General features: G+C 73.2%; 104 protein-coding genes and 1 pseudogene (1 of these 105 cut by a window edge). 55 read left to right on the forward strand and 50 right to left on the reverse strand.

The genetic code is table 11. The features are described from left to right. Positions 1 to 1,035 carry the 3' portion of an AAA family ATPase gene (locus tag ADL05_RS03260; protein WP_053615351.1) on the forward strand. It extends 87 nt beyond the left edge of the window, so only the last 1,035 of its 1,122 coding nucleotides appear in the window; its start codon lies beyond the left edge, outside the window; its stop codon occupies positions 1,033 to 1,035. A gap of 2 nt (positions 1,036 to 1,037) precedes the next feature. Then, positions 1,038 to 1,715 carry a DUF4276 family protein gene (locus ADL05_RS03265; protein ID WP_053615352.1) on the forward strand — a complete coding sequence of 226 codons (678 nt, stop codon included), beginning with the start codon at positions 1,038 to 1,040 and terminating at the stop codon, positions 1,713 to 1,715. 19 nt (positions 1,716 to 1,734) lie between these two features. On the opposite strand, the gene ADL05_RS03270 is transcribed toward ADL05_RS03265, so the two are convergent. Then, positions 1,735 to 2,829 (reverse strand): winged helix DNA-binding domain-containing protein, encoded by a 1,095-nt coding sequence (locus ADL05_RS03270; RefSeq protein ID WP_053615353.1) that lies wholly within the window; start codon positions 2,827 to 2,829, stop codon positions 1,735 to 1,737. A gap of 141 nt (positions 2,830 to 2,970) precedes the next feature. Here ADL05_RS03270 and ADL05_RS03275 point away from each other — a divergent pair, with 141 nt between their 5' ends. Next, positions 2,971 to 3,327 carry an antibiotic biosynthesis monooxygenase gene (locus tag ADL05_RS03275; RefSeq protein WP_053615354.1) on the forward strand — a complete coding sequence of 119 codons (357 nt, stop codon included), beginning with the start codon at positions 2,971 to 2,973 and terminating at the stop codon, positions 3,325 to 3,327. A gap of 179 nt (positions 3,328 to 3,506) precedes the next feature. Here the strand turns inward: ADL05_RS03275 and ADL05_RS03280 are convergent, their stop codons facing one another. Continuing rightward, complete coding sequence (locus tag ADL05_RS03280) at positions 3,507 to 4,268, reverse strand: class I SAM-dependent methyltransferase (RefSeq protein WP_053615355.1); 762 nt, start codon at positions 4,266 to 4,268, stop codon at positions 3,507 to 3,509. A gap of 142 nt (positions 4,269 to 4,410) precedes the next feature. Between ADL05_RS03280 and ADL05_RS03285 the strand changes: the two genes are divergently transcribed. Both ADL05_RS03285 and ADL05_RS03290 read left to right on the forward strand, forming a co-directional pair. Further along, entirely contained in the window at positions 4,411 to 5,856 is a 1,446-nt protein-coding gene (locus tag ADL05_RS03285) for a benzoate/H(+) symporter BenE family transporter (RefSeq protein WP_053615598.1), read from the forward strand. Positions 5,857 to 6,093: 237 nt separating this feature from the next. Beyond that, the gene (locus tag ADL05_RS03290; protein ID WP_053615356.1) at positions 6,094 to 7,086 is read left to right on the forward strand and encodes an asparaginase; all 993 of its coding nucleotides are present in this window, start codon (positions 6,094 to 6,096) and stop codon (positions 7,084 to 7,086) included. A 256-nt stretch (positions 7,087 to 7,342) separates the two neighbouring features. Here the strand turns inward: ADL05_RS03290 and ADL05_RS03295 are convergent, their stop codons facing one another. Together ADL05_RS03295 and ADL05_RS03300 are read right to left on the reverse strand one after the other, a co-directional pair. Further along, complete coding sequence (locus ADL05_RS03295) at positions 7,343 to 8,095, reverse strand: nucleotidyltransferase domain-containing protein (protein ID WP_053615357.1); 753 nt, start codon at positions 8,093 to 8,095, stop codon at positions 7,343 to 7,345. 70 nt (positions 8,096 to 8,165) lie between these two features. After that, positions 8,166 to 9,374: a DUF418 domain-containing protein gene (locus ADL05_RS03300; RefSeq protein WP_053615358.1), complete on the reverse strand. Its 1,209-nt coding sequence runs from the start codon at positions 9,372 to 9,374 to the stop codon at positions 8,166 to 8,168. Between the two features lie 149 nt (positions 9,375 to 9,523). Here ADL05_RS03300 and ADL05_RS03305 point away from each other — a divergent pair, with 149 nt between their 5' ends. Then, on the forward strand, positions 9,524 to 10,246 hold the full coding sequence (locus tag ADL05_RS03305) for a TetR/AcrR family transcriptional regulator (protein WP_231640583.1): 723 nt from the start codon (positions 9,524 to 9,526) through the stop codon (positions 10,244 to 10,246). 100 nt (positions 10,247 to 10,346) lie between these two features. On the opposite strand, the gene ADL05_RS03310 is transcribed toward ADL05_RS03305, so the two are convergent. From ADL05_RS03310 to ADL05_RS03320, 3 genes and pseudogenes are all read right to left on the reverse strand, one after another. After that, positions 10,347 to 12,011 (reverse strand): BCCT family transporter, encoded by a 1,665-nt coding sequence (locus ADL05_RS03310; RefSeq protein ID WP_082376071.1) that lies wholly within the window; start codon positions 12,009 to 12,011, stop codon positions 10,347 to 10,349. Between the two features lie 291 nt (positions 12,012 to 12,302). Next, positions 12,303 to 13,130 carry an aldo/keto reductase gene (locus ADL05_RS03315; RefSeq protein ID WP_053615359.1) on the reverse strand — a complete coding sequence of 276 codons (828 nt, stop codon included), beginning with the start codon at positions 13,128 to 13,130 and terminating at the stop codon, positions 12,303 to 12,305. Between the two features lie 66 nt (positions 13,131 to 13,196). Continuing rightward, positions 13,197 to 14,092, reverse strand: a pseudogene (locus ADL05_RS03320) (NADP-dependent oxidoreductase). Positions 14,093 to 14,211: 119 nt separating this feature from the next. Between ADL05_RS03320 and ADL05_RS03325 the strand changes: the two are divergent. The 6 genes from ADL05_RS03325 to ADL05_RS03350 all read left to right on the forward strand — a co-directional run bounded on the left by ADL05_RS03325 (position 14,212) and on the right by ADL05_RS03350 (position 20,367). Continuing rightward, positions 14,212 to 15,228, forward strand: a complete 1,017-nt coding sequence (locus ADL05_RS03325; protein ID WP_255351832.1) for a LysR family transcriptional regulator — start codon at positions 14,212 to 14,214, stop codon at positions 15,226 to 15,228. 426 nt (positions 15,229 to 15,654) lie between these two features. Beyond that, complete coding sequence (locus ADL05_RS03330; protein ID WP_082376072.1) at positions 15,655 to 16,599, forward strand: endonuclease/exonuclease/phosphatase family protein; 945 nt, start codon at positions 15,655 to 15,657, stop codon at positions 16,597 to 16,599. 312 nt (positions 16,600 to 16,911) lie between these two features. Continuing rightward, positions 16,912 to 17,913 carry an endonuclease/exonuclease/phosphatase family protein gene (locus ADL05_RS03335; protein WP_053615360.1) on the forward strand — a complete coding sequence of 334 codons (1,002 nt, stop codon included), beginning with the start codon at positions 16,912 to 16,914 and terminating at the stop codon, positions 17,911 to 17,913. 76 nt (positions 17,914 to 17,989) lie between these two features. Next, positions 17,990 to 18,616 (forward strand): HAD-IA family hydrolase, encoded by a 627-nt coding sequence (locus ADL05_RS03340; protein WP_053615361.1) that lies wholly within the window; start codon positions 17,990 to 17,992, stop codon positions 18,614 to 18,616. Between the two features lie 96 nt (positions 18,617 to 18,712). Continuing rightward, positions 18,713 to 19,294 (forward strand): isochorismatase family protein, encoded by a 582-nt coding sequence (locus ADL05_RS03345; RefSeq protein WP_197285675.1) that lies wholly within the window; start codon positions 18,713 to 18,715, stop codon positions 19,292 to 19,294. Between the two features lie 152 nt (positions 19,295 to 19,446). After that, positions 19,447 to 20,367 (forward strand): GlxA family transcriptional regulator, encoded by a 921-nt coding sequence (locus ADL05_RS03350; RefSeq protein ID WP_053615362.1) that lies wholly within the window; start codon positions 19,447 to 19,449, stop codon positions 20,365 to 20,367. Positions 20,368 to 20,490: 123 nt separating this feature from the next. Here the strand turns inward: ADL05_RS03350 and ADL05_RS03355 are convergent, their stop codons facing one another. The 3 genes from ADL05_RS03355 to ADL05_RS03365 form a co-directional block, all read right to left on the reverse strand. Beyond that, the gene (locus ADL05_RS03355) at positions 20,491 to 20,973 is read right to left on the reverse strand and encodes a DUF1269 domain-containing protein (RefSeq protein ID WP_053615363.1); all 483 of its coding nucleotides are present in this window, start codon (positions 20,971 to 20,973) and stop codon (positions 20,491 to 20,493) included. A 219-nt stretch (positions 20,974 to 21,192) separates the two neighbouring features. Further along, positions 21,193 to 21,594, reverse strand: a complete 402-nt coding sequence (locus ADL05_RS03360) for a hypothetical protein (protein ID WP_156365703.1) — start codon at positions 21,592 to 21,594, stop codon at positions 21,193 to 21,195. A gap of 108 nt (positions 21,595 to 21,702) precedes the next feature. After that, a complete protein-coding gene (locus tag ADL05_RS03365) occupies positions 21,703 to 22,080 on the reverse strand; it encodes a helix-turn-helix domain-containing protein (protein ID WP_053615364.1) in 378 nt (125 codons plus the stop codon). A gap of 82 nt (positions 22,081 to 22,162) precedes the next feature. Here ADL05_RS03365 and ADL05_RS03370 point away from each other — a divergent pair, with 82 nt between their 5' ends. Continuing rightward, positions 22,163 to 22,573, forward strand: coding sequence for a Rid family hydrolase (locus ADL05_RS03370; RefSeq protein ID WP_053615365.1), 411 nt, complete (start codon positions 22,163 to 22,165; stop codon positions 22,571 to 22,573). 151 nt (positions 22,574 to 22,724) lie between these two features. Here the strand turns inward: ADL05_RS03370 and ADL05_RS03375 are convergent, their stop codons facing one another. Beyond that, positions 22,725 to 23,507: a class I SAM-dependent methyltransferase gene (locus ADL05_RS03375; RefSeq protein ID WP_053615366.1), complete on the reverse strand. Its 783-nt coding sequence runs from the start codon at positions 23,505 to 23,507 to the stop codon at positions 22,725 to 22,727. Between the two features lie 38 nt (positions 23,508 to 23,545). Continuing rightward, the gene (locus ADL05_RS03380) at positions 23,546 to 24,517 is read right to left on the reverse strand and encodes an AraC family transcriptional regulator (protein ID WP_053615367.1); all 972 of its coding nucleotides are present in this window, start codon (positions 24,515 to 24,517) and stop codon (positions 23,546 to 23,548) included. Positions 24,518 to 24,603: 86 nt separating this feature from the next. Here ADL05_RS03380 and ADL05_RS03385 point away from each other — a divergent pair, with 86 nt between their 5' ends. The 3 genes from ADL05_RS03385 (at position 24,604) to ADL05_RS03395 (ending at position 27,591) form a co-directional block, all read left to right on the forward strand. Then, positions 24,604 to 25,425 (forward strand): NAD-dependent epimerase/dehydratase family protein, encoded by an 822-nt coding sequence (locus tag ADL05_RS03385; protein WP_197285676.1) that lies wholly within the window; start codon positions 24,604 to 24,606, stop codon positions 25,423 to 25,425. A gap of 213 nt (positions 25,426 to 25,638) precedes the next feature. After that, positions 25,639 to 26,283 carry a TetR/AcrR family transcriptional regulator gene (locus ADL05_RS03390; protein ID WP_053615369.1) on the forward strand — a complete coding sequence of 215 codons (645 nt, stop codon included), beginning with the start codon at positions 25,639 to 25,641 and terminating at the stop codon, positions 26,281 to 26,283. 333 nt (positions 26,284 to 26,616) lie between these two features. Beyond that, entirely contained in the window at positions 26,617 to 27,591 is a 975-nt protein-coding gene (locus tag ADL05_RS03395) for an arsenic resistance protein (RefSeq protein ID WP_053615370.1), read from the forward strand. A 184-nt stretch (positions 27,592 to 27,775) separates the two neighbouring features. Here the strand turns inward: ADL05_RS03395 and ADL05_RS03400 are convergent, their stop codons facing one another. Continuing rightward, entirely contained in the window at positions 27,776 to 28,252 is a 477-nt protein-coding gene (locus tag ADL05_RS03400; RefSeq protein ID WP_053615371.1) for a hypothetical protein, read from the reverse strand. Continuing rightward, a complete protein-coding gene (locus tag ADL05_RS03405; RefSeq protein WP_053615372.1) occupies positions 28,249 to 29,574 on the reverse strand; it encodes an MFS transporter in 1,326 nt (441 codons plus the stop codon). The genes ADL05_RS03400 and ADL05_RS03405 overlap by 4 nt, the downstream gene beginning before the upstream one ends. 71 nt (positions 29,575 to 29,645) lie before the next feature. Here ADL05_RS03405 and ADL05_RS03410 point away from each other — a divergent pair, with 71 nt between their 5' ends. After that, positions 29,646 to 30,662, forward strand: coding sequence for a GlxA family transcriptional regulator (locus ADL05_RS03410; RefSeq protein WP_053615373.1), 1,017 nt, complete (start codon positions 29,646 to 29,648; stop codon positions 30,660 to 30,662). A gap of 121 nt (positions 30,663 to 30,783) precedes the next feature. Here ADL05_RS03410 and galE read toward each other — a convergent pair whose 3' ends face one another. After that, positions 30,784 to 31,755: a UDP-glucose 4-epimerase GalE gene (gene galE / locus ADL05_RS03415; RefSeq protein ID WP_053615374.1), complete on the reverse strand. Its 972-nt coding sequence runs from the start codon at positions 31,753 to 31,755 to the stop codon at positions 30,784 to 30,786. Positions 31,756 to 31,930: 175 nt separating this feature from the next. Here galE and ADL05_RS03420 point away from each other — a divergent pair, with 175 nt between their 5' ends. Continuing rightward, positions 31,931 to 32,539 (forward strand): hypothetical protein, encoded by a 609-nt coding sequence (locus tag ADL05_RS03420; RefSeq protein WP_053615375.1) that lies wholly within the window; start codon positions 31,931 to 31,933, stop codon positions 32,537 to 32,539. A 134-nt stretch (positions 32,540 to 32,673) separates the two neighbouring features. Next, entirely contained in the window at positions 32,674 to 34,329 is a 1,656-nt protein-coding gene (locus ADL05_RS03425) for a VWA domain-containing protein (RefSeq protein ID WP_082376074.1), read from the forward strand. 271 nt (positions 34,330 to 34,600) lie between these two features. Here ADL05_RS03425 and ADL05_RS03430 read toward each other — a convergent pair whose 3' ends face one another. Then, positions 34,601 to 35,080: a ferritin-like domain-containing protein gene (locus ADL05_RS03430; protein WP_053615376.1), complete on the reverse strand. Its 480-nt coding sequence runs from the start codon at positions 35,078 to 35,080 to the stop codon at positions 34,601 to 34,603. Between the two features lie 175 nt (positions 35,081 to 35,255). Next, the gene (locus ADL05_RS03435; RefSeq protein ID WP_053615377.1) at positions 35,256 to 35,921 is read right to left on the reverse strand and encodes a TetR/AcrR family transcriptional regulator; all 666 of its coding nucleotides are present in this window, start codon (positions 35,919 to 35,921) and stop codon (positions 35,256 to 35,258) included. Between the two features lie 89 nt (positions 35,922 to 36,010). Between ADL05_RS03435 and ADL05_RS03440 the strand changes: the two genes are divergently transcribed. Together ADL05_RS03440 and ADL05_RS03445 are read left to right on the forward strand one after the other, a co-directional pair. Beyond that, entirely contained in the window at positions 36,011 to 37,012 is a 1,002-nt protein-coding gene (locus ADL05_RS03440; RefSeq protein WP_053615378.1) for an NAD(P)-dependent alcohol dehydrogenase, read from the forward strand. A gap of 169 nt (positions 37,013 to 37,181) precedes the next feature. Further along, the gene (locus ADL05_RS03445; RefSeq protein WP_053615379.1) at positions 37,182 to 37,478 is read left to right on the forward strand and encodes a hypothetical protein; all 297 of its coding nucleotides are present in this window, start codon (positions 37,182 to 37,184) and stop codon (positions 37,476 to 37,478) included. Between the two features lie 23 nt (positions 37,479 to 37,501). Here the strand turns inward: ADL05_RS03445 and ADL05_RS03450 are convergent, their stop codons facing one another. Both ADL05_RS03450 and ADL05_RS03455 read right to left on the reverse strand, forming a co-directional pair. After that, positions 37,502 to 37,618 (reverse strand): DUF397 domain-containing protein, encoded by a 117-nt coding sequence (locus tag ADL05_RS03450; protein ID WP_369800883.1) that lies wholly within the window; start codon positions 37,616 to 37,618, stop codon positions 37,502 to 37,504. A 37-nt stretch (positions 37,619 to 37,655) separates the two neighbouring features. Next, a complete protein-coding gene (locus ADL05_RS03455; protein WP_082376076.1) occupies positions 37,656 to 38,492 on the reverse strand; it encodes a helix-turn-helix transcriptional regulator in 837 nt (278 codons plus the stop codon). Positions 38,493 to 38,864: 372 nt separating this feature from the next. Between ADL05_RS03455 and ADL05_RS03460 the strand changes: the two genes are divergently transcribed. Both ADL05_RS03460 and ADL05_RS30265 read left to right on the forward strand, forming a co-directional pair. Next, entirely contained in the window at positions 38,865 to 39,146 is a 282-nt protein-coding gene (locus ADL05_RS03460; RefSeq protein WP_231640584.1) for a hypothetical protein, read from the forward strand. 436 nt (positions 39,147 to 39,582) lie between these two features. After that, the gene (locus ADL05_RS30265) at positions 39,583 to 39,798 is read left to right on the forward strand and encodes a hypothetical protein (protein ID WP_156365705.1); all 216 of its coding nucleotides are present in this window, start codon (positions 39,583 to 39,585) and stop codon (positions 39,796 to 39,798) included. Between the two features lie 27 nt (positions 39,799 to 39,825). On the opposite strand, the gene ADL05_RS03465 is transcribed toward ADL05_RS30265, so the two are convergent. The 5 genes from ADL05_RS03465 to ADL05_RS03485 all read right to left on the reverse strand — a co-directional run bounded on the left by ADL05_RS03465 (position 39,826) and on the right by ADL05_RS03485 (position 44,671). Beyond that, positions 39,826 to 40,608, reverse strand: coding sequence for a putative hydro-lyase (locus tag ADL05_RS03465; RefSeq protein ID WP_053615383.1), 783 nt, complete (start codon positions 40,606 to 40,608; stop codon positions 39,826 to 39,828). Positions 40,609 to 40,627: 19 nt separating this feature from the next. Continuing rightward, complete coding sequence (locus ADL05_RS03470) at positions 40,628 to 41,503, reverse strand: biotin-dependent carboxyltransferase family protein (protein WP_053615384.1); 876 nt, start codon at positions 41,501 to 41,503, stop codon at positions 40,628 to 40,630. Next, complete coding sequence (locus ADL05_RS03475; protein WP_053615385.1) at positions 41,500 to 42,111, reverse strand: allophanate hydrolase subunit 1; 612 nt, start codon at positions 42,109 to 42,111, stop codon at positions 41,500 to 41,502. The genes ADL05_RS03470 and ADL05_RS03475 overlap by 4 nt, the downstream gene beginning before the upstream one ends. 257 nt (positions 42,112 to 42,368) lie before the next feature. Next, positions 42,369 to 43,136: a LamB/YcsF family protein gene (locus ADL05_RS03480; RefSeq protein ID WP_053615386.1), complete on the reverse strand. Its 768-nt coding sequence runs from the start codon at positions 43,134 to 43,136 to the stop codon at positions 42,369 to 42,371. A 284-nt stretch (positions 43,137 to 43,420) separates the two neighbouring features. Then, positions 43,421 to 44,671, reverse strand: coding sequence for an NRAMP family divalent metal transporter (locus tag ADL05_RS03485; protein ID WP_053615387.1), 1,251 nt, complete (start codon positions 44,669 to 44,671; stop codon positions 43,421 to 43,423). Between the two features lie 167 nt (positions 44,672 to 44,838). On the opposite strand from ADL05_RS03485, the gene ADL05_RS03490 reads away from it, so the two are divergent. Together ADL05_RS03490 and ADL05_RS03495 are read left to right on the forward strand one after the other, a co-directional pair. Next, a complete protein-coding gene (locus tag ADL05_RS03490; RefSeq protein WP_053615388.1) occupies positions 44,839 to 45,558 on the forward strand; it encodes a GntR family transcriptional regulator in 720 nt (239 codons plus the stop codon). A gap of 20 nt (positions 45,559 to 45,578) precedes the next feature. Continuing rightward, positions 45,579 to 46,370 carry an aminotransferase class IV family protein gene (locus ADL05_RS03495; RefSeq protein WP_053615389.1) on the forward strand — a complete coding sequence of 264 codons (792 nt, stop codon included), beginning with the start codon at positions 45,579 to 45,581 and terminating at the stop codon, positions 46,368 to 46,370. On the opposite strand, the gene ADL05_RS03500 is transcribed toward ADL05_RS03495, so the two are convergent. The 3 genes from ADL05_RS03500 to ADL05_RS03510 all read right to left on the reverse strand — a co-directional run bounded on the left by ADL05_RS03500 (position 46,340) and on the right by ADL05_RS03510 (position 50,646). After that, positions 46,340 to 48,448 (reverse strand): MMPL family transporter, encoded by a 2,109-nt coding sequence (locus ADL05_RS03500; protein ID WP_369800884.1) that lies wholly within the window; start codon positions 48,446 to 48,448, stop codon positions 46,340 to 46,342. The two genes, ADL05_RS03495 and ADL05_RS03500, sit on opposite strands and share 31 nt — an antisense overlap. A gap of 207 nt (positions 48,449 to 48,655) precedes the next feature. Further along, entirely contained in the window at positions 48,656 to 50,149 is a 1,494-nt protein-coding gene (locus ADL05_RS03505) for an SDR family oxidoreductase (protein ID WP_053615604.1), read from the reverse strand. After that, positions 50,146 to 50,646, reverse strand: coding sequence for a hypothetical protein (locus tag ADL05_RS03510; protein ID WP_053615391.1), 501 nt, complete (start codon positions 50,644 to 50,646; stop codon positions 50,146 to 50,148). Before ADL05_RS03510 ends, ADL05_RS03505 begins: the two co-directional genes overlap by 4 nt. A gap of 93 nt (positions 50,647 to 50,739) precedes the next feature. Here ADL05_RS03510 and ADL05_RS03515 point away from each other — a divergent pair, with 93 nt between their 5' ends. Then, positions 50,740 to 51,660: a MerR family transcriptional regulator gene (locus ADL05_RS03515; protein WP_053615392.1), complete on the forward strand. Its 921-nt coding sequence runs from the start codon at positions 50,740 to 50,742 to the stop codon at positions 51,658 to 51,660. 104 nt (positions 51,661 to 51,764) lie between these two features. Here the strand turns inward: ADL05_RS03515 and ADL05_RS03520 are convergent, their stop codons facing one another. After that, a complete protein-coding gene (locus ADL05_RS03520; protein ID WP_053615393.1) occupies positions 51,765 to 52,976 on the reverse strand; it encodes a lycopene cyclase family protein in 1,212 nt (403 codons plus the stop codon). Between the two features lie 65 nt (positions 52,977 to 53,041). Here ADL05_RS03520 and ADL05_RS03525 point away from each other — a divergent pair, with 65 nt between their 5' ends. Together ADL05_RS03525 and ADL05_RS03530 are read left to right on the forward strand one after the other, a co-directional pair. Next, entirely contained in the window at positions 53,042 to 53,794 is a 753-nt protein-coding gene (locus ADL05_RS03525) for a class I SAM-dependent methyltransferase (RefSeq protein ID WP_053615394.1), read from the forward strand. Then, positions 53,791 to 55,500: an FAD-dependent oxidoreductase gene (locus ADL05_RS03530; protein WP_156365706.1), complete on the forward strand. Its 1,710-nt coding sequence runs from the start codon at positions 53,791 to 53,793 to the stop codon at positions 55,498 to 55,500. The genes ADL05_RS03525 and ADL05_RS03530 overlap by 4 nt, the downstream gene beginning before the upstream one ends. Here the strand turns inward: ADL05_RS03530 and ADL05_RS03535 are convergent. From ADL05_RS03535 to ADL05_RS03550, 4 genes are read right to left on the reverse strand one after another with little or no spacing between them, the layout of a single operon-like run. Continuing rightward, entirely contained in the window at positions 55,464 to 56,471 is a 1,008-nt protein-coding gene (locus ADL05_RS03535; protein WP_053615395.1) for a DUF5914 domain-containing protein, read from the reverse strand. The genes ADL05_RS03530 and ADL05_RS03535 overlap by 37 nt on opposite strands. After that, on the reverse strand, positions 56,468 to 57,454 hold the full coding sequence (locus ADL05_RS03540; RefSeq protein WP_053615396.1) for a phytoene/squalene synthase family protein: 987 nt from the start codon (positions 57,452 to 57,454) through the stop codon (positions 56,468 to 56,470). Before ADL05_RS03540 ends, ADL05_RS03535 begins: the two co-directional genes overlap by 4 nt. Then, positions 57,451 to 58,980: a phytoene desaturase family protein gene (crtI, locus tag ADL05_RS03545; protein WP_053615397.1), complete on the reverse strand. Its 1,530-nt coding sequence runs from the start codon at positions 58,978 to 58,980 to the stop codon at positions 57,451 to 57,453. The genes ADL05_RS03540 and crtI overlap by 4 nt, the downstream gene beginning before the upstream one ends. A 34-nt stretch (positions 58,981 to 59,014) precedes the next feature. Next, positions 59,015 to 60,124 carry a polyprenyl synthetase family protein gene (locus tag ADL05_RS03550; RefSeq protein ID WP_231640585.1) on the reverse strand — a complete coding sequence of 370 codons (1,110 nt, stop codon included), beginning with the start codon at positions 60,122 to 60,124 and terminating at the stop codon, positions 59,015 to 59,017. 161 nt (positions 60,125 to 60,285) lie between these two features. Here ADL05_RS03550 and ADL05_RS03555 point away from each other — a divergent pair, with 161 nt between their 5' ends. The 7 genes from ADL05_RS03555 to ADL05_RS03585 all read left to right on the forward strand — a co-directional run bounded on the left by ADL05_RS03555 (position 60,286) and on the right by ADL05_RS03585 (position 66,446). Beyond that, the gene (locus ADL05_RS03555) at positions 60,286 to 60,795 is read left to right on the forward strand and encodes a MarR family winged helix-turn-helix transcriptional regulator (RefSeq protein ID WP_053615398.1); all 510 of its coding nucleotides are present in this window, start codon (positions 60,286 to 60,288) and stop codon (positions 60,793 to 60,795) included. Between the two features lie 276 nt (positions 60,796 to 61,071). Beyond that, positions 61,072 to 62,607, forward strand: a complete 1,536-nt coding sequence (locus ADL05_RS03560) for a BCCT family transporter (protein WP_053615399.1) — start codon at positions 61,072 to 61,074, stop codon at positions 62,605 to 62,607. Between the two features lie 57 nt (positions 62,608 to 62,664). Next, positions 62,665 to 63,132, forward strand: a complete 468-nt coding sequence (locus ADL05_RS03565; RefSeq protein WP_053615400.1) for an Hsp20/alpha crystallin family protein — start codon at positions 62,665 to 62,667, stop codon at positions 63,130 to 63,132. Positions 63,133 to 63,318: 186 nt separating this feature from the next. Further along, the gene (locus ADL05_RS03570) at positions 63,319 to 63,933 is read left to right on the forward strand and encodes a copper chaperone PCu(A)C (protein ID WP_053615401.1); all 615 of its coding nucleotides are present in this window, start codon (positions 63,319 to 63,321) and stop codon (positions 63,931 to 63,933) included. Continuing rightward, the gene (locus tag ADL05_RS03575; RefSeq protein WP_053615402.1) at positions 63,933 to 65,159 is read left to right on the forward strand and encodes a Dyp-type peroxidase; all 1,227 of its coding nucleotides are present in this window, start codon (positions 63,933 to 63,935) and stop codon (positions 65,157 to 65,159) included. The genes ADL05_RS03570 and ADL05_RS03575 overlap by 1 nt, the downstream gene beginning before the upstream one ends. Before the next feature lie 18 nt (positions 65,160 to 65,177). Further along, complete coding sequence (locus ADL05_RS03580; RefSeq protein WP_053615403.1) at positions 65,178 to 65,753, forward strand: hypothetical protein; 576 nt, start codon at positions 65,178 to 65,180, stop codon at positions 65,751 to 65,753. Positions 65,754 to 65,918: 165 nt separating this feature from the next. Then, positions 65,919 to 66,446: a sigma-70 family RNA polymerase sigma factor gene (locus ADL05_RS03585; protein ID WP_053615404.1), complete on the forward strand. Its 528-nt coding sequence runs from the start codon at positions 65,919 to 65,921 to the stop codon at positions 66,444 to 66,446. Positions 66,447 to 67,302: 856 nt separating this feature from the next. Here the strand turns inward: ADL05_RS03585 and ADL05_RS03590 are convergent. The 4 genes from ADL05_RS03590 to ADL05_RS03610 form a co-directional block, all read right to left on the reverse strand. Beyond that, complete coding sequence (locus tag ADL05_RS03590; protein ID WP_053615405.1) at positions 67,303 to 68,637, reverse strand: pitrilysin family protein; 1,335 nt, start codon at positions 68,635 to 68,637, stop codon at positions 67,303 to 67,305. A gap of 133 nt (positions 68,638 to 68,770) precedes the next feature. After that, on the reverse strand, positions 68,771 to 71,080 hold the full coding sequence (locus ADL05_RS03595) for a polyribonucleotide nucleotidyltransferase (protein ID WP_053615406.1): 2,310 nt from the start codon (positions 71,078 to 71,080) through the stop codon (positions 68,771 to 68,773). A 322-nt stretch (positions 71,081 to 71,402) separates the two neighbouring features. After that, positions 71,403 to 71,672 (reverse strand): 30S ribosomal protein S15, encoded by a 270-nt coding sequence (gene rpsO / locus ADL05_RS03605; protein ID WP_053615408.1) that lies wholly within the window; start codon positions 71,670 to 71,672, stop codon positions 71,403 to 71,405. A gap of 237 nt (positions 71,673 to 71,909) precedes the next feature. Further along, positions 71,910 to 72,908, reverse strand: a complete 999-nt coding sequence (locus ADL05_RS03610) for a bifunctional riboflavin kinase/FAD synthetase (RefSeq protein ID WP_053615409.1) — start codon at positions 72,906 to 72,908, stop codon at positions 71,910 to 71,912. A 275-nt stretch (positions 72,909 to 73,183) separates the two neighbouring features. Here ADL05_RS03610 and ADL05_RS29295 point away from each other — a divergent pair, with 275 nt between their 5' ends. Both ADL05_RS29295 and ADL05_RS03620 read left to right on the forward strand, forming a co-directional pair. Further along, positions 73,184 to 73,444, forward strand: coding sequence for a CopG family transcriptional regulator (locus ADL05_RS29295; protein WP_082376079.1), 261 nt, complete (start codon positions 73,184 to 73,186; stop codon positions 73,442 to 73,444). Between the two features lie 54 nt (positions 73,445 to 73,498). After that, positions 73,499 to 73,858, forward strand: coding sequence for a type II toxin-antitoxin system VapC family toxin (locus ADL05_RS03620; protein ID WP_394324831.1), 360 nt, complete (start codon positions 73,499 to 73,501; stop codon positions 73,856 to 73,858). A gap of 6 nt (positions 73,859 to 73,864) precedes the next feature. Here the strand turns inward: ADL05_RS03620 and truB are convergent, their stop codons facing one another. The 7 genes from truB to rimP all read right to left on the reverse strand — a co-directional run bounded on the left by truB (position 73,865) and on the right by rimP (position 80,720). Then, on the reverse strand, positions 73,865 to 74,752 hold the full coding sequence (gene truB / locus ADL05_RS03625) for a tRNA pseudouridine(55) synthase TruB (protein WP_053615412.1): 888 nt from the start codon (positions 74,750 to 74,752) through the stop codon (positions 73,865 to 73,867). A gap of 57 nt (positions 74,753 to 74,809) precedes the next feature. Beyond that, on the reverse strand, positions 74,810 to 75,253 hold the full coding sequence (gene rbfA / locus ADL05_RS03630) for a 30S ribosome-binding factor RbfA (protein ID WP_053615413.1): 444 nt from the start codon (positions 75,251 to 75,253) through the stop codon (positions 74,810 to 74,812). A gap of 2 nt (positions 75,254 to 75,255) precedes the next feature. Continuing rightward, complete coding sequence (locus ADL05_RS03635; RefSeq protein ID WP_053615414.1) at positions 75,256 to 75,552, reverse strand: DUF503 domain-containing protein; 297 nt, start codon at positions 75,550 to 75,552, stop codon at positions 75,256 to 75,258. 86 nt (positions 75,553 to 75,638) lie between these two features. After that, a complete protein-coding gene (gene infB, locus ADL05_RS29300; protein WP_082376080.1) occupies positions 75,639 to 78,644 on the reverse strand; it encodes a translation initiation factor IF-2 in 3,006 nt (1,001 codons plus the stop codon). A 212-nt stretch (positions 78,645 to 78,856) separates the two neighbouring features. After that, complete coding sequence (locus tag ADL05_RS29305; protein ID WP_369800885.1) at positions 78,857 to 79,192, reverse strand: YlxR family protein; 336 nt, start codon at positions 79,190 to 79,192, stop codon at positions 78,857 to 78,859. 7 nt (positions 79,193 to 79,199) lie between these two features. Continuing rightward, the gene (gene nusA, locus ADL05_RS03650) at positions 79,200 to 80,213 is read right to left on the reverse strand and encodes a transcription termination factor NusA (protein ID WP_053615417.1); all 1,014 of its coding nucleotides are present in this window, start codon (positions 80,211 to 80,213) and stop codon (positions 79,200 to 79,202) included. 24 nt (positions 80,214 to 80,237) lie between these two features. After that, on the reverse strand, positions 80,238 to 80,720 hold the full coding sequence (rimP, locus tag ADL05_RS03655; RefSeq protein WP_053615418.1) for a ribosome maturation factor RimP: 483 nt from the start codon (positions 80,718 to 80,720) through the stop codon (positions 80,238 to 80,240). Between the two features lie 367 nt (positions 80,721 to 81,087). On the opposite strand from rimP, the gene ADL05_RS31520 reads away from it, so the two are divergent. Then, positions 81,088 to 81,600, forward strand: a complete 513-nt coding sequence (locus ADL05_RS31520; protein WP_053615419.1) for a ferritin-like domain-containing protein — start codon at positions 81,088 to 81,090, stop codon at positions 81,598 to 81,600. A gap of 32 nt (positions 81,601 to 81,632) precedes the next feature. After that, entirely contained in the window at positions 81,633 to 82,082 is a 450-nt protein-coding gene (locus ADL05_RS03665) for a ferritin-like domain-containing protein (protein WP_197285677.1), read from the forward strand. A gap of 72 nt (positions 82,083 to 82,154) precedes the next feature. Here ADL05_RS03665 and ADL05_RS03670 read toward each other — a convergent pair whose 3' ends face one another. Beyond that, positions 82,155 to 83,891, reverse strand: coding sequence for a proline--tRNA ligase (locus tag ADL05_RS03670; protein WP_053615420.1), 1,737 nt, complete (start codon positions 83,889 to 83,891; stop codon positions 82,155 to 82,157). A gap of 229 nt (positions 83,892 to 84,120) precedes the next feature. Between ADL05_RS03670 and ADL05_RS03675 the strand changes: the two genes are divergently transcribed. The 5 genes from ADL05_RS03675 (at position 84,121) to ADL05_RS03695 (ending at position 89,425) form a co-directional block, all read left to right on the forward strand. Continuing rightward, positions 84,121 to 84,972, forward strand: coding sequence for a spermidine synthase (locus ADL05_RS03675; RefSeq protein WP_053615421.1), 852 nt, complete (start codon positions 84,121 to 84,123; stop codon positions 84,970 to 84,972). 180 nt (positions 84,973 to 85,152) lie between these two features. Next, positions 85,153 to 86,346 (forward strand): sensor histidine kinase, encoded by a 1,194-nt coding sequence (locus ADL05_RS03680; protein WP_053615422.1) that lies wholly within the window; start codon positions 85,153 to 85,155, stop codon positions 86,344 to 86,346. Beyond that, complete coding sequence (locus ADL05_RS03685) at positions 86,343 to 87,017, forward strand: response regulator transcription factor (RefSeq protein ID WP_053615423.1); 675 nt, start codon at positions 86,343 to 86,345, stop codon at positions 87,015 to 87,017. The genes ADL05_RS03680 and ADL05_RS03685 overlap by 4 nt, the downstream gene beginning before the upstream one ends. 193 nt (positions 87,018 to 87,210) lie before the next feature. Next, positions 87,211 to 88,470, forward strand: coding sequence for a cytochrome ubiquinol oxidase subunit I (locus tag ADL05_RS03690; RefSeq protein WP_053615424.1), 1,260 nt, complete (start codon positions 87,211 to 87,213; stop codon positions 88,468 to 88,470). A 31-nt stretch (positions 88,471 to 88,501) separates the two neighbouring features. Continuing rightward, on the forward strand, positions 88,502 to 89,425 hold the full coding sequence (locus ADL05_RS03695; protein WP_053615425.1) for a cytochrome d ubiquinol oxidase subunit II: 924 nt from the start codon (positions 88,502 to 88,504) through the stop codon (positions 89,423 to 89,425). Positions 89,426 to 89,557: 132 nt separating this feature from the next. Here ADL05_RS03695 and ADL05_RS03700 read toward each other — a convergent pair whose 3' ends face one another. Continuing rightward, a complete protein-coding gene (locus ADL05_RS03700; protein ID WP_053615426.1) occupies positions 89,558 to 90,535 on the reverse strand; it encodes a YafY family protein in 978 nt (325 codons plus the stop codon). 63 nt (positions 90,536 to 90,598) lie between these two features. Between ADL05_RS03700 and ADL05_RS03705 the strand changes: the two genes are divergently transcribed. Both ADL05_RS03705 and ADL05_RS03710 read left to right on the forward strand, forming a co-directional pair. After that, entirely contained in the window at positions 90,599 to 91,741 is a 1,143-nt protein-coding gene (locus tag ADL05_RS03705; protein ID WP_053615427.1) for an epoxide hydrolase family protein, read from the forward strand. A gap of 417 nt (positions 91,742 to 92,158) precedes the next feature. Continuing rightward, positions 92,159 to 92,521 (forward strand): hypothetical protein, encoded by a 363-nt coding sequence (locus ADL05_RS03710; protein ID WP_053615428.1) that lies wholly within the window; start codon positions 92,159 to 92,161, stop codon positions 92,519 to 92,521. A gap of 247 nt (positions 92,522 to 92,768) precedes the next feature. Here ADL05_RS03710 and ADL05_RS03715 read toward each other — a convergent pair whose 3' ends face one another. From ADL05_RS03715 to ADL05_RS03730, 4 genes are all read right to left on the reverse strand, one after another. Beyond that, positions 92,769 to 93,074 carry a Dabb family protein gene (locus tag ADL05_RS03715; protein ID WP_053615429.1) on the reverse strand — a complete coding sequence of 102 codons (306 nt, stop codon included), beginning with the start codon at positions 93,072 to 93,074 and terminating at the stop codon, positions 92,769 to 92,771. Positions 93,075 to 93,498: 424 nt separating this feature from the next. Then, positions 93,499 to 93,768 carry a DUF6406 domain-containing protein gene (locus tag ADL05_RS03720; protein ID WP_053615430.1) on the reverse strand — a complete coding sequence of 90 codons (270 nt, stop codon included), beginning with the start codon at positions 93,766 to 93,768 and terminating at the stop codon, positions 93,499 to 93,501. A 170-nt stretch (positions 93,769 to 93,938) separates the two neighbouring features. After that, positions 93,939 to 96,236 carry an accessory Sec system translocase SecA2 gene (secA2, locus tag ADL05_RS03725; protein ID WP_053615431.1) on the reverse strand — a complete coding sequence of 766 codons (2,298 nt, stop codon included), beginning with the start codon at positions 96,234 to 96,236 and terminating at the stop codon, positions 93,939 to 93,941. A gap of 85 nt (positions 96,237 to 96,321) precedes the next feature. After that, positions 96,322 to 96,939: an ATP/GTP-binding protein gene (locus ADL05_RS03730; RefSeq protein ID WP_053615432.1), complete on the reverse strand. Its 618-nt coding sequence runs from the start codon at positions 96,937 to 96,939 to the stop codon at positions 96,322 to 96,324. A gap of 812 nt (positions 96,940 to 97,751) precedes the next feature. Here ADL05_RS03730 and hisS point away from each other — a divergent pair. From hisS to ADL05_RS03755, 5 genes are all read left to right on the forward strand, one after another. Then, positions 97,752 to 99,068, forward strand: a complete 1,317-nt coding sequence (hisS, locus tag ADL05_RS03735) for a histidine--tRNA ligase (RefSeq protein ID WP_053615433.1) — start codon at positions 97,752 to 97,754, stop codon at positions 99,066 to 99,068. 183 nt (positions 99,069 to 99,251) lie between these two features. Then, positions 99,252 to 101,708 carry a LuxR C-terminal-related transcriptional regulator gene (locus ADL05_RS03740; RefSeq protein ID WP_053615434.1) on the forward strand — a complete coding sequence of 819 codons (2,457 nt, stop codon included), beginning with the start codon at positions 99,252 to 99,254 and terminating at the stop codon, positions 101,706 to 101,708. Between the two features lie 324 nt (positions 101,709 to 102,032). Next, complete coding sequence (locus tag ADL05_RS03745; RefSeq protein ID WP_053615435.1) at positions 102,033 to 104,594, forward strand: LuxR C-terminal-related transcriptional regulator; 2,562 nt, start codon at positions 102,033 to 102,035, stop codon at positions 104,592 to 104,594. Positions 104,595 to 104,987: 393 nt separating this feature from the next. Then, positions 104,988 to 105,836, forward strand: a complete 849-nt coding sequence (locus tag ADL05_RS03750; RefSeq protein ID WP_053615436.1) for an AMP-binding protein — start codon at positions 104,988 to 104,990, stop codon at positions 105,834 to 105,836. 66 nt (positions 105,837 to 105,902) lie between these two features. Further along, positions 105,903 to 106,424, forward strand: a complete 522-nt coding sequence (locus tag ADL05_RS03755) for a hypothetical protein (RefSeq protein WP_053615437.1) — start codon at positions 105,903 to 105,905, stop codon at positions 106,422 to 106,424. Positions 106,425 to 106,450: 26 nt separating this feature from the next. Here the strand turns inward: ADL05_RS03755 and ADL05_RS03760 are convergent, their stop codons facing one another. After that, positions 106,451 to 106,975 carry an ATP-binding protein gene (locus ADL05_RS03760; RefSeq protein WP_053615438.1) on the reverse strand — a complete coding sequence of 175 codons (525 nt, stop codon included), beginning with the start codon at positions 106,973 to 106,975 and terminating at the stop codon, positions 106,451 to 106,453. Positions 106,976 to 107,693: 718 nt separating this feature from the next. On the opposite strand from ADL05_RS03760, the gene ADL05_RS03765 reads away from it, so the two are divergent. From ADL05_RS03765 to ADL05_RS03780, 4 genes are all read left to right on the forward strand, one after another. After that, positions 107,694 to 109,295 (forward strand): ABC transporter substrate-binding protein, encoded by a 1,602-nt coding sequence (locus tag ADL05_RS03765; protein WP_053615439.1) that lies wholly within the window; start codon positions 107,694 to 107,696, stop codon positions 109,293 to 109,295. A gap of 69 nt (positions 109,296 to 109,364) precedes the next feature. Then, entirely contained in the window at positions 109,365 to 110,300 is a 936-nt protein-coding gene (locus tag ADL05_RS03770; RefSeq protein ID WP_053615440.1) for an ABC transporter permease, read from the forward strand. Next, positions 110,297 to 111,187, forward strand: coding sequence for an ABC transporter permease (locus ADL05_RS03775; protein WP_053615441.1), 891 nt, complete (start codon positions 110,297 to 110,299; stop codon positions 111,185 to 111,187). The genes ADL05_RS03770 and ADL05_RS03775 overlap by 4 nt, the downstream gene beginning before the upstream one ends. Next, a complete protein-coding gene (locus ADL05_RS03780) occupies positions 111,184 to 112,779 on the forward strand; it encodes an ABC transporter ATP-binding protein (protein WP_053615442.1) in 1,596 nt (531 codons plus the stop codon). Before ADL05_RS03775 ends, ADL05_RS03780 begins: the two co-directional genes overlap by 4 nt. The last annotated feature ends 240 nt before the right edge of the window (positions 112,780 to 113,019 follow it).

The following is a 113,019-nucleotide window of genomic DNA, read 5'->3' on the forward strand; positions in this document are numbered from 1 at the left end:
CTCATCGGCCCCAACGGCGCCGGCAAGAGCAACTTCGTCTCAGCCCTGGCCATGCTCGGCCGTATCGCCGACGGAGAACTCGGCATCTTCGTCGGCCAGAGCGGTGGCGGCGCCGAGCTGTTCCACAAGGGCCCCAAGGGCGGTCGGCAGATCAGGCTCACTGCGCGGTTCTCGGACCTCGACTATCACGTCGCACTCAGTCACGGACCCAACGATCGGTTGGTGTTCGACCAGGAGGACGCCAACGTGCCCTTCGACGGGATCGACGAGGCGACGGCCCCCGTGCAACTGGCCCCAGGGTCCAGTGAGAGCGTCCTTTCGAGCATTGCCTCAGGAGAGATCCGAGTCTCCACGCCCACAAGGAGTGCTCTCCAACCGCTGATCGACACGTTGCACGCGTGCCGTGTCTTCCACTTCCACGACACCAGCACCAGCGCACCCGTGAAGCAGTCCGTGTACACCGCCGACAACATCACGCTGCGCCAGGACGCCGGAAATCTCGCTGCGGTCCTCCTCCGGCTCCGCGACACCGAGCCCACCACGTACCGGCAGATTCTTCGAGGCATCCAGAAGGTCGCTCCGTTCCTCAGGGACTTCGTCCTCGTCGAGCAGAACGAGCGAGTACAGCTGCGCTGGAAACAGGTGGGCGGTGACGACGTCTTCCCGGCCAGTGCCCTGTCCGACGGGACGTTGCGTTTCGTCTGTCTGGCAACGCTGCTCGGCATGCCCGGCCCCCCGGGCCTGATCGTCCTGGACGAGCCCGAACTGGGCCTGCATCCCTTCGCCATCGTGCAGCTCGCGAGCATGCTTCAGGCGGCCAGTACCTCCAGCCAGATCGTCATCGCCACCCAGTCGTCCACCCTCGTGGACCAGTTCGCCTTGGACGAGGTGATCGTCGTCGAGCGGGAGAACGGGTCGTCCGCCTTTCGCCGCCCGGATCCAGAACCGCTCAGCGTGTGGCTTGACGACTTCTCTTTGGGCGAGCTGTGGCAGAAGAACCTCCTCGGTGGCCGCCCCCGACCCGAGCGAGGGTGAGCATGCGCAGGCTTCACATCCTCTGCGAGGGCCAAACCGAGGAACAGCTCACCAAGGAGACACTCGCTCCCTATTTCGCCAGGGCGGACACCTACGTCAGCTGCTCGGTCATCACCACGAAGCGGACGACGATCGGCGGGGACGCCAAAGGAGGAGTCGGAAGGTGGAGTGCACTGCAGCGCGAGATCAGGGGTCTTCTCCACGATCCGTCCATCACCGTGCTGACGACGCTCGTCGACTACTACGGAGCTCCTTCGGACACACCCGGTATGGCGACACGGACCACGGGTTCGCCTCAGGCACAGGTCGAGCATGTGGAAGCGGCGATGGCACAGACCATTGATGACGGGCGCTTCCTCCCCCACCTGGTGATGCATGAGACCGAAGCCTGGGTGCTCGCCTGCCCGGAGGTTCTGGGCGAGCTGTCCGGGGAACAGAAGCTCCCAGAGCGCGTCCGTGCTCTGACAGCACGGGCGGGCGGCCCCGAAGCGATCAACGACGGCCCTGACACGGCTCCGTCCAAACGACTGCGCGCGCTCATGCCCGGATACCGCAAGACGGTGGACGGCCCTGACGCCATCTGCCTCACCGGAATCGACGAAGTACGCCGCCAGTGCCCACACGCCGACGCGTGGTTCCGGGCCGTGGACCACCGGTTGGGGATCCAACGGGCGGGGTGAACACTCTCCGGACGGCGCGTCAGGGGTCCAACGGGCGCAGGTGGAGGTCGTGGCCGGTGGCGTCGGGGGCGGCGAACCGGAGCAGGCGCAGGCCCTCACCGGTGACGGCGTCCTCCTCGGCGGGGGACAGCGGTGCGAAGAGCCGGACCTCCAGCAGCGCCGTCCCCGTCCCCTTGTCGCGCTCGATGCGCCACAGCCCGCGCACGAACCCGTCGACCGTCACGGGCGGGTGGACCATCAGGTGGACGCGCTGGTGGTCGGCCACCAGGCGCGACCGGTCGTCGTAGCCCACCAGCACGTTGTCGAGCAGGGCCATGAAGCGCACGGGCGCGGGGGTGTCCGGGTCGGCGACCGGTGCGTCGGGCAGGTCGAACAGCTCACGGCCGTCCTCGTCGCGGCGGACCACCAGGCGGGGGCGCAGGCCCTCCACCACGGACCGCAGTCGGGTCATCCCGCTCCACGCCTGGACGTCCCTGACCGAGGCCGGGCCGAAGGCCGCCAGGTAGCGCAGGACCATCCGCTCCGCGTCCGGCACGTCCGCCACCGGTCCGCCGAGCCACTGTTCGGCGAGCACGAACGGGGTCGGGCCCCGACGGCCCCACACCCCGTCGGGCGGCGGGTGCAGGATCGGCAGGAGCCCCTGGGCCGATCGCGCCAGTTCCACCGGATCGCGGCCCGGCCAGCGCTCCCCCAGCGCGCGGGCCAGCTCAGGGCGGGACACGGCACCGCCGACGAGGAGTTCGCGGGTGGCGGCGGTCAGCTCGTCCAGGTCGAGCCCCGCGGTGGAGCGGCCGAAGGCGCCGCGCTGCCAGCGGGTGAGCAACGGCTGGAGGGTGGGGCGCAGCCACCGGTAGTCGTCGGCGGCGACGAGGTGCTGGGTGCCCCGGAACATCGTCGCGCGGACCACCGCGCGGTCGTGGAGCAGGCCGGTGAGCCCGTCCATGGTGAAGTCCGCGACCCGCGACCACAGGCCGACGTAGGGCGGTTCGGGGTCCTGCGCCTGGAGTCCGACGAGGTGGCGTACGACCTCGTGCGGGGTCGTACTCGTGCGGCCCAGGAGGAGCTGGCGGGACAGGGTCGTCCGGTTCAGCGTGCGCCGGTCGAGTGGGGTCATGGGTCGGACCGTAGCGGCCGTCGCGGTCGACCGCTGTCCGCCACTCCCCCGGCGGTTCGAGTCGGGCCGGTCGGGTGGGGCGGCGCGCCGGGCCTGCCTTAGGTTGGGCGTGAGTGCGCAGACAACGGAGAGAGGTGCCGCGTGAGCGTCGTCAAGTTCAACGTTCTGACCGTCCCCGTGGGCGAGGGGGCCACCCTGGAGGAGCGGTTCGCCAAGCGCGCCGGGCTGGTGGAGAACCAGCCGGGGTTCGAGGAGTTCCAGCTGCTGCGCCCGGTCGAGGGCACGGACAGGTACCTGGTGTACACCCGGTGGCGGTCCGAGGAGGACTTCCGGAACTGGGTCAGCGGCCGGGCCTTCCAGGAGGGCCACGCGCAGGCCGCGAAGGAGGCGCAGGAGGAGGGCCGTACGGGTCACGGCCACGGGCATGGCGGTCCGGCCGCGACCGGCAGTGAGCTGTGGGGCTTCGAGGTCGTCCAGCACGTCAAGGCCGAGTCGTAGCCACGGGCGCGCGGGGGCCGGTGGAGCCGGGAGTCCCGGTTCCACCGGCGCGGGCGGGCTCCGTGGCCACACACGGGCACGACGGCTCTACCGGTCCTCCCGTCCTGTCGTTCCCCCCTCGACCCGCCCCCTGACCGCCTGGACCTTTACGACGTAGATTTCTCCTGGTGCAGGCCGTGTCACTCCGGTTTGCGGGCCTCGATGAGGAACCGGGTCGTGTGCGCCACGAACGGCCCGTCGCGCTCGATCAGGTCGTGCAGCTCGCGGAGCCGGTCGCGGTAGGCCTCCACGGTGAACCCGGGCACCATCCACACCACCTTGCGCAGGAAGTACACGACCGCGCCGATGTCGAAGAACTCCGTGCGCAGCCGCTCGAACCGCAGGTCCACCACCTCCAGGCCGGCGGCCTCAGCCTCGGCGCGGGCGTCGTCGGGGTGGCGCGAGCGCCGCACCTCCTCCGGCTGCGGCCCCAGGAAGAACTCCACGAGCTCGAACACACTGGCCGGGCCCACCTGCTGGGACAGGTAGGTGCCGCCGGGCGCCAGGACCCGGGCGATCTCCGTCCACCACGGCTTCACCGGATGCCGCGACACCACCAGGTCGAAGGCCCCGTCGGCGAACGGCAGCGGCGGTTCCTCGGTGTCGGCGACCACGGCCACCCCGAGCGGGTGCAGCAGGCGCGTGGCCTTGGCCACGTTCGGCGGCCACCCCTCCGTGGCCACGGTCAGCGCGGGCCGCCGCGCGACCCCGGCGAGCACCTCGCCGCCACCGGTCTGGATGTCGAGCGCGGCGCTCGCGCGGGCCAGGTGTTCGCCCATCGTGCGCTGGTATCCCCAGGAGGGGCGCTGCTCGGTGGCTCGGCCGTCCAGCCAGGAGAAGTCCCAGCCCTCGGTGGGTGCGGCCGCGGCCTCGGCCGCGAGTTCGTCGAAGGTTCGTCCCATACGGGCCAGGCTGGCCGGTCGGGGCGCCGGTGTCCACCGGATTCCGCGAGCCCGACCGCACGTGTCGGCCCGTGATGGGATGATCCCAGGACCGGGTGACCCGCGTACTCGTCACTCCGCGACAGGAGCGAGGATGGGGGTCATGAGAGCCCTCGTCCGCTTCGTGCGCCTCGCGGCCCCCGTCCCCGCCGTCGCCGCCGGCCTGATCGCCGTGCTGGTCGGCGTGACCAGTTCGATCGCGATCGTGTTCGCCGCCGCCGAGGCCGCGGGGGCGACGCCCGGGCAGACCGCCTCGTGGGTGCTGGCCCTGGGCGTGGGCATGGCCGTCACCTGTGTGGGCCTGTCGTTGCGCTACCGGGCTCCGGTGGTGACCGCCTGGTCCACGCCCGGCGCGGCGCTGCTCGCGGTCGGTCTGGACGGCGTCACGATGCCGCAGGCGATAGGCGCGTTCCTGTTCTCCGCGGCGCTGATCACCCTGAGCGGCGTGACGGGGTGGTTCGAGAAGGTCATGGACCGGGTGCCGGTGCCACTGGCGGCGGGCCTGCTCGCGGGGGTGCTGCTCCAGTTCGGCCTCGGGCTGTTCACGAGCATGGAGGGCGACTTCACCGTGGTCGCCGCGATGTTCGCGGTCTACCTGGTGTGCCGCCGGTGGCTGGCGCGCTACGCGGTCCTGTCGGCGCTGGTGGCGGGCGGTGCGGTGGCGGCCGTGAACGGCACCCTGGACCTGGGCGAGGTCACGCCCGCGCTGGCCCGGCCGGTGTTCGTGGTGCCGGAGTTCTCCTGGCAGGTGATGGTGAGCGTGGGGGTGCCCCTGTTCGTGGTCACCATGGCCTCGCAGAACCTGCCCGGGGTGGCGGTGCTGCGCGGCGACGGCTACCGGGTGCCCATCTCGCCTGTGCTGGGCTGGACGGGGCTGACCAACATGCTGCTGGCGCCGTTCGGCTGCTTCGGGATGAACCTGGCGGCGATCACCGCGGCGATCTGCACCGGACCGCAGGCGCACCCGGACCGCGAACGCCGGTTCACGGCCGGGGTGTGGGCCGGGGTCTTCTACCTGGTCGTGGGCGTCTTCGGCGCCACGGTCGCCTCGCTGCTGGCCGCGCTGCCCACGACGCTGATCCTGGCGATCGCGGGCCTGGGCCTGCTCGGCACGATCGGGGGGTCGCTGGCCTCGGCGCTGGGCGACGAGCGGTCGCGGGAGGCGGCCGTGGTGACGTTCCTGGCGACCGCGTCGGGGTTCACGCTGCTCGGGGTGGGGTCGGCCTTCTGGGGGCTGGTCGCCGGTGTGCTGACCCTGCTGGTGACGGGTGCGTGGCGCCGTCCGCGCGCGACGGTTCGGGCGGGGTCGGGCCCGGAGAGCGGGGCCGAGTCGTCGTCGGGGCCGGAACCGGGGGCCGAGTCGGTGTCAGAGCCCTGGTCGGAGTCGGTCGCCGAGTCGGCGTCGGGGCCAGGGGGCGAGTCGGAGTCGGCGTCGGCGTCGGACTCAGCGTCGGACGCGGCGACGAGCCCGGAGGCGGCCATGACGTCGGCGGCCAACCGCGACAGCGGTGGGGAGTCCCCGCCGCCCTCGGAGAAGGCCTCGACGTAGCCCCACTGGAGCCAGGCCCCCGTCGGCGGAGCGGCCGACCCCCGCCGGCGCGAGGGCGGGGTGAGAACGGACACGTCGGACATCGGGCGCCGCACGCGCCGCGCGTGTGGAGACAGTGGCACCGGACATGGATGATGGGAGGGACTGGGGTCTACCGACCCGTTCGTGCCGGAGGCGACGCGCCCGGCACCGGTCGCACCCGATGTCTGATCTGCCCGAAGTGGCGAGGGAGGCCCCATGCGGCACGTGGTCCTGTTGAGTACCGGAGGCACCATCGCCACGACGGCGAGCGAGGCGGGTCTGGCGGTCAGTGTGGACGCCGAACGGCTCGCCGCAGCCGCGGCCAAGGTGTGGGACCTGGAGGGCGTGCGCGTCGAGGCGCTCGACGTGAACCGGATCATCAGCTCCGCGGCGACCCTGGACGACGTCATGGCCCTGGCCCGAGCGGTGGGCGAAGCCGCCGCCCGCGCGGACGGCGTGGTCGTCACCCACGGAACCGACTCCATGGAGGAATCGGCCTTCCTCGTGGCCCTCACCCACCGCCACCAGGCCCCGGTGGCCTTCACCGGCGCCCAGCGCCCCTTCGACGATCCCGCTCCCGACGGTCCGCGCAACCTGGCGGCCGCGCTGCGCTGGGTCGCCGACCCGCGGGCACGCGGAACCGGGGTCAGCGTGGTCTTCGGTGACACCGTGCTGCCCGCCGTGGGCGCCCGCAAGGTGCACACGCTCGGCCTGGACGGCTTCGCGGCGCCGGGGCGCGGCCCCGTCGCCGCCGTCGACGACACGGGCGTGCGCCCCTACGCCGTCCCCCCGACCGCGCCGGCGCTGCTGTCGACCGACGCCGCCCTGCCCAGGGTGGAGGTCGTCGGCCAGTACCTGGGCGCGGACGCCGCGGCGGTGCGGGCGGCGGTCGCCGCGGGCGCGCGCGGCATCGTGCTGTCGGCATTCGGCGCGGGCAACGCCACGCCCGAGGTGACGGCGGCCTGCCTGGACCTGCTCGACGCGGGCACGCCGGTGGTGGTGGCCAGCCGGGTCGGCGCGGGACCGGTGCGCGGCGTGTACGCGGGCGGCGGCGCGGACCTGGAGCGCGCGGGCGCGATCCCGGCGGGCGACCTGTCACCCTGGCAGGCGCGGCTGCTGCTGGCGGCGGTGCTGACCCACCCCGACGGCTCGCGGGGCGCCGCCGCCCGGTGCCGGGAGTGGCTCCGCGCGGTCGGCGCCCTGGGCTGAGCCGCCGGCGGGCACCTGGCTCCCCACGGGCCGAACGCCCAACCGACTCCGAGCGGGGAACGACTCCCATGGAAAGTGCGCTCGGCCGACGCCCGGCGACACCACTGCGCGCGGCCGGGACGCCCGAACGAACCACGGGTGGGCACCTGGCTCCGGGCCGACCGCCGGGCCGACCCGAACAGGCACGACGCCACGGGCTCGGACGAGGGCCCGGTCCCGCGCGGTCGGCGGGCGAGCGCCCGGAGGGCTCGTCGGTTCAGGCGGTGGCGAGGACGCGGCCGGTCTCGGCCACGGCGAGCATCAGGTCCTGCGGGTCGGCGGTCATCCCCGCCACCACCAGGTCGATCTCCGTCAGCCCGGCGCGGGCGAGCAGTGTCTTGTCGTTGGTGACCCACTCCCCCCGTTCGGCGAGGACGGCGTGCGCCGTCTGGGCCGCGGCCTGGGCGACGAGTCCGGCGCACTGGGCGACCCGGCCGTGCGGGGCGTGGTCGTGCTCCGCGTGGGACAGGGTGGCCGCGGCCCGGCCCCGCCAGACGCCGGGCGCGGACCGGCGCAACGCCTTCGGGTACTCCGGGCGGGGCAGATCGCCGACCAGCACCCGGCCCAGCGCCAGTTCGGCGACCACGAGGTAGGTGGGGACGCCCGCGAGGTGGAACATCAGCGGTTCGATCTCGAAGCGCCCCCGCTCGGCCTCGGCGAGCCGGTGCTCCACGTCGTCCAGGTCGCGGTAGTGCACGTCCACCCGGCGGCCGTCCACGCGCAGCCGGGCGCCGCCGTTGAAGACGCCCCCGCCCCAGCCGCCGATCTCCGAGACCTCACCCTCCCAGCCCGTGTCGCGCAGGTCCTGCGGGTCGAAGGCGCCGCGGTAGTACACGGCCAGGTCCCAGTCGCTGTCGGGCCGGTGGGTGCCCTGGGCCCGGGAGCCGCCGAGACTGACCGCCCGCACGACCGGCAGGGCCGAGAGCCGGTCGGCGGTCGCGGTCAGGAAGCGTTCGTCGTCGGTGGTCATGGCTCCATCATGCCGGGGCGGGCCCGGGCCGGGACCGGCGCCTCAGCCGGACGAGCGGTTCGGGACGGGATCAACGCGACGCGGTGTCGGCGGCCCGGACCGGTGGCCCGTAGGTGCGTCGGCGCAGGAACGCCTCGGCCGGGCCGCGCAGGCGGGCCCGCCGCATCAGGTCGGCCACGACCACGGTGGCCAGCCACACGGCCGCTCCCACCAGGACCGCGGCGGCGTCGGACAGGCCCGGTGCCAGGTCCAGGGTGTAGGGCAGGAACAGCACGACCCAGGCCACCGACTGCAGCAGGTAGCAGGTCATGGAGCGCTGCCCGGTCGCGGCCAGGGCCTGGACGACCGGGCCCCGGCGATCGCCGATCCGGACCGCGACCAGCGCGATGAGCGCGGCGTAGCCGAACCCGCCCGCGTAGCCGGACAGCACGTGGAGCCAGCCCGCGCCGAACGCCGGCGGGAAGCCGGACGGCCACACCTCGATGGCCAGGAGGGCCTGGGGGATCCCGCCCAGCGCGGCCACGGGGATACCCACGAGCGCGACGCGGCGCAGCAGGGCCAGGTGGCGTTCGGGCTCCTCCAACAGCCTGCGGCGGGCCGCCCAGACACCGACGGTGAACGGGAACACCGACACCAGGGTCATGAGGACGAGCATGACTGGCCAGGCTCCCAGGCGCATGAGCATGTCGGTGAGCGGCGTCAGTTCCGCCGCCGACTCCTGCCGCGGGTCCGTCCCGGAGAAGGCCGCGGCCATGGCGGCGGCGTACAGCAGGGAGCCGACCGACATCCAGGCGAAGCCGTGCGCCAGCAGGCGCCGGTCACCGGCCCACAGCAGACCCGCGAAGGCCAGGGCGATGAGCCCGTACACGCCGATGATGTCGCCGTAGAAGAGCAGGAGGGTGTGCAGGAAGCCGATGACCATGAGCCATCGGCCGCGCCGGCGCACCAGGGAGCGCACCCACGCCGTGCCGTGGCCCTCGGCGCCCCGGCGCAGGACGATCTGGGCGAGGCCGTACCCGAACAGGGCGGCGAACATGGGGTACCCGCGGCTCTCCGCGAACATCAGCATGAAGGCGGTGACGACGGTGTCGAGGGTGCCGGTCAGGGCGAAGGTCTCGCCGCCGCCCGTGGAGAACTGCCGGAACATGTGCGCGTGTACGGTGGCGATGACCAGCAGCATGAACCCGCGGGCGAGGTCGGGGGCGAGCGACCGCCGGGCCAGGGACACCGGGGCGGCGCCGGGGGCGGCGGGGGCGGCGGGGGTCGGAGGAGAGGACATGGTCGGACTCCCGGGAAACGGGGACTCTGGAGATACGCAGGCGTATCTCACCGGACCACTTTAAGATACGGCACCGTTGCTTAGAAAGTAACCACGTGACTGACCGGAAGCGGCCATCCCCGGCGACGCACGGAGCGACCGGGGCACCTGTGACACCCGGAACGCCGGAGGCCACCGACACGCGCGCGGCACACGAGACGCGGGAGACTCCCGAAGCGACCGACGTGCGCGCGACGCGCGAGGGCACCGAGGCGCCTGAGGCCCGGGAGACTCCCCGGACGCCGTCCAGGGCGACGCGACGGCGCGGGCGGGCACTCGTCGACGCCATCCACGACGCGGTCCTGCGCGAGACCACCGAGAACGGCGTCGCCCGGCTCACCATGGAGGGCGTCGCCCGACGCGCGGGCACGGCCAAGACCTCGCTCTACCGGCGCTGGTCCACACCGGAGGACATCCTGATGGAGGCGCTGCACGGCGCCTATCCCCAGGAGGAGCCCTCCCCCGGTGCCGACGACCTGCGCGGCGATCTCGTGGCGGCGCTGATGCTCTTCCACGGGCTCATGGAACAGGAGCCGCTGGGCCCGGTCATGCTTTCCTGCGTGGCCGAGGCGTCCTACCGGCCCGAGTTCAACGAGCGGCTGTGGCGCGAGGTGTACGAGCCCCGTGGCGGGCGCTTCACCGCCACGGTGCTCCGGTACTACGCCGACCGGGGCGGGGTCGACCCGGCCCGGGTGACCCCGGTGACCATCGACGTCGGCGAGGCGATGATGGTCAAGTACACCCTGGACCGGCTCGAACCGCCGTCGCCGGCCTACGTCGAGCGGATCGTGGACGAAGTGCTCCTGCCGGCCCTCGGCCGCGACCCGCGGTGACCGGCGGCGCGACCGAACGCGCGAACGTCCGCGACCCCCGCGCGCAATCGACAACCGAACGGGTGGCCGCCCCGGTCCGGGGCGGCCACCCACCGGCGCGTCAGCCGTCGCGCTTCTCGGGTCCCTGGCCCGGACCGGCCGTCCCCTCCGGCCCCGACTCGTCCGCTCCCGCCGCCGTCTCGCCCGGGCCGACCGCCGGTTCGACGGGCCCGGCGAGGCTCGCTCCCTGGTACACCGTGCCCGCGAGTTCCTCCTGCCTCAGGGAGCGCACGAGGGCGAACATCATGAGGAACGCGATCACGAAGAACGGCAGCCCGAACACGATGATCGTCTCCGACAGCGCGTCCAACCCGTCCTTGCCCGTCGCGGTCAGCACGGTCGCCGCCACGACGCCCTCGGTCACACCCCAGAACACCCGCTGGCGGGTGGGCCCCACGGCCGATCCCGAACAGAGCATGTCCACCACCAGGGACGCGGAGTCCGAGGAGGTGGTGAAGAAGATGATGACGATGATGATGCTGAGGACCGACACCGCCGTGGCGAACGGGTAGTGCGCCAGGAAGGCGAAGAGCGCCCCGGGGATGTCCTCCTGGACGACCACCTCCTCGACCAGGCCCCCGTCCTGGTTCAGCTCGATGTCGAAGGCGGAGAGCCCGAACACGCTGAACCACACGATGCTGAAGGCCGTCGGCAGTGCCAGCACACCGATCACGAACTCACGGATCGTGCGTCCCTTGGAGATGCGCGCGATGAAGATGCCCACGAAGGGCGACCACGTGATGGTCCACGCCCAGTAGAACACCGTCCACGTGCCCTGCCAGCCGGTGTTGCCGAAGGTGTCGTTCCAGAACGACAGCGGGATGAGCCAGGACAGGTACACGCCGGTGGTCTCGATGACGCCCCTGGCCAGGAACAGCGAGGACCCCGCCAGGAACACGAACAGGAGCAGCCCCACGGCCAGGACGATGTTGATCTGGGAGAGCCACTTGATGCCGATGTCCAGCCCGCTGACCACCGAGGTGACCGCGATGGCGGTGACGATCGCGATGAGGATGACCTGGTTGAGCCGGCTCTCCTCCACGCCGAACAGCACGTTGAGCCCGCTGTTGATCTGCATGGTGCCCAGGCCGATGGTGACCGCGACGCCGAAGAGGGTGCCCAGCACGGCGATCACGTCGATCGTGCGGCCGATGGGGCCGTTGATGCGCTCGCCGATCAGCGGGTGGAAGATCGAGCTGACCCGGAACGGCAGGCCCTTGCGGTAGACGAAGTAGGCGAACGCCAGCCCCGGCAGGCAGAAGATCGTCCACGTGTGCAGGCCGAAATGGTAGAGCGTGAATCCCATCGCCTGTCGCGCGGCTTCGACCGACTCCGGCTCGACGTTCTGTTGCGGAGGTACGGCGAAGTGGCTGATGGGTTCGGCCACGCCCCAGAACATGAGGATGCTGCCGATGCCCGCCGCGAAGAGCATGCAGAACCACGCCAGGTTGCTGTACTCCGGGCGACTGTTCTGGTCGCCCAGCCGGACCCGGCCGAAACGGCTGAGCGCGATCCACACCAGGAAGACGAGGAAGGTGGTCACGCCGAGGATGTAGAACCAGCCCAGGCGGGACAGGATCCAGGCCGACGTGGCCCCGAAGACGAGATCGACCGTCGACGTGGAGAGGATCGACCACAGGACGAAGAAGAGCGTCAGCGCCGCGGCCGCGAAGAAGATCACCGGATTCGTCCGAAGACCCAGTGTTCGAGCGAGGAAGTCGAGCATGCCGTCTGCTTTCTGGTGGAACGGTCTCCGGGGACAGGCTGGCGGACGTTGGAAGCGTCCTTCCCCAGAATCGCGGAGAGCACACGGAAATGCACAGAACGGCACGGACTCGGCTCACGGAATCGCCGAGGGGTCGGCCCGGACAGGCGACACAATTCGCAATACGGACAATTCTTCTTATACACGCCACCCCATCGCAGGGGAGGCGAAGGAGCCCAGGGTCCGGAAACGACGGTGTCCCCGCACCGGGGCGCCGGTACGGGGACTACGGGGACACCACGGGCCGAACGCTCAGCCGGTGTAGTCGAACGTGGCGGGGTCGGGGCCGATCCGGCCGCCGCGGTCCAGCGCGCTGATCGCGTCGACGTCCTCGGCGTCCAGCTCGAAGTCGAACACGTCGATGTTCTCCCGGATCCGCGACGGGGTCACGGACTTGGGGATGACGACGTTGCCCAGCTGCAGGTGCCAGCGCAGCACCACCTGGGCCGCGGACTTGCCGTGCTTGGCCCCCAGCGAGGTCAGGACGGGGTCCTCCAGCAGGCCCTTGCCCTGGCCGAGCGGGCTCCAGGCCTCGGTGAGGACGCCGTGCTCGGCGTCGGCCCGGCGCATGTCCGCCTGGTTGAGGTAGGGGTGCAGCTCGATCTGGTTGAGGACGGGGACGACCTCGGTCTCGGCGACCAGCCGGTCCAGGGCGGACCGGGTGAAGTTGGAGACGCCGATCGAACGGGCGCGGCCCTCGGAGCGGATCCGCTCCATCGCGCGCCAGGTGTCCACGTACAGGTCCCGGGCGGGGAGCGGCCAGTGGATGAGGTAGAGGTCGACGTGGTCGAGGCCCAGGCGCTCCAGGCTGGCGTCGAAGGCCTTGAGCGTCGCGTCGTAGCCCTGGTCGCCGTTCCACAGCTTGGTGGTGAGGAACAGCTCGTCACGGTCGATCCCGGCGGCGGCGACGGCGCGGCCGACACCGGTCTCGTTGTCGTAGATGCGGGCGGTGTCGATGCTGCGGTAGCCGGCCTCCAGCGCGGTCTCGACCGCGCCCTGGGCCTGGTCGTCCGGCACCTGCCAGACACCGAACCCCAGTTGCGGCATGGTGTGGCCGTCGTTCAGCGAGACGTGCTGCATGGCTGCCTTTCCGTGGTCACGGAGCGGGAGTGGACGGGGGGTGTGCGGGGCCGGGGCCCCGCGGGCTCAGGAGGTGAGGCGGACGAGCATCTTGCCGGTGTTGGCCCCGCGCATCATGTCGAGGAAGGCGCCGACGGCGTTGTCGATGCCCTGGACGACGGTCTGGTCGTACCGCAGCCGGCCCTCGGAGATCCAGCCGGCGGCGCGCTCGGCGTACTCCGGGGCCAGGTGGCCGTGGTCGCCGACCAGGAAGCCGCGCAGGGTCAGGCGCTTGCCGATGGTGAGCGCGAGGTTGTCCGGGCCCGGCACCGGCTCGGTGGCGTTGTACTGGGAGATCATGCCGCAGATGGCGATCCGGCCGTTCCTGCGCATGGCGCCGATGGCGGCGCGCAGGTGGTCGCCGCCCACGTTGTCGAAGTAGACGTCGATGCCCTTGGGCGCGGCCTCGGCGAGCTGGCCCTCCAGGTCGCCCTCGCGGTAGTCGATGGCGGCGTCGAAGCCGAACTCCTCCAGCAGGCGGCGCTTCTTCTCCGGGCCGCCCGCCGAGCCGACGACGCGGGAGGCGCCGAGCTGACGCGCGATCTGCCCGGCGACGCTGCCGACCGCGCCGGCCGCACCGGAGACGAACACGACGTCGCCCTCCTGGACGCCGGCGATCTCGGTGAGACCGGCGTAGGCGGTCAGGCCGGTCATGCCCAGCACGCCGAGGTAGGCCTCGGCCGGGGCGAGGGAGGTGTCCACGGGCCGGGCCGCCGCGGCGTCCAGCAGCGCGTACGGAGGTAGGACTTGACGTCGTTCATGCGCCCGCGCATGTAGGGGTCGACCGACATCCAGTCGTTGCGCACCAGGACCTGGCCCGGCCCGGGCTCGGCGACCGCGGTCTCGACGAGGGCGAAGTCACCGGTGTCGGGTTCGCCGACCGGACGCTTGACGAGGTGGACTTCCTTGCTGGAAACGGGCATGTGTCGAACTCCGTCGTGTCGTGCGGTGGTGGCACCGGCAGCCGTCCGCGGGCGGGACGGCGGAATGCCGATTCGACCCTAGCGCCCCAGGTCATTGCGCCACGCATAGGATGAACAGCGTGAGCCATCAGCATTCCGATGGGTACGCGGCACCGGACACGCCCTCCGCGGAACCCGCTCCGAGCGGACCGCTCGACCTCCAACTGCTGCGGACCTTCCTGGCGGTGCACAGGTCGGGTTCGTTCACGGCCGCAGCGCAGCTGCTGCGGCTGTCCCAGCCGACCGTCACCACCCAGATCCGTTCCCTGGAGAAGCGGCTGGGACACACCCTGTTCGAGCGGCTGCCGCGCGGGGTCTCCCCCACCGCCGACGCCAACGATCTCGCCGCCCGCGTGGCCGGGCCCCTGGACGCCCTGGAGGTGGCGGTCGGGTGGGACTTCGGTGCCCCCGCGGCGCCGCCAGCACCGCTGCGCCTGGCCGGTCCGGCCGAGATCCTCAGCGCCCGGATCCTGCCCGCCCTCGCTCCCCTCACCGAGGAGGGCGTGCGGTTGCGGGTGCGCTCCGGGCTCGCCGAGGACCTGCTCGACGAGCTGCGCTCGGGGCGGCACGACCTGGTGGTGTCCCCGATCCGCCCGCGCGGGCGTGCCCTGCGCGCCGATCCGCTGATGGACGAGGACTTCGTGCTGGTCGCCAACGCCGGCTGGGCGGAGCGGATCGGGTCGCCGTGCGCCGACGCGGCGGTGCCGGAGGCGGCCGGGCACGCGGCGGTCAAGCGGATCGAACGGCAGGGGCCCACGGCCCTGTGCGGCGTGCCGCTGGTGACCTATGCCGAGGACCTGCCCATCGTGCGCCGGTACTGGCGGCACGTCTTCGGTGTGCGCCTGGCCTACGAGCCCGCGATCGTGGTCCCGGACCTGCGCGGGGTGCTGGCGGCCGTGGTCAACGGGGCGGGTGTGACGGTCCTGCCCCGCTACCTGTGCGAGACCGAGCTGGCCGACGGCCGACTGGTGGCGCTGCTGGAGCCGGAGGACCCGCCGATCAACACCGCGTACCTGGTCCGGCGGCCCGGCCCGGTGGACCATCCCCATCTGGCCAGGGTCCACGACGTGCTGCGGAGCGCCGCCCGCGACTGGTAGCGGTGCCGTCGAGCGCGTCGGGCGAACCAGGAGGCCCCGCTCGGGATCCCACGCGACGACGGGGCGGGCGGCGTGCGCCCGCACGAAGGGGGCGCGGTGGACGCGGCGGAGCCGGCGGACGGTCGGCCGGGCAGGACGCCCACGGCAGGCGGGACACCGGGGACGGCCGATGGTCGACGAGGCGGGGCTGCGGGGACACCCGGACCGACGGGTGGGCGGCCAGGCGGGGCGCGGAAGACGGAGGGGAGCGAAGGACCGGTGGGTGAGCGACCCTGGCCCGGAGGGACACCGGGACCGGCCGGTGAACGACCCTGTCCCGGAGGGGCACCCGGACAGGCCGGTGAACGACCGTGGCCGGGACGAACACCGGGACAGGCTGGCGAGCGGCCGGGTGGGAACTCAGGGGCGCGGCCCCGGTCCGCGCTGGTGACGGTGGCGGCGTGGTCGGTGACGGCCGGGTTCGCGGCCTTCGCGCTGCTGCGGGCGGCGGGCCTGGAACGGGGCTACCCGCTCGTTCCGCTGGTGGCCTTCACCCCCTACGTCCTGGCCGCCTCGCTCCTGGCCGTGATCGCGGTCGCCGCGCTGCGGCGGTGGGCCGCGCTGGCCGTCCTCGTGGCGGCGGCGGTCGTGCTCGCGGTCGCGGTGGTCCCGCGCGCCGTTCCCTTCGGCACCAGCTCGGCGGGCGGACCGGCACTGCGGATCATGACCGTGAACGTGCTGGGCGGCGGCGCGGACACCGCGGCCGTCGTGGCGGCGGTGCGCGAGCACGACGTCGACGTGCTCGCGCTCCAGGAGTCCACCCCTCGGATGCTGGCGCGGCTCTCGGCAGAGGGCCTGGACGACCTGCTCCCGCACGTGGTCGACCACTCGGCGCCCTCGGTGGAGGGCACCAGCCTCCACTCGGTCCACCACCTGACGGATCTGGGCGACGCGGGCGAGGGCGTACCGGCGTTCGCGATGCCGACCGCCCGGGTGGAGGTCCCGGGGTGGGACGGCGTGCTGGAGGTGACGGCGGTGCACCCGTATCCGCCGGTCGACGCCGCCCACACGGCCGACTGGGGCCGCGGACTGCGCGCGCTGCCAGAGGCCTCCGACGGCGGGGCACTGCGGATCCTGGCGGGGGACTTCAACGCCACGCTCGACCACGCGGAGCTGCGCGGCGTGCTGGCCTCCGGCTACGTCGACGCGGCGTCGGTCCAGGGCGAGGGACTGACCGGAACCTGGCCGTCGTCCGGCCCGCTGCCCAGAGTGGCGATCGACCACGTGCTGGTGGACTCCGCGATCGGCGTCGGCGACGCGGCGGTCGTGCCGGTGGAGGGCACCGACCACCTCGGTGTGTTCGCGGAGGTCACGATGCCCGCGGGCCGTTAGGCCGCGTTTCTTGCATCATTTCGTACTCGCGGCCGCCAGGCTGCCTCTCGCGGCGTCTCTGCGCTCGTGCAGCACGACCAGGCTGAACTTCGCACATCGTCCTGCGAGAGACGGCCTGGCGACCGCTCGCTCGCCCGGAAGCCTTCAAGAACCACTCCCTTGGCCGCCTTCCCCGCGCCAGCACCGGGAGCCCGGACCGGTACGATCTCCGGCGACCCGCCGGGCGCGTACCGACCGCTGCCCGACGATCGATGGGAGCCCCCCGTGAACCCCCCAGGACCCCCCGGTCCCCCTGAGTCCGCGCCGAACCGGATGCCGGTTCCGGCCCCGACCTCCGCTCCACCGCCCCGGCGCCGTTGGGTCACGGTCCTGTGCGCGCTGGCCGCCGCCGGGTTCCTGGCGTTCGCCGCTCTGCGGGTGTTCGGCCTGGAACGCGGCTTCCCGCTGGTGCCGCTGCTGGCCTACACGCCCTACGTCCTGCCCGCCGCGCTGGTGGCGCTGATCGGCACGGCCGTGCTGCGGCGCCGCCTTTCCTCAGCCGCGCTGCTCCTGGCCGTGGCGGTGCTGGCCGCGGTCGTCGTGCCCCGCGCCCTGCCCTCGGCGAGCGCCGCCGAGGGCGGCTCCGCGGGGACCGGACTGCGGCTGCTCACCCTCAACACCCACTTCGGCCACGCCTCCCCGGACGCGGTGGTCGACCTGGTGCGCGAGTACGACGTGCAGGTGCTGTCGCTGCAGGAGGTGACCCCCGAGCTGGCCGCGGACCTGTCGGCGGCGGGGCTCGACGACCTGCTCCCCTACGCGGTCGACCACTCCGCCCCCGCCGCGGCGGGCGGAAGCGTCCACGCGGTGCACCCGCTCACCGACCTGGGCGACCCGGGCCGCGACCTCGGGTCGCTGGCGATGCCCCGAGCCGGTGTGGACGTGCCCGGCCACTCGTCGGGGATCGAGGTGACGTCCGTCCATCCGATGTCACCCCGCCGCCCGTCGTCGATGGCCGCCTGGCGGGACGCCCACCGGGCGCTGCCGGAGGCCGGCGGCGACGGCCCGGTCACGGTCCTGGCGGGGGACTTCAACGCCACGCTCGACCACGCGGAGCTGCGGGCGGTACTGGCCACCGGGTACGCGGACGCGGCGTCCGTCACCGGCGACGGCCTGACGGGGACCTGGCCCGTGGACGGTCCGCCACTGCCCCGCGTCGCGATCGACCACGTGCTGGTCGACACGCGGGCCGGTATCGAGGACTTCACCGCCGTGGACGTGCGGGGCACCGCGCACCGCGCGCTCTTCGTGGAGATCTCCCTGCCCGGGGCCTGACCGTGCCACGGCACCGGCCGCTCGCCGCTCCGCTGGCATGCTGGGGCGGAGCGCACGTGACGGATGGGAGCGGGGCATGGCGGAGTTCGGTGAGGCGACGGTGCTGTTCGACCTGGACGGCGTGCTGGTCGACTCCGAGACGGCCGTCCGCGAGGGCCTGCTCGCCTGGGCCCGTGAGCGCGACCTGGATCCGGCGCGGGTCCTGGGGCACTCGCACGGGCGCACCAACGCCGGGCTGGTCGCACTGGTCGCGCCGCATCTGGACCCCGAGGCCGAGGACCTGGTGATCGAGGGCCACGAGGCCGAGCGGGGCGACACCGTCCGCGCGATGCCCGGGGCCCACGACCTGTTGGCGGCGCTGCGGGGCCGCGGCCGCCCCTGGGCGGTGGTGACGTCGGGCAGCCGCAGGATCGCCACGGCCCGGATCGCCGCGGCGGGGCTCCCGCTGCCCGGGGTGCTGGTGACCGCGGACGACGTCACCGAGGGCAAGCCGCACCCGGAGCCGTACCTGCTCGGCGCCGAGCGCGTGGGCGCGGCGCCGTCGGCGTGCGTGGTGGTGGAGGACTCCCCCGGCGGTGCCCGCGCGGGCCTGGCCGCCGGGATGCCGGTGGTCGCGGTGGCCTCCACCACGGCCAGGGAGCACCTGGCGCACGCGACCACGGTGGTCGACGACCTCTCGGACGTGGCCCGCCTGCTGGTGTGAGCCCGGAGGAGACCGCGGAACCACGTGACCGGATCGGTCCGGTCGGCGTCGGGATCGTGCCTGTCGCCGCCTCGGACGGGCTGACACGATCGGGGCATGACGACAGCACTCCTCGTGATCGACGCCCAGCGGTCCTTCCTCCAGCGCGAGAGCTGGAACGCGGCCTCCGACCCGAAGATCGCCGCCACCATCGCGCGCCTGGTGGAGCACTTCCGCGACCGGGGCGACCGGGTCGTGTGGGTCCTGCACACCGAACCGGGCAGCGGCACGGTGTTCGACCCCGAGCGCGGGTTCGTCGAGCTCATGGACGGGTTGTCGCCGATCGAGGGGGAGCCCGTGCGCACCAAGACCGCGCACAACGCCTTCACCGGCACCGACCTGGCCGAGGTCCTCGCGGGCTGGGGCGTGGAGGAGGTCACCGTCTGCGGTGTGCGCACCGAGCAGTGCTGTGAGACGACCGCCCGCGTCGCCTCCGACCTGGGTTTCCGGGTGACGTTCGCGGTGGACGCCACGGCGACCGAGCCGATCGGGGCGCCCGGCTCGCCCGCGGGCCGCCCGCTGGCCGAGGTCCTGGCCGACCCCCGCACACTCCTGCCCGAGGACGTCATCACCCGCACGGTCTACGCCCTCTCCGGCCGGTTCGCCGACGTGCGCACGGTCGCGGAGATCACCGGGTGAGACGGGGAGGCCGGGGAGGCCCGAGAGAAGGAACGGCCGAGCCCCGAACCCGCCCCTCGACCCGCACCCGGCGCGCACCTCGGATGAGCGCTGAGCACATCCGGAGCGAGCCCGGCCCGCGTCCGGACGGGCACGACTAGACTGACCGGATCGTGACCACTGTCGTCTTCCTGCTGACGCCGGGCCTGCACCTGTTGGACCTCGCTGGCCCGGCCCAGGTGTTCTCCACCGCCGCCGAGACGGGTCTGGGCTACCGGATCCGCTACGTCGCCGAGCACGCCGACGTGCCCACCGCCCAGGGCGTGGGCCTGCGGGCCGAGACGGACATGCCCGGAACGCGCCCCGACGACCTCGTGGTCGTCCCCGGCTGGCGCACCCGGGACCGCGTCCGGCGCCACGTGCTCGGCGCGGACCACGCCGCCGCCCTGGCCGCCCACCACGCGGCGGGCGGCACCGTGGCCAGCGTGTGTTCGGGCGCCTTCGCCCTCGGCGACGTCGGCCTGCTGGACGGGCGCCGCTGCACCACCCACCACGAACTCCAGGACGAGTTGGCGCGCCGTCGGCCCCGCGCCCGGGTGGTCCCGGACGTGCTGTACGTGTCCGACGACCGCGTGGTGACCTCGGCCGGGATCGCCAGCGGCATCGATCTCGCCCTGCACCTGGTCACCACGCGCCACGGTCCCGCGACGGCGGCGGCCATCGCGCGGAACATGGTGGTCCACGCGCGCCGCAACGGGGACGAGCCCCAGGCCAGCGCCATGCTGCGGCACAGGGACCATCTCGTCGACGTCGTGCACCGTGTCCAGGACACGATCGACGCCCGCTTCCGGTCCGCCCTGCCGCTGGCCGGCCTGGCCGCCTCGGTCGGCGTCAGCGAGCGCACGCTCAGCCGCGCGTTCGCGGCGGCGACCGGCCTCACGCCGCTGCGCTACCAGCAGGTCCTGCGGGTGGAGCACGCCGAGCACCTCATCGGCGGCGGCGCCACCGTGGAGGCCGCCGCGCGGGCGGTCGGGTTCCAGGACGCGCGGATGCTGCGGCGCCTGCGCTCACGCCCGGGTGTCGTCCGGCTCTGAGCGCGTGCCCCGACCCCGCTCCGGCGGCGCGGGCGGCTCCGCCCGTGGGACGCGCGGGAGCCACGGCGCGCGCGGCACCGCCGGTACGGGCGACCCGCACCGGCGGTGTGGCGAGGCCCGTGCTCAGGCGCGCAGGGCGTCGATGAGCTCCTGCTCGTCGTCGTGGGAGAGGTTGGTCTGGATGACCGTCGGGGCCAGCGGCTTGAAGGCCTCCACGGCCCGGTCCCGGGTGGCCTCGTCGGCGAGCAGGAACACGGCCGCGCGGCCCTGGTCGAGCTCGCCGCCGATCTTCTTGATCATGTCGTCGTCGATGCCGATGTCGGTCAGCCTGCCGGCGACGGCGCCCGAGGCCGCGCCGACGGCCAGCCCCAGGAGGGGGTTGAGGAAGAGCAGGCCGATGAGCGTGCCCCAGAAGGCGCCGCCCAGGGCGCCGTAACCGGTCATGTTCACGGTCTGGTGGATCCGCGGACGCCCCTTCTCGTCCTTGTAGACGTAGGCGGCGTCCTCCAGTCGCAGGAGTTCCTGCTTACCGAGGTCGGAGGCGATGTCCAGAGCGCGCTCCGCAGTGTCGCGGTCGGCCACCCCGAGGACGATCAGCTGAGCCATGGGTGTCTTCCCCCCGTCATGGTGCCGGACCCGCTCCGGGCCCGATCGGCGGGAGGCTTCCCCGGATCGTCTCCCGTTAGCACCAAGGCAGGGGACACGGCGCGCAAAGCCACGGGGACGGTCGGCACGGCGCGCTCAGGCTTCGGCGCGGGCGGTCTGCGTGACGCGCTCAGGCTCCGGGAGGGGCGGTCGGAGCGGGCCGGGCCGAGCGCCCGCGGATCACCAGTCGCGCCAGAGCCCCGCCAGGTCGCCTTCGTCGAATCCGTGCCGCGCGGCCATCGCCGTGAGGTCCACGCCGTGCCCCGCGGGGACCGCCCAGATGTACTCGCACAGCCGCTCGCGCTCACCGGTCTCGATCATGCCGTGTTCGTGATCGACCGCGTTGATCCTGGTCACCGCGCGTTCGGCCGCGGCGAGCACGGCCGTGTCGCCGGGCAAGGCACCGTCGGCGACGAGGGCGGCGACGTCGGCCTCGTAGTCGGCGAGCACGGCGTCGATCGCCTCGACGGCGGCGTCCGGCCACAGGTGCTCGGCCCAGTTCTCCTCGCACGTGCCGGCGGCCACCTCGGCGGCCACGTCCTTCTTGGTCTCGCGCCACACGCGGGAGGGTCGCATCATCATGGTCGGCACGCTACGGCTCGGCGGTGACAGAACCGGGTCCGGCGCCCGCGCCCCGCACCGGTCCCCGACCGCACCCGGCGCCCGACACCCGACGGACGTGCGCGCCGGTCATGCCCGCTCGTCGTCGAACCGTTCCCGGGCGCGCTCGACGGCGGGCAGGTTGGTGGCGCTCCACCCCAGGAGGGCGTCGATGAGGTCCTGGAGCGTCGTGCCGAGCGGCGTGATCCGGTACTCGACGGCGATGGGCCGCGTGCTGGTGACGACGCGCTCGACCATCCCGTTGCGCTCCAGCCGACGCAGCGTCGCGGTGAGCGACTTCTGCGTGACGACGGGGATCGCGCGGCGCAGTTCGTTGAAGCGCGAGGGACGCCCGCACAGCCGGTCGAGCACCTGGAGCGACCACTTGTCCAGCAGCTGGTCGAGCAGCTCGCGCTGAGGGGCGGTGATCTGGGAGTGGCCGGACTCGGCCTCGTCGGTATCCCGCATGAAACCTAGGTTAATTGAAGTTCCCTGCGGCCACCAAGTAGACATTGGATACCACCTACTCGACCGACGAAAGGGACCTCCGATGACCGTGCGACTCCTGACCCCCGAGGGCATGTTCCAGCCCGTCCCCTACCACCACGTCTCCATCGGCACGGGCACCCGCCAGGTGCACGTCGCGGGCCAGATCGCGCGGGACGCCGAGGGCAGGCCCGTCGCGACCGGCGACCTCACCGGACAGGTCGGGCAGGCCCTGCGCAACACCGCCCGCGGGCTGGCCGGCGCCGGAGCGGACTTCTCCGACGTCGTGCGCCTCCGGTTCTTCGTCACGGGCTGGAATCCCCACATGGCGGACGCCTTCATGGCGGGTATCGAGAACGTCGCCGACGAGCTGGGACTCCCGCGGCCGTTGCCGCCCCTGTCGCTCATCGGCGTCGACTACCTCTTCGAGCCCGACGTGCTCGTCGAGGTCGAGGCGTTCGCGACCCTGGACTGACCGGCTCCGGGCCCGGCCCCGCGGCCCTGGCCCCCACCGTCTGCCCGCCGGGCCCCCCGTTCCGGCGCGGGGCCGTCCACGTTCCAGCGCGGGCCCGCCCGCCGGGGGCCGTCCACGTCCGGACGGCACCCGCACCGGGCCGGGCCCGCGGTCAGGTGCGGCGGGCCATGTGCAGGCGGGTGAGGTAGGGGACGCGCACGACGCCGTCCGGGAAGTGCTCCGCCACCAGGTCAGTGAGGGCGGCGCGGGTGCGCTCCAGGCCGATGGCGCGGACCACGGCGGCCATCTTGGTGGAGGACAGGGCCATCCCCAGGTACCCGTCGAGATCGAGTTCGCGCACCCAGCGGCCGGTGTACGCGGTGGCCTCGTCCAGCCCCTCCCGCGCCGCCAGTTCGCCGACCGTGTCGAAGCTGCGGTAGTCGCGCCGGTAGCCGTCCCCGTGCTCCTCGAGCAGGGACTCGTGCGCGTCGACGAACGCGCTCGCGGTCCAGTCGCGGTCGTTGGCGAGGACGGCGACGGTGCCGCCGGGGGCGAGCACGCGGACCGCCTCCGCGTAGAAGGCGGGGCGGTCGAACCAGTGGACGGCCTGCGCCGCGAGCACGAGCGCGGCCGAGCCGTCGGGGAAGGGCACGTCCTCGGCGCGGCCGTCGGTGAACTCCACCCCGCCGGGTCCGGCCGCGGCGGATTCGCGCATCGCGTGTCCGGGCTCCACGCCGACCACCCGGGGACCGGGTCCGAAGACGTCGCGCAGCGCGCGCGTGGAGATGCCCGTCCCGGCCCCGACGTCGACCAGGAGCCACGGCTCGGGCCAACCGGCACGGCTCCCGGCCAGGACGTACTCGCGCAGCCGGTCGAGCACGGGCGCGGGATAGCCGGGGCGGAAGCGCCGGTAGTCCTCGGTGAGCCGGTCGAAGGCCTGGGTCCGGTCGCCCACGCTGGTCCTCTCCGTCGTCGGTCGCCGCGGCTGTGACCCTACCCCACCGGTGCCGCCGATCCCGGGCGCGCGGGCTTGTGCGCGTTCCGCCGGTACTCCGAGGGGTTGACTCCGGTGTGGGTCTTGAACGCGGAGCTGAACGCGAACGCGCTGCCGTAGCCGACCCGTCCCGCGACGGCCTCCAGGCCCAGGTCGGGGCGGGCCGAGAGCAGGTCGCAGGCGGTGGTCAGCCGCCACGTGCGCAGGTAGGCCATGGGCGGGGTGCCCACCGCCCGCTGGAAGCGCTCCGCCAGGGTCGAGCGCGAGACGGCGCAGGCGCGGGCGAGCGACGCCAGGGTCCAGGGCCGCTCGGGGCCCTCGTGGACCAGCTCCAGGGCCCGCGCCACGACGCCGTCGCCCCGGGCGCTGAGCCAGCTGGGCTCCGTGCGGGGGTGCTCCGCCATCCAGGCGCGGACGGCCATGACCAGCAGGCAGTCCAGGAGGCGGTCGTTGAGGCTCGCCTGGGCGACGCCGGCGGTGATGATCTCACGGACCAGCAGGTCGACCACGGCCGGGTCGACGCTGCCCGCGCGCAGGACCGCCAGGGGCGGCAGCGCGGACAGGGCCAGGCGCCCGGCCTCGCTGTCGTCCTCGTAGGCGCCGATGACCAGGGAGTACGCGCCCTCGGGGTCGTTGCCCCACATCCCCACGCCGTGGGACATGCTCACGTGGAGTTCCTGGCCGTCGTCGGCGACGCAGCGCTGGCCGGGGTGGACGGTGATCGTCGGTGGGCGCCCGGACCGGTCGGACAGCACGTAGGGGTCCGGACCGCGGGTGAGGACGACGTCGCCGGGGTCGAGCGCCGCCTCCTGGTCGCGCGTGCGCACCCACACCCGGCCGGAGGTGACCACGCCCAGGCCCAGGGCGGACCCGTCGCGGACGTCGATCGACCAGGGCGCACTCATGACGACGCGCAGGGTGAAGGCGCCGCGGGCCCGCGGGCCGTCGAGCAGGTGTGTGAGGGGGTCCATGAAGGCAGGCTACGCCTGGACGATCTCTTATGCCATCCAGTAAATCGACCATGGTTCGTCCGGATCTGGTCCGCTGTACTGAGGACATGCGCAACCAACGAATCCTCGTCACCGGCGGCACCGGCATGACCGGTCGCCGCGTCTCCCACCACCTGGCCGAGCGCGGGGCCGACGTCCGCGTCGGCTCCCGATCGGGCACCCCGCCCTTCGAGTGGCACGACCCCGCCACCTGGGACGCCGTTCTGGACGGGGTCGACGGCGTCTACCTGTGCTTCCACCCCGACCTGGCCTTTCCCGGCGCGGCCGAGGCGGTCTCGGCGTTCGCCGCCCGCGCCGCCGAGCGCGGCGCCACCCAGATGGTGCTGTTGTCCGGGCGCGGGGAGGACGGCGCGGAGCGGGCGGAGCGGGCCGTCCGGGCGGTCTTCACGGACCTGACCGTGCTGCGCTGCTCGATGTTCGCGCAGAACTTCTCCGAGCACATCCTGGTCGACGGTGTGCGTTCGGGAACCGTGGCCCTGCCCGTGCCGGACGTGCCCGAGCCCTTCGTGGACCTGGCGGACGTGGCCGAGGCGGCCGTGCTCGCCCTCACCGAGGACGGGCACGCGGGGCGGCTGTACGAGCTGACCGGGCCGACCGCGCTGACCTTCGCCGAGGCGTGCGCCCTGATGGGCGAGGCCGCCGGGCACCCGGTGTCCTACCTGCCGGTGACGCCCGCGGACTTCGTGGCCGAGGCGGGCCGGGCGGGGATTCCCGCCGAGGTCGCCACGGGGCTCGCGGAGCTGTTCGCCGAGATCCTGGACGGCCGCAACGCCAAGCCGACCGACGGCGTGCGGCGGGCGCTGGGCCGCCCCGCGGGCGACTTCGGCGGCTACGTGGCCCGCGCCGCCGCGGAGGGGGCGTGGTCGTGACCGGGTGAGGACCGGGCCGTGCGCGGGGCGCCCTCGGGCCGGGAACGGGGGCGGCCGGGGTGCGACTTCCAGGGGCACGTACGGGACCAGGCGCGACACAGGGGCGGTCCGGGACGGAGAGCACACCCACGGGCCGCTTCGTCCGTAGTCTCGGATCCGCCGGTGGTCTCCGGACCGCCGGCGGCCGCACGACCAGCACCGAGGAGGCCGCCCGTGTCCGACCACGAGCGCGACCACACGGCCCGGGGTGAGCGCACCCGGCGCCGGATCATCGACGCCGCCGCGGAGCTGTACTCGCGCTGCGGCTTCTGGGGCGTGACCCTGGGCGACGTCGCCGAGCGCGCCGGGCTCACCCACGGGGGCGTCCTCCACCACTTCCCGAGCCGGGAGGCCGTGCTCCTCCATGTCCTGAGCCGACGGGACGAGCTGGACGCGCCCCTGCTGACGGCGCCCGGGCCGGACCCCCGGGAGCTGGTGGAGGTCATCGTGCGGATGGCGGAGCACGACGCGGGCGCGCCCGGGCCGGTCTCGCTGCACGTGACCCTGGCCGCCGAGGCCACCGACCCGGTCCATCCCGCGCACGAGTACTTCGTCGCCCGGTACCGGAACCTGCGCGACCACCTCGTTCCGGCGCTGGCCGACCTGCTCGACGAGCGTGACGGACCGACACCGGAGATCGCCGCCCAACAGATCGTGGCGCTCACCGACGGCCTGCGGGTGCAGTGGCTGCTCGACCCGGGCACCGTCGACATGCGCGCCGCGGTGGTGTCGTTCCTGCGGAGCCTGGGGGTCGCGGCCCAGGAGCCGCCGGGGCCCGGGAACACAGACACTGGCGGGCCTGACGTGGGAGCGCGGTAGGGGCCGGACCGATCCGATGGTTCGGAGTGCGTGCCCGAGCCGCGAGCGTGTGCTGAGGCCACCGGGGCTGGTGAGTACAGGAGCTTGCCCGAGCCCCACGAGCGTTCATCCAGTCCACTGGGACCGGCGGACACGGAGGCGTGCCCGGGCCCCGCGAGCGTGTGCCCAGGCCACCGGGCACGTCGGTTCGGGGAGTGCGCGCCGGGGCCCGCCCGGGCGATCGTCGCTGCCGCCGGACCGATCCGACCGGACGGCGTCCGGGGCACCCGTCCTGTCCCGGGCGCCCGTCCTAGAGTGGGGGAACGAACCGCCGATCCCCGCCGAGAGAGCACCGTGTCCGTCGCCGAGAGACTCCAGAGCGTCTTCGTGGCGCTGGCCGCCGTGCTCGGTCTGGCCGTCGGCACCCTGTGGCCGGTCGGGGCGGTCGCCGGACACCTGGTCCTGCCCGCGCTGGTCCTGCTGCTCGTGGCGGTGTTCGTGCAGGTGGACGCCGCCCGGGTCCGCCTGGCCCGGGACGCCGGGACGGTGGTGGCCGCCAGTCTGGTCCTCAACTTCGTCTTCACGCCGTTGCTGGCGTGGGCTCTGGGAGTCGGGCTGCTGGGCGACGCGCCGGATCTGCGGATCGGTCTGCTGTTGCTGCTGGTGACGCCCTGCACCGACTGGTACCTGGTGTTCACGGGGCTCGCCCGGGGGCACATGGGGGTGGCGGCGGCACTGCTGCCGATCAACCTGGTGCTCCAGCTGGCCCTGCTGCCCGTCTACGTGCTGCTCCTCGGCGGCGAGGCGGCCAGTGTGGGGACCGGGACGCTGGTCGAGGCCGTCGTGCTGGTGCTGGTGGTGCCACTGGTGGCCGCCGCGCTCCTGCGGTGGGCCACCGGCCGGTGGAAGGGTCCGCGGTGGCGGGAGCGGGTGGTGGTCGCCCCGGCCGGGCGGGCGGTCCTGCCGCTGCTCTACCTGGCGGTCCTGGCGATGTTCGCCTCCCAGGCACGGACCGTGGCCGCGCATCTGGGCGAGCTGGCGGTGCTGCTGGTGCCCCTGGGGGTGTTCTTCGTCGTGGCACCGCTGGTGGCCGTGCTCGTCGCGCGCGTTCTGCGGCTGCCCGGCGACCAGCGGGCCGCGCTCACCATGACGACGGTGGCCCGCAACTCCCCCGTCGCGCTGGGCATCGCGGTCGCCGCCTTCCCCGACCGGCCCCTGATCGCGGTGGCCCTGGTGATCGGCCCCCTCGTGGAGCTGCCGGTCCTGGCGGTGCTCAGCCAGCTGGTCCGGGTGCGCGATCCACGGGAGCCCGACGGCGTCAGCGGCTGAGCCCTCGGCCCGGCCGACCGCCTCGCCCGGTGGCCACACGCCTCGCCCTCCCGGACCGCCACTCCTGAGCCTGACGGGTGTCCCGCCGCCTCCGGGAGCCGAGTCGGGCACCAAGCCGGACGGCGGGGCACCCGGGGTCGAAGGGACGCGGGAGGGCCGCCGCCCCCACGGGGCGTCGGGGGTCTCACCCGTGAGCGCTCTCGCGAGCGGGCGAGGAGTCGGAGCGATGCCGCGCACGGTCGAGGAGGGCTAGGACGCCCTGGAACGCGGACCACAGGACCGCCAGCGACGCACCCGCCAGCAGGAACGCCGAGAAGATCCACTCACGGGACCCGTCCGGCCCGTACACCCGCGTGTCCGCACCGGCGTCCACGGCGGCGATCTCCGTGCCCACCACGCACGTGTCGCGGCCGGCTCCGTGCAGGGTCACCTCGCGCGCCGGACCTCCGTCGGCCGCGGTGAAGGTGCCGTCGCAGCCGCACGACTCGTGGCCGGGGTGCTGGACGCAGGTGAGCGCGGTCGCGGTGAACACGCCCGGAGCGCCCTCGCCTCGGGCGGCGCGCAGCCCCTGGTCGAGTCCGGCCAGGCCCACGTACGCCACGGTTCCGGCGAGGACCGTCAGGACGAGGGCGAACGCGGGAGAGAAGCCCTTCCGACTCATCGGGGCACCTCCGTCGCCCGCTCGCCCGGACCGGGCTCTCCCTCCGAACGGGGCTCCCCCTCGGCGTGCTCCGGCCCTCCCGCGCCGGGCGCCCGCAGAGCGAGCAGCGCCCCGGCCGCGCACAGCACGGCGGCCAGTACCCACAGCGGCCCGTAGTCCCCGGTGACGTCGCGGACCAGACCGCCGAACACCGCCATCGCCCCGGCCCCGACCTGGTGCAGGGCGTTGACCCAGCCGAACACGATCGCGCCGTCCGCACCGAACACCCGTCGGCACAGCAGGATCACCGGCGGCACGGTCGCCACGTCGAGCAGCCCGAACGCCACGACGAACGCGATCATCGCCGGTCCGGCGTCCGGTCCGAAGAGCATCGGCAGCAGTGCGAGCAGGGCGGCCCGGCCGCCGAAGTAGGCCGCCAGCAGCAGGCGGGGGTCGAAGCGGTCCGTGAGCCAGCCGGAGACCACCGTGCCGACCAGGGAGAACACGCCGATCGTGGACACGAGCGCGGCGGCCGCCGTGACCGCCATCCCGTGGTCGCGCGCGGCGGGGACGAAGTGCGTCCACAGGATGCCGTTCGTGGTCGCCCCGCAGATCGCGAACAGCCCAGCGAGCAGCCAGAAGTCGCGGCGGCGCACGGACCGGGCGAGGACCAGCACCGTCCGGCGCGCGGCACCCTCCTCCGTCCTCGGCCGGGGCACCGCCTCCAGGGCGCCGTAGGGCCGCAGCCCCACGTCCGCCGGATGGTCGCGCAGCACCAGCACGACCAGGACCGCCACGACCCCGGCCGACAGCGCCAGCGTCACGACCGCCGGGCGCCAGCCCTGGGTGTCGGTGACCCACGCCAGCGCGGGCAGGAACACCAGTTGGCCGAACGCGCTCGAACCGGTCAGCGCCCCGATCACCAGGCCCCGCCGCCGGACGAACCAGCGGTGGGCGACGGTGGCGGCGAAGGTCATCGCCAGCGAACCGGTGCCCGCGCCGATCAGCACGCCCCAGTAGAGCGTGAGCTGCCAGGCGTGGTCCATCAGGGTGGTCAGCGCCGCACCGGCCATGACGGCCGACAGCGCGGCGACGGCGACCCGGCGCAGTCCGAAGCGGTCCATCAGGGCGGCCGCGAACGGGGCGACCAGCCCGTAGACGACCATGTTGACGGAGGCGGCGACCCCGATCGAGGTGCGCGACCACTGGTATTCGGTGTGCAACGGGTCGACGAGCAGGCCGGGCATCCCGGCGAACGCCGCGGCGGCGACGATGGCCAGGCCCGCCACGAGCGCGACCGGCCAGGCCCGGTGGAGGAGCGGAGTACGTGTCTGGTGCGTCATGTGACCAGCTTCGGGGCGCGGATACCCGCCCCGACAGTGACCCGAAGGCCAACATGCGCAAGAATCGGGCCATGTCCGTCTTCACGCGTCCCGACCGCCACAGCGTCGCCGTACTCGTCAGGGACGGGGTCCTGCCCATCGAGGCGGGTATCGTCCACCGCCTGTTCGGGCAGGCCCGCGACTCGTCCGGGGCCTTCCTCTACGAGGTCGCCACCTGCGCGCTCACTCCGGGGGAGGTCCGCACCGACACCGACGTCAGCCTCAACGTCGCGCACGGCCCCGAAGCGCTCGACGGCGCCCGGACCGTGGTCGTCCCCGCGGCCGACGCCGACTACGGGGAGCGGCCGCACACCCCGATCGACCCCGGTCTGGCGGCGGCGCTCGGCCGCATCCGTCCGGACGCCCGGGTCGCCTCGATCTGCACGGGCGCGTTCGTCCTGGCCGCCACCGGGCTGCTCTCGGGCTGCCGGGTGACCACGCACTGGCGCTCGGTCGGGTTCTTCCGTGCCCTGTACCCGCACATCGACCTCGACCCGGACGTGCTCTACACCGACAACGGGCGCGTGCTCACGGCCGCCGGGGTCGCCTCCGGCATCGACCTGTGCCTGCACATGATCCGCGCCGACCACGGCGCCGCCGTCGCCAACGACGTGGCGCGCGGGACGGTCGTGCCGCCGCACCGCGACGGCGGGCAGGCCCAGTACGTGCGCCGCCCGGTGCCCGAACCCGAGCGCTCCGGGACGGCGCGTGCCCGCGCGTGGGCGCTGGAGCACCTGGACCGCCAGCCGAGCCTGCGGGCGATGGCGGCCAGGGAGTCGGTGAGCGTGCGTACGTTCACCCGCAGGTTCCGCGACGAGATGGGGGTCTCGCCGGGGCAGTGGATCGCCCGGCAGCGGCTGGACCGGGCCCGCCAACTCCTGGAGGAGACGGGGATGCCGGTGGACCGGGTCGCCCACGAGGCGGGGTTCGGCACCGCTGCGTCCCTGCGCCAGCACATGCAGGCGGAACTCGGCGTCTCCCCGAGCGCGTACCGGCGCACCTTCCGCGGCCCCGCGGCGAGCCCCGGCACCGGCACTCCCGCCGCCTGAGGGCGCCCGGACGACCTTGGTCCAGGAGGGCGGGCCTCCGGCGTCCACCGAACCGCCCACCGGTGTCGAACCGAGGCGGCGCCTGTCCTGGCTCAGCACCAGGGGTCCGGGCGCGCGGCGATCACTCGGCGGCGGCTCCGGCGCGGTCGCGGTGGAAGGCCCAGGCGTCGGCGACGATCTCGTGCAGGGACGAGCGCTCCGGACGCCAGTCGAGCAGGGCCCCGGCGCGGTCGGATGAGGCCACCAGCACCGCCGGGTCGCCGGGGCGGCGGGGCGAGGCCACCGCCGGGATCGGGTGCCCGGTCACCTCGCGGCACACCTCCACCACCTCGCGCACCGAGAAGCCCGCGCCGTTGCCCAGGTTGAGCACCTCGTGGCGCCCGGCCCGCGCCCGTCCCAGGGCGAGCAGGTGGGCGCGGGCCAGGTCGGCCACGTGGATGTAGTCACGCACGCACGTGCCGTCCGGCGTGGCGTAGTCCTCCCCGAACACCGACACCGACTCCCGTTCGCCCCGCGCCACCTTGAGGACGTTCGGGACCAGGTGGGTCTCCACGGTGTGCCGCTCCCCCAGCCCCCGGTGGGCGCCGGCGACGTTGAAGTACCGCAGGCTCACCGCCGCGGTGCCGTGCATGCGGGCGTGCTCGGTCAGCGCGGCGTCGATCGCGGCCTTGGTGGCGCCGTAGGGGTTGGTCGGGCGCACCGGCGCGTCCTCGGTGATGGGCACCGACTCCGGCTCCCCGTAGACGGCGGCGGTGGAGGAGAACACCAGGCGGCCCGTACCGGTGGCGCGCATCGCCTCCAGCAGGGCGAGCGAGGTCCCCACGTTGCCGCTCCAGTACAGGCCCGGGTGTGCGACCGACTCCGAGACCACGGACTTGGCGGCGAAGTGCAGGACCGCGTCGAAGCCCTCCCGGAGGACCTCGGCGGCTCGTTCGCGCACCGTCCCCTGGACGAAGCGCGCGCCCGGGTGCACGGCGTCGGCGTGCCCGGTCGAGAGGTCGTCGAGCACCGTGACCGCGTGCCCCTCCTCCACGAGCATCGCCGTGACGACGCCGCCGATGTATCCGGCGCCGCCCGTGACCAGTACCCGCATTGCACCCTCCGAGGAAGCTCGCTTTTCCCAACAGACCATACGAAATCAAACATCAAGTCAACACGATCAGTCTATTTCCAACAGAACGCGGTGACAGGGTGGAGGCGGCACCAGGCGGGTAACGGTCCTTCGACGACCGCCGCACCCGCCGAACCCTCACTCCCCCGGAGCCCCCGTGAAGCTGTACGCCGAACGCCCCGTTCGCGCCTGCCTCCAACTGCTGTCCGACCTGCTCGCCCTGTCCTGGGCGGTCCTGTGGATCACCACCGCGCTGTCGCTGCGCGAGATCATCACCGGCCTGGACCGCCCGGGCGAGCTCATCGCGAGCGCGGGCGAGGGCGTGTCCGAGCACATGGGCACCGCCGCGGAGGCGGCCGAGCGCGTCCCCCTGGCCGGGGAGGCGCTCGCCACCCCCTTCACCAGCATGGGCGGGGCGGGCGAGTCGCTGGCCTCGGCCGGGACGTCCTTCCAGGAGTCGGTGGCGGCCCTGGCCCTGTACCTGCCCCTGGTCACGGCGGTGATCCCGCTGGCCCTGCTCGCCGCCACCTGGCTGCCCGTCCGTGCCCGCTGGGTGCGCCAGGCCGCCTCCGTACGGAGCATGCGGGCGATGACTCCCGAGGCCCGGTCCCGCCTGCTGGCTCTGCGCGCCCTGACGGCCGTGTCGCCGTCCCGGCTGACCGGCGCCCACGCGGATCCGGTGGGCGCCTGGCACGCGGACGACCCCGAGGCGACCCGTGTCCTGGCCGCGCTGGAACTGGAGAGGCTCGGCCTGCGCTCGGTCTGAGCGGCCCGTTCCCCGCCGCCGGCCGCCCCCCGTCGGCCCGGCTCCCCCTCGTCTTGTCCACAGGCGTCGGAACGGCCTCGCGATCGTCGGTCCGGCTTCCTAAGCTGGAGTTCGGACCAACGTTCGGAGCACGCATGCACCTGTCCGCCCTCCTCGACTTCGACGTCGTCCCCTTCGACACCGACGACGCCGTGTCCGTCCTGATCGACATCACGGCCCCCGAACGCGAGGCCGACACCGAACGGCCGCCCGCGACCCTGCAGATCGTGCTGGACCGCAGCGGTTCGATGGGCGGCGGGAGACTGGCCGGAGCGGTCACGGCCCTGGTCGGTCTGGTGGACCGGCTCGCGCCCACCGACAACTTCGGCCTGGTCTCCTTCGACACCCAGGCCGTGGTGGAGGTGCCCACCGGGCCCCTCACCGACAAGGAGGCCGTGCGCCGCCGCATCCGGGGCCTGGCCCCGGGCGGGGGCACCGACCTGTCCTCCGGGCTGCTCCGAGGGATCCAGGAGGCCCGCCGGGCCGGCGGCGACCGGGGCGCCACCCTGCTGCTGATCTCCGACGGGCACGCCAACCACGGCGTCACCGACCACGACCTGCTCCGGCAGGTCACCGCCGACGCCTACGGGCACGGCGTGGCCACCACGACCCTCGGTTACGGGCTGGGCTACGACGAGGCGCTGCTCGGGGCGGTCGCGGACGGCGGCGCGGGCAGTGCCCTGTTCGCCGAGGACCCCGACACCGCGGGCGGGCTCATCGCCCAGGAGGCGGAGTACCTGCTGGCCAAGTCGGCCCAGGCGGCGTCCTTGCGGGTGCCGCCCGGCCCGCACGTCAAGGCGGTCTCGGTGGTGGGAGAGATGCCGTCGACGAGACTGCCGGACGGCGCGCTCATGGTGGAGCTGGGCGACTTCTTCTCCGGCGAGACGCGCCGCCTGCTGCTGCGTGTGGAGGTGCCGGGGCTCGCGTCGCTGGGGACGGTCACCGTGACCACGCTCGACGTCACCTACGTGGATCCGGCCACGATGACGACCTACACCGCGAGCCTGCCGATCACCGTCAACGTGGTACCCGGCGACGAGGCCCGGGACCGCTCGCCCCGGCCGGAGGTGCGTACGGAGGAGGCCCTCCAACGCGCGCAGACGGCCAAGCGGGAGGCGAGCGAGGCTCTGCGCCGCGGCGATCGGAAGAGCGCCGCGGAGATCCTGGACCGCGCGCGCGACCGACTGTCCCGACCGTCGAGCGCCCCGGGCGCGGCGTCGGCGGAACTGTCGGCGCAGGCCGAGGAACTGGGCCGGATGTCGGCGATGGCGCGCACGGACGACGCCTCGCGCACCTCCAAGTCGCTGTACTCCAGCCAGTCGGGGTACTCGCGCAAGCGCGGTCGGCACCAGCCGCAGAGCGGACCGGAGGCGCCGGGGACCGGGGCGGAGTCACCGGAGGCGCCGGAAGCGCGATCGGAGCCGACGAAGGCGAGACCGAAGGCGCAGGAGCCCGGGCCGAAGGCGCAGGAGCCCGGGCCGGAGGCGCAGGAGCCCGGGCCGGAGGCGCGGGAAGCGGGGCCCGAAGCGGGATCGGGGCCACCGAAGACCGGACCGCAGACCCCGGGGGCCGAATCCGAGTCACCGAAGGCGGGGCCGGAAGCGCCGGGGGCCGGATCGGAAGCGCCGCCGCGGACGGGCGGCGGGATCCGCGGCCAACAGACCGGTGGCGACCTGTCCCGTCCCGATCTGAGACCGCCCCTGTCCCACCCCCGGCGCACGCCGCCCGAGGAGCCGCGACAGGAGAGTTGAGCCGCCCTGCTCCTGCCACCCCGCGCCCGGGGCTCTGCCCCGACCGCGAAGGTCAGGGCCGAGGTCAGGTCCGAAGTCGAGGCCGAATCCGTGCGGAGTCTTCGCCGCCCGTGGACGGCTCATGATCCGCCCGCGGACGGCTGGTCACCCTCACATGGGCACAGGGCTCACGCGCGGATCGGCGGCCGGGACATCGACGGGCAGCCGACCGGCACGGGCGGGTGGCGAACCGCCCGTGGACGGCCGGCGCTCACGCGTGGGCGCTGACGGCTCAGGCGTGGGCGAGTGTCTCGCTCACCGCGTCCGGCAGCTTCTCCTCCAGGAAGGCCGCCATGTCCTCCTCCTGGTGCAGGATCCCGGTCAGCTTCCGGGCGATCTCCTCCTCGCCCAGGGATCGGGCGGCCTGGATGAGGGCCTTGTAGGACGCGATCTCGAAGTGCTCCGCGGCGAAGTCGGCCAGACCGTTCTTGACCAGGGTGTCGCCCGCGGGCTTGTTCGCCATGCCCTGCATGGCCCCGAACATGCTCGCGAAGGCGCTCTTGGCTCCCGAAACCGAGCCGCCGAGCGCGTCGATACAGCCCCGTACGGTTTCCGCCTGCTCCCGGGTCTCGTCGATGTGCCGCGTGATCCGCGCGTGCACCTCCGGGTGGTCCTCGGCGTCCTTGGCGTGGCGCTCCAGGACCTCCTCCAGTGCCTTCTCCATCGCATAGGCGTCGTTGAGCCAGGTGATGAGCTGTTCGCGACTGCTCACGTCGGTCTCCCTTCTCACAGTGCGGAAGGCGTCCGCGCTCCCGGGCACCGTGCGGCGGCGCACGGGAGGCGTCTTGGTGCCACGCGCTACCCAGGTCCGCACGACGCAAACGGCGGCCCCGGCGACCGCACGGCCCGCTCTCTCTCCGAGACGGAGAAGGACCGGGCCGGAGGACTCAGACCGTGCCGCGCAGCCGTTCCAGGCCGTCGAGGATGAGGTCGAGTCCGAACTCGAAGCCGCCCCCCTCCTCGTGCGGCTCCAGGTGGTAGCGGATGTGCGCGGCCAGGTCGGGATAGGTGTCGACCGGGAAGGAACGCAGGACACTCTCGCCGACCTCGGCCATCTGGTCGGGGTCCAGCGGGAAACCGAGTGCCTGCAGCGCGTGGCCGACCAGGTGGTCCTCGATCGTGTGGAAGGCCCGGTCGAGCAGGCCGGGGGTGAAGTCCGCGGCACGCAGCGAACGCAGGGCGCTGTCCATGTAGCGCATCCGCCGCGGCCCCGGGTTGAGGCTCGACGTCCACAGCGACGCCGCCCAGGGGTGGCGCATCAGCGCGTCGTGGGCGGACACCGCGCGCCGCCGCGCCTGCTCGCGCCAGTCCTCGTCGCCCTCGGGCAGTTCGATCTCTCCGACGACCCGGTCGAGCATCCCGTCGAGCAGGTCGGCCTTGCCGTCGACGTGGTTGTACAGCGACATGGCCTCCACCCCGAGCTCCCGCCCGAGCCTGCGCATCGACAGGGCTCCGATGCCCTCGGCGTCGGCCAGGGCGACACCGGTGTCGAGGACGCGGTCGCGGGTCAGCGGCGCTCGGCGCGCCTTGGGCGGATCGTTCGGCGTCGGCACCGGGACATCGACCTCCTCTTGACGGGCAGCGGACCGCAGTCTAGCTTACAGAGTAAGTATTTACGGTGTAAGTAGAGAGATGGAGCGACATGAAGGCGATCGCGCAGAGCCGCTACGGCGAGCCCCAGGACGTGCTGGAGCTTCGCGACGTCGAACGTCCCGAGCCCGGGGACCACCAGGTCCTGGTGCGCGTGCACGCCTCGTCGGTCAATCCCGCGGACTGGTTCGAGCTCGCGGGCCTGCCGTACGTGCTCCGGCTCGCGTTCGGCCTGGCCCGGCCGAGGAACCCCGTCCGGGGCAAGGACGTGGCCGGAACCGTCGAGGCGGTGGGTTCCCGGGTCACCCGGTGGCAGCGGGGCGCCGCCGTGTTCGGCGAGCTGAACGCCGGCGCCTACGCCGAGTTCGTCCTGGCGAAGGAGGACGAGCTGGCGCAGGCGCCGGCCGGACTCGCCCTCGCGGAGGCCGCGGCCGTCCCCCTCGCGGGCGTCGCGGCGCTCCAGGGGTTGCGCGACACCGCTGGTGTGCGCCCCGGCCACCGGGTCCTGGTCAACGGGGCCTCGGGAGGTGTGGGCACGTTCGCCGTCCAGATCGCGAAGGCGCTCGGCGCGCACGTGACCGGCGTGTGCAGCGCCGCCAACGCCGAACTGGTCACGTCCATCGGCGCCGACGAGGTCATCGACTACACCCGGGAGGACTTCACGCGGGGCGCGGAGCCCTACGACGTCGTCTTCGACCTGGTGGGCAGCCACACCCCGGCGGCCTATCGCCGGGTGCTGCGCCGGGACGGTGTCTACGTCTCCGCCACGGGCATGCCCGGCGGTCCTGTGCTCGGGCCGCTCCCCTACCTCCTGCGCGTGATGCTCGCCTCCCTGCGCGGCGGTCCGAGGATGAAGCCCTTCGCGGCGAAGCGGAACGCGGACGACCTGGCCGCCCTGGCGACGATGATCGAGTCCGGTCAGGTACGGCCGGTCATCGACAGGTCCTACGGGCTGGCGGACGCGGCACAGGCGCTCGCCCGCCAGGGCAGGGGCCACGCGCGGGGCAAGACGGTGGTGACCGTGGTGGAAACCCCGTCACCGTCCGATTCCTGACCACGCCCTACCGCTATCGGCCACGGAGCGCGGGGGCGACCCGTGGCCGATGACGGGCGCGGCGGTCCGTCCGGTACGCGTGACCCGTGAAAGGCGTCCTGAGGTGGCGGCCACCCGGGGGTTCGTGGGAACGTCCAACGTGGAAACCCCCTGCGTCGAGGAGAGACCCGTGTCCCCTGTTCAGATCATCCGCACGGTGGCCGCCGCCCTGATCGCCGGCGGCGTGGCCCTGGGCCTGGTTCCCAGTGGGCCGTGCGGGGCGGCTTGGTGGAGGCCCATGCGCGGCGACGCGACGTTCGGGTGGTACTCGCTCGGCGAGACGCCCGACATGATGATCAATTCGTGCGGGATGGCCATGGCACCGGCGGGCTCGTGGGCGATCGCACTGATCGTGTCCGGGGCGGCCCTGGTGGCCGGGGTGTGGTTCCACACCGCGCACCGGCCGACCGAGGAACCGAAGGAATAGGCGCCCCGCCCAGAGAGCAAGCCCTACGCGGCCATGCCCACGGAGACCAGCAGCGCCGCCCACTCACCAGCGGGAACGTCCAGGTGTCCCCGGCCCCGGTGCTGGGTGTCCCGCACCCCGGTCACCCGCCCCTCGGCCACCTCGACACAATTCTCAGAACCGGCGCTGTAGCTGGACTTATGCCATTCGGGGCCATACACCATTCTCATACTCCTCTTTCAGCCCACGCAGGAACTCGACGGTATCCGCAGGAGACCACGCATCTGCTTGCAACCTGGCAAACAGCATGCCATAGCGACGTACCGCGCCCGCTTCATCACTGGTCTGCCCCAGATACACCGACTCCACATGCAGGACGTCAGGCGCGTGCGCGGACGAGATCAGTGACAGCGGGCCGTTCAGTCCGGCGTGCGGCCACGTCCGCCACGGATAGACCTGTAGGAGAACACGGCCCGACTCAGCCAGTTCCATCAGCCGTCGGCACTGGCCTGCCATCACCGCAGGAGACCCGACGTGCCGCCGCATCACCATCTCATCCAGCACAACGTGATAGTGCGGAACGTCTGCCCCAAGGATCTTCTCAGATCTGGCGATCCTGGTCTTCACGCGGCTCTCCACATCGTCTGACGTGAACCACGGAGCTCCAGCAGGAATCACACACGAGGCATATTCCTTGGTCTGCAGCAGTCCCGGAGGCAGTATCGGCTGATACTCACGGATCAGTTCCGCCTCCAATTGAAGCTGATGCAGCTGATCCAGCCAGTCCAGGACCTCGGGCTCGTACAACTCCCGGCGCAGGCGCACCAGCCGTCCGCCCTGCCCCAAACAGTCGTCGGCTTGACGCACGTCAACTGGTTGAAGTGGCCGCGCCCCGGTCTCCACGTTGCTGATGTGGCTCTTGCTGCACCCGACCTGGTTCGCGAGCCACTCCTGCGTTTTCCCGCGAGATCTACGCGCATGAGACAAAGCACGACCAAAACGGACGTCCGGGATTTCCTTGGCGGCATCGACCATGAGTCGATCCTAAAGCATGAGCTCAGAAGTTTTCGAGAATCCACAGATGTTCCTGAACTTTCTCCTGAGTCCGAATTCCTTTCGTTGCTCGGCAATCGCGTGCCATCGTCACTCGCTGAGGGGCCGGGGAAGATCGACCGCTTCCTGTGAGGCGGGGAGCCATCGAGACGATCTCCGGCGTCGGTGCGGTGGCCACGGGCCGCCGGGTTGTTCGAGACCAGCGAGAGGAACCAGACCAGTGCGCATACCCAGTGACACACCCAACCGGGGGCGGGCCCGGAACGGCCGCCCCGATCCCCTCCCCCGGCGGCCTCGTCGGTCGGCCCGCGTGCGCGGATACGCGCCCGGTCCGTGCACGTCACCGTTTCCGGCGTGCGTGCTGAGCGCGGTGCTCGGCGGTCTGCTGAGGACGGGAGCGAGCCGGTGATCCGCTTCTGCGACATCCGCGAACTCCCCACCCTGGCCGAACTGGGCACCTGGGCCGCCGAACACCGCGGCCGGATCCGCTACCTCGGCGCCGACCTGGAGAACCGCCCGGTCTACGGCGCCACGCGCGGACACCTGACCCGTCTGGCGCGGGACACCGGGCCGGACCTGCATCGGCATCCGCTCGTGTGGCGGTCCCCGCTGGAGGACCCGGAGGCGCTCCCGTGAGCGGGCACGCGGACGGTTCCGGCGATGCCGGGGCGCCCGTCCTCTCCTCCGAAGCGCTCGCGGACGCGGTCGGCCTCGCCCTCGTCGCACCGCCCTCACCGGAGACAGACGGCGACCTCGTCCTCCGGTTGCGGGCCCTCCTCCACGCTGCCCTACGCGACTGACGCGTCCCCGAACAGCCGGGCCCGGAGCGTTCCCCGGCTCCGGGCCCGGCGAACGAACGGAGAACGTCGATGGACGGCACGGTCCCGTGCTCCAGCCCCACGGGTCACGACTACCTCCCCGACCAGCCGCCCGTGCGCCACGGCACCACCGCGACGGCCACGTGCGAGTACTGCGGGCACTCGATCACCGCCACGCGGCTGAGCGTCCCGCGATCATCCGCTGCGCCCGAGGCCGCGTCCGCGCAACCCCGGGGGGTCTGGACTCCCTGGTCATGTCGGATACACGATCGGAACCCTTCGGCGGGAAGCGGTTCGGATGTGCCCTCGCCCTGATGCTGTGCTTCCTGACCTTCCTCTGGCTCCTGTCCGGGCTGTTGGCCATAGGGCACGACGAGCACTGCCGCCACGGATTCGTCGGACCCGGTGAGAGGACGGCATGGGAAGAGGAGGAGTGGGACGAGGACGACGATGAGGCCGAAGGGGCCTGAGCACGCCGCCCTGGCACCGGGGGCCGGTCAGGGCACCTGGTAGGCACTGTCGCGGACGTCGGTGACGGCCATGTGGCCGGGGGCGTGGCCGATCGCGAACTCCGGTGCCGAGGCCGCCACCGCGGCCTGCGGGGTGACACCGCGCGCCCAGAACACCGGGATCTCGCCGGGCCGGACCTCGACCCGGTCCCCGTAGTCGGGGGCGTCGAGGTCGGCGATCCCCAGGGCCGCCGGGTCCCCCACGTGCACCGGTGCCCCGTGCACCGCCGGGTAGCGCGAGGTGACGCGGACGGCGTCGGCGACCCGGTCGGCCGGGACCGGTCTCATCGACACCACGAGCGGGCCCGGGAACCGCCCGGCCGGACGGCACTGCCGGTCGGTGACGTACATGGCGGCGTTGGTCCCGGCCTCCAGGTGGCGGACCGGGATCCCCGCCTCCAGCAGCGGGGCCTCGAACGTGAAACTGCATCCGAGGAGGAAGGCCACCAGGTCCTCGCGCCACAGGCCGACCACCTCCGAGCGCTCCTCCACCAGCTCGCCGTGCCGGTAGACCCGGTAGGCGGGCAGGTCGGTGCGCAGGTCTCCGGCGAACACCGAGGCGCTGGTCTCGCCCGGCTCCGTGACGTCCAGAACCGGGCAGGGCTTGGGGTTGCGCTGGGCGAACAGCAGGAAGTCGAACGCCGCCTCGCGCGGCAGGGCGATGAGGTTGGCCTGCGCGTATCCGGCGCTGTAGCCGGAGGTGGGCACCCGCAGCCCGTCCCGGAACAGCGCGCGGGCGCGGGACGGGGACAGCTCGGCCGGGGTCGTCATCTCGTCCTCCAGTGGTCGGTCAACGGCGGGTCCGGTCGGTGAAGCGGATCCGGGTGCCCGGCCGCGCCTGGGCCGCCCGGGGCAGGTCGGCGGACCGGATGACGGCCACGACCGGATATCCGCCGGTCACCGGGTGGTCGGCCAGGAACAGCACCGGTTCGCCGCCGGGCGGCACCTGGAGGGACCCCGCCACCATGCCCTCGCTCGGCAGCTCGCCCGGGTGGGACCGCTCCAGTGCCGGGCCCGACAACCGGGCGCCCACCCGGTCGCTGCGCGGGGTCACCTCGTACTCGCCGGACAGCAGGGTCTCCAGGGCGCGGCCGGTGAACCAGTCCTGTCTGGGCCCCAGGACCACCCGCAGAGTGATCCGGTCCCCGCTCACGGGGGCGGCGCACACGTGGTCCACGACCGGGAAGTCCCGTGGCGGCGGGCCGACCGGGAGCACCGAGCCGGGTACGGGCGGTTCCGGCCCCAGCCCCGCCAGCACGTCGGTGCTGCGCGAGCCCAGTACGGGGCGCACGTCCACTCCTCCGCGCACGGCCAGGTAGGAGCGCAGTCCGCGGGGCGGCAGACCCATGGCCAGCTCGGTTCCGTCGGGCAGGTGCAGGACGGTGTCCGTCGCGGCACCGCGCCCGCCGACGGTCAGGGGGACCGGCGCACCGGTGACCGCGACCGTGACCGGGCCACGGGCGCGGACCCGCAGACCGCCCATGGTCGTCTCCAGGGCCGCCGCGCCGGGAGGGTTGGCGAGCAGCCGGTTGGCGCGCGCGTAGGAGTCGGCGTCGGCCGCGCCGGATCGGCCCACCCCCAGGTCCGCGTGGCCGAAGCGCCCGGTGTCCTGCACCGTGGTCATCGGTCCGGCGGCGACGACCTCAAGCGCGCTCGCCGTGCTCATGGGGCCTCCGTGAAGCGCACGCGCACGCCCGGGCGCAGCAGCCCGGGAGGGTCGCGGTCCAGGTCCCAGATCCGCGTCTCGGTCCGGCCGAGCAGTTGCCAGCCGCCGGGCGAGCTGCGCGGGTACACGCCGGTGAACTCACCGGCCAGGGCGACCGACCCGGCGGGCACCCGGGTGCGCGCCTCGCCGCGCCGTGGCACGTGCAGGCGCGGGTCGTCGCCGACCATGTACCCGAAGCCGGGTGCGAAGCCGCAGAACGCGACGGTCCAGTGGGCGGCGGTGTGCGCGGCCACGACCCCGCGCGGGGTCAGACCGGTCAGCTCGGCGACGTCGGCGAGGTCCGCCCCGTCGTAGTGGACCGGGATGGTGACGGCGCCACCGCCACCGCCGTGGTCCCCCGGAGTGACGGGAAGCGCTGCGACGGCCGCCGCGACCCGGTCGGTGTCGGTCCCCGGTTCCACCCGGAGCAGGACCGTGCGGGCGGCCGGGACCACGTCGGTCACGCCGGGCGGCGGCTGCGCGGCCAGGGCTGCGCGCAGCGCGACGACCTCGGCCAGATCGGCCACCTCCACCAGCACGCCGGTGTCGGCACAGGTCAGAACGCGCACGTGGCCTCCTCGGGCGCGGCGAAGCATGTCGGGGCGGGGCGGGTGGGTCGGAAGAAGCTACTGCGGCACGAACCGTGGCCGCCGGAGCGGACGGAACGGAAGGCACTACTCATACGACGAGTCCGGTCATGGCTGTCGGGACGACGCGACCCTCGGCAGACGGGCTACTGCGCCGCGAACCGTGGCCGCCAGGGCGGAGGGGACGCCTGGTGCGTCGCCCGCCGGTGTGAGCGTCCGCCGAACGGGGGCAGGGACGGTCACACATACTTCTCCGCGAACGGCACGATCTCGATGCCCTCGGCACGCAGTCGGGCGGCGACGGCCCTGGCGATGTCGACGGCGCCCGGGCTGTCGCCGTGCACGCACAGCGAGTCGGCCTCGACCAGGATCTCCGTGCCGTCCACGGCCGTGACGGGCTCGCCGCGGGCGATGCGCAGGCAGCGCTCGGCGATCGCCTCGGGGTCGTGCAGCACCGCGCCGGGCTCGCGTCTCGACACCAGCGTCCCCTCCGGCGTGTAGGCGCGGTCGGCGAAGGCCTCCCGGTAGGTGCGCAGGCCCGCCTTCTCGGCCGCTTCCAGGAAGCGCGATCCGGGCAGCCCCAGGACCGGCAGGTCGGGGTCGAACTCCCGCACGGACGTGACGACCGCCTCCGCCTGCTCCTGGTGGTGCACGATCGCGTTGTAGAGCGCGCCGTGCGGCTTGACGTAGCGCACGCGGTCGCCCGCCAGGCGGGTGAAGGCCGCCAGGGCGCCCAGCTGGTAGACGACCTCGTCGGTCAGTTCGGCCGGCGGCACGTCCATGAAGCGGCGGCCGAACCCGGCCAGGTCGCGGTAGGACACGTGCGCGCCGACGTTCACCCCGCGCCGGGCGGCCTCGTCGGTGGTGCGGCGCAGCACGGACGGGTCCCCGGCGTGGAAGCCGCAGGCGACGTTGGCGCTGGTGACGATGGACAGCAGGGCCCGGTCGTCACCCAGCTCCCAGCGGCCGAAGTGCTCCCCGAGGTCGGAGTTGAGGTCGATGCGCAACGTCGGTGCTCCTTCGTGGATCGTGCCCGGGCCCGCCCCGGATGGTCGTGCCGGGTCCGCACGGGCCCGAGCGATCGTGCCGGGTCCGCACGGGTCCCGGTGGTCGTGCCCGGGCTCCTACCGGGTCTTTACCCCGTCCCGCCCGCCGTAGCGGAGCGGACCCGGGCCTGTGGACGAGGGCGGGTCCGGTGGATGGTCCGTCGCGTGCCGCGCGGCAGGGCGCCCGCGCCGAACCCCGCCCTGCCGACGGTCCCGCCCGTCCGGGTCGGGCCCGTGCCAGGAGATCACTGCCAGAGCGCGGCGATCCCGCTGAGCGAGTTGACGGCCATGTACGCGGTGAGCGCCCACGCCAGCCAGCCGACGACCAGCAGCCACACCGGGTAGCGGTAGCCGCCCAACAGGTCGCGGGAGCGGCGGGTGGCGACGTAGAGCATGATGCCGAGGCCGACCGGCAGGATCACGCCGTTGAGCGCCCCGGCCAGGATGAGCAGCGTCGTCGGCGCCTGTCCGGAGACCAGCAGGACGGCCAGGGAGACCCCGATGAACGCGGTCACCAGTGTCCCGCGCCGCTTCTCCAGCAGCGGGTGGAAGGTGGAGACGAAGGAGATGGAGGTGTAGGAGGCGCCGATGACGGAGCTGACCGCCGCCGCCCACATGATCACGCCGAACAGGCGCATGCCCGTCTCGCCCGCGGCCTGCTGGAACGCCTCGGCCGCCGGGTTGGCCGAGTCCAGGAGCGAGGCGCCGCCGGCGACCACGCCCAGGACCGCGAGGAAGAGCAGGACGCGCATCACGCCGGTCACGACGATGCCGGTGACCGAGGTCCGGGTGATGGCGGCGACGTTCTCGCGGCCTCCGTGGCCGAGTTCGACGAGGCGGTGCACGCCCGCGTAGGTGATGTAGCCGCCGACGGTGCCGCCGATGATGGTCACGGTCGCCAGGAAGACGTCGGTGCCCAGCTGGTCGGGCAGGACGGACTGGCGCAGGGCCTCGCCGACCGGCGGCCGGGAGACGACGGCGACGTAGAGGGTGAGGGCGATCATCCCGACGCCGAGCACGACGAGGATCCGGTCGAGTGCCGCGCCCAGGCGCTTGACGCCCAGGATGACGACGGCGAGCAGCGCGGACAGGACGGCGCCCACGCGGGTGTCGAGGCCGGTCATGGCGTCCAGGCCCAGCCCGGTGCCCGCCAGGTTGCCGACGTTGAAGACCAGGCCGCCGAAGACGATGAGGGCGGCCAGCACGTAGCCGGCGCCGGGCACGACCTTGTTGGCCAGGTCCTGGGCGCGCACGTTCGCGACGCCGATGACCCGCCAGATGTTCAGCTGGACGGCGATGTCGACCAGGATCGAGACGAGGATCGCGAACGCGAAGGTGGCGCCGAGCTGCGCGGTGAAGGTCGTGGTCTGGGTGATGAAGCCGGGGCCCACGGCGCTGGTGGCCATGAGGAACAGGGCGCCGAGCAGTCCGCTGCCCAGCGTGACCCGACCGAAACGGGGCCGCACCTTGGATGGCGCGGGAGGGATGTCGCCCATGGGTTCTCCTGAACGGTGGCGAGGGGGTTACACGACGGCCACCCACGCCGTCGTGGGATTGTTGAACAATACTTCAATCCTTCGAGAATCTGTAGAGGGACCGAACGTAAAATCGCCCGACTCCGGTACGTAACATGGAAGGCCCACGAGCCTCGAAGGAGCCCACGTTGACGGCGACGGACGACCACATCGACCGGCTCCCCGAGGCCGACGACGCCCTGGCGCCGGTCAGCAGCCAGGCCGAGCGGGTCGCCGACATGCTCCGGTCGTTCGTCATCAACGGCTCCCTCGCCCCCGGCGTCCGCCTGTCCGAGGAACGGCTCAGCCGCAAGTACGAGGTCTCCCGCAACACCCTGCGCGAGGCGTTCCGCCTGCTGAGCCGCGAGCGCCTGCTGGTCCACCAGTTGCACCGCGGCGTGTTCGTCAGCCGCCCGACCTGCGCCGACGTGCGCGACCTGTTCAGCGTCCGGCGGCACCTGGAGCTGCCCGCCGTCCGCCGGGCCGACCGCGCCGACACCGAGGCCGTCCGCGCCGTGGGCGCCGCGGTCGACGAGGGCGAGGCCGCCCGCGACCACGCCGACTGGTGGGCGATGGGCACCGCCAACATGCGCTTCCACCAGGCCCTGGCCGCGCTCGCGGGCAGCGCGCGCCTCAACGAGTTCATGAACCAGGTCCTGGCCGAGACCCGCCTGGTCTTCCACGTCATGAACGACCCGGAGGAGTACCACGCGCCCTACCTGGACTGGAACCGGCGCATCCACACCGCCCTGGCGGCGGGGCACCCGGACCTGGCCGCCGACGAACTGGCCGCCTACCTGGACGCCTCCGAGACCCAGCTCGTGACCGCCTTCACCGCCATGGAGAACGGCCCCGGACCAAGGTCCTGAAATGCCATGATGGGGGCGCCATGGAACTGAACGGACGCCCCGTCAGCACGGGGGAACTCGCCTCCCTCGCCCTGTACGGCTACGGCCACTTCACCACCATGCTGGTGGACGACCTGCGGGTCCGCGGCCTGGACCTGCACGCACAGCGGCTGGCCCGGGACTGCCGCACGCTCTTCGGCGCCGACCTGGACCTGCCCCGGGTCCGGGAGCTGGCCCGCCGCACCGCGCGCGAGCACCCCTCCCCCACGGTGGTCCGGGTGACCGTCTACGACCCGCACATGGACCTGGGCCGCCCCGACGCCAGCGTCCTGCCGCACGTGCTGGTCACCGCCCGCCCCGCACCCGACCCCGGGTCCGTGCCGCCGCCCGTGCGCCTGGGCACGCGCGGGTTCTGCCGGGAGGCGCCCGAGGTCAAGGGAACCGGGCTCTTCGGCGCGGTCCGCGAGCGCCGGGCCGCCCGGCTCGACGGCCACGACGACGCCCTGTTCACCACGCCCGACGGGCTGGTGTCGGAGGGGCCGACGTGGAACATCGGCTTCGTGGACGGCGGCGGCCTCGTGTGGCCGGACGCCCCCGCCCTGGACGGTGTGACCGCGCGCCTGGTCGACCGGGTCGCGTCCGACCTGGGCATCCCCGTGATCCGGCGCTCGCTCACGGCCTCGGCGGCCACCCGGATGTCGGGCGCCTTCGTCACCAACGCCGCCACCGGACTGCGCCCGGTCGCCGCCCTGGACGGTGTGCACCTGCCCTCCTCCCCGGTGGTGACGAGGCTGGCCCACGGCTACGCCGCGCTGTCGGGGGACCGCCTGTAGGCCCGGCCCGGCCACCACACGCGCCGACCCGCGTCCAGGGACAGCGCGGGCACCAGGACGGTGCGCACGAGCAGCGTGTCCACCAGGACGCCGAACGCCACGAGGAAGGCGAGCTGGAGCAGGAAGAGCAGCGGGATGACGGCCAGGGCGGCGAAGGTGGCGGCCAGCACCACGCCGGCCGAGGTGATGACCCCGCCCGTCACCGTCAGCGCCCGCAGGACGCCCTCGCGGTGTCCGTGTTCGAGGGTCTCCTCCCGTGCGCGCGACATGAGGAAGATGCTGTAGTCGACGCCGAGGGCGACCAGGAACACGAAGGCGAACAGGGGCACCACGGGGTCGGCGCCCGGCAGTCCGAGCACGTGGTCGAACAGGAGCGTGCCCACGCCGAGGGTGGCGGCGAAGGACAGCACGTTGGCCGCGACGAGCAGGAGGGGCGCCAGGAACGAGCGCAACAGCGGTACCAGGACCAGGAACACCACCACGAGCACCAGGGGGACGACGACGGTGAAGTCGCGCTGCGCGGTCTCCAGGGTGTCGAGGTCGGTGGCGGTCACCCCGCCCACCAGGGCGTCGGCGCCCTCGACGCCGGCCAGCTCCGCGCGCAGCTCGCGGACCGCGTCCACGGCCTCGCTCGACTCGGGTTCGGCCGCCAGCACGACCTCCACCAGGACACGGTCGTCCACGACCAGCGGCGGTTCCGTGACCGGCGGCCGGCCCTCGGCAGCGGGCGGACCCGCCTCCGTGAAGGGCCCCGCGGAGACGACGTCGGGCAGGTCCTCGGCCGCGGCGACGACCTCGTCCAGACGCCCCGCGTCGGCGACCACGAGGGCGGGTGCGGCGGAGGAGTCGGCGCCGAACCCGCGGGTGAGCACCTCCTGCCCCTCGACCGCCTCGACCTCGGTGCGGAAGATCTCCGCCTGCCCGCTGCCGCCCGCGTCGAACCGGGGCGCGAACGCGGCGGCGGCCAGCAGCACCGCCGCGCAGGCCAGCCAGTACGCGCGGGGCCGGCGGCCCACGGAAGCCGCCACCCGGCCCCACAGGCGGTGCCGGGACAGGACCAGGTCGGTGGACTCGCGCGTGCCGGTGCCCTCGCGCTGGGGGGCCAGCGGCCAGAAGACCGCCCGCCCGCACAGGGCCAGCGCGGCTGGCAGGAACGTCATCGCGGACAGCATGGCCGCGGCCACGCCGATGGCCACGACGGGGCCGAGGCTGCGGGTCGAGGACAGGTCGGCGGCCAGCAGGCACAGCAGGCCCAGGATGACCGTGCCGCCGGAGGCCAGCACGGGGCCGGTCACCGCGCGCGCCGCGGCCAGGGCGGCCCCCGGGGCGTGCTCGCGCAGCAGCAGTTCCTCGCGGTAGCGGGCCACCAGCAGGAGCGCGTAGTCGGTGCAGGCGCCCACGACCAGGATGAAGAGGATGCCCTGGCTCTGGCCGTTGAGGCTGACCGCGCCCGCGTTCGCGGCGGCGTAGACCAGGGCGCCGGACAGCCCGAGGGCGAGCAGGGACGCCAGGATCACCAGGACCGGCAGCAGGGGTGACCGGTAGACGGCGACCAGGATGACCAGCACCGCGGCGACCGCCACGACCAGCAGGGTGGAGTCGATGCCGCCGAAGGCGGCGGACAGGTCGGCCGCGTAGCCCGCCGGGCCGGTGACCTGCGCGGTGAGCCCGTCGACCCGGTCCCGCTCCAGCAGGGCCCGCAGGTCCTCGACGCTGTCGCCGGTGTCGTACTCCGACCCGATGGTGACGACGAACTGGGCCACGGAGGCGTCCTCGGTGCCGGGGAAGGGCCCCGCGACCGGTTCGAGGGCCCACGGCCGCTCGCCCACCCGCTCGGCGACCTCGCGGACGGAGGCCAGGTCCTCCTCGGTCAGGTCGTGGTCGGCGGAGTAGACCACGACGGCGGGGACGCCCTCGGCGCGGTCGAAGTCCTCGGCGATCGCGTCGACCTCGGTGGACTCGGCGCCGACCGGCAGGAAGGCCGCGGGGTCGTTGGTCTGCACCTCCCCCAGGCGTCCGACGAAGGAGCCGAGCGGGCCCGCCCCCAGCACCCAGACCACCGTGACCAGCAGGGCCACGACGGTCCACCGCCATGGTCCCCGCGTCCCCGTCTTCGCGCGTGTGCGCACTGTCGCCGTCCCCTCCGCCGCACGAGAATGCTCTAAATCCATGATTCTCGGATTTCGAGCTTTTTTGACGACGTCAGGCTACCCCCTCCCGACCCGGTACGCGCACCGGCCCCCGTGATCTCGGCGTCCCCGCGGGCACCCGGACGCGGCGCCCCCTCAGTGCGCCGCGGCCGGGTCCTCGCGCACGGCCCGCCGCGCGATGTTGCGGGCCATGGATCCGAAGACGATGCCGTGGAAGGGCGTCACGGCCCACCAGTACAGGTGGCCGGACAGGCCGCGCGGGCGGAAGAGCGCGCGCTGGTGGTAGACCGTGCGTCCCCCCACCCGTGCCACGCCCAGCTCCAGCCACGCCAGTCCCGGCAACCGCATCTCCGCGCGCAGGCGCAGCAGGCGGCCGGGCACGATCTCCTCCACGCGCCAGAAGTCCAGCGAGTCGCCCGTCCGCAGCCGTGCCGGGTCGCGCCGCCCCCTGCGCGGCCCCACCCCGCCCATCGCCAGGTCGATCCAGCCCCGCGCCGACCAGGCCAGCGGCCACGAGTACCAGCCGCGCTCGCCCCCGATGCCCTCGACGACACGCCACAGCCGCTCCGGCGAGGCGTTCACCCGGCGGGCCCGGCGGTCGGTGTACAGGCTGCCCCCGGCCCAGTCGGGATCGGTCGGCAGCGGGTCCGACGGCGCGTCCGGCCACGCCGCCGACGACCAGCGCGTGTCCACCCGCGCCTGGTCGACGCGGCGCAGCGCCAGCTCCACGGCCTGGTCGAACCCGATCCGGCCGTGGTCGTCGAGCAGGTCGGACAGGTCGTCCTCGCCGCAGACCGCGTCGTGGCGCAGCGACTCCACGAGCGGCCGGGCGACCGACGGCGGCACCGGCGAGATGAGGCCGACCCACAGGCTCGACAGCCCGGGCGAGAGCACCGGCACCGGCAGGATCAGCCGGCGCGACAACCCCGCGACCTTCGCGAAGCGCTGGATCATCTCGGCGTAGGTCAGCACCTCCGGGCCGCCGATGTCGAAGGAGCGTTCGGTCCCCTCGGGCAGGTCGAGCGCCCGGACCAGCAGTCGGAGCACGTCGCGGACCGCGATCGGCTGCACCCGGCTGGACACCCAGCGCGGCGTCGTCATCGCGGGCAGGCGCTCGGTCAGGTACCGCAGCATCTCGAAGGACGCCGAGCCGGACCCGAGGATCACCGCGGCGCGCAGGACCACGGTCGGCACCGGCCCCTCCGACAGGATGCGGCCGACCTCCTCCCGGGAGGCCATGTGCGGCGACAGCTCCGCGTTCCTGGGCGCGAGGCCGCCGAGGTAGACCAGGCGGCGCACGCCGGCCTCACCCGACGCGCGGGCGACGTTGGCCGCCGCCCGCGCGTCGGTGCCCTCGAAGCCGCGCCCGCCGGCCATGGAGTGCACCAGGTAGTACGCGGCCCCGACGCCGTCCAGGGCCTCGGCGAGCCCCTCCCCCGAGACGACGTCGCCCCGGACGACCTCCACCCGGTCCCGCCAGGGGTGGTCGCGCAGCTTGGCCGGCGTGCGGGCCAGGCAGCGCACCCGGCACCCGGCCGCCAGCAGCTCCGGGACCAGGCGGCCGCCGATGTAGCCGGTCGCGCCGATCACCAGGACGCGCCCGGGCCCGCTCCTCCGTGGCCCGCTCATCCGTGCGCCCGCGGGAGCCCGGTCCCGTGCCACCGCGGCCCCCGCGCGCGGTGCTCACGGAACGGGTTGTCCTCGGCCAGGCCGCCGCTGAAGCGCCCGTACATCCCGAAGGTCATCAGCATCAGCCCCACCACGAAGCTGAAGATGACGTTGGGCATCGAGAAGGCCAGGATGTTGGGTCCCGCGCTCATCAGGTAGAGGTTGACCAGCCCGCTCCCCACGAACGCCGTGCCCATGACCGTGCACACGGTGGAGGCGAACACTCCCCCGAGCACCGCCGCCCCCAGCAGCAGGGCGCCGAAGGCCACCGAGAGGAAGCCCAGGGCCCCGTTGGTGGACAGCCCAGCCACCACTTCCCCCTGTGTGTCGAACAGCGGCAGCCGGGTCGTCAGCCCCGCCCACCCGAAACCGATCAGGATGAGCGCGGTCGCCCCGGCGCCCACCCGGTAGACGGTGTCCAGCCGACGGTCGGGCCTGCGGCGTGTGTCGAGTTCCATGATCCGCCCCCCTCGCGGTGTCCTTGCAGCTAGAGTCTGCCCACAGTGGCGCGGGCCACAAGTCGCATCGCTTTCGCATCGGTTGGGGACACCATGTCCGACGCGCTCACTCCCGGGGCCGCCGCGCGGCTGCTCGGCGTGGCCCCGGCCACCCTGCGCAGCTGGGACCGCCGCTACGGCATCGGTCCCCGCGAGCGCAGTCCGGGCGGCCACCGCCGCTACGGCCCCGGCGACCTGGCCCGGCTGCGCACCCTGTGCCGCTTGGTGGGCGAGGGGCTGCCGCCCGCCGAGGCGGCGCGCCAGGCGCTCGACACCGCGTCGGGATCGGTCCACGAGGACGCCGCCGACGCGAACGTCGGCCCGGCCCCCGCCGACCAGGACCTGCCGGTGGGCGCCGGCCCGGCGGCGCTGCAGGGAGTGGCGCGCGCGGCGATGCGCCTGGACGCCGACCTGGTGGAGTCGTTGCTGGAGGAGCGCCTGCGGGAGTCGGGCGTCGTGGGGGCGTGGGAGGAACTGGCCCAGCCCCTGTTGTACGGCATGGGACGCAAGTGGGAGGCGACCCGCACCTACGTGGAGGTGGAGCACCTGCTGTCGTGGTGCGTGTCCTCCGCGCTGCGCCGGGTCGCGGCCGGTCCGGTGGACGGGTCGACGCGGGTGCGGCCCGTGCTCTTGGCCTGCACGCCGCGGGAGATGCACGGCCTACCGGTCGAGGCCCTGGCGGCGGCGCTGCGGGAGGCCGGGTCGCCGTACCGGGTCCTGGGCCCCTGCACCCCGGTGGAGGCGACGCTGCGCGCCCTGCGGCGGCTGGGCCCGCGGGCCCTGGTCCTGTGGTCGCACGCGCCGAAGCAGGCCGACGCCGCCGTCTTGGCCGCGGCCGCCCGGGCGGCCGCCGACGCGCCCGTCGACACCGCGGTGTTCACCGCCGGGCCGGGATGGCGGGAGGGCGGCGCGACCCGGTTCGCGCACGGCCACCTGGGCTCGCTCCGCGACGCGGTGGCGGCCCTGCTGCGGTAGCCGGTCGCACTCGGCGAGCCAGGCGGGACGAAGCTTCCGGTCAGCGTCCCCGGCCGGTGCGCCCCGGTCGCGCTCGGCGAGCCCGCCGGTGCTCCCGGTCGGCATCACGGGACTCGCCCACCCCCTCCGGCCGGGCCGCCGCGCCCGGCGAGGCGGTGCCACAGGTGCTCGGCGGTGGTCAGGGACATCGCGCCGACGGGGGTGGTCAGGCCCATGGCCAGTTCGCGGTGCAGCGGGGAGTCGCCGTCCAGGAAGGCCAGCACGTCGCCGAGCCGGTTCCGCGCGAACAGCCCGGTGAAGAACTCCGCGCCCTGGACCCGCCCGGTGTCCAGGGCCCGCAGCATGACCGCGTCTATGGCCAGGTGGCGGCGGCGGTGCGGAACCGGCGGCACCGGCACGCGCCCGTCCGCGAGGGCGGCGGCCACCGCGCGCGCCTGGCGTCCCACCCCGCTGAACGTGTAGCCGGTGGCGGGCCGGGTCGCGCCCCCCGCCGCCCCCAGCCGGAACAGGCGCCGCCCCACCCGGGTGGGCGTCCGCGCGTCGGTCATCGGGATGACGCCCTGTTCGGCGGCGGTCACCTCCACCTCCCCGAGCCCGGCGAGCGCGCAGTAGTCGGCCAGCGCGCTCTCGTAGGCGGGCGTGCTCAGTGCGGTGCGGCCGAACTCGGTGTACTCGACCAGCGCGGTGCGGCGCGTGAGCGGGAGCACGTAGCCGAAGGACACCCCGTGCCGGGGCTGCGGTGTGCGCAGGTCCATCAGCACGGCCGCCGCGGGATCGAAGGCGTCCCCGGGGGTGCGCACGAACCAGCCCCGGAAGTGCTGGAGCAGCCTGGTCCGCGCCGGGAGCGGGCGGGGCGGCGGGCGGGAGTCGAACACCCAGCGGGCGGTGAGGGTCCGCGGCGAGCCGTCGGGGGCCGTGGCGGACACCGTGGCGTGGTCGGGCCCGTCCGCCAGGCCGGTCACGAACAGCGTGCGCTGGTCCACGTGCCCGCCGGAGCGCGCCCGCACGTGCTCGGCGACGTCGGTCGAGCGCAGCATCTTGTACACGTAGGGGTCGGCCCGAGAGGTGCGTTCCGTCCCGTCCGCGCCCACGACGGACAGGTTCTCCCAGCGCGCGGCCAGCAGCGCGTCCCACGGGCCCCCGCCCCGTTCCCAGAAGCACCAGGTCCGCGGCGGCGGCGTGTGCGGGCCCGGCGGAGCCTCGACCAGCACCGCGTCCAACGGGACACCGCGCCGTTCGTTGACCCGCCCCATCAGGTGGGCGAGAGTGAGCCCAGCGGCTCCCCCGCCGATGATCGCCACGTCGTAGTCGGCCATGCGACCAGCATGCCCGCCGCGCGGCGGTCCGCGGGCGGGCGACATCCACCAGCCCGGGGAAGGGTATGTCCAGCACCACGATCGAGATGAAGCACGGCGCGGTCACCGACGAGTTCGACCACGCCGCCCGCTCCTACGACCGGCTGGTGGCCGCCAATCCCGGCTACCACTCCCACCTGCGCGCCTCCGCGCGGCGGCTGCGCCTGCCGGGCCGGGGAGAGGGCCTGCGCCTGCTGGACCTGGGCTGCGGCACGGGCGCCTCCACGGCCGCCCTGCTGCGCGCGGCGCCGCTGGCGCGGATCGCCGCGGTGGACGCCTCGCGCGGCATGCTCGACGCGGCCGCCGCGAAGGAGTGGCCGCGGGGGGTCACCTTCCATCGGGCCCGGGCCGAGGAGATCACCCCCGCGTGGGCGGACGAGCACCTCGGCGGGCCCGCCGACGCCGTCTTCGCGGCCTACCTGATCCGCAACGTCCCCGACCCCGACGCGCTGCTGGCCTCGGTGCGCTCGGTGCTGCGGCCCGGCGGCCGACTGGCCCTGCACGAGTACTCGGTGGCCGACTCACCGGCGGCGCGCGCGGTGTGGTCCGCCGTGTGCTGGGGCGTGGTCATCCCCGCGGGCGGCGCGCTCACCGGCCGCACAGACCTGTTCCGCTACCTGTGGCGCAGCGCCATGGAGTTCGACGGGCGCGCGGGCCTGTTGGACCGCATGCGCCGGGCCGGTCTGGTGACCGTGGCGAGCGCGCCCCTCCCGGGATGGCAGTACGGGATCACGCACACGTTCGTGGGCGCCCGCCCGCTGGAGGGCCGGACCAGATGAGCGCGGAACGGATGGGCAGGGCCGACGCGACGGGTTCCCGGGGCGACGGAGCCGATCCGCCAGTAAGGGGGGCCGGCCCCGGGGCCGACGCGACGCGCTCCCGCGCCAACGGGGCAGGCTCCCGGATCGACGCGGCCGGTTTCCGAGCAGAGCCGGCCGACCCCCGGGCCGAGGCCCTGCGCCCCGCCCCGCCCTCGGGGCCCCGGCCGCGGCAGACCCCTCGCGCGGCCGTGATCGGGGGCGGGATCGCCGGGCTGGCCGCGGCCTGCGCCCTGGCCGAGCGCGACGTGGAGGCGGTCGTGTTCGAGCGCGAGGACACCCTGGGCGGTCGGCTGCGCGGCTGGGAGACCGTCCTGGCCGACGGGTCCCGGGCCACCATGACGCGGGGCTTCCACGCGTTCTTCCGGCAGTACTACAACCTGCGGGCCCTGCTGCGGCGGTCCGACCCCGGCCTGGACGGGCTGGTCCCGCTCGCCGACTACCCGCTCGTGCACCGCGACGGGCCGCGCGACCGCTTCGCGGGCCTGCCCCCGGTTCCGCCGTGGAACGCCGCCGTCCTGGCGGCCGTGAGCCCGAGCTTCCCGCTGCGCGACCTGGCGCGGGTGAACGTGCCCGCCGCGCTCCAGCTGCTGGACGTGGACACACCCGGGGTCTACGAGCGACTGGACCACCTGAGCGCACGGGAGTTCCTGGACGCGGTCCGCTTCCCGCCGACCGCGCGCCACCTGGCCTTCGAGGTGTTCACCCGCAGCTTCTTCGCCTCCCCCGACCGGCTCTCGGCCGCCGAGCTGGCGGTCATGTTCCACGTGTACTTCCTCGGCTCGTCCGAGGGGCTGGTCTTCGACGTGCCCCGCTCACCGTTCCCGCAGGCGCTGTGGGACCCGTTGTGCGCGCGTCTGGCCGACGAGGGCGCGGTGCTGCGCCCCGGCACGCCGGTCGGGTCGGTCGAGCGCGGACGGCACCGCCGGTTCCGCGTCGCCTGGGGCGGCGGAGAGGCGCAGGAGTTCGACGGCGTGGTGCTCGCCACCGACCCGGGCGGACTGCGCGCCCTGGTCGCGGCCTCCCCCGGGCTGGGCGACGCCGCCTGGCGCGACCGGGTGGCGCGGCTGCCGAGCGCGCCGCCCTTCCTGGTCTCGCGCTACTGGCTGGACCGGCCCGTGCGCCCGCACCGGCCCGCCTTCCTGGGCACCGCCGGGTACCCCACCCTGGACAACGTCAGCGTGCTGGAGCGCTACGAGGACCAGGCGCGCGACTGGGCGCGGCGCACCGGCGGCTCGGTCGTGGAGCTGCACGCCTACGCGCTGGAGCCCGGGTGCGACCCCGACGCCGAACGGGCCTCGCTGTGGGAACAGGCCGCGACCGTCTACCCGGAGCTGCGCGCCGCCCGCGCGGTCGACTCCCGGCACGAGCTGCGGGCGGACTGCCCCCTGTTCCCGCCGGGGAGCCACCGGGACCGCGTGCGGGTCGGCACGCCCGACCCCCTGCTGGCGGTGGCCGGTGACCACGTGGGCGTGGACCTGCCGGTCGCGCTGATGGAACGGGCCGCCACCAGCGGGTTCCTGGCCGCCAACGCGCTGCTGTCCCGCTGGGGGCGGCCGGGGCACACCGTGTGGAGCGTGCCGTCGCGCGGACGGAGCCGCCCGCTGCGCGCCCTGGCCCGGGCGGCGCGTCAGCCGGGCCAGCGGCCCGAGGCGCGCAGCAGGTAGCGGCGCTCGGCGTAGGCGAGGTCGTCGCGCCACAGCCGCCGCGCGGCCGTGCGCAGGAGCGGGCGCACGGCCCCGGCGAGCCGGCGGGCCAGCGCGAAGCCGGGGCGCCCGGACGCGGCCACGGTCGCCTCGATGACCGCCGTGCGCGGGACGCCGTCCCGGTCCGTGCCCAGGGGCGTGGCGTGGGTCTCGACCACGCTGCCCACTCCCTCGCCCTCGGTGATGCGCATGACGACGGTCCGCGGTTCGGGGCAGGTGAACTCGGCCCGGACCGGGACGCCCCACCGCCCGGCCACCTTGAAGCCCACGTCCACGACCATCCGGTCGGGTTCGGGGTCGGGGCCCTCCGGCACCTCGACGACCCTCAGGCCCAGGAACGAGTAGGGGTGGAACCAGGACCCGTGCCACGGGTCGAGGCGGTTGGCGATCACGTCCTCGGGCTCGCAGCGGCCCGCCAGGCTCTCCACGGCGGAGATGGCGGCCTCGGCCCGGGGCCGCTCCGGTACGACGGGTTCCGGCAGGGGCTCCTCCCCGCCCTCGCGGTCCAGGCGGACCCACACGAGCACGCCGTCGTCGTGCGCGGGATAGGGGCTCCAGCCCGGGAATCCGTCCGAGCCCAGGGACAGGCCGTGCCACCGGCACACCAGGCGCCCCTCGGCCACCGCGCCCCGGCACAGCGGGGCGCCCAGGTGCGGGCAGGCGCCTGGCCCCGCGTGCGGGGTCCCGTCCGGGGTCCGCCAGGCCACCAGCTCGGTCCCGGCGACCACCCGGCCGAACGGCCGGTCCGCGCGGACCTGCTCACTCGCGGCGAGCACGAACCAGTTGCCGGAGGGCCGGACCAGCGCGCGTTTGAGCGCGGCTCCGATGACGGCCGGGGCGGCGCCCCGCCAGGTGGGCTCCTGGGCGTTCCACCGGGTCGAGGGAAGCCGGGACAGCGGGAACCGGCCGGTTCCGGGTTCGGGGGTGCTCACGAATCAGTCCTCCACAGGTGGGCGCCGCGTTCCGCGCTCCGCGGACGCGGAACCGACCGTGCCAGCAGCGAACGGGCCAGGGCGGGCACCGCGGCGACCGCCTTGCGGGTGTCCGAGACCCGGTGCCGGACGCTCCAGACGTCGTGGTCGGCGGCGCGGATCTCGTCCAGGATGGCGCGGTAGAGCCGGAAGGCGGTGGCGACACACGGTCGGGCCACGGGCGAGAGCATCGCGATGCCGGGGCGCGCCCTGCGGTAGAAGTCCTCGTTGACCTCCACCAGGGCGGCGACGGCGCGGCGGGCGCGCGGGTCCGCCGCGCGGGCGCGCCAACAGCGCTCCAGCAGGCCCCGGTCGACCCCGTGCTCGGCCAGCACGTCCGCGGGCAGGTAGACGCGGCCCCGGTCCAGGTCCTCGGCCACGTCGCGCAGGAAGTTGGTGAGCTGGAAGGCCTCGCCCAGCGCGGCGGCGTGCGGGGCGGCCTCCTCGCGGGGCACGACGGTGCCCAGGACCGGCAGCACCTGCAGGCCGATGACGGCCGCGGATCCGTACATGTAGGTGCGCAGGTGCGCCAGGTCGGTGTACCGCGTGACGGTCAGGTCCATCCGCATCGAGGCCATGAACGCCGTGAAGTAGTCGTCGGGCAGGCGGTAGCGCCGTGCCGTGTCCGCGAGCGCGCGCAGCGCGGGGTCGGGGGCCTCGCCGCCGGACAGCACCAGCGCCAGCCCGGCTTCGACGGCGTCCAGGCGCTCGTGCTGATCGGCGACGGTGGTGCCCGGGGCGGGTTCGTCCACGATGTCGTCCACCCACCGCGCGAACCCGTACAGCGCGTGCACCGCGGGCCTGCGCCCGGGGGGCAGGACGCGCGTGGCCGTGTAGTAGGTGCGCCCGTGGCGGGCGTGCAGGGCCCGGCAGTACACGTAGTCGGCCCGGAGCCGGTCCCCGCTGATGCCTGCCGCGTCGAGTTCGCCGAGGACGCCCCTCACCGGACGCCTCCGGTCCGGGACAGCACGCGCGCGGCGGCCAGCTTGCCCGAGACCAGGACGGTGGGCACCCCGACTCCGGGCGTGGTCCCGCAGCCGGCCAGGACCGCGTTCGACGTCCCGGGCACGGTGTTGCCCGGACGGAAGGGCCCGGTCTGGGCGAAGGTGTGCGCGAGGGAGAACGGGGTCCCGTACGCGAGCCCCTGCCGCGCCCAGTCGGCCGGGGTGACCAGGCGTTCGGTGCGGATCGAGGCGTCCAGGCCGTTCAGCCCGCGCTCCTCCAGCGTGGCGACCAGGCGGTCCCGGTAGCGCGGGCCCTCGGCGTCCCAGTCGATCCGCCCGGCGGCGAGGTTGGGCGCGGGCGCGAGCACGTACAGCAGGTGCCGGCCCTCGGGCGCCAGCGTCGGGTCGGTGACCGTGGGCTGGGTCACCAGCAGGGAGGGATCGCTCATGGGCCGCCCCTCGTCGATGACCTCGTCGAAGGTGCGCTTCCACGCCCGCCCGAACAGGATGCTGTGGTGGGCCAGGGAGCCCCACGTGCGGTCCGTGCCCAGGTGCAGGACCACCGCCGAGGGCGAGAAGCGGTGCGGCACCGGGCGGCGGGCCCGGTGGCCCAGGAGCCGGTGGGCGGCGGGCAGGTCGGTGGTGAGCACGACCTGGTCGCAGGGCAGCCGCTCCCCCTGGTCGGTGACCACGGCGGTGACCCTGTCGCCGCGCCGCTCCAGGCGTGTCACCGACTCCCCGTAGCGCAGGACGCCCCCGGCCTTGGCCGCGGCGGCGGCCAGGGCGTCGCCCACGGCGCGCATGCCGCCCCGCGGGAAGTGGACGCCCGCGACGGTGTCCATGTAGGCGATGACGGCGTAGGCGGCCAGGGCCCGGTCCGGCGGCACCCCAACGTACAGCGACTGGAAGGAGAAGATCCGGCGCAGCCGCTCGTCGCGTACGTGGCGGCCCACGGCCGGGTCCAGGCGGCCGAACCCGCCCAGGGCCGCCAGCCTGACCAGGTCGGGCCGGAGCAGGTCCAGGGGCGAGTCGAACTGGGCGTCGATGAACGAGCGCATCTGGACCCGGTACAGGCGGGTGAGCCACTCGCGCAGGCGCAGGTAGCCGACGGCCTCGCGGAGCCCGGCCACGCGCGCGACCTCGGCCGCCATCCGCGCGCGGTCGGTGTGGACGTCGATGGTGGAGCCGTCGGCGAAGGCGGCCCGGTACGCGGGCGCCAGGGGCACCAGGTCCAGGCGTTCGTGGACCGACTCGCCGACCGCGCCGAAGGCCTCGTCCAGCAGGTCGGGCATCGTCAGGACGGTCGGCCCGGTGTCGATCCGGAACCCGTCCAGGTCCAGTCGGCCGGCGCGTCCGCCGGGGTGGTCCTCGCGTTCGACCACCACGACCTCGCGCCCGGCGCCCAGCAGGTGCAGCACACAGGCCAGACCGGACAGGCCCGCCCCGACCACGACGACCGGGTCGCGCCCGCGTGGTCCCCCCGGTCGGCGCCCGTCCCGCGCGCCCCGGCTCCGGTGGATCGGCATGATCGTAGGTCCTCTCCCGCCCCGAGGGGCGCGTTCAGGGTCGGGCGGACGCCGCGCCGAGGCTCCGCAGCCCCTCCATGACGTCCGGGTCGATCGGGAGGCCGGCCAGGTGGGCGACCCCGCGGTCCGCCAGCGCGCGGCAGCGCCGCAGGACCAGCTCACGGGCGCCCAGGGCGTCGAGCACGCGGGCGGCGAGCGCCGGGTCGGTGGGGTCGGGCTCCCTCCCGACGCCGTCCAGGAGCCGTTCGGCCGCGGTGTCGCCGCGCTCGCGCGCCAGGCGCAGCCCGGCCGACAGCAGGAGCGTGTTCCTGCCCCGCGCCAGGTCCTCCCCGGCCTGCTTGCCGGTCCGCGCGGGCGAGCCGTAGGCGTCCCTGAGGTCGTCGCGCAGCTGGAAGGCCACGCCGACGTCGCGGCCGTAGGAGCGCAGGGCGCGCACGACCGGCTCTGGGGCGGCGGCCAGCGCCGCGCCCAGGTGGAGCGGGCGTTCGGCCGTGTAGGCGGCCGTCTTGTACAGGTCCGCGCGCAGGGCGCCGCTCTCGGAGCGCTCCCGCCGCACCTGGCCGCGGATGTCGAGGAACTGCCCGGCCATGACCTCCGTGCGCACCCGGTTCCACACCCGGCGCCCGGCCGCGCGCGTGGGCAGGTCCGCCAGGGCGCCGTCGAGCAGGTCGTCGGCCCAGGCCAGTGCGAGGTCGCCGGTCAGGACCGCCATGGCCTCGCCGTAGCGGCGGTCCTCGCCCGCGTAGGCGCCGGTCCGGTGCTCGGCCGCGTAGGAGGCGTGGACCGAGGGTGCTCCCCGGCGCAGCGGTGAGCCGTCCATGACGTCGTCGTGGACGAGCGCGAAGGTCTGGAGGAGTTCGAGGGCGGCGCAGGCGCGCAGGGCGGCCCCGGCCGCCGGGCCCGCCGGGGCTCCTCCTCCGGCGATCCACCCCCACCAGCCCAGCAGCGGGCGCAGCCGCTTGCCCGCGCCCAGGGTGAAGGCGCGCAGGCCGCCCACCAGGTCGCGGCCGAACCCGGGGTCCAGCTCCTCGGCCTCGCGCTGCCGCTCGTCCAGGCAGCGGCCCAGCGCGGCGTCGACGGCGGCGCGCACGGACTCCGCGTCCGAGCCGACCGGGAGGCGGGTCCCGTCCTGATCCGTTCGCACCTTGTGGATGACCGGCTCCTCAGTGCCACACATACCTTGGAAAGGGAGAATCTTGGTTTTCGTTCTAATTCCCCGTGCGACGATCGTCAATCATCCGATGCGCCGCGCCCCGTAGACTCACGGGGAAACGACCATCCGGCCGCCGAGCCGTTGGGAGCCGCATGGACACCGCATCGACCACCCCCGCCTCCGGTGGAGCCCCGGGTGGTACGAGCGATGAGCGGGCACGGGCCGAGCTCTACCAGGCCCTGCAGACCGACGGCCAGCAACTCGCCGTACGGCTCGTCCGCCTCCTGCACCGGATGTCCGACCGCTCGGGCATGAACCCGACCGACTTCCAGTGCTACACGCTGTTGCGGGTCGGTGGCACGCTGACACCCGGGGAGATCGCCGACAGCCTCCGCCTGTCCACCGGATCGGTGACCGGCGTGATCGACCGCCTGGAGGCGCACGGGCTCGTGGAGCGCACCCGCCACCCGCGCGACCGCCGCAAGGTCGCCGTCCGCCTGGTCGAGGGCGCGGACACGGTCGCCGCCGCCTCCGCGCCCGGGATGCGCGAGGCCATGACCCGGCTGCACGAGGGCTACTCGGTGGACGAACTACGGGTCATCACGGACTGGCTCGACCGCGTGGGCACCACACTCGACGACCTCATCGCCGGCTCCGGCTGACGCGCTCCCCCGCCCCGTTCTCGCGCTCCCCGCCCCCTTCGTCCCGAAACATGACGAACGTCCACGTTGTCGAGGTTGTTTGGCGACCGGCGGGCCCCGCCTTTACCATCCACGGGACACCATCCCGGCACCGGGCCCCGTAGCCGAGGGGCCCGGGCCACCGAACCGCCGCAGGCGTACCCGTCCCACCCGGGCTGGGAAGGAGCCACCATCTCATCCCTGCGCACCTACCTCAGAGAACACACGAACCCGGCGGTCTTCGGCGTCTCGGGCGCCGTGATCATCGCGTTCCTCGCCATCGGCATCGTCGCCACCGACCCCCTGCTCGACGCGACGACCGCCACCCGTGACTGGATCAGCAGCGAGCTCGGCTGGCTGTACGTCCTGTCCACGACGTTCTTCCTGGGCCTAGCCGTCTTCATGATGCTCAGCAGGTTCGGCCGGATCCGGCTGGGCCCCGACGACTCGCGCCCGGAGTTCAGCACCCTCGCCTGGTTCGCCATGCTCTTCACCACCGGCATGGGTATCGGCCTGGTGTTCTGGGGCGTCTCCGAGCCCATCCACCACCTGACGTGGCCGCGCGACGCCGACTACCTGGTCGACGACGGCCCGGTGCCGGAGGCCGCCAACGAGGCCCTGGCCCTGAGCCTGTTCCACTGGAGCTTCCACCCCTGGGCGATCTACATCGCGCTGGGGATGTCGCTGGGCTACTTCGCCTTCCGCAAGGGCCTGCCCCTGCGCCCGGCCTCGGCCCTGTACCCGCTGATCGGGGAGCGGGCCTTCGGCTGGCCCGGGAACATCGTCGACATCCTCGCGGTGTTCGGCACGATCTTCGGCCTGGCCACGTCCCTGGGCCTGGGCACGCTCCAGATCAACGGCGGGCTCACCCACGTCTTCGGCATCCCGAGCAACTCGACCGTCCAGTCGGTCATCATCATCGTCATCACCAGCATCGCCCTGCTGAGCGTGCTGGCCGGGATCGACAAGGGCATCCGGCGGCTGTCGGTCATCAACCTGTGGCTGGCGTTCCTGCTCCTGGTCGTCGTCTTCCTGTTCGGCCCCAAGCTGTTCATGATCTCCACCATGACCACGTCCGCGGGCGAGTACCTGGGCAACCTGGTCCCGTGGAGCCTGTCCTTCCCGAGCCCGCTGACGGACCCGCAGGCCGCCGACTGGACCACGACCTGGAGCGTCTTCTACTGGGGCTGGTGGATCTCCTGGGCACCCTTCGTCGGCATCTTCCTCGCCCGCATCTCCTACGGCCGCACCATCCGCGAGTTCGTCATCGGCGCGCTGTTCGCCCCGGTCGCCGTCTCGATCCTGTGGTTCGGCGTGTTCGGCGGCTCGGGCCTGTACTACGAGCTGTACGAGAACGCCGGTCTGGCCGGTCTGGACGAGGAGGACCGGGCGTTCCGCGTGATGGACCTGATGTTCTCCTTCGCGCCCGCGCTGGGCGACGCGGTCTCGCTGCTGCTCATCGTCGTGGTCACGATCTTCTTCGTCACCTCGTCCGACTCCGGATCGCTGGTGGTGGACACCCTGACCAACGGGGGCGACACGCACCCGGTCCGCTGGCAGCGGGCCTTCTGGGCGGTCGCCGAGGGCGCGGTCACCCTCATCCTGCTGGTCCTGGGCGGGGAGAACGCCCTGGAGGCGCTGCAGGCGGCCTCGGTGGTGACCGGACTGCCCTTCGCCCTGATCCTGCTGTTCATGCTCTGGGGACTGGGACGGGCACTGGCCAAGGAGAGGGTCCCGAAGCTGGTCAGACCGGAGCGCCCCACCGAGGACCAGCGACCGCCCGCCAAACCCTAGGTCGGAGGGAGCACACCGCGTGAACCACGCATCCACGGACACCGACAGGAGGCGGACGTGACACCGAAGAGGTTCAGCAACCCCTTCCACGGGGTGGTGGACATGATCACCGAGATGAACCGCATCTCCGACACCATGTCCTCGATCGAGACCAGCCAGGCGGGCGAGCGCGAGCGCGGCTACGCCGACGCCTGGAGCCCGCCCACCGACATCCTGGCCCGCGGCGACGACCTCGTCGTCAGGTGCGAGGTCCCCGGGGTCTACGAGGAGGACGTGGCCGTCAGCCTGTCCCACGGCGTCCTCACCATCAGCGGGGAGCGCCGGCGCGATGACGACGACGTCGTGTACTACTCCTCCGAGCGGTACATGGGCACCTTCCGACGGGACATCAGCCTGCCCGAGGAGATCAGCGAGAACGACATCGAGGCGAGCTACGGCGAAGGCCTGCTGGAGGTGACCGTGCACGGCGCGGCCAACACCGCGGCGCCCCGGAAGATCTCGGTCCGGCGGCGCAAGCGCCAGTAGCGCCCCACCGTCCGGGCGTGCCCGCGGGCCCGGACGTGCTCGTGGCCGACAGGCCGGGACCCCCTGCGACGCGTCACCGCAGGGGGTCCCCGTCCGTCCGGAGAGTGCCGGGAACCGAACGGGGCCGCGAACCGACTTGGGAGGGGAACGGCCGCGCACCCTGCGGCCCGAGACCGTGGAGCACCCATGAACCCGACCCGTACCGCCGGGGCCGCCGCCCTGTTCTCCCTCGCCCTGGCCCTGTCCGCCTGCGGAGGGGCCGACCAGCCCGAGGAACAGGCGGGAGCCGCCGCCGAGGACGGCGCGGCCGAGGACACCGCCGCCGCCGACGGCTTCGAGATCAGCGACCCCTGGATCAAGGCCGCGACCGTCGACGACGGCATGACCGCCGTGTTCGGCGAGATCAGCAACACCTCCGACGCCGACGTGACCATCGTCTCGGCCGAACACGAGGCCGCGGGCATGGTCGAACTGCACGAGGGCGTCACCGAGGGCGCCGACACCACCATGCGCGAGATCGAGGGCGGCTTCCCCATCCCGGCGGGCGGCTCGCGCGTCCTGGAGGCGGGCGGCGACCACATCATGCTCATGGACCTGACCGAGGACCTGGAGCCGGGCAGCGAGTCCACCGTCACCGTGGAGTTCGCCGACGGCTCCACCGCCGAGTTCACCGCGCAGGTCAAGGAGTTCGCCGGCGCCAACGAGGACTACGACGGCGGCAGCGGCGACGAGGAGGAGTACGAAGAGGGCCACGACGAGCACGCCGGTCACGAGGACGAGCACATGGAGGACGAGGGCTGATGAGCGAGCGCAGACCGCCCTCGGACCGGTTCTCGCGGCGCGGGCTGCTCCTGGGCGGCGCCGCGGCGGGCGTCGGCGCCGCCGGGGCGACCGTCGCCCACCGGCTGGTCGGCGGGGAACCCGTCCCCGAGAACGCGGCGCCGCCGGTCCACGGCACACAGACGGTCGCCTTCCACGGACCGCGCCAGTCCGGGGTGGAGACCCCGCCCCAGGCGCACGCCTGCTTCGTCGGCCTGGACCTGGAGTCCGGCGTGGACGCGGAGGGCGTGGGCCGCCTCCTGCGGCTGCTCAGCGACGACGCCGCCCGCCTGGGCGCGGGGCGGGCCCCGCTCGCGGACACCGAGCCCGAACTCGCCGAGGTCCCCGCACGGCTCACGACGACCTTCGGGTTCGGGCGCGGGCTCGTGGAGCGGGTCGACCCCGGAGCCGTCCCCTCCTGGCTCGGCCCCCTGCCCGAGTTCGACCAGGACGACCTGCGCCCGGAGTGGGGGCAGGCCGACCTGTTGCTCCAGGTGTGCGCGGACGACCCGGTCACCGTCTCGCACGCGGCCCGGATGCTGGTGAAGGACGCCCGCGCGTTCGCCGGAGTCGCGTGGACCCAGACCGGCTTCCGCCGCGCCCACGGCTCCCAGCCGGACGGCACCACCATGCGCAACCTCATGGGGCAGGTGGACGGCAGTATCAACCCGAGACCGGGGACGGAAGAGTTCGATCAGTTGGTGTGGGCCACCGGCGGCCCGGCCTGGCTCGACGGCGGCACGTCGCTCGTCCTGCGCCGGATCGCCACCGACCTGGACACCTGGGACGAGCTGGACCGCCCCGGGCGCGAGGCGGTGATCGGGCGCAGGGTGTCCGACGGCGCGCCGCTCACGGGCGGGGGCGAGCGCGACGACGTCGACCTGGACGCCACCGACTCCACCGGCCTCCCGGTCATCCCCGCCTTCGCGCACGTCCGGCGGGCCCGCACCGGCGACCCCCGCCAGCGGATCTTCCGCCGGGGCTACAACTACGACCTGCGCGACACGCTGGGCGGCTCTGGCGAGGCCGGGCTGCTGTTCGCCTCCTTCCAGGCCGACCCGGTCCGCCAGTTCGTGCCCATCCAGCGCCGCCTGGACGAGTTGGACCTGCTCAACGAGTGGGTCACCGCCGTGGGATCCGCCGTGTTCGCGATCCCGCCGGGCTGCGAGGAGGGCGACTACGTGGGCCGGGCACTCGTGGAGGGGTGATCATGCGACCATGAACCCATGACGGAGCTGCCTCCGATGCGAGCGGCGCGCGCCGGGGTCTTCACCTCGGTGTGCCTCGCCGTGTCCGCGGGCGGCCACGCCGCCGCCTCCGGGCACGGCGTCCCGCTGATCGGCCTGGTCGCGGGCGCCGGACTCGTGTTCCTCTCCGCCTGGGCGGGCAGCGCACGCGAGCGCGGACTCGGCGCGATCACCGCCTGGATGCTGTGGGGCCAGCTCGCCCTGCACCTGCTCTACTCCGTGGCGTCCTCCTCGACCGGCCACGGCGGGCACGACCCAGGCTCCGTGGCGGCCGGCGCCGAGGCGATGGCGGCGGCCTCCGGGAGCGGCGGCATGCTCGGCCTCCACCTCGCGGCCGCCGCGGTCTGTGCCTGGTGGCTGCGCCAGGGGGAGGCGGCCCTCTTCGCCTACCTGCGCTCGGTGGCCGCGGCCCTGCTGCCGCTGCTGCTGGCCATCGTGCCCCGGGTGCGCCCGGTCCCGCGCCCCGGACGGCCGCCGACACCCGTCCGGCCCCGCCCGAGCGCCCCGTACCTGCGCCACAGCCTGGTTCTCAGGGGACCACCGGTCGCGCTCTGAGGCGTGGCTCCCCGTGCCCCGGCCGGATCGCCCACGCCCTTCGCGTCCCCTGAACACCGCGCGTACCGACGCCCGGGGCGGGGCGTGTGCCGTGCCGCCCCTGGCGGCGCTCCCGCGCCCCCGGCCCCGGGCCGGTCGGCGCGCGCTCGGCACCGAAGAGGGCCCATGCCAGTCACGCACATCGACGACCTCGAACACCTGGCCGCCCACGCGCGCACGGGGTCGCGCTCCGCCCTGGAGGACCTGGTCCGGCGGACCAGACCCGACGTGACCCGCTACATCGCGCGCAGAGTCCCCCAGGACCGGGTCGAGGAGCTCACCCAGGAGACCTACCTGCGCGTCCTCGGGGCTCTGCGTCGCTACTCCGGGCGCGCCCCGGTCCGCGCCTGGCTGCTGGCCATCGCCCGCAACACCGTCGTCGACCGCTACCGCAGCGACGCCGCCCGCCCGGACTGCGTCGGCGGCACCGACTGGGAGCTGGTCCCCGCCTCCCGGGGCCGCTTCGACGAGTACCTGGCCCTGCGCACGCTGCTGGACTCGCTCAGCCCCGAACGCCGCCAGGCGTTCGTGCTCACCCAGGTCGAGGGCTGCACCTACGAGGAGGCCGCCCGCCTGGTCGGGGCACCAGTAGGAACGATCCGCTCCCGGGTCGCCCGCGCCCGCAGCGACCTCGTCCGCCAGGTCGCCGCCTAGCGCAAGCCCCACACCCCCTGGGAAGCCCGGAGGAACACACGTACCCCCGGGGGGCCAAAGCCAACCGTTCAGCCAACCGGTGTGCAGGGGTTGGCCCAGGGCGAGCGACCCCCCAGGTGGCGAAAGGGCGGCCGTTCAACCCTCTCGGGGCCAAAGGGGCCCGAGAGACACGCGCCCACGTGAACCCCAAGGGGTTGAACGTGCACACGCGAGCCTGACCCGACCCCAGGGGTGAAAGGTGGCCGTTCGGCCTGTCTTCACCCCTGGGGGCCTGCGCACGCGGGCCTGCCTCAGCCCTTGGAGCCGGAAGTGGCCGTTCAACCTGCCGAGACCCCAGAGGTCGAACGTGCAGACGCGGGCCTGCCCAGCCCCAAGGGGTGAGAGGTGGCCGTTCAACCTGCCCAGACCCCAGGGGGTTGAACGTGCACCCGCGAGCTTGCCCTGATCCCAGGGGATCGGAGGTGGCCGTTCGGCCTGCCTTCACCCCTGGGGGCGTGCGCACGCGGGCCTGCCCAGCCCCAAGGGGTGAGAGGTGGCCGTTCAACCTGCCCCAGGGGGTTGAACGTGCACCCGCGAGCTTGCCCTGATCCCAGGGGGCCGGAGGTGGCCGTTCAACCTGCCTTCACCCCTGGGGGTTGAACGTGCACATGCGGGCCTGCCGAACCGCAGGGGGTTGGACGTGGCCGTTCAAGTGACGGGTGTGCAGGGGGGTTCGCGAGGGGCGCGCCAGTGTTCTGCAGGAGGAGACGGGGCCGCCGCGAGGAACGAGCAAGGCAAGTCGACGACGAAGAACATCTGGCCTCCAGCGCCCCAGAAAACACAGAGGCCCCCAGAAAACACAGCACAGAGCCCCCGACTAGAACTCCCGCCCCTCCTCGTACGGGCCGATGACCGCCAGTGCGCGCGGGCGCGTCAACAGGTCGGCGGCCACCTCGGCGACGTCCTTCTCGGTCACCGCGTCGAACAGCGCCAGGTCGTCGTCGATCGAGAAGTGGCGCGGGTGGCTCAGCTCGTGGGCGAGCAGGCGGCTCATCCGGGCGTTGGTGCCCTCGCTGCCCAGGACCCACGTGCCCTGGATCTGGCCCTTGGCACGGGCCAGCTCCTCGGCGTCGATCCCCGAGGCGGCAACCTTGGCCAGCTCGTCGCGGCACACGCCGATGACCTCGTCGGCCTTCTCCGGCAGGCAGCCCGCGTACACCTGGAACGTGCCGGTGTCCGCGTAGGCGGTGTGGTAGGCGTGCACCGCGTAGGCCAGGCCGCGCTTCTCGCGCACCTCCTGGAACAGGCGCGACGACATCCCGCCGCCCAGGGCCGCGCCGAGCAGGCGCAGCGCGTGCCAGCGCGGGTCCGTGCGCGGCAGCCCCTCCGAACCCAGGATGATGTGGGCCTGCTCGGTGTCGCGGGAGGTCACCACGGTGCCCCCGTTCACCGCCACCGGGCCTCCGCCGACGCGCGGACCGGCCGGGCGGGCGTCGCCCGCCGCGGCGAGCTGGTCGGCGAACATCGCGCGGACCTGCTCCACGACCGCGTCGTGGTCCAGGCTGCCCGCGGCCGTGACGATCAGCTCGGAGGGCACGTAGGCGTCCCGGTACTGCTCGGCGATCCGCTCGCGCGGCAGCGCGCGGATGGAGTCGATGGTGCCCAGGATCGGGCGTCCCAACGGGGTGTCGCCGAAGAAGTGCTCCGCGAAGACGTCGTCCACCAGGTCGGCGGGCTCGTCCTCGTACATGGCGATCTCCTCCAGGATCACGCCGCGCTCGGTCTCCACCTCGCCCTCGTCCAGCACCGAGTTGGCCACCATGTCACCGACGACGTCGATGGCCAGCGGCAGGTCCCGGTCGAGCACCTTGGCGTAGTAGCAGGTGTGCTCCTTGGTGGTGTAGGCGTTGTGGTCGGCGCCGACACCGTCCAGCAGCGCGGAGATCTCCAGCGCCGAGCGGGTCCGCGTCCCCTTGAACAGCAGGTGCTCCAGGAAGTGCGCCGACCCCGCGTGCGCGGAGTCCTCGTCGCGCGAGCCGGTGGTCGCGGAGATCCCGAAGGCGGCGGAACGGCCGCCCGGGATGTTCTCGGTGACCACGCGCAGACCGCCGGGGAGCACCGTGCGCCGCACGAGTCCGGAGCCGCCGTCCGGCTCCAGCAGCGTCACGGTGGTGCCGGGGTCCTGCTCGGCGGCGATGGGGGCAGAGCTCATGAATCCTTCTTCTTCGTCTTCGCGTGGGAGCGGGGTCGGCCACGGGACAGTGCGCCGCCCCTCGTCAGGCCGAGGATACGCCGCGGGGGCGGCCGCACCGGCTGGTGCGGCCGCCCCCTCAGGCGTGGTGGGATCAGGTGTTCTCGGAACGCCCGCCCGAGCTGCGGCGGCGACGGCGGCGCGGGGCGTCACCGGACTCGCCGCCCTTGTCGTCGTCGGCCGGGGCCTCGTCGGCGGCCTCGGGGGCCGCGGCCGGGGCGGAGGCCGCCGCCTCGGACTCCACGACCTCGACGGGGACCAGGGACAGCTTGCCGCGGTCGTCGATCTCGCGGATCTCGACCTGGATCTTCTCGCCGATGCCGATGACGTCGTCGAGGTTCTCGATCCGCTTGCCGCCGTGCAGCTTGCGGATCTGCGAGATGTGCAGCAGGCCGTCCTTGCCGGGCAGCAGCGACACGAACGCGCCGAACGTCGTCGTCTTGACGACGGTGCCCAGGTAGCGGTCGCCGACCTCGGGCATCGTCGGGTTCGCGATCTGGTTGATCGTGTCCCGCGCGGCCTCGGCGGACGGGCCGTCCACGGCACCGATGTAGATGGTGCCGTCGTCCTCGATCGTGATGTCGGCGCCGGTGTCGTCCTGGATCGAGTTGATCATCTTGCCCTTCGGGCCGATGACCTCGCCGATCTTGTCGGTCGGAACCTTGACCGTCAGGATGCGCGGAGCGTTCGGGCTCATCTCGGCCGGGGTCTCGATGGCCTCGCGCATGACGTCGAGGATCGCCAGGCGGGCGCCGCGGGCCTGCTGCAGCGCGATCGCCAGCTGCTCGGCGGGGATGCCGTCGAGCTTGGTGTCCAGCTGCAGGGCCGTGATGAGCTCACGGGTACCGGCGACCTTGAAGTCCATGTCGCCGAACGCGTCCTCGGCGCCCAGGATGTCGGTCAGCGTGACGAACTGGTCACCCTCGCTGATGAGGCCCATGGCGATACCCGACACCATCTCCTTGAGGGGCACGCCGGCCGCCATCAGGGACATGGTGGACGCGCAGACCGAGCCCATCGAGGTGGAGCCGTTGGAGCCCAGCGCCTCGGACACCTGCCGGATGGCGTACGGGAACTCCTCGCGGGACGGCAGGACCGGGAGCAGGGCGCGCTCGGCGAGGGCGCCGTGCCCGATCTCGCGCCGCTTGGGCGAGCCCACCCGACCGGTCTCACCGGTGGAGTAGGGCGGGAAGTTGTAGTTGTGCATGTAGCGCTTGGTCTTGTCAGGGTTGAGCGTGTCAACCATCTGCTCCATGCGCAGCATGTTGAGCGTGGTGACGCCCAGGATCTGGGTCTCACCGCGCTCGAAGAGGGCCGAACCGTGCACCCGCGGCAGGACGCCGACCTCGGCGCTCAGCGAACGGATGTCCTTGGGGCCGCGGCCGTCGATCCGGACCTGGTCGCGCAGCACCCGCTCGCGCATGAGCTGCTTGCTCAGCGAGCGGAAGGCGGCGCCGACCTCCTTCTCGCGGCCCTCGAAGTCCTCGGCCAGCTTCTCGCCGGCGGCGGCCTTGACGCGGTCCAGCTCGGCCTCGCGCTCCTGCTTGTCCGCGATGGTCAGAGCCTTGGCCAGGTCCTCCCGGACGGCGGCCTGGACGGCGGCGTAGGCGTCCTCCTCGTAGTCGAGGAAGATCGGGAACTCGGCCACCTCGCGGCTGGACTGCTCCGCGACGGCCTGCTGGGCCTTGCACAGCACCTTGATGAAGGGCTTGGCGGCGTCGAGGCCCTCGGCCACGGTCTGCTCGTTGGGACCGACGGCGCCCTCGGCGACCAGCTTCAGGGTGCGGGGCGTGGACTCGGCCTCGACCATCATGATGGCGACGTCGCCGTCATCGAGGACGCGACCGGCGACCACCATGTCGAAGGTGGCGTTCTCCAGCTCGCCGTGGGTGGGGAAGCCCACCCACTGGCCCTCGATCAGGGCGACGCGCACGCCGCCGATCGGGCCGGAGAAGGGGATCCCGGAGATCTGCGTGGACATCGAGGCGGCGTTGATCGCGACGACGTCGTACAGGTGCTCGGGGTGCAGGGCCAGGATCGTCTCGACGACCTGGATCTCGTTGCGCAGGCCCTTCTTGAACGACGGGCGCAGCGGCCGGTCGATCAGGCGGCAGGTGAGGATGGCGTCCTCGGAGGGACGGCCCTCCCGCCGGAAGAAGGAGCCGGGGATGCGGCCCGCGGCGTACATGCGCTCCTCGACGTCCACCGTCAGGGGGAAGAAGTCGAGGTTCTCCTTGGGCCGCTTCGACGCGGTCGTGGCGGACAGGACGACGGTCTCGTCGTCCAGGTACACCATGGCCGATCCGGCGGCCTGCTGGGCGAGGCGGCCGGTCTCGAAGCGGATGGTACGGGTGCCGAACTTGCCGTTGTCGATGACGGCTTCGGCCGAGTAAGCGCCCTCCATGGGCGACCTCCTGGTACAGGTGTGGGATGTGCCGCGGCTCGCGCGGTTGCGCGTTCCACGGCCTTGGGTCCTTCGTCCCGCGTCCGGTCCAGGGAGTTGATGACGGCCGGTCATCGATCGAAGCCCACGGCAGCCACCCCTGGGGGGCGGTGTCCGGGGACCACTACCGAGGACCGGCCTCGACTCTGCTGCCGAGGATGAGGATCGCGGGGGTGTTCGCTATGGAGTTGTGGGTGGTGCACGCGTGACGGCCGTGGACCGCCACGCGTGTCACACCTTACTAACAAAACGGGAGCGGCCGAAGCCACTCCCGTCGCCGGTTCTAGCGGCGCAGGCCCAGACGCTCGATGAGCGAGCGGTAGCGGGTGATGTCCTGCTTGGCGATGTACTTGAGCAGACGGCGGCGGCGACCGACCATCAGGAGCAGGCCACGACGGCTGTGGTGGTCGTGCTTGTGGCCCTTGAGGTGCTCGGTCAGCTCGGTGATGCGGTGCGTGAGCAGCGCGACCTGGACCTCGGGGGAGCCGGTGTCACCCTCGGAGGTGGCGTACTCGGCGATGATCTTCTCTTTGGTGGCGGTGTCGATCGACACGACGCTCCTTCACTCAATGATTCGGTACGCAGGGCGAACCCGTGGCACGGAGCCGGGGTCAGACGCGGTGACCGCGCGTACGAACAGTCACCGTCGCGTGTGGTGGGCGCGGACCGTCGCCGACGGCGTCGGTGCAGCGCGCTCCCCGCGCCGACGCCCTCCGCGGACGGAGGGCCTGACACGGGGCACACGTGGACGTCTCCACACTACCGCAAACCACGAGGTGACGGAGCTGCGTCACCCTGTGGAGCCGCTCTCCCCCGCCGGATCGCCGGTCCGCTCGCCCGCCCCGCCGCCGACCAGCACCTCGCGGCACCGGTCGACGTCGCGGTGCATGGCCACGATGAGCTCGTCGATGCTGTCGAAGCGCTCCTGCCCGCGGATCCGGTGGGTGAACTCCACGGCCATGTGCACGCCGTACAGTTCGAGGTCGTCACGGTCGAGCGCGTAGGCCTCCACGGTGCGCTCGGCGCCGTCGAAGGTGGGGTTGCTGCCCACGGAGATCGCGGCCGGCCAACGGGACTCCTGGCCCGCCGCGGACGCGGTCCGGCTCAGCCAGCCGGCGTAGACGCCGTCGCCGGGCACGGCGGTGCCGGGCGCCAGGTCCATGTTGGCGGTGGGGAACCCGAGCAGCTCGCGCCCGCGCGCGGCACCGTGCACGACCTCGCCCTCCACCCGGTGCGGCCGGCCCAGAAGGGCGGCGGCACCGGCCACGTCGCCGTCCCCGAGCAGGGCGCGCACGCGCGTCGAGGTGATCGTGCGCCCGTCGGCCACCAGCGGCACGCCGTGCGCGGTGAAGCCGAGTCCGCGGCCGAATCCGGCCAGCGCCGCGACGTCGCCCGCGGCCCGGTGGCCGAACCGGAAGTCCTCGCCCACGACCACGGCGACCGCGTGCAGGCGGTCCGTGAGCACGGAGCGGACGAACTCCTCCGGCGAGCGCGCCGACAGGCGCTTGTCGAAGGGCAGGACGCACACCGCGTCGGCGCCGTACTCCTCCAGCAGCCCCACCCGCCGGTCCAGCGGCGTCAGCACCGGCGGGGTCGCCCCGCGCAGGACCGACTCCGGGTGGGGGTCGAAGGTCACCACGACCACGGGCAGCTCCAGCTCCCGGCCGCGCTCGACGGCGGTCGCCAGGATGGCCTGGTGGCCTCGGTGCACTCCGTCGAAGACCCCGACAGCCACCACGGACCGCCCCCATTCGGAGGGAATGTCCTCCAGCCCGCCCCATCGCCGCACGTCCGGCTCCCCTCGACCCACTTCGCTGACGCTGTCCGGGCTCCGGGGGGACGAACGCTCCCCCTGGGGCCCCAGACAAGGGTGCCACGCCCGCCGCCCCCGCACGGACACGCGGGTGGTGTGGCCCGGCCCACTCAGCACGTTCTGCCGCCGCAGACAGGGGTGGGTCGGCGGAGCGCCGGCGGCTGGCGTGCACGGGACACAGCCCCACTTGTCGGTAGTCGCATGCTCACGTTGAGGTTACGCGCGGGGGCATTGCTGGTAGCATAAATCCTATGAGCGGTCTTACCCAGAAGTACTCCATCACGTTGCCCAGAGACATCGCCGAGCAGGCACGCTCTCGAGGCGGCCCCTCAGGGCTGTCCTCCTATGTCGCCGCCGCTGTCGCCAGACAGCTCGAACGGGACAATCTCAATGACCTCATCGAGGCGTTGGAGTCCCATCACGGCCCGATCACTGACGAAGAACTCCAGCAGACTCGCGAGGAGTTGCACCGTGCCCGCAGGGAACAGGGCACTCCGGGACCGGTGGAGTAGGTGAGCCCGAGCCCTCACCGCCCGAACGGCACACTCGTCCTGGACAGTGAAGGATTGGCCAGGGCCGTTCTCCAGGATCGAATCATCACCCGCTGGCTCGTCCTCGCCCGTGCCGACGACAGTCGGGTGATCACGAGTTCCGCGACACTCGTGGAAGTCATTCACCCACGCATCAACCGTGCGGCTCTAGAGTGGCAACTGTCCCGGCTGACGATCGAACCTGTGACCGAGCATGTCGCTCGGGAAGCCACCCGATTGCTGGACGCCGCCGGGCTGCATGGCCATCGGCACGCCATCGACGCGATGCTGTGTGCCACCGCCCTGGCCGCACCCGGACCGGTCACGATCCTCACCTCTGATCCTGACGACCTCAAGGCGCTCTGCGGCGGGAAAGCGACCATCATCAAGATCTGAAGTCGGTCAGGCGGGGTCGAAGACCACGACCGGCTTCATGTGGTCACCGCGGTTCTCGCCCAGGGCGACGACGCGGCCGTCGGGGGCGAACAGCCCCACCGGGCCCTCGCCCAGGGTGCTCGGCCCGATCCGGTTGCCGTGCCGGATGCGGCCGGTCTCGTCCTCGGTGAGCGTGCGGACCGGGAAGGCCGCGGCCACCGCCTGGGCGAGCGGCACCTGCGTGAACTCCTCCGCCAGCTGGTCGAGCGTGCGGGCCCGGGACAGGTCGTAGGGCCCCACCCTTGTGCGGCGCAGCGCGGTCAGATGGCCGCCCACGCCCAGGGCGGCGCCCATGTCGCGGGCGAGCGAGCGGATGTAGGTCCCGCTGGAGCAGGTCACCTCGGCGTCGACGTCCACGAACGTGCCGCCCTCGTCCACCACCCGGCGGATGTCGGTGACCGTGAACTCGGAGACCGTCACCTCGCGGGCCCTGAGCGCGACCTCCTTGCCCTCACGGGCCGACTTGTACGCGCGCTTGCCGTCCACCTTGATCGCGCTGACCTGCGGTGGGACCTGCTGGATGCGCCCGGTGAGGGCGGCGACCGCCGCGTGCACGGCCTCGTCCGCCACCCCGGAGGCGTCCACCCGAGCGCCGGGCTCGCCCTCGGCGTCGTCGGTGCTGGTCACCTGGCCGAGCCGGAGGGTCGCCTCGTAGACCTTCTCCGTGAGGGTCAGGTGGCCGAGCAGCTTCGTGCCCTTCTCCACCCCGAGCACCAGGACGCCCGTGGCCATCGGGTCCAGGGTCCCGGCGTGGCCCACCCGCCGGGTCCGCGCGAGCCCGCGCGTCTTGGCGACCACGTCGTGCGAGGTCCAGTCGGCGGGCTTGTCCACGACCACGACGCCGCTCTCGGCCATGAGACTCCTTCGGGGTGAATGCCGGCGGCGGCGCGGTCCGCGCCGCCGCCCCGGGTGTTACTGGTCCTCGTCGTCCTCGACCTCGCGGGGGGCCTTGTACGGGTCGGCCTCTCCCGCCGGGGAGGCGCCGGTGGCCCGCTGGGCCACCTCCTCGTCGGCCTGGCGCGCCTTGACCAGCAGCTCCTCGATGTGCTGGGCGTTCTCCTGCACCTCGTCGATGACGAAGGTCAGGCTCGGCGTGTGCCGGATACCGGTCTGGCGGCCGACCTCAGTGCGGATCACGCCCTTGGCGCTCTCCAGGGCGGCGGCCGAGGCCGCCTTCTCGTCCGCGGTGCCGAACACCGTGTAGTACACCGTGGCGTCCCGCAGGTCGGCGGTGATCCGGGCGTCGGTCACGGTGACGAACCCCAGTCGCGGGTCCTTGATCCGCCGGTCCAGCATCTCGGCGACGATGCGCTGGATGCGGTCGGCGATCTTGCGCGCGCGTGCGGCGTCAACCATCGTCAGTCTTCCTCTTCGTTGAAGAGCCGCTGCCTGGCGGAGAGCAGCTCCAGTTCGGGGCGGCCCGCGACGAATCGTTCGCAGGTCTCCATCTGTTCGCGGGCGAACGCGGCGGTCGGCGCGACCACCGCGACCCCGATCTTCGCCCGCCGGTACAGGTCGTGCTCGCCCACCTCGGAGACCGACACCGAGAACTTCCGGCGCAGCTCGGAGACGACCGGGCGGACCAGCGAACGCTTCTGCTTGAGCGAGTGGACGTCTCCGAGAAGGACGTCCAGGGTCAGCGCCCCAACGTACAAGTGATCACCTGGGTTGTGTGTGAACCGTCAAAGGCGGGGCCCCGGCCGCACGGCCGGGGCCCCAGGGGGATCAGACTCCGCGAGGACTAGTCGCGGGGCTTCTCCTGCATCTCGTAGGTCTCGATGACGTCCTCGGGGCGCAGGTCGTTGTAACCGACCCCGATACCGCACTCGAAGCCCTCGCGGACCTCGGTCGCGTCGTCCTTGAACCGCCGCAGGGATTCCACGGTGAGGTTCTCGGAGATGACGACTCCCTCCCGGATGAGCCGGGCCTTGGAGTTGCGGCGGATGAGTCCGTTCCGGACGATCGAACCGGCGATGTTGCCGATCTTGGGCACCTTGAAGACCTCGCGGATCTCGGCGCTGCCCAGCTGGACTTCCTCGTAGATGGGCTTGAGGAGGCCCTTGACCGCGGCCTCGACCTCGTCGATGGCCTGGTAGATCACCGAGTAGTACCGGATGTCCACGCCCATGCGGTCCGCGAGCTGGCTGTTCTTGCCCTCGGGCCGCACGTTGAAGCCGACGATGATCGCGTCCGCGGACGACGCCAGGTTGATGTCGTTCTGCGTGATCGCACCGACACCGCGACCGATGATCCGGATGCTGACCTCGTCGCCGCCGGCGTCGATCTTGAGCAGCGACTCCTCCAGCGCCTCGACCGAACCGGACATGTCGCCCTTGATGAGGAGGAGCAGCTCGGAGCGCTCGCCCTCCTTGATGGCGGACTGCCAGTTGTCGAGCGTGACACGGCGGGCCGACTTCGCCTGCTGGGCGAAGCGCTCGCGCGCCTCACGCTGCTGGGCGATCTGGCGCGCCACCCGGTCGTCCTTGACGACCAGGAAGCTGTCACCGGCGCTGGGCACGTTGGTCAGACCCAGCACCTGCACCGGACGGGACGGCTCGGCGCTCTGCACGTTCTGGCCGTGCTCGTCGAGCATGGCCCGGACGCGGCCGAAGGCGTCGCCACAGACGATCGAGTCGCCGACGTTGAGCGTGCCGCGCTGGACCAGCACCGTGGCCATGGAACCGCGACCGCGGTCCAGGTAGGCCTCGATCGCCAGACCCTGCGCGTCCATGTCCGGGTTGGCCTGGAGTTCCAGGGCCGCGTCGGACGTGAGCACGATCGACTCCAGCAGGGCGTCGAGGTTGGTGCCCTGGAGCGCGGAGATGTCCACGAACTGGACGTCGCCGCCGTACTCCTCGGCCACCAGGCCGTACTCGGTCATCTGGGCGCGCACCCGCTGCGGGTCGGCGCCCTCGACGTCGATCTTGTTGACCGCGACGACGATCGGCACGTCGGCCGCCTTGGCGTGGTCGATGGCCTCGGCCGTCTGCGGCTTGACGCCGTCGTCGGCCGCCACGACCAGAACCGCGACGTCGGTGACCTTCGCACCACGGGCACGCATGGCGGTGAACGCCTCGTGACCAGGGGTGTCGATGAAGGTGATCTTGCGCTCTTCGCCGTCGACCTCGGTCGCGACCTGGTAGGCACCGATGTGCTGGGTGATGCCGCCGGCCTCGCCGCCGACCACGTTCGTCTTACGGATCGTGTCCAGCAGTCGGGTCTTACCGTGGTCGACGTGACCCATGACGGTGACCACCGGCGGGCGCGGACGCAGTTCCTCGTCGCCGCCCTCGTCCTCACCGAACTCGATGGAGAACGACTCCAGCAGCTCGCGGTCCTCGTCCTCGGGACTGACGACCTCGATGCGGTAGCTGAGCTCCTCGCCGAGCAGCTGCAGGGTCTCGTCCGGCAGCGACTGGGTCGCGGTGACCATCTCACCCAGGTGCATCATGACCTGGACGAGCGACGCCGGGTTGACGTCGATCTTGTCGCCGAAGTCCGACAGCGAGGCGCCGCGGGACAGACGGATGAGCTGGTTGTTGCCGCTCGGGATCTTGACGCCGCCGAAGGACGGGGCCGAGAGCTCGTGGAACTCCTGGCGCCGCTGCTTCTTGGACTTGCGCGCACGCCCGGGACGACCGCCCGGACGACCGAACGCACCGGCCGTTCCGCCACCGCGGCCGCGACCGCCGCCACCGGGACGGCCACCGAAGCCGCCCGGACGACCGCCGCCGCCACCGGGACGCGGACCCGCACCCGCGGGGGCTCCCCCGCGACCGCGACCGCCGCCACCGGGACGACCGCCGCCCGCTCCGCCGCGACCGCCGCCGGCCGGAGCCGAGGGACGCGAGGAGGGCATGTTCATCGGACTGGGACGCGGACCGCCCGGACGCGGGGCACCGCCGCCGCCACCGGGACGCGGAGCGCCACCGCCGGGACGGGGAGCGCCCGCGGCACCGCCGGGACGCGGGGTGCGCTGGTCGCCGGCCTGCGGAGGCCGCGGACCCGGACGGGGACCGCCGCCACCGGGGCGCGGAGCACCGCCACCCGGACGGGGAGCGCGCTGGTCGCCGGCCTGCGGACCGGGCCGGGGGCCCGGACGCGGAGCGCCGCCACCGGGACGCGGACCGGCGGGCTTGGAGCCCATGCCGGAGGCGTTGGAGGCGAACGGGTTGTTGCCGGGACGCGGACCCGGACGGGGACCGCCCGGACGCGGGGCACGGCCGCCCTCGGAACGGCCGCCGCGCTCTCCGCGCTGGGGCCGCTCGCCGCGCTCAGGGCGCTCGGGGCGGTCACCGCGCTCGGGACGTCCGCCCTGCGGAGCGGGCTTGGGCGCGCCACCGGGGCGCGGACCGGCCTCTTCGCGTGCGGGCTTGGCCGCCGGCTTGGGAGCGGCGGGACGCTGCTCGGCCGGTGCCGGTGCCGCAGCCTCGGCCGGCGCGGCGGGCTTGGCCGCCGGGGCCGGCTTCGGGCCAGGCTTGGGGGCCGGGCCGGGCTTGGGAGCCGCGGGACCCGGCTTGGGGGCCTGGCCGGCAGGACGCGGACCCGGCTTGGGAGCCGGTCCACCCTTCTTGCCGCCGTTGTTCTCGGACCCCTTGAAAGCTTCTTGCAGACGTCGCACGACCGGCGCCTCTATCGTCGAGGACGCCGAACGGACGAATTCGCCCATCTCGTTGAGCTTGGCCAGGACGGCCTTGCTCTCTACACCGAACTCCTTGGCGAGTTCGTACACCCGGACCTTCGCCACTGCTCTCCTTCAGCTTCGGTCCGGGACATGGGCCTGTGCCGGACCGTCGTTAGCTTGAGTTACTCATCGCTGCGTACTCATCAGGCGCTCATCGCAATCTCGACCTGCTTCCTCATCGCTACACAACAATGGGCCGGTTAACACGTGCCGACACAGCACAGTACGCCGACCTCGGTCAGTACAACCCGGAGGCCGGCCCAGACATTCCAACCCTATAGGGAGGGCCGACCCGATCCGCCATCTGGGGCGGGCTCGAAGAGGGCGTCCACCCGTGAGACGTCCCACGCGGTGCGCCCGGATCCCTCCCGGTCCCGGAAGGCGCGTGACCACGCCCTGCGACGCACGGCGAGCTCGAAGCATCGCCGGTCGTGGTGCAGGTAGGCACCGCGCCCGGGGTGTCGACCCCGGGTGTCGGGCACGATGGCCGAGCCCACGGCCACCAACCGCACGAGGTCGGACTGGACTGTCCGCGACCGACATCCCACGCAGGTGCGCACGGGACCGTCACGACCGTCTTCGACCACCCTATCGCGTCGTGACACGGGCACGGTCCGATCAGCCCGCCGGAGGTGCGTCGTCCGCGTCCGGCTCGCCGGTCTCGACGGGCGCGCCGGCGGGGTCGGCGTCCGAGCGGATGTCGATGCGCCACCCGGTGAGCCGCGCGGCGAGCCGGGCGTTCTGGCCCTCCTTGCCGATGGCCAGGGACTGCTGGTAGTCGGGCACGATCACGCGCGCCACGCGGGCTGCCATGTCGAGCACCTCGACCGAGTTCACCCGCGCCGGGGACAGGGCGTTGGCGACGAACACGGCGGGGTCGTCGGAGTAGTCGACGATGTCGATCTTCTCGCCGTGCAGTTCGGCCATGACGTTGCGGACGCGGCTGCCGAGCGGGCCGATGCAGGCGCCCTTGGCGTTGACGCCGCCCCGGTTGGAGCGGACCGCCATCTTGGTCCGGTGGCCGGCCTCGCGCGCGATCGCCGCGATCTCGACGGTGCCGTCGGCGATCTCGGGGACCTCCAGCTCGAAGAGCTTGCGGACCAGGTTGGGGTGGGTGCGCGAGAGCGTGACCGACGGGCCGCGGTGGCCCTTGCGGACCTGCACGACGTAGGCGCGCAGGCGCTCGCCGTGGGTGTACTCCTCGGTGGGCACCTGCTCCTGCGGCGGCAGGATGGCCTCGATGCGGCCCAGGTCCACCAGCACGTTGCGGGGGTCCTTGCCCTGCTGGATGATGCCGGAGACGATGTCGTGCTCGCGGCCGGCGAACTCGCCGAGCGTGAGCTCGTCCTCGGCGTCGCGCAGGCGCTGGAGGATGACCTGCTTGGCGGTGGAGGTCGCGATGCGGCCGAAGCCGGTGGGGGTGCCGTCGTACTCGCCGACCACCTCCCCCTCCTCGTCGAGCTCGGAGACCCACACGGTCACGTGGCCGGTCGAGCGGTTCAGCTCGACCCGGGCACGCTTGTCGGCGCCCTCCTCGCGGTGGTAGGCGATCAGGAGCGCGTCCTCGATGGCCTTGGCGACCAGTTCGACCGAGATGTCCTTCTCGCGTTCCAGGCTGCGCAGGACGCTCATGTCAATATCCACGGGGCTCCCCCTCTAGTCCGCCGCGTCGGTGTCGGCTGCCCGACGGAATTCCACCTGGACCTTGCCCTTGCCGAGTTCGGCGTGGGTGTAGGTCCGGGGGTGCCCCTCGACGTCCAGGGTGACTCCCTGGTCGTCGGCGGCGGTGACACGACCGGTGACCTCGCCCCCCTCGGCGAGGGAGGCCTTCACCAGGCGGCCGCGGGACCGTCGCCAGTGCCGCGGCTCGGTCAGCGGGCGGTCCACACCCGGGGAGGTGACCTCCAGGACGTAGGGCTGTGCGCCCATGACGTCGGAGTCCTCCAGCACGGCGTCGACTTCCTGCGTGACCTCGCCCACCGTGTCCAGGTCGACCCCGTCATCGGAGTCCACGACCACGCGCAGCACCCGCCGCTTGCCCGCGGGTGTCAGCTCGACGGACTCCAGGTCCAGTCCGGCCGTTGCCAGTACCGGCTCCAGCAGTTCGACGATGCGCTCGTCACGCGACTGCGCTCCCATGTCGTGTCTGCCCCTCCAAAGGCGAAACTCCGCCCCCGCGGCCGACGGGCCGTGCACGGGGCGGTCCAGCTCTGTACGTAGTCTTCGACGAATCGGTCCGCGTCCCGAGGGGCGCGGACCCAGCGCACGTCGCGTTCGACGGCGGCTGTGCTGCAAGGGTATCCACACCTGGACGCCGTCCAGGTCGCCGTCGGCCGACGGGGCGCGTCGGGCACCCGCCCCCGCACACCCGAATCGCCGTGTGGCAGGGGGTGTCGGTGCGGCCGCCGCCGACCGGGGGCCGTGGAAAGATGGGTGGGCGACCGCCGCCGGCGGCCGCTTGTGCGAGTGCCGCGCGCCGGGCAGGGCGCGCACGGGAGGAGTCCGCGTGAGCACGGGTCATCGCTGCGTCAACCGCCGCACGGTGCTGGGCGCCGCGGCCGCCGGAGCGGCGGCCGTCGGCCTGTCGGCCTGCGGCGGGGCCGAGTGGTATCCGGCCGACGTGACGCCCGACGAGTACGTGGTGCGCGCGGTGCTGCGCGAGAAGGAGCGGATGGTGGCCCGCTACGAGACCGCGATCGCGCACGGAGCGGAGCCCGCGGAACTGCTGGAGGGGTTCCTGGAGCACCACCTCGCCCACGCCGACGCTCTGGCGGACGCCCTGCCCGACGACGCCGAGCCCGCGCCGGAGGCCGGTGCGGACGCGTCCGCGCCCGCGGTGGAGGGCCCCTCGCTGGACACGCCCCTCTCCGCGGCCGGCCTGCTGGTGCTGGAGTCGTCGGCGACCGCCGCGCGGCTCGACCAGGCGGCCGCGGTCACCGACGCGGGTCTGGCCCAGCTGATCTGCGGTATCGGCGCGTGCGAGGCCGGACACGCCCACCTGCTCGACGAGGAACGGTAGGGCTCGGCCCGGCAGGCAGTAGGAGGAGGAGCATGGTGAGCGAGACCCCCGCGAACGACGAGGGCACCGACGCCGGCCCGGACGCGCTGGCCGAGGCGCTGCGCGCCGAGCACGCGGCCGTGTACGGGTACGAGTACCTGGGCGGAGCCGCCGACGGCCAGGGCCGCCGCGAGCGCGCCCTGGACGAGGCCGCCAAGCACAGGGCCCTGCGGGACGCGCTGCGCGCGGCGGCGGTGGAGCGCGGCATCGACCCGCCGACCGCACTGGCCTCCTACCCCCTCCCCGAGGGGCACGGCGACGAGGACGTGGACGCCTTCGCGGTGGAGTTGGAGGGCACGACGGCCCGGGCGTACCTGTGGCTGACCGCCTCCGACGACGCCGGGCTGCGCTGGACGGCCGGGCGGGCGCTCCAGGAGACGACGGTGCGCGCGCTGACGTGGGGCGGCGAGCTGGACGCCCTGCCGGGCTTCGACCAGGCCTGAGGGTGTCCGCTGCGCCCCGGGGCGCAGCGGACACCGACACGGGACCCGGCCGGTGGTTCCGCGGTCGCTGTCTCAGCCGCGGCAGGCGGCGACGGTGCGCTCGACGATGTCGCCCAGGGCGACCTCCTCGCGCTCGCCGGTGGCGCGGTCGCGCAGCTCCACGAGCCCGTCCTTGAGGCCGCGGCCGATGATGACGCTCGTGGGCACGCCCAGCAGTTCGGCGTCGGTGAACTTCACGCCGGGCGACACGCCCTTGCGGTCGTCCACCAGGACGCGCAGGCCCTGGTCGCGCAGCTCGCCCGCGACGCGCAGGGCCTCCTCGATCTGGTCGCCCTTGCCGGTGCCGACCACGTGCACGTCGGCGGGGGCGATCTCGCGCGGCCACACGATGCCCTTGTCGTCGTGGGACTGCTCCACGACCGAGGCGACCGCGCGGGAGACGCCGATGCCGTACGAGCCCATGGTGATCCGCTTGGGCTTGCCGTCCGAGCCCAGCGCGTCCACCTGGAAGGCGTCGGTGTACTTGCGGCCGAGCTGGAAGATGTGCCCGATCTCGATGCCGCGCGCCGTGTACAGCGTCCCCTTGCCGTCCGGGGAGGGGTCGCCGTCGCGGACCTCGGCGACGTCGATGGTGCCGTCCGGGGTGAAGTCGCGGCCGGCCACGAGGTCGATGACGTGGTGCTGGTCCCGGTCGGCGCCGGTCACCCACGCGGTGCCGGTGACCACGCGCGGGTCGACCAGGTAGCGCACCTTGTTGTCGAGCAGGGCGCGGGGGCCGATGTAGCCCTTGACCAGGAACGGGTTGGCCGCGAAGTCGGACTCGTCGAGCAGGGCGACCTCCGCGGGCTCCAGCGCGGCCTCCAGGCGCTTGAAGTCCACCTCGCGGTCGCCGGGCAGGCCCACGGCCAGCAGCTCCCACTCGTCGGAGCCGGGGGCGCGGGTCTTGACCAGGACGTTCTTGAGGGTGTCGGCCTCCACGAAGTCGCGGCCCAGCCCGGCGGCGTTGAGGAAGTCCACCAGGGTCTGGATGGTGGCCGTGCCGGGCGTGTGGTGCACGACCGCCTCGGGCAGCCCCTCGATCGGGCGGGCGGCGGGCGCGGGCGTGGTGACGGCCTCGACGTTGGCCGCGTAGTCGGACTCCGTGCTGCGCACGAAGGTGTCCTCGCCGGTCGGCGCGACGGCGAGGAACTCCTCGGAGGCCGAGCCGCCCATGGCGCCGGAGGTGGCGGAGACGATGACGTACTCCAGCCCGAGCCGCTCGAAGACGCGCACGTAGGCGGCGCGGTGGGCGTCGTAGGCGGCCTGGAGGCCCTCGTCGTCGATGTCGAAGGAGTAGGAGTCCTTCATGTGGAACTCGCGGCCGCGCAGCACGCCCGCGCGGGGCCGGGCCTCGTCGCGGAACTTCTCCTGGATCTGGTACAGGATGACCGGGAAGTCCTTGTAGGAGGAGTACTCGCCCTTGACCAGGAGCGTGAACAGCTCCTCGTGGGTGGGGCCGAGGAGGTAGTCGGCGCCCTTGCGGTCCTGGAGGCGGAAGAGGGTGTCGCCGTAGTCGTCCCAGCGGCCGGTCGCCTCGTAGTACTCCCGGGGCAGCAGCGCGGGCAGCAGCACCTCCTGGCCGCCGATGCCGTCCATCTCCTCGCGCACGACGCGGGCGACGTTCTCCAGGACGATCTTGCCCAGGGGCAGCCAGGAGTAGACGCCGGGGGCGGCGCGCCGGACGTAGCCGCCGCGGACGAGGAGCTTGTGGCTCGGCACCTCGGCGTCCGCCGGGTCCTCACGCAGGGTGCGCAGGAACAGGTTCGACATCCGCAGTAGCACGGCCACTCCTCGGTGAACACGCCCGTCGGGCGCGGGGTTCGGAACTCGGGCCCCCGGCGGCACAGGCTCTCCGTCGGAACCTGGATCCAGCGAAACTCAGCTGCCGGGGTTCCCCAGGCTAGCGCCACGAGCGAGCCCGCGTCGCCGCTCCGGGCCAGGTCCCGGTACGCCCGCGGTGTCCTACCGTGGGGACGGTAGCCGAACGGGGGGCGGGAACATGGGCAGACGCGGGACCCGGGAGCGGGACGAGGCCCCCGAGGCGGACGGGCCGCCCCGGATGGAGCTGCTCGCCGACGCCGACCGCGCCGAGTCGTGGTTCCTGGTCGTGGACGGCACACCGCAGTCGCACGTGGACCTGAGCGACCCGACCTACCTCGACTTCTCGTACATGCGGCGGATCGCGCACGCGGCCGACCTGGTCGCGCCCGAGCGCGAGCCCGTCGACGCGCTGCACCTGGGCGCGGGTGCGCTGACGATGGCGCGCTACGTGGCGCACACCCGCCCGGGTTCGCGCCAGCGCGCGGTCGACGTCGACGCGCCCCTGGTCGAGCTGGTGCGTCGGCGCCTGCCGTGGGACCGCCGGGCCCAGCTGCGCGTGGGGATCGGCGACGCGCGCGAGTGGATCAGCGCCCGGCACGACTCCAGTGCGGACCTGGTCGTCAGCGACGTGTTCGCCGGTGCCCGGACGCCGGCGCGGCTGACGTCGGTGGAGTACTACACCGAGGCCGCGCGGGTCCTGCGCCCCTCGGGGCTGCTGGTGGTCAACGTCGGGGACGGGCACGCGCTGGCCCACGCGCGACGTCAGGTGGCGACGGTGCGCGCGGTCCTGCCCCACGTGGCGCTGACCGCGGAGCCGGGCGTGCTGCGCGGCCGCAGGTTCGGCAACCTCGTCCTGGTGGCGGGGCACCGGCCGCTGCCCTCCGACGAACTGGGCCGCCGCGCGCACCGCGACCCGGAGATGGCGCGCCTGGTGGAGGGCGGGGACCTCGACCGGTTCGCCTCGGGCCGCTCGGCCGTGTACGACGCCGACGCCGCCGACTCCCCCGCCCCTCCCGAGGACCTGTTCTGACCGACGCGGCCGGGGACCGGCGGTCCGCGGACCCGGAGTGGGCGCCACCGCCGGAGCGTCCGCCGCCTCCGCCCCGGTGACCGGGGCCGCTCGGATACTCCGCGGGGCGTACGCGGACCGACGGAACGCCTCCCCCCGGACGACGCGCGACCCCGAGGCGCGGACCGTAGTGTCGGTGTCGTGGCAGCACTACTCCCGCGCCCCACGCGCGCCGACGCCGGGCTCACCGCGATCCTGCTCCTGCTCGCGGTGGGCAGCACCTGCGCGATCACCGTGTTCGGTCCCGTCGCGACCGACCGGGACCCCTGGCCCTGGGGGTACGCCCTCATCCTCGTGGCCACCGTGCCCGTGCTCTGGTGTACGGCGTTCCCGCGCGCGAGCGCCGTCGTGGTGGTGGTCGCGGCCAGCGTGTACTACCCCCTGGCCTTCCCCGACGGCATGGTCATGCTCAACGCCGCGGTGATGCTCTACACCCTGGTCCGGCACGGCCACCGCGTCCTCGGCTGGTCCCTGGGCATCGGGCAGTTCGCGGCGCTCAACCTCTACGAGTTCGCCTTCTTCGGCACCGTGCGCCCCGAGGCCCTCGGCATCATCGCGTGGGTCCTGGTGCTGTTGTGCAGCGCCGAGATCCTGCGCTGGCGGGGCGAGTACCAGAAGGCCGAGCGCGAGCGCGCCGCCGAGGCGGGCCGCACCCGTGAGGAGGAGCTGCTCCGGCGGGCCTCCGACGAGCGGCTGCGCCTGGCGCGCGACGTCCACGACACCGTCGCGCACAACATCTCGCTGATCCACGTGCAGGCGGGCACGGCCCTGTACCTGATGGAGTCCGAGCCCGAACGGGCCGCCCAGGCCCTGTCCACCATCAAGCGGACCAGCAAGGACACGCTGTCGGAGCTGCGGGGCATCCTCGGCGTGCTGCGCGCCGTCGACGAGGCGGCACCCCGCTCCCCCGTCCCCGGCGTGGAACGGCTCTCCGAACTCGTCGAGGGCACCCGGGGCGCCGGTGTCGAGGTGACGCTGGAGACCGCGGGCACCCCCCAGCACCTCCCGGTGAGCACGGGGACGGCCGCCTACCGCACGGTGCAGGAGGCGCTGACCAACGTGGTCCGCCACTCCGGTGCCGCCCACGCCCGGGTGCGGATCGCCTACGGTGCGTCGGCGCTGGACATCGAGGTCACCGACGACGGGCACGGCACGGTCGGCCCGGCCGCGCACGGCAACGGGATCACCGGGATGGCCGAGCGCGCCGCCATGGTCGGGGGCTCGGTGGACGCGGGGCCCCTTGACGGGGGAGGATTCCGGGTGCGGGCACGTCTGCCGTTGGACGGCGGGGAGCGTCCCGCCGCCGTCTCCGCCGACGAATCGAGGTCCCCGTGATCCGCGTGCTGCTCGCCGACGACCAAGCACTGGTGCGGGCGGGCTTTTGCGCGCTGCTGGACAGTGCCGCCGACATCGAGGTGGTCGCCGAGGCCGCCGACGGCGGGGAGGCCGTCCGCCTGGCCCGGGCCGAGCGCCCCGACGTGGTGCTGATGGACGTCCGCATGCCCGGTATGGACGGACTGGCGGCCACGGAGCGGATCCTGGCCGACCGGGACCTGGGCGCGGTCCGGATCGTCATCCTCACCACGTTCGACCTGGACGAGTACATCTTCGACGCGCTGCGGGCGGGGGCCAGCGGGTTCCTGGTCAAGGACACCGAGCCCCGCGACCTGTTGCAGGCGGTACGCGTGGTGCACGGGGGCGAGGCCCTGCTCTCCCCGGGGGTCACGCGGCGGCTGATCGCCGACTACGCGGGCCGCCCGCGCGGCGCCCCCGCGCCGTCGACCCGCCTGAACGGGCTCACCGAGCGCGAGCGCGAGGTGCTGGCGCTGGTCGGCGAGGGCCTGTCCAACGCGCAGATCGCGCAGCGGCTCGTGGTCAGCCCCGCCACGGCCAAGACCCACGTCAGCCGCACCATGGTCAAGCTGGGCGTGCGGGACCGGGCGCAGCTGGTCGTGATCGCCTACGAGAGCGCGCTGGTGACCCCCAAGTGGAGCCAGGGGACCTGACCGGCCGCCCCGGCCCGCCCCAGGGCCGGGCCGGGGTGCCCTCGGGGACATCCCCTACACCCCGGGGCGCAGCGACGGGACCGGCCTACCCCCGGGGAGGGAGGCCGGGAGACCCCGCCGGGACGATGTGCCGCCCCGGACCCGCGTCGGATGCTGACAGCGTTCCCACCGCACGCCGAACGCTAGGCAGACGATGTTCGATGATCCCCTCCTGCTCGCCAGGCTCCAGTTCGCCCTGACCGCGGCGACGCACTACGTGTTCGTCGCACTCACCCTGGGGCTGGCGCCCTACATCCTCGTCGGCCAACTCGTCGCCACGGTGCGCGGCGACCGCCGGCGGATGGCCTCCGTGCGCTTCTGGGGCGGGCTGTACCTGGTGAACTACGGCATGGGAGTGCTGTCCGGCCTGGTGATGGAGCTCCAGCTCGCGGTGAACTGGACCGGCCTGCACGCGGTGTTCGGCTACTCGTTCGCGGCGCCGCTGGCCCTGGAGACGATGACCGCGTTCTTCGTCGAGTCGACGTTCCTGGGGCTGTGGATCTTCGGGTGGGACCGCATGGGCCGGTGGGCGCACCTCGCGTGCTTCGCGGTGGTCACCGGTACCGCCTACCTCTCCGCCTGGTGGGTGCTCGTGGCCAACGGGTTCCTGCGCCATCCGGTCGGTTTCGAGATCGTCGACGGCGTGGCGCACCTGACCGACCCGGTGGCGCTGATGGCCAACCCCGCGGCGCTCATGGCCTTCCTGCACATCATCACCGGCGCGCTGCTGCTCGGGGCCCTGGTGGTCGGGGCCACGAGCGCCCACCACCTGATCCGGGGGAACGATCCGGACGGGATGTTCGGGCGCGGCCTCGTCTACGCGACGGTCATGGCCTGCGTCATGCCCCTCCCCGTGGCGGCGTTCGGCGGCACGCAGTTCGCGCTCTTCGGCCAGGACCCGCCCACCAGCGGGCTCACCTACACCGCCGGGGAGATCGAGGCCATCGAGGCGGCGTCCGGCGGACCGCTGCTCACGGCCGCCAACACGGCAGGCGAGGTCCTCATGTTCACCGCGTGGGCGCTCATGTTCCTCCTCGGTCCGGCCATGCTCGTGGTCCTGCTCCTGCGCCGCCCGCTGGGACGCCTGCCCCGGCTGCGGAACCTGCTCCTCGCGCCGCTGCTGATCACCCCGGTGCTGCCCTACCTCGCGAGCGTCGCCGGGTGGGTGTTCCGTGAGACCAACCGCCAGCCGTGGGCGGTCGTGCACCACCTGACCACCGCCGACGCGGTGACGCCCATGGCCCCGGGCATGGCCGCGGCCTCCTTCTCCTTCTTCACGGGAGCGTTCGCCGTCCTGGCCGCGACCACGTCCTGGCTTCTGGTGCGCTACGCCCGGCGCGGCCCGGGGGGCGGTCCGCTCGCGGAGCGCCCCGCGGACGCGGAAGAGCCCGCCGCCCCCGTCACCTCGTTCTGAGACCCCCGTTCCGAGACCCGGAGTACCTGACATGGACGTCCTCTCCACCGTTCTCCTCGCCCTGTTCGTCGTGGGCTACCTCGTCCTGGCCGGGGCCGACATCGGGCTGGGCCTGCTGATGCCGGTGGTGGCGCGCACGCCGGAACAGCGCCGCCGCGCGGTGGCGGCGATCGCCCCCTACTTCCTGGCCTCGGAGGTCTGGCTGGTCGCCGCGGTCGGGGTGCTGGCGGGCCTGTTCCCCGCCCTGGACCACCACGTGGTCGCCGAGCTGTGGCCGGTGCTGGTGACCCTGCTGGGCGGCTGGCTGGTCCGCGACTCCGGCCTGTGGCTGCGGGCGCGGGTGGACGCCCCGTCCCGGCGCGCGGTCTGCGACACGGCGGTCGTGGCGGGCAGCTGGGTCGTCGCCGCCTCCTGGGGGCTCGTGCTGGCGGGTCTGCTGACCGGCGGCCTCACGGCGAGCGTGTTCACACCGCTGTGCGCGGTCGCCGTACTCGCGCTCTTCGCCCTGCGGGGCGCGTCCTTCGGTGCCGAGCGCCTGGTCGGCGCGCTCCACGACGACAGCGCCGACGTGGCGGCACGGGCGACCCGCGTCGTGGCGAGGGTCGCGCTGGCCGCGGCCCTCCTGGCCACGGGGGCCGCTCCGCTGCCGGGCGGCGTGGCGACCGACCGGCCGGTGGTGGCCGCCGCGTCGGCGCTGGTGCTGCTGGTCCTCCTGGCGGTGACCAGCGGAGTGCGGGGGCCGATGCTGTCGCGCCACACGTCGGCGCTGGCGATGGGGGCGGCGGGTGTGCTGACGGCGCTGTCCGCGCAGCTGCCGACGGAGCCGGTCCCGGCCACGACCGCGGTGTTCGTGTGGGCCGCGCTGGCCCCGGCCGTGCCGTTCATGGTGCTCGGCCAGGTGTGGATGTACCGGCTGGCACGCCGCCCCGCCCCCGCCCCGACCTTCTTCGCCTAGCGCGTGTCCCGGAGGTCCGTTCCGTGGGCGAGGAGCCGGCCGATGCCCTCGACGCCGGGAAGGCGCCGGGGACGCACCGGGGACGCACCGGGGACGCACCGGGGACGCGCCGGGGACGCGCCGGGGACCGGCCTACCGGTCGTCGCCGGGGTCCGAGAACGCGCCACCCGCCGCGCGGCGGAACCTCCTCGCGAGGCGGTCGAACGCCGCCGAGAGCTCGTCTCCGTCGATCACCTCGATGTCGGCGTCGAGCTGTGTCATCCACAGCGCGAGCCGGTCCGGGTCGTCCGAACCCAGCTCGACGCGGCACGTGGACGCGTCGACCGCCTCGATATCGACCGGGACGGGGATCCTCGCGGCGACCGTCTCGGCGGGAGCACGCACGAGGACCCGGGCGCGGTACGTCCAGCCCGCCTTGCTGACGCGCCCGACGACGTACCCGACGGCGTCGTCCGCCGGGATCACGCGCGGCTGGAACCGCGCACCCGTCGGTGCGTGCGCGGCCATGCGGTCGACGCGGAAGACCCGCCAGTCGTCACGGTCGAGATCCCACGCCAGCAGGTACCAGAGCGGCCCCCAGCTCACCAGCCGGTGCGGTTCGGTGTGGCGGGCCCCTTCGCCGCCCCCGGGCTTCGTGTATCCGAACCGGAGCCGTTCGCGGCCGCGGACCGCGGCGGCGACCGCGCCGAGAACCGAGAGGTCGAGCGGGAGTCCAGCTCCTGGAACGACGCTCGTCGCCTCGCGTACCGCCTCCACGCGCCGACGCAGGCGCGAGGGCAGCACCTGCTCCAGCTTCGCGAGCGCGGTGAGCGAGGTCTCCTCGACGCCGAGGCCCTGGGTCGCGACCGCACCCAGTCCGACCGCGACGGCGACGGCCTCGTCGTCGTCGAGCAGGAGCGGGGGCATCGCCGTCCCGGCGGCCAGCCGGTACCCGCCCGCGACGCCGGGGCGCGCGTCCACGGGATAGCCGAGCGACCGCAGCCTGCCGATGTCGGCGCGCACGGTCCTCGTGCTCACCTCGAGCCGGCCGGCGAGTTCGGCGCTCGTCCAGTCGCGCCTGAGCTGGAGCAGTGACAGCAGTTCGAGCAGGCGGGCCGAGGTCTGCAACATGGTCCCGATCATCCCAGCAATTGCGGAAGCGAATCTGCCGCATTGCCTGGAAACGTGGCCGCCATGAACGAGAACACCGCACTCACACCGTTCCGCGTCGACATCCCGCAGGCCGACGTCGACGACCTGCGCGACCGGCTGGCGCACACCCGCTGGCCGGTCCCGGTGCCGGACCGGGACGACCGCACCGACTTCAGCCGCGGCATCCCGCCGGTGTACCTGAGGGAGCTCGCCGAGTACTGGCGCGACGGCTTCGACTGGCGTGCGCAGGAGGCGAGGCTCAACGAGCACGAACAGTCCACGACGGTCGTCGACGGCCAGGTGTTCCACGTCGTCCACACGCGATCGGCGAACCCGGAGGCCGTCCCGCTGATGCTGAACCACGGCTGGCCGAGCTCGTTCGTCGACTACCAGCGACTCATCCCGCTGCTGACCGACGAGTTCCACCTGGTCGTCCCGTCGCTGCCCGGCTTCGGGTTCTCCACCCCGCTGTCAGGGACCGGCTGGGAGCTGGCGCGCACGACGCGGGCCTATGCCGAGATCATGACGCGTCTCGGCTACGAGAGGTTCGCGGTCCACGGCACCGACATCGGTGCGGGCACCGCCGGCCGCCTCGCGGCGCTCCACCCGGAGCGCGTCATCGGCCTGCACATCGCCGTCGACCCCCGGTTGCTCGGGTTGGTCGGCGACAAGTTCCCCTGCCCCGACGGCCTGTCCGACGACGAGACCGCCCAGCTCGACGCGGTGCGTAGCGAGTACGCGGCCGAACGCGGGTACCTCGCGATGCAGGACCACCGTCCCGACACGATCGGCGCGGCGCTGACCGACTCGCCGGCCGGTCAGCTCGCCTGGATCGCCGAGAAGTTCAAGACCGGGACCGGCGGTGCCTACCGGACGCCGGACGAGACGGTCGACCGCGACCAGCTCCTCACGAACGTCAGCCTGTACTGGTTCACGCGCAGCGGCGCGTCGAGCGCGCAGTTCTACTACGAGTCCGAGCACTCCGGACTCGGCCTGGCCATGGCCGCCGACGTGCCGTCCGGATGGGCCGTGTTCGACACCCACCCGCTCATGCGCCGCGTGATGGACCCGTGGAAGGCGATCGGCCACTGGAGCGAGTTCACCGAGGGCGGTCACTTCCCCGCGATGGAGGTGCCGGAGCTGCTCGCGGACGACATCCGCGCCTTCGTCCGCGGTGTTCGCTGACCGCCCAGAGTCACGCGAAGGCCAACTCCGGCCCTCGGGTTGGCCAAGCCCGGGAGCGGGAACCCTTCCTCTCGGAGAGCCGTTCGTGGCGCCCCTCCGGTTCGGCGGAGATCGGCGTGATCGCGCACGAACGGCACCGACCCCTGAGGAGGGACTGTGATACACCCCCTGAGCACGCCCCCCGGACTGAGCGGCTGCAGCTGCGGTGCGGGATGCGGCTGCGGCTGCCAGTCCGGCGGCTCGTGCAGCTGTGGCGGCAACTGCGGTTAGACACACCGGTGCCGGCGGGCCGCCCCTCCCCTTGGGGGCGGCCCGCTTTCCGGGGGACCACACCCCGCGTGTCGCGACATTCCGCGACGATAGGTATACGCTGAGTCACTACGAAGCTGCGTATCCACCCGTTGGGGGAGATCAGCGATGCCGCCGTTCACGCGACAAGCGCCACGGACGTCCCTGCGGGGCCGACACTCCGAACACGCCCGGCTGCTCCGGTGCGTGCAGGGCATCCAGGAGCGCTCGGCTCGGGCGGTTCCCTGGGAGCCCGACACGGTCGGCCTGCCGGAACCGGCCTCGGACAGCGCACTGGCCCGGATCAACGACGTGGCCTTCTACGCGAACGCACGCGAGGAGGTCTCGGCACTGGCGGGGGTGTGCGCCGACCTGCTCCGCCTGCACAGCCCGGACGCGGAGGAGGACGGGGAGGCCGGGTCGACGTGCCACGGCTGCCGCAGGACCTGGCCCTGTCCCACCTTCGACGAACTCGCCCGCCTGCTGCGCTGAGCCCGTGCCGGTGCCCACGACGACGTCGCCCGCCGAAGCCGGGGCGCGATCCGGCTTCAACGGGCGACGTTTCTCGCTCGCCTGCCACCGCCGGCGTCCGGCGGCGGGGCCGCCGGACGCCCTCACCGGGCCAGGCACTACGCAGAGACTAATACTGAAACGCGTTCTACCGCAAGCCCCCCATGCACTCCGATCCTCCCCCATAAGCGCAGCGGACAGCGGCACACCACGCTTGGTGGAACAGGATCTATCCGGCATCCGCGGGCGTGTACTGGATCGCCGCCCGGTCAGCGAGCATGGGACGGATGACGCCCAAGGCGGCCTGGTGCTGGGGGTGGTCGCGATAGGCCGCGAAACCGGCCTCGTCGTCGACGTCGGCCACCACGGCGAAGTCGAAGGCGCCGTCGCTGATCCCGGCGTCCGGACCGAAGGAGTAGGCGCGCAGCTCCGGGACGGCGCTCGGAAGCGCGGCGAGGAGTTCCTGGACCCGGGCGACGCCGTCGGGCGTGACGTCGTCCCGCCAGCGGAACAGTGCGATGTGTCGAATAGCCATACGGGAGAACCTACTCCCGTCAGGCCCAGGGGCGGGGGACAGCCCCTGGGACCGACACCCGGGCGACGGACGCGGCGGTCCGGGACCCTCCGCACGACCGGCGGCCTCCAGGACATGAGCGAGGCGCGCCCCGTCTCATTGACGTTAACGAGCGGGCGGTAACGCGAACACCCCTGTTCGGATAACCGGAACGTCTCGATTGCCGAGGGGCGCCGGGGGCGCGGACCCCGTCCACGACCCCCGGCGCGGCTCCCGCGGCGCGCCCCGCCCCGCTCCCCTCCCGTGGTGCCGGCCGCGTCGGCCGGGGGACACTTCGTCTATGGGAAACGCTGCGTCACCGAAATCGGAAAGGTTGCACGAGGTTGCAATTCCCCGCATCGGGGGCAACACAAAAGCCCCGGGAGAAAAACCCCGGGGCTTTGGCTCAACTGATCCTCGTGGCCAGCAGATAAGCCGATGGCGCGTCCGCGTCCACGATATCGGTCACTCTCCAGGCCTGGCCGCCGACCGTGAAGACGTCACCGGCCCGAACGTCGATCATCGGAGTGGGCCGCCACTCCTTCGGTCCCCCGATCTTGGCGACCGGACGGCCGTCCTCGTCCACCCAGAAGTGGCCGCCGCCCACCGGTCCCCCGGCGAAGCGGTCGTTCCGCCCGTAACTGATCTTCTCCTGCGCGCCGACCTCGTGCACCACAGTGGATCCAGTCCCAACCGTCTCAGTTTCCATTGAAATCGCCGCCCGATACCCCCCGCTCGAATTCTTCGGGCCACATGCGAACGACGCTTCACGATGTTAGCCCACAAAGGGAAAGCGCGAGCGAGGACTTTGGTCCTCACCCGCGCTCCGGATTCCTTCGGTTTTATTCAGCCCCTGGACGGGGAGCCCTTGAGCCGCCCCACGAACGTTTCGAGGGCCGAGCTGAACGGCTGGTCGTGCACCATGTACGTCCACGTCATCGACGGCCGCTTGACCCCCACCGTGCTCACGTCGAGCTCGCCGTCGACGACCTCCAGCTCCTCGAAGCCCTCCGCCGCGCGCGTGCGCGCGTCGTCGAGGAACCTCTTGAAGACCGGCACGGCCTCGCGGTTGAACTCGTCCAGCGGGTCGCGGCGGCCCAGGTAGCGCAGGTAGATGCCCTCCCGCAGCTCCGCCAGGAACGCGTTGTGGTCGGTCCAGCCGCGGTCCAGGTGGTACAGGGTGATCAGGCGCGCCGCCCGGGCGACCCGCTCCTCGTCCAGCTCCTCCACCAGCTCCGCGTGCCGCTCCGCGCGGTCCGCGGCCACGTGCCGGTCGCCCTGGTCACCGGTCAGCACCAGCTCGCGGTGCTCCAGGACCACGTCGCGCTGCACGTCGATGAGCTGGTTGTACCGCCACGTGTTGCGGTGTACCTCCAGCAGCTGCCCCTCCGCGACGCGCTGCGCGTGGTCGACCATCGACAGCCAGCCCTCGTCGGTGATCTCCCCGTCGGCGGAGGTCGCGTACCCGGTGGACTCCGGGGCGTTGTTGACGATCAGGTCGTCGTCCATGCTCACGAAGAAGATGGAGTCGCCCGGGTCGCCCTGGCGTCCCGCGCGACCGCGCAGCTGCCCGTCCAGGCGGCTGCTGGGGTAGCGGCCGAAGCCCATGACGAACAGTCCGCCGGCCTCCACCACCCGGTCGCGGTCGGCCATGTCGCTGCCGCCCAGGCGGATGTCGGTGCCCCGGCCCGCCATCTGGGTGGACACGGTCACGGCCCCGTGGGTGCCCGCCTCGGCGATGATCGTCGCCTCGTCGGCGTCGTTCTTGGCGTTGAGGACCACGCACTCCAGCCCGGCCTCGCCCAGGCGCCCGGCGAGGAGTTCGGACTCGGCGACGTCCTGCGTGCCGATGAGGATGGGGCGCCCGGTGGCGTGGACCTCCACCGCCTTGGCGACGAGGGCGTCCTCCTTCTCCTCGCGCGTGGCGTACAGGCGCGTGCCGTGGTCCTCGCGGACGTTCGGCTTGTTGGAGGGGATGACCGCGACCTCCAGCTCGTAGAACTCACGGAGCTGCTCGGCCACCGCCATCGCGGTACCGGTCATGCCGGCGCGCCTGGGGTAGCGCAGGACCAGCGACTGCACGGTGATGGAGTCCAGCACCTCGCCGGTCTCGCTCACCTCGACCTTCTCCTTGGCCTCGACCGCGGCCTGGAGACCGTCCGGCCAGCGCTGGAGCAGGGCGATGCGCCCGCGCGACTCGTTGATGAGCCGCACCTCGCCGTCGCGCACCACGTAGTGGACGTCGCGCTGGAGCAGCGCGTGCGCGTGCAGGGCGAGGTTGACCTGCGGCAGGATCGAGGTGTCGTCCTTGGAGTAGAGGTCGACGCCGCCCAGCGCCTTCTCCACCGCGTCGATGCCGTCGTCGGTGAGCTGGACGTTGCGGCCCTCGGCGTCGACCGTGTAGTGCAGGCGGGGCCGGAGGTGGCGGACGATCTCGGCCATCTCCACGTCTCCGACCTGGCTCTCCGCGGCACCGGCCAGGACCAGCGGCACACGCGCCTCGTCCACGAGCACGGAGTCGGCCTCGTCGACGATGGCGATGTTGGGCGGCGGGACCACGCGGTCGTCGACGTCTGTGACCATGCGGTCGCGCAGGACGTCGAAGCCGAGCTCGGTGACGGCGGCGTAGGTGACGTCGCACGAGTAGGCCTCGCGGCGCTCCGCGGGCGTGGAGTCCTCGTTGATCCACCCGACGGTGACGCCGAGGAGGTCGTAGAGGGGGCGCATCCACTCGGCGTCGCGCTTGGCGAGGTAGTCGTTGACGCTCACCAGGTGCACGCGCTGGCCGCGCAGCGCGAACCCGGCCGCGGCCAGGGCGCCCGCGAGGGTCTTGCCCTCACCGGTGCCCATCTCGGCGACGTGCCCGTCCAGCAGCGCCATGACGCCGAGCAGCTGGACGTCGAACGGCCGCTCGTCGAGGGCGCGCCGGGCCGCCTCGCGGCCGACGGCGCACAGCGACACGAGGTCGTCGCGTTCATAGGGGAGCTCGGCGTTGCCGAGTTCGATGGCGGCCTCCGTCAGCTCGGAGTCGTCGAGCTCACGCAGATCCGCCTCCTTGTCCTCGATCGCCGGCAGGAGCTTGGTATAGGGCCTCAGGTCCACCGCACCGGGCTTGCCCAGTAGGCGGCGGACGCTTTCCGCCATTCGTCCGAACACCACGCCAGAGTAACGCCGGACACAACCCCTTCGTTCCCCCCGGGTACCCCTGCCCCGCGCGGGGTCCGCCGGGTCACCGGACGAGCTGGCCCCGCGAGCGCTGCCTGGCCTCCATCGCCATGCCGTGCTTGACGAGGGTGACCAGCACCCCGACCACGGACTTCTTGTCGCGCGCGTCGCAGTAGACGACCGGCACCTCGGGTGCCAGGTCCAGCGCGTCGCGCAGTTCGTCGGCGCCGTAGGCGTACTCCGGGTCGAACTGGTTGATGGCGACCACGAAGGGCAGCCGGTACTGGCGCTCGAAGTAGTCCAGGGCCTGGAAGGTGTCCTCCAGCCGCCGCACGTCGGCCAGGATGACGGCGCCGAGCGCCCCCCGCACGAGGTCGTCCCACATGAACCAGAAGCGCTGCTGGCCCGGTGTCCCGAACAGGAAGAGGGTCAGGTCGGTCTCCAGCGAGATCCGGCCGAAGTCCATGGCGACCGTGGTGCTGGTCTTGTCGGGGGTGTGCGAGAGGTCGTCGACGCCCACGCTCGCCGCGGTGACGGCCGCCTCCGTGCGCACCGGAGGGATCTCGGAGACGGTGCCGACGAAGGTGGTCTTCCCGACGCCGAAGCCGCCCGCGATGATGATCTTGGTCGACAGTTCGGTAGGAGCGTGGACGGTGTGCTGACTGCTGGCTGGCTCATTCACGGTGTGTCCTAGCGGGAGAGCCGGGCGCGGCCGTGCGGCTCAGGCGGCCCGGTGCTGAGGGGAACGGCACTCTCCCCCGGTCCGAACCACCGCGGGGCGCCGCATCTGGAACCTAACACCGGCAGGACCTCCCGGGCGGCGTTTCCGCTCAGTCGGCGACGAGACGTGGTTCACCGCGCTCCGTGACGGGACGAGTACGGGTGCCATGAGCAGGGAAGGACCGGCTCCGGGCGGATTCGTGACCAAAGGTCCCGATTTTCCCTCGCGCCACCCGCCGGGGAACACTGGGTGATCGGTCGAGCACACATCTGTACCCTCGCGGCGGCACTTTACGACATTGTGAGCGACCGCTTCCGGCCGCTTTTGGCCGCGCCAATCCCTGTCCGGGCCCGGCGGCGGAGTCTACGGTGGAGGACAGGCACCCGCCGACACACGGTCATCCGGACTCCTGGCACGAGGACGCGACCCTCCGCGGGAGCCTCGGCGACGCCCACGCGGCGGCCGGCCGGAACCGACGCCTCGCTCTTCGGCGTCGGTCCGGGCCTCGCCCGGGACGGCGCTCCAGCGCCCCACCGGCCCACAACCGTCCACGTGGGCCGGTGGAGGCCCCGGGAGGGCGCCGCGCGAGAACCCCGGCCGCGGCACGAGAGGCACAGGCACCGCCCTCGACGGACGGCCGCGGCGGTCCCGCCCCCTCCCCCTCACGCTCCGAACACGGTCAGCGCGGCTGCCCGGCGGGCACGCCCTAGAATGGGCTCGGCCCGCGGGCCGAGCCCATCCGACTTCTCTCCCGAGGGAGCCGAGAACCCCACATGTCCGAGCAGCGCGTCGTCCGCCCCACCCCCATCAGCGGTTTTCCCGAGTGGACCCCCCAGGTCCGGGCCGTGGAGCAGCGCTGGCTGGACCATATCCGCGCCGGCTTCGAGTCCTTCGGCTTCGCGTCCGTGGAGACCCCCTCGGTCGAGAGTCTGGACGTACTGATGGCCAAGGGCGAGACCTCGCAGGAGGTCTACACCCTGCACCGCCTCCAGTCCGACGCCAAGGACGACTCCGACGCCAGGCTCGGGCTGCACTTCGACCTCACCGTGCCCTTCGCCCGGTACGTCGCCCAGCACTTCAACGAGCTGACCTTCCCGTTCAAGCGCTACCAGACCCAGCGCGTGTGGCGGGGCGAGCGCCCCCAGGAGGGGCGCTTCCGCGAGTTCACCCAGTGCGACATCGACGTCATCAACGTCGACTCCGTCCCGCTGCACTTCGACGCCGAGCTGCCCCGGATCGTGCACCAGGTCCTGACCGGCCTGGACCTGCCCGCCTGGACGCTCAACGTCAACAACCGCAAGGTGCTGCAGGGCTTCTACGAGGGCCTGGGCGTCAAGGACCCGGTGGCCGTCATCCGGGCCGTGGACAAGCTCCACAAGATCGGCGACGAGGGCGTGCGCGGGATCCTGCTCGGTGACGGGCTCACCGGAGAGCAGGCCGACGCCTGCCTGGCGCTCGCCCGGATCCGGGGCGCCGACGCGGCCGAGCGCGTCGCCGCGCTCGGTGTCACCTCCCCACTGCTCACCGAGGGCCTGGACGAGCTCACCTTCGTCCTGGACGAACTCGCCGACCTGCCCGAGGGCAGTGTCGTGGCCGACCTGTCCATCGCGCGCGGCCTCGACTACTACACCGGCACCGTGTACGAGGCGTCGTTCGACGACGACCCCGGCTACGGCAGCATCTGCGCCGGGGGCCGCTACGAGAACCTGGCCGGCCAGTTCATCCGGCGGCGCCTGCCCGGCGTGGGCATCTCCATCGGCCTCACGCGCATCTTCGCCAAGCTGGTGGCCGAGGGGCGCATCGAGGAGGGGCGGGCCTGCCCGACCGACGTCATGGTCGTGGTGCCGGGCGCCGAGCGGCGCGCGGACGCGCTGCGCACCGGGGCGCTCCTGCGCGAGCGCGGCTTCAACACCGAGGTGTTCCACTCCACCGCCAAGGTGGGCAAGCAGATCCAGTACGCGGCGAAGAAGGGCATCCCCTTCGTCTGGTTCCCGCCGTTCGAGGACGGCGGCGAGCACGAGGTCAAGGACATGGGCTCGGGCGAACAGGCCTCCGCCGACCCCGCGACCTGGCAGGGCGCCGCAGGATAACGGCTGTATCGTCACGGCGCGACCGGTACGGGCGCATCAGTGCCGCCCGTACCGGAACCGGCCATTCCCGAGACATACGCGACCCGTGGGTGCCAGACTGGTGACAGCCTGTCCTCCGTGGTCGCCACGCCCTCTGCGGTGTGCACGTCGCGGGCCGATTCGGTGTCCTACGTAATCGAGGCCATGTCTCATCCTCGCCACAACCTGCCCCTGTCCGCCGGCGAGTTCATCCGGTTCGTCGGACGCGAGCGCGACATCGTCGACCTCGGCCGTCTGCTCGGCACCGCCAGACTCGTCACCCTGACGGGCACCGGCGGCATCGGCAAGACCCGGCTCGCCCTCCACCTGGCCGAGCGCGTGCTCCGCCGGTTCCCCGACGGTGCGCGCTTCGTCGACCTCAGCGAAGCCTCCACGCACGAGCAGGCGCTGCGCGCCGTGGCCGTGAGCCTCCAGGCGGTCGAGGACGACGCCCGGACGATGACGGACGCCATCATCACGTCCCTGCGCACCCAGAACCTCCTGCTGCTCCTGGACACCTGCGAGCACGCCGTCGGGCCGATGGCCGAACTCTGCCAGGCGATCCTGCGCGACTGCCCCCGCGTGCGGATCCTGGCGACCAGCCGCCAGCCGCTGCACGTGCCCGAGGAGAGCATCTGGCGGGTGCCGCCGCTCTCGCTGCCCTCGCGCCCCACCCCCACCGATCCCTACGCCGACGACCCGGCCCCCATCCCCCGGCGCGACACCCAGCGCTACGAGTCGGTGCGCCTGTTCGTCACACGCGCGCACGCGGCCCGCGCCGGCTTCGAGATGACCCGCGAGAACTCCGGCTACGTCGCCGAGATCTGCCGGATGCTGGACGGCATGCCGCTGGCGATCGAACTGGCCGCGGCGCGCGTGCGCGTGCTGAGCGTCCAGCAGATCCTGCGCCGCCTGGACGACCGCTTCCAGCTGCTCACCAGCGACGGCTCCGGCGACCTGCCGCCCCGCCAGCGCACCCTGCGCGCGGTCCTGGAGTGGAGCCACGGCCTGCTCACCGAGCCCGAGCGGCTGCTGCTGCACCGGTTGTCGGTGTTCACCACCTGGAACCTGGAGGCGGCCGAGGAGGTGTGCTCGGGCGAGGGCGTGGCCTCCGCCGACATCCTGCCCCTGCACTTCTCCCTCCTGGACAAGTCCCTGGTCGTCATCGACGCCGAGATCGACGGCACCGCGCACTACCGCCTGACGGAGACGGTGCGCGCCTACGCCGCCGAGCACCTGGCCGCCCAGGGCCGCGAGGAGCACGAGCGCTGGTCGCGGTACCTGCGGTTCTGCGTCGCGCAGCTGGAGACGGCCGCCAAGCGCTCGCTGACCCCGCTGGAGTGGTCGGAGCGGCTGTCGCAGCTGCGCCTGCTCGACCACCACCGCGACAACTACGGGCGGGTGGTCGACTGGGCGCTGGGCGCCGGCCGCGTCGCCGAGGCCCTGCGCGTGTGCCTGGCGCTGCGCCCCTACTGGATGGTGCGCGACCTCGCGTCCGAGGGCAGCCGCCTCCTGGGGCGGGTGCTGGCCACCGCCCCCGACGACCAGCCCCCGACCCTGCGCACGCGCGCCCTGGCGCTCCAGGCGGAGCTGCGGCTGGACATCGACACCGCTCCGGCGACCACGACACTGGCCCTGAGCGCGCTGGAGGCGGCCCGGGCGTGCCGTGAGGCGGGGGCCGCGGCCTCCGCCCTGGCCACCCTGGCGTCGCTGGCCCTGCGCACGGGAGCGGCCGAGGAGGCCCGCGCACACGCCGAGCGGGCGCAGGAGTGGATCGCCGAGGTCCACGACCCGATCACCGAGGGGACCGTCCTCGACGTGCTCGCCCAGCTGGCGCGCCGGGCGGGGCACACGGACGAGGCCGTCGCGCACCTGGAGCGCAGCATGGCGATGGGCGAGGAGCTCGGTGACCGCTGGGGCTCGGCGCGTTGCCTGCACGGCCTGGGCGCGATCGCCGCGGAGCAGCGCGACTTCGTCCGGGCGCGCGCGCTGTGCGCCGAGGCGCTGTCGGTCTTCGAGGAGCTGGACGCCGCGCCGGCCACGGCCCGCTGCGCCCGGGCCCTGGGCCGCCTGCACCTGGCCGAGGGGGACGTCATGGCGGCCCGCGAGCCGCTCGCGACGTGCCTGAGGGTGAGCTTCACGTCCGGGCAGCGGATCGCGGTCGCACGGGCCCTGGAGGCGCTGGCGGAGCTGGCGCTGGCCGAGGAGGAGGCCGAGCGCGCCGCCGCGCTCACGGGCGTGGCCTCGGACCTGCGGACGTCGCTGGACCGCCCGTCCGGTGAGACCGTCCGGCTCAGGTCGGCGGTGGAGCGCCGGGTGGGGGCGGCCCGCGCGGCCGAGGCCTGGAACGCCTGGCGCTCGCTGCCGCTGGAGCAGGTCCGCGACCGCGCGCTGGCGTTCCCGCAGGTGGTGACCGAGGAGTCACCCTACGGAGCCCTGACGCCCCGGGAGCGCGAGATCGCCGAGCTGGCCGAACACGGTCTGTCCAACCGGGAGATCGCCGAACGGCTCACGATCAGCCAGGCGACCGCGGCCCGGCACATCGCGAACATCTTCAGAAAACTCTCCATTTCGTCGAGGACACAGTTGACCGGCTGGAGCGCTTCCCGTGACCCTGGCTGAGCACCGCGCGCGGCTCCGGAAGCACTTGCACAGTGCGCGTGCACGCGCTAAACCAGGAACTCCGTACACCGCTGCCCACCTCACTCCCTGCCCCGATCCGACGACCCCTCTCCCGCCCCGGTGAGGGCCTCCCACCCGCCTCCCACCATCGGCCCCGAGCACGACGCGGGGGGAGGCGGCTTCCGACCCTGACCGGGAGTTTCCGGCTCCCGGTCCTCCCGCCCCCGAGCACGACGCGAAGGGAGGGGGCCTCCACCCCCGACCGGGAGCCTCCGGCTCCCGCTCCTCCTCTGTCAGCCCCTACAAGTGAAGGCCATGGCACCTTTGACCGCGCCCGCGCGGCACAACCTCCCCCGGCCGGGGACCGGCTTCGTGGGCCGCGAGCGGGATCTGAGCGATCTGCTCCGCCTGCTCGGCTCCAGCCGCTCCGTCACCCTGTGCGGGGCCGACGGCATCGGCAAGACCCGGCTGGCGCTCCGGGTGGCCGAGCAGTCCACGGCCTCCTTTCCCGACGGCGTGTGGATGGCCGACCTCACCGACGCCCGGTCGACGCTGGAGGTGTACGCCCGTGTGGCGCACGCGGTCAGAGTGGTGGAGGAGCCGGGGCAGCCGCTGTCGGCCACGGTGACCGAGGCGCTGCGGCACCGCCGTCTGCTGCTGGTGCTGGACTCCTGTGAGCACGTGGCGGACGAGGTCGTGGGCGTCGGCGAGTCGCTGCTCGCCTCGTGCCCGAACGTGTCGGTGCTGGTGACGAGTGAGGAGCCGATCCGGCTGTCCGGCGGGACGGTGTGGCGCGTTCCGGCGATGGCGCCGCCCGTGGCGGCGCGCAACGCGCCGCCGCCGGACCCGGCCGACGGCGAGGCGGTCCGCCTGTTCCTGGACCGTGCCCGGACCCGCGACCCCCGCTTCTCCGCGTCGCCGGAGGAGCTGGAGGACGTCGCCGTCGTGTGCGACCTGGCGGGCGGCGTGCCGCTGGCGATCGAGGTGCTGGGCGCGAGCGCGCCCGAGACCGGGCCGGACGGGCTCGCCCGCGGCCTGCGCTCCCACCTGGCCTCGCCGTTCGCGCGGCCCGGCCCCGGCCAGGCGGTCTCGCGCAACGAGGTGCTGCCGCTGGTGCTGGACTACGTCTACGAGTCGCTGCCCGAGCCCGAGCGCCTCCTGCTGCGGCGGCTGTCGGTGTTCCGCGGCTGGGACCTGGAGCTGGCCGAGCAGGTCTGCTCCGACGAGGTCCTGCCCGAGGCCGACATCCTCGATCTGCTGACGTCTCTGCTGGACCGGTCCCTGATCACCGTCACCGGCGAGTTCGAGGGCCGGGTCCGCTACCGGCTGCCGGAGGCCGTGCGCCGGTTCGCCCAGGAGCGGCTGTCGGGGGCGGGTGAGGCGGAGGTGTTCCAGGAGCGGTTGATGGCCCGGATGCTCCGCCTGGCCGAGGACCTGGGCCGGCGGCTGGAGTCGAGCCGGGGCATGCCCTGGGCCGAGCGCGACTCCGGGCGCCAGAGGGTGATCGCCGAGTACGACACCCTGCGCTCCCTGCTGCGCTGGTCCTACCAGCGCGGTGCCGCCGAGCCCGGCCTGCGGCTGTGCGTGAGCCTGACCGCCCACTGGGTGAGCCACCACAACTACTCCGAGGGCGCGCACTGGCTGGACCGGCTGCTGGCGCTGGACGAGGCCGCCAAGGCGCCCTCGCGCGCCCGCGCCCTGGTCGGGCGCGCCCAGCTGGCCCGGGTGCGCCGCGACCACGAGCTGGCGCTGTCCATGGGCGAGGAGGGGCTGCGGCTGTGCCGCGAGGCGGGCGACGACGTGTTCGTCCGTACCGCCCTGAACCTGCTGGCCCTGGTGGGCGTGCGCTCGCGCACGCCGGACCGGGCGGCGGTGCGGGTCGAGGAGGCGCTGCGGCTGTGCCGTGACGCCGGCGACGTGTGGGGCGAGGCGATCGCGCTGGGCACCCGTGCGGCCCTGGTGGCCCAGCAGGGCGACTACCCCAGCTCCGACCAGCACTACACGACCGCGCTGGCGCTGCTGCGCGGCATGGACCACCGCTGGGGCGTGGCGGTGACCCTCATGGGCCAGGCGCGGGCCGCCGAGGCCAACGACGACCTCATGACGGCGGACCGCTGCTACCGGGAGGCGCTGGACACCCAGCGCGTCATCGGGTCGGTGGCCGAGGAGGCGCGCTGCCTGGCCGGGATCGGCCGGGTGGCGCACGCGCTGGGCTCCACGGAACAGGCCTACGACTACCTCAGCGAGGGGCTGGTGCTCAGCCATTCGACGGGGCAGCGCGCCGAGGCGGCGCGGACGCTGGTCGCGATCGCGCGGGTGGCGTTCGGCTCGGGCCTGCGCGAGGAGGCGTGCCTGCTCGCCGGGTCGGCGACCGAGGTGCGGTCGGACCTGGGCCTGATGACCCACGAGGCGCCGTGGCCGTTCGTGAAGGTGGAGCGGGTCCGTCGGCGGCGCCGGCGGCTGGTCGACTGGTGGGAACGGGGTCGGGCGATGCCGCTGTCGGACGCCGTGGACCTCGCCGAGCGTGTGGCGGTGGACGGCCGCCGCCCTCCGTCGCGATCGCCGCGCATGCGGGGCCGCGAGGCGGGTACAACGCCCGACAGCGGACGGGAGCACCCGGAACCCCGGGAGGACCCCGACGGGCGCTCCGGGACCACGGCACCCGCCCCCGCGGAGTCGGAGCCCCCCAGCTCGCGGCTCACCCAGCGGGAGCTGGAGATCGCACGGCTGGTGAGCCGGGGCAAGAGCAATCCGGAGATCGCCCGGACGCTCTTCATCACGCCCTCGACCGCCGCGCGGCACGTGGCCAACATCAACCGGAAGATGGGCTTCCACTCGCGGACGCAGATCGCGGCGTGGGTGGAGCGGCACCGCGACACCGGCTGAACGAGGGGCTCCGGAGCCCTCGCGAATCGCCCGGAACGGGCTGTGTAGTCAGTGCGCCGACAGAATCTACATATGCATCTGCATCGCAATATGCATGTGCATCTGGCTGTGAACGCGCTAGGCTTCCAGACATGGAACTCAGGCCCTTCCGCTCGCTGGAGCGGCGGTGGACGCAGGGGTTCCGACAGCGGCCGTCGGGCCCGGGCCGAACACCGGGCACCCGTCGGACCGTCAGCCCCGGGCCCGTCCCGGGGCCGGTGGAACCGTGCGAGCGCGGGGTGGAACCTGGGGAGGGCCCCCGCCTCCGCACGGCGCTGCCGGGCTCGCCACGTGGAGGGGGCGTGACGAGCCCGCGCAGCGGATCCGTCGTCGTGTGGACGAGTGGGGGTACGCATGGGGGTTGGTCTGACTTCAGGAACCGAGCGGTCGGGACGCCACCTGCCGCGCAGGGACGACCCGATCGGATCACTGACCGGGGGTCTGTGCGAGCGGCTGCGGTTGCGGCCGACCCGAGGGGGGTCGATCCGCGGCGCCGGCCGCCGGGTGGACGCGCTGACGTTCGCCGCGACGGTGGAGCGCGCCGCCGCCGGGCTGAGCCGCCGGGGCCTGTGCCTGGGCGACGTCGTGGGCGTGCTCGCACCGGTCTCGCCGGACCGGTTCACGGCCACGTACACGGTGATGGCCGTGGGGGGCCGGGCGCTTCCGCTGTCCACGGAGTCCGACCCCGACACCCAGTGCGCGGTGCTCGCCGAGACCGACGCCCGGCTGCTGCTGGTGAGCGCGGACCTGGCGACGACCGCCCTGGAGCTGGCCGAGCGCTCGCGCGTGCGGCAGGTGATCGCCTTCGGCGGCGCCCTGGGCACGACGCCCTTCGACGACCTGTTGCAGCCGAGCCCGGACGGTAACGGCTACAACCCCACCCGGGGCCTGTTCGACAACGGCATCCTCGGCTACGACCGCACGCCCGAGGGGATCCTGACCACCCTCTACCCGCACAGCGACCTCATGGCCCGCTTCACCGACCTGCGCGGGCGGCTGGAGCTGACCGCCGACGACGTCGTGGCGGTGGACGAGCGGGGCGACGAGCCCACTCGTGCCGCCCTGGTGGCGCTGGCGCTCTGGACGGGCGCGTGCGTGGTGTGCGGCACCGGCTCCCCGGCCCCGGAGGGGCGCCAGGTCACCGTGCGGTGCGCCCCCGAGCCGGTCCGCGTCGCCCACCCCCGTGCCGAAGGCATGTGCTGACCCGAGGTCCGCGGCACGACCGGCGCCACGGGTGAGTCCACGGAGGATGCCGTAGGCTCCGGCGCCATGGAGAACGCACTCACGTACGAAGGCGGCGCCTTCGTCAACTTCCGGCTCTTCCGGTGGCGGGGTCCGTGGGCGCACGGGTTCCGGTGGGTCAGCACGAAACATCTGCGGTTCTCCCCGGGGTCCGCCTCCGACGCGGATCTGCTCGCCGCGCTCATCGGGCACGAGCAGTTCCGCGACGCCTACGCGGGCAGCGGGGTGCGGCCGGACGAGATCAGGCACGGCCCGTACTGGCTGAGGCTGATCACCCCGCGCGAGTACGACGCCGTGGGCCGGGAGGAGTGTGCGCGCGTCCTTCGGGAGTGGGCGAACCAGTACGAGCCCGTGCCCGCCGACCTGGAGGCGGTTCTGGAGCGGGAGGCCTTCGCCTGTGTGGCCGCGGCCGACCGCGTCCACCACCTGAGGGAACTCGGAGACGGTGCCGTCCATGACTGGGGGCGCGTGCAGGACTGCTTCCACGAGTTCGTGCTCATCGACCGCTCGGCCGGACGGATCACGCTCCTCGTCGCCACCGACGACTGAGCCGGTCCGCGAGCCGCCCCGGGTCCCTAGCCCGCGGCGGCGTCGACCGTGGCCCGGGGATCGTCGATCTCGAACCAGGCCACGTGCGTGTCCTCGTTCCAGTAGTCGCCGCTGCGGGTGGCGCAGCTGTCGACGATGAGCTTGCCGCGACCGAAGTCCTCGCCGTCGTCGCGGGAGTGCCCTCCCTCGCCCTCGCGTTCGCCCTGGTCGGCCACGGCGACGCGGAGCCGTCCGGCGTCGGAGCGGATGAACAGCGTCATGACACCGCCGCTCTGCCCCGAGCGCGAGTGCAGCAGCGCGTTGGTCGCCAGCTCGCTGACCGCGAGCTCGGCGTCGTCGAGGACCTCGTCGGAGTGGCCCATGCGGTCGAGGAACTCGCGCACCCGTGCGCGGACCGAGCGGACCGCGGTGAGGTTGCCCGCGCAGCTCCACACGGTGTGGTCGGTGACGCCTCCGGTCACGTCCGCGACATCGATCGCCGCGACGTCCGGGGTGATGCCGTCCGGGGCGTCCGCGGGCACGAACTCGCGGAGTTGCCTCGCCTCAGCCATCCGGTCACTCCAATCACCCGCGTCGGGCGCGCGGGTCGCGCCGCCTGCACTCACCTTAGACAAGGGCGTACGTGCTCCAGAACAGCACACCCGGCTTCGGCATGCCGGGGATTGGCCACAAAACCCCGCCCCGTGTCCTCCCCGAGGAGGACAAAGGAAACGCTCCGGACCCCAGGCGAACCCATGTGAGGTGTAACACGCAGGCAATGCGCGTGGTCACGGCGGTGGCCGGATTCGGCCGCCGGCGGGGCTTCCCACCACCTCGGCCCACCGCGCACCTGCACGCACAGCAGCCACACGGGATCTCACCGTCACCACCCCGTCATGGAAACCGGCGAAACGGATAAATCACCCGTTAAACACCACGGTTTCACTTCCCGGAGACATCGATTAGGGCACAACCCCCGGTACCCCGAGCGCGGTGGACACCGCTCTGGGAGCGCGGGCGCGATGCGCACACGACCCCGCGGAGTGCCCGCGCCGGTCGCCGGGAAGTACCAGGCCACGGCCGGTTTCACCACCCCGGCACGCGGAGGGTTCGCCGCCCCGGACGGCACGCCGAAACCGTCACGTGTCACCACATGAGTGCATTTGACGCTCTCATCAGGCGCAACAAGGATCAAGGGCGTCGACGCCGGCCCCATGTCCCGTGCCCCACGGGCGCCGCCCCCCACCCGGCGTCGGCACCCGGTAGTTCCCAGTCCAGACGAGGTGTCCTGTGCCGTCCCAGTCCGAAGACCCCACCGTCCGCGTGCTCGGCGTTCCCAGCCGCCGTTCCCTCCTCAAGGCGTCGGCCGCGGGAGCGGCCGTCACGCCCGTCCTGGCCGCCTGCGGCGGAGACGAGGGGTCCGAGGGCTCCGGGGACGGCGAGCCGCAGCGGGGCGGCCACCTGCGCGTCGGCATCGCGGGCGGCGGTGCCAGCGACACCCTCGACGCGCACGACCCCACCGACAATGTCGACATCGCGCGCAACTACGCGCTGTACGCGTCGCTGATGCGCTACAGCAACGACGGGACCATCGAGCCGTACCTGGCCGAGTCCCTGGAGTCCAACGACGACGGCACCGAGTGGACCCTGGTCCTCAAGGAGGGCCTGACCTTCCACGACGAGTCGCCCGTGACCGCCGACTCGGTCGTCTACTCGCTCCGGCGCATCCTGGACCCGGACGACCCCATGCGCGGCGCCGGCGACCTGGAGGGCGTCGACTACGAGGGCCTGGAGGTCGTGGACGAGCGCACGGTGGTCGTCCACTGCACCGAGCCCATGGTCACCCTGCCCGAGGCCCTGGCCGAGTACTACAACTGCGTGGTGCCCGAGGGCTACGACCCCGACGAGCCGATCGGCTGCGGCCCCTTCCGGCTGACCGAGTTCACCGTCGGCGAGTACAGCCTCATGGCGCGGCACGAGGGCTACCACGAGGAGGGCCTGCCCTACGTCGACGAGCTGGAGATCATCGACTTCCCCGAGGACGATGCCCGCGTCAACGCGCTGAGCAGCCAGAACGTCGACATCATCAGTCAGGTGCCGCACGCCCAGGTCGCGATCATCGAGGGCGACCCGTCGCTGTCGATCATGGAGTCCGAGACCGGCATGTGGCTGCCGTTCACCATGCGCGTGGACCAGGCCCCCTTCGACGACGTGCGCGTGCGCCAGGCGTTCCGGCTCATCGTGGACCGCCAGGAGATGATCGACCAGGCGCTGTCCGGCTACGGGCAGATCGGCAACGACATGTACGCGCGGATGGACCCCTCCTACCCCGAGGACTTCGAGCAGCGCGACCAGGACCTGGAGGAGGCCCGCCGCCTGCTGGACGAGGCCGGCCACGGCGACGGCCTGGAGGTCGAGCTGGTCACCAGCGACATCAGCGTGGGTGTGGTCGCCGCCGCCGAGGTCTTCAAGGAGCAGGCCACCGAGGCCGGGGTCACCGTCACCCTGCGCCGGGTCAACCCCAGCGACTACTGGAACCCGGAGGAGGGCTTCCCCTACGCCTTCGGCCAGGACTTCTGGAGCGCCCGCAACTACATCACGCAGACCGCGCAGGGCTCGGTCGTGGGCGCGCCCTACAACGAGACGATGTGGGGCGAGGACGAGGAGTGGGTCGAGCTCGTCGACCAGGCCCGCAGCACCTCCGACCTGGAGGAGCGCAACGAGATCATCCGGCAGGCGCAGCGGATCGAGTACGAGGAGGGCGGCTACATCGTCTGGGGCTTCGTCAACCTGATCGACGCCCACACGACGAGCGTGCACGGGCTGGAGCCCGCGGTCTCCGGCCACCCCCTGGGTTCCTACGCCTTCCACCGGGTGTGGATGGACCAGTAGGACGGCACCGCCCGCGGGGGCGGGTGCTCCGGGCACCCGCCCCCGTCCGACCGCAACCGAAAGCTCACCATGACTCGACTCATCGTCGTCCGGCTCCTCTTCGGCGCCCTGACGCTCTGGGCGGTGTCCCTCGTGGTCTTCGCCGCCACCCAGGCGCTTCCCGGCGACGCCGCCCAGCTCATCCTCGGACGCGACGCGACGCCCGAGCGCCTGGCCGTGCTGCGCGAACAGCTCAACCTGGGCGAACCCGTGGCCGTGCAGTACATGCAGTGGCTCCAGGGCATCGTCCAGGGCGACCTGGGCACCTCGTTCTCCAACCGCCGGCCCGTCGCGGAGTACCTCGCCTCGCCCGTCCAGAGCTCGTTGACCCTGATGGGGCTGTCCGCGCTCGTGGCCACGCCGGTGGCGCTGGCCGTCGGCGCGTTCAGCGCGCTGCGCAGGGACCGGGCCTTCGACCACACCTCGTCGATGGGAACGCTGATCGTGGCGTCCATCCCCGAGTTCGTCGTCGGCATCCTGCTGATCCTGCTGCTGGGCCCCGGCGGCCTGGACCTGTTCCCGTCGGTGTACGCCCGCCAGGGCGGCCCCGACCAGTGGATCCTGCCCGTCCTGACGCTGTCGCTGGCCGTGGCCCCGCCGATCGTGCGCATGATGCGGGCGACGATGATCGAGGTCCTGGAGAGCGAGTACGTCCAGCAGGCACGGCTCAAGGGCATGAGTGAACGGCTCGTGCTCTGGCGCCACGCCGCGCCCAACGCCATCGGCCCGGTCGCCCAGGTCGTCGCTCTGCAGCTGGCGTGGCTGGCCGGCGGCGTGGTGGCGATCGAGTACCTGTTCAACTTCCCCGGCGTCGGCAAGGTGCTGATGGACGCCATCGCGAACCGCGACGTGCCGCTGATCCAGGCCGTCGTGCTCCTCATCGCCGGGATCTACATCCTCGTCAACCTGGTCGCCGACGTGATCGGTCTGGCTGCCAACCCGAAGGTGAGGGTCGCGAACCGATGAGTACGCCTTCGACACCGACGGCCGAGGCCGTCGCCGCCCCGCCCCGGCGCCGCCCCGGACTGTTCCGGACCGCGTGGCGGTTCGGCCGGACCAAGGTGGGCGTGGTCCTGACCGCGCTGGTGGTCCTGGTGGCCGTGGTGGGCCCGTTCGTGGCCCCGTACACGCCGACGGAGTTCGTGGCCAAGCCGTTCGAGACGGGCGTGGACGGCGTCCTGTTCGGCGGCGACAACCGCGGCAGGGACGTGCTCACGCGCTTCCTCTGGGGCGGGTGGACCCTGCTCGTGCTGGCGGGCGCCGCCGCCGGGATCGGCGTGGCCGCGGGCACCGTCGTCGGCATCGTCGCCGGCTACCAGGGCGGATGGCTGGACAACGCCCTGATGCGCGTCAACGACGTCCTGCTGGCCTTCCCCCAGCTCATCGCGGCGCTGCTGGTGATGTCGATCATCGGCCCCCAGGTGTGGCTGATCGTGGCCGTCATCGCGGTCTCGCACCTGCCGCGCGTGGCCCGGGTCATCCGCGAGGCGACCCGCAAGGTCATCGAGCAGGACTACGTCAAGGCCGCCGAGGCGATCGGCCTGCCCCGCACGCGGATCATGGCGGTGGAGATCCTGCCGAACGTGACCAGCCCGCTGCTGGTGGAGCTGGGCCTGCGCCTGACCTACTCGATCGGCGTGGTGGCCGTCCTGGGCTTCCTCGGCATGGGTCTGCAGCCGCCGACGGCCGACTGGGGCCTGATGATCAACGAGAACCGCCAGGGCATGGCCGTGCAGCCGTGGGCCGTGGCACTGCCCGTGACCGCGATCGCGGTCCTGACGATCGGCGCCAACCTCATCACCGACGGGCTCTCACGGGCCGCGATCGGCATCGACCGGGGGGTCGAGAAGTGACACAGGAGAACACGCCGGACGACACCACCGCACTGCTGGTCGACGGCCTCACCGTGATCGGGCGTCCCTCGGACGTGGAGATCATCAGCGGCGTGTCCATCACGGTGCGGCGCGGTGAGATCCTCGGCCTGGTCGGCGAGTCCGGATCGGGCAAGACCACGCTGGGGCTCTCGCTCCTGGCGCACTGCAAGCGGGCCACGGAGATCTCCGGCGGCCGCGTGGAGGTGGCCGGGGCCGACCTCGCGACGCTGTCCGAGCAGGGCGTGAGGGCGCTGCGGGGCCGGGCGGTGGCCTACATCCCGCAGTCCCCCGCCTCGGCGCTCAACCCCGCGCTCAGGCTGCGCACGCAGCTGCGCGAGGCCCTGCACGACTCCTCCCTGTCCGCGGGCGAGGTGTCCGAGCGGGTGCGCGAGGTGCTGCGCGAGGTCGCGCTGCCCGACGACGACGCCTTCCTGGCGCGCTACCCGCACCAGCTGTCGGGGGGCCAGCAGCAGCGCGTGGCGATCGCCATGGCCTTCATCGGACGGCCGGACGTGATCGTGCTCGACGAGCCGACCACGGGCCTGGACGTGACCACGCAGGCGCACGTGCTGGACACCATCCGCCGGATGACCCGCGACTACGGGACGGCGGGCGTCTACATCAGCCACGACATGGCGGTCGTCGCCGGCCTGGCCGACGAGATCGCGGTCATGTACCAGGGCGAACTGGTCGAGCGCGGGCGCACCGAGGAGGTCATGGCGGCGCCCGGGCACGAGTACACGCGCCGCCTGCTGCGGGCCGTCCCGCTGCTGCGGACCGACCACCGCCCCGAGGAGTCCGCCCCCGAGGAGGAGCCGCTGCTGCGGGTGCGCGGGCTGTCCGCCGGGTACGGGCGCACCACGGTGCTGGAGGACATCGACGTGTCGGTCTCGCGCGGGGAGTGCGTGGCGCTGCTGGGCGAGTCCGGATCGGGCAAGACCACCCTGTCCCGGTCCGTCGTGGGCCTGCACCACCAGTTCTCCGGCGAGATGCTCTTCGACGGCGCGCGACTGGCCACCGGAAGCTACCGGCGCACCGCCGAGCAGCGGCGGCGCGTGCAGTACGTGTTCCAGAACCCCTACGAGGCGCTGAACCCGCGCAAGCGCGTGCGCGACCAGATCCTGGGCCCCTACCGTCACCTGGTGGGACGGCCGCAGGACCCGGACGCCGTGGTGGCCGAGGCACTGGAGCGCGCCGCCCTGTCGGCCTCCTACGCGAACCGCTTCCCGGAGCAGCTCAGCGGCGGCGAGCGCCAGCGGGTGTGCATCGCCCGCGCGGTGGCCACCAAGCCCGACCTGCTGGTGTGCGACGAGATCACCTCGGCCCTGGACGTGTCGGTGCAGGCGGAGATCGTCGCGCTGCTGCGCAACCTCCAGGACGCGGGGATGGCTCTGCTGTTCGTCACCCACAACATCGCGCTGGTGTCCAACATCGCCGACCGCGTCGCGGTGCTCAACAAGGGCCGGATCGTGGAGTACGGGCCGGTCGGGGAGGTGATGTCGGCGCCCGAGCACGAGTACACGCGTGCGCTGATCGCCGACACGCCGGACTTCGCGCCTCAGGGCGCTTAACGCCGGGTGGTTCGGGGCGCTTGACTCGGGGCGCTTCACGCCGGGTCCTTCGTCGTCGCTACTGCCTGGCTCGTTCCTCGCTGGCGGCAGAGACTCCTCCTGCAGGCACCCAGGCACCGGCGCGCCCCTCGCCCGTGCTCTCTTTGGGCCTCCGCTCGTTCCTCGCTTCGGCCCGGCCAACCCCCCCTGTGGTTCCGGCGGGCGGAACCGCTGACCCGACCCCCAGTGGTTCTGGCAGCG

It is taken from the genome of Nocardiopsis sp. NRRL B-16309, assembly GCF_001279585.1.
Taxonomy (GTDB): Bacteria; Actinomycetota; Actinomycetes; order Streptosporangiales; family Streptosporangiaceae; genus Nocardiopsis.

What these genes read in the sequence shown, in the direction of transcription:
- ADL05_RS03665 (WP_197285677.1), top strand. Translation starts at nt 81,633, where the DNA reads ATGGTGAGCGAGACCCCCGCGAACGACGAGGGCACCGACGCCGGCCCG.
- ADL05_RS03760 (WP_053615438.1), bottom strand. Translation starts at nt 106,975, where the DNA reads ATGGCTGAGGCGAGGCAACTCCGCGAGTTCGTGCCCGCGGACGCCCCG.
- ADL05_RS03585 (WP_053615404.1), top strand. Translation starts at nt 65,919, where the DNA reads ATGCCAGTCACGCACATCGACGACCTCGAACACCTGGCCGCCCACGCG.
- ADL05_RS03510 (WP_053615391.1), bottom strand. Translation starts at nt 50,646, where the DNA reads ATGGAACTCGACACACGCCGCAGGCCCGACCGTCGGCTGGACACCGTC.
- ADL05_RS03285 (WP_053615598.1), top strand. Translation starts at nt 4,411, where the DNA reads ATGAGAGCCCTCGTCCGCTTCGTGCGCCTCGCGGCCCCCGTCCCCGCC.
- ADL05_RS03270 (WP_053615353.1), bottom strand. Translation starts at nt 2,829, where the DNA reads ATGACCCCACTCGACCGGCGCACGCTGAACCGGACGACCCTGTCCCGC.
- crtI (WP_053615397.1), bottom strand. Translation starts at nt 58,980, where the DNA reads ATGCCGATCCACCGGAGCCGGGGCGCGCGGGACGGGCGCCGACCGGGG.
- ADL05_RS03280 (WP_053615355.1), bottom strand. Translation starts at nt 4,268, where the DNA reads ATGGGACGAACCTTCGACGAACTCGCGGCCGAGGCCGCGGCCGCACCC.
- ADL05_RS03385 (WP_197285676.1), top strand. Translation starts at nt 24,604, where the DNA reads ATGCGCAACCAACGAATCCTCGTCACCGGCGGCACCGGCATGACCGGT.
- ADL05_RS03425 (WP_082376074.1), top strand. Translation starts at nt 32,674, where the DNA reads ATGCACCTGTCCGCCCTCCTCGACTTCGACGTCGTCCCCTTCGACACC.
- ADL05_RS03590 (WP_053615405.1), bottom strand. Translation starts at nt 68,637, where the DNA reads ATGAGCTCTGCCCCCATCGCCGCCGAGCAGGACCCCGGCACCACCGTG.
- ADL05_RS03740 (WP_053615434.1), top strand. Translation starts at nt 99,252, where the DNA reads ATGTCTCATCCTCGCCACAACCTGCCCCTGTCCGCCGGCGAGTTCATC.
- ADL05_RS03470 (WP_053615384.1), bottom strand. Translation starts at nt 41,503, where the DNA reads ATGAGCACGGCGAGCGCGCTTGAGGTCGTCGCCGCCGGACCGATGACC.
- ADL05_RS03440 (WP_053615378.1), top strand. Translation starts at nt 36,011, where the DNA reads ATGAAGGCGATCGCGCAGAGCCGCTACGGCGAGCCCCAGGACGTGCTG.
- ADL05_RS03595 (WP_053615406.1), bottom strand. Translation starts at nt 71,080, where the DNA reads ATGGAGGGCGCTTACTCGGCCGAAGCCGTCATCGACAACGGCAAGTTC.
- ADL05_RS03290 (WP_053615356.1), top strand. Translation starts at nt 6,094, where the DNA reads ATGCGGCACGTGGTCCTGTTGAGTACCGGAGGCACCATCGCCACGACG.
- ADL05_RS03570 (WP_053615401.1), top strand. Translation starts at nt 63,319, where the DNA reads ATGAACCCGACCCGTACCGCCGGGGCCGCCGCCCTGTTCTCCCTCGCC.
- ADL05_RS03515 (WP_053615392.1), top strand. Translation starts at nt 50,740, where the DNA reads ATGTCCGACGCGCTCACTCCCGGGGCCGCCGCGCGGCTGCTCGGCGTG.
- ADL05_RS03520 (WP_053615393.1), bottom strand. Translation starts at nt 52,976, where the DNA reads ATGGCCGACTACGACGTGGCGATCATCGGCGGGGGAGCCGCTGGGCTC.
- rimP (WP_053615418.1), bottom strand. Translation starts at nt 80,720, where the DNA reads ATGGGAGCGCAGTCGCGTGACGAGCGCATCGTCGAACTGCTGGAGCCG.
- ADL05_RS03295 (WP_053615357.1), bottom strand. Translation starts at nt 8,095, where the DNA reads ATGACCACCGACGACGAACGCTTCCTGACCGCGACCGCCGACCGGCTC.
- ADL05_RS03775 (WP_053615441.1), top strand. Translation starts at nt 110,297, where the DNA reads ATGAGTACGCCTTCGACACCGACGGCCGAGGCCGTCGCCGCCCCGCCC.
- rbfA (WP_053615413.1), bottom strand. Translation starts at nt 75,253, where the DNA reads ATGGTTGACGCCGCACGCGCGCGCAAGATCGCCGACCGCATCCAGCGC.
- ADL05_RS03525 (WP_053615394.1), top strand. Translation starts at nt 53,042, where the DNA reads ATGTCCAGCACCACGATCGAGATGAAGCACGGCGCGGTCACCGACGAG.
- ADL05_RS30265 (WP_156365705.1), top strand. Translation starts at nt 39,583, where the DNA reads ATGTCGGATACACGATCGGAACCCTTCGGCGGGAAGCGGTTCGGATGT.
- ADL05_RS03265 (WP_053615352.1), top strand. Translation starts at nt 1,038, where the DNA reads ATGCGCAGGCTTCACATCCTCTGCGAGGGCCAAACCGAGGAACAGCTC.
- ADL05_RS03695 (WP_053615425.1), top strand. Translation starts at nt 88,502, where the DNA reads ATGGACGTCCTCTCCACCGTTCTCCTCGCCCTGTTCGTCGTGGGCTAC.
- ADL05_RS03690 (WP_053615424.1), top strand. Translation starts at nt 87,211, where the DNA reads ATGTTCGATGATCCCCTCCTGCTCGCCAGGCTCCAGTTCGCCCTGACC.
- ADL05_RS03370 (WP_053615365.1), top strand. Translation starts at nt 22,163, where the DNA reads ATGACCGTGCGACTCCTGACCCCCGAGGGCATGTTCCAGCCCGTCCCC.
- ADL05_RS03345 (WP_197285675.1), top strand. Translation starts at nt 18,713, where the DNA reads ATGACGACAGCACTCCTCGTGATCGACGCCCAGCGGTCCTTCCTCCAG.
- ADL05_RS03300 (WP_053615358.1), bottom strand. Translation starts at nt 9,374, where the DNA reads ATGTCCTCTCCTCCGACCCCCGCCGCCCCCGCCGCCCCCGGCGCCGCC.
- ADL05_RS03670 (WP_053615420.1), bottom strand. Translation starts at nt 83,891, where the DNA reads ATGTCGAACCTGTTCCTGCGCACCCTGCGTGAGGACCCGGCGGACGCC.
- ADL05_RS03675 (WP_053615421.1), top strand. Translation starts at nt 84,121, where the DNA reads ATGGGCAGACGCGGGACCCGGGAGCGGGACGAGGCCCCCGAGGCGGAC.
- ADL05_RS03380 (WP_053615367.1), bottom strand. Translation starts at nt 24,517, where the DNA reads ATGGACCCCCTCACACACCTGCTCGACGGCCCGCGGGCCCGCGGCGCC.
- ADL05_RS03555 (WP_053615398.1), top strand. Translation starts at nt 60,286, where the DNA reads ATGGACACCGCATCGACCACCCCCGCCTCCGGTGGAGCCCCGGGTGGT.
- ADL05_RS03580 (WP_053615403.1), top strand. Translation starts at nt 65,178, where the DNA reads ATGACGGAGCTGCCTCCGATGCGAGCGGCGCGCGCCGGGGTCTTCACC.
- ADL05_RS03770 (WP_053615440.1), top strand. Translation starts at nt 109,365, where the DNA reads ATGACTCGACTCATCGTCGTCCGGCTCCTCTTCGGCGCCCTGACGCTC.
- galE (WP_053615374.1), bottom strand. Translation starts at nt 31,755, where the DNA reads ATGCGGGTACTGGTCACGGGCGGCGCCGGATACATCGGCGGCGTCGTC.
- ADL05_RS03755 (WP_053615437.1), top strand. Translation starts at nt 105,903, where the DNA reads ATGGAGAACGCACTCACGTACGAAGGCGGCGCCTTCGTCAACTTCCGG.
- ADL05_RS03700 (WP_053615426.1), bottom strand. Translation starts at nt 90,535, where the DNA reads ATGTTGCAGACCTCGGCCCGCCTGCTCGAACTGCTGTCACTGCTCCAG.
- truB (WP_053615412.1), bottom strand. Translation starts at nt 74,752, where the DNA reads ATGGCCGAGAGCGGCGTCGTGGTCGTGGACAAGCCCGCCGACTGGACC.
- ADL05_RS03400 (WP_053615371.1), bottom strand. Translation starts at nt 28,252, where the DNA reads ATGAGTCGGAAGGGCTTCTCTCCCGCGTTCGCCCTCGTCCTGACGGTC.
- ADL05_RS03465 (WP_053615383.1), bottom strand. Translation starts at nt 40,608, where the DNA reads ATGACGACCCCGGCCGAGCTGTCCCCGTCCCGCGCCCGCGCGCTGTTC.
- ADL05_RS03335 (WP_053615360.1), top strand. Translation starts at nt 16,912, where the DNA reads ATGCCGGTTCCGGCCCCGACCTCCGCTCCACCGCCCCGGCGCCGTTGG.
- ADL05_RS03705 (WP_053615427.1), top strand. Translation starts at nt 90,599, where the DNA reads ATGAACGAGAACACCGCACTCACACCGTTCCGCGTCGACATCCCGCAG.
- ADL05_RS03455 (WP_082376076.1), bottom strand. Translation starts at nt 38,492, where the DNA reads ATGGTCGATGCCGCCAAGGAAATCCCGGACGTCCGTTTTGGTCGTGCT.
- ADL05_RS03315 (WP_053615359.1), bottom strand. Translation starts at nt 13,130, where the DNA reads ATGCAGCACGTCTCGCTGAACGACGGCCACACCATGCCGCAACTGGGG.
- ADL05_RS03505 (WP_053615604.1), bottom strand. Translation starts at nt 50,149, where the DNA reads ATGAGCGGGCCACGGAGGAGCGGGCCCGGGCGCGTCCTGGTGATCGGC.
- ADL05_RS03485 (WP_053615387.1), bottom strand. Translation starts at nt 44,671, where the DNA reads ATGGGCGACATCCCTCCCGCGCCATCCAAGGTGCGGCCCCGTTTCGGT.
- ADL05_RS03575 (WP_053615402.1), top strand. Translation starts at nt 63,933, where the DNA reads ATGAGCGAGCGCAGACCGCCCTCGGACCGGTTCTCGCGGCGCGGGCTG.
- ADL05_RS03310 (WP_082376071.1), bottom strand. Translation starts at nt 12,011, where the DNA reads ATGCTCGACTTCCTCGCTCGAACACTGGGTCTTCGGACGAATCCGGTG.
- ADL05_RS03710 (WP_053615428.1), top strand. Translation starts at nt 92,159, where the DNA reads ATGCCGCCGTTCACGCGACAAGCGCCACGGACGTCCCTGCGGGGCCGA.
- ADL05_RS03530 (WP_156365706.1), top strand. Translation starts at nt 53,791, where the DNA reads ATGAGCGCGGAACGGATGGGCAGGGCCGACGCGACGGGTTCCCGGGGC.
- ADL05_RS03355 (WP_053615363.1), bottom strand. Translation starts at nt 20,973, where the DNA reads ATGGCTCAGCTGATCGTCCTCGGGGTGGCCGACCGCGACACTGCGGAG.
- ADL05_RS03365 (WP_053615364.1), bottom strand. Translation starts at nt 22,080, where the DNA reads ATGCGGGATACCGACGAGGCCGAGTCCGGCCACTCCCAGATCACCGCC.
- ADL05_RS03360 (WP_156365703.1), bottom strand. Translation starts at nt 21,594, where the DNA reads ATGATGATGCGACCCTCCCGCGTGTGGCGCGAGACCAAGAAGGACGTG.
- secA2 (WP_053615431.1), bottom strand. Translation starts at nt 96,236, where the DNA reads ATGGCGGAAAGCGTCCGCCGCCTACTGGGCAAGCCCGGTGCGGTGGAC.
- ADL05_RS03410 (WP_053615373.1), top strand. Translation starts at nt 29,646, where the DNA reads ATGTCCGTCTTCACGCGTCCCGACCGCCACAGCGTCGCCGTACTCGTC.
- ADL05_RS03340 (WP_053615361.1), top strand. Translation starts at nt 17,990, where the DNA reads ATGGCGGAGTTCGGTGAGGCGACGGTGCTGTTCGACCTGGACGGCGTG.
- ADL05_RS29295 (WP_082376079.1), top strand. Translation starts at nt 73,184, where the DNA reads ATGAGCGGTCTTACCCAGAAGTACTCCATCACGTTGCCCAGAGACATC.
- ADL05_RS03750 (WP_053615436.1), top strand. Translation starts at nt 104,988, where the DNA reads ATGGGGGTTGGTCTGACTTCAGGAACCGAGCGGTCGGGACGCCACCTG.
- hisS (WP_053615433.1), top strand. Translation starts at nt 97,752, where the DNA reads ATGTCCGAGCAGCGCGTCGTCCGCCCCACCCCCATCAGCGGTTTTCCC.
- ADL05_RS03495 (WP_053615389.1), top strand. Translation starts at nt 45,579, where the DNA reads ATGGAACTGAACGGACGCCCCGTCAGCACGGGGGAACTCGCCTCCCTC.
- ADL05_RS03715 (WP_053615429.1), bottom strand. Translation starts at nt 93,074, where the DNA reads ATGGCTATTCGACACATCGCACTGTTCCGCTGGCGGGACGACGTCACG.
- ADL05_RS03405 (WP_053615372.1), bottom strand. Translation starts at nt 29,574, where the DNA reads ATGACGCACCAGACACGTACTCCGCTCCTCCACCGGGCCTGGCCGGTC.
- nusA (WP_053615417.1), bottom strand. Translation starts at nt 80,213, where the DNA reads ATGAGCGTCCTGCGCAGCCTGGAACGCGAGAAGGACATCTCGGTCGAA.